The sequence below is a fragment of the Pseudomonas sp. 7-41 genome, from assembly GCF_021233075.1.
GTDB classification, from domain to species: domain Bacteria; phylum Pseudomonadota; class Gammaproteobacteria; order Pseudomonadales; family Pseudomonadaceae; genus Aquipseudomonas; species Aquipseudomonas veronii.
Genome location: NZ_CP089551.1, coordinates 6,316,060 through 6,431,086, shown reverse-complemented (window position 1 = coordinate 6,431,086; position 115,027 = coordinate 6,316,060). Strand labels below are relative to the sequence as shown.

Genomic DNA, 115,027 nt, shown 5'->3' with positions numbered 1-115,027 from the left:
AGGCGCCTTTGTCGCGCATGGTGGACGCCGCGTTCAGGCGGTAGATGCGCGGGCGCTTGGCGTACAGCTGTTGCTCATTGGCCAGTTCGGCTTCGAGGCTGGATATCTGGTCGGAGAGCTGCGAGCTGTCGAAGGTCGGCGCCGGCTTGACGGGCTCGGGTCGCGGTTCGGTCTTGGTTTTCTCGCGCTGGGTCGCGGCTTTTTGCGGTTTCGGCGCGACGGTGGTCACCACAGGCTTGGGCGCGGCCTGCGGGACTTCGGGCTTGGGCGTCGGCGGCGGGGAGACTTTATTTACCTTGTTGTCCTGGAACGGCGCCACTTCGGTGGTCTTGGGCACGGCTTTCTTGTCCAGCGTGCCGCTGCCCTGCTGATTGTCCTGGGCGAGAAAATCGGCCTTCTCGGGCTTCTTTTCGCTCTTGAACGTGGCGAGGGTGATTTCCAGGGTCTTGGTGATTTGCTTGGGTTCGACCATGGTGAAACCCACGCCGAGGATCAGCGCCAGGTGGATCAATGCCGCGAGAAACAGGGTAAATCCGAGCCGATCAGCCGGGCGCACGCCGCTGGGGGAGGGTTCGAAGGGCAGATCGGACGGGAGTGTCATGACAAGAAAACCAACATCGCGTGTTTCACAGGTGGCGCATGATAACGCAATGTTGGCGGGTGTCCGGCTGTTCTATGTCACTTGGCTTGTAGCTTGCGCTCAATCGCGGCCATCAGCATTTCGCCGATGTTCGTGCCAAATGCATTGTCGATCTCGCGAATACAGGTCGGGCTGGTGACGTTGATTTCGGTGAGGTGTTCACCAATTACGTCGAGGCCTACGAACAGCAAACCTTTTTCCCGCAGGGTCGGGCCGACCTGGGAAGCAATCCAGCGGTCCTTGTCCGACAAAGGCCGGGCTTCGCCACGACCGCCGGCCGCCAGGTTGCCGCGGGTCTCGCCGGCTGCCGGGATGCGTGCCAGGCAATAGTCCACCGGTTCGCCGTCGATCATCAGGATGCGCTTGTCGCCGTCCTTGATCGCCGGCAGATAAGCCTGGCCCATGATCTGCTGGGTGCCCAGGGCGGTCAGGGTTTCGAGGATCACCGACAGGTTCGGGTCGCCGGCGCGGTGGCGGAAGATCGAGGTGCCGCCCATGCCGTCCAGCGGTTTGAGGATCACATCGCCGTGCTTGGCGGCGAATTCGCGCAGCACATCGGCGCGGCGGCTGACCACGGTCGGCGGCGTGCAGTGCGGGAACAGCGTGGCGAACAGCTTCTCATTACAGTCGCGCAGGCTCTGCGGCTTGTTGACGATCAGCACGCCGGCGCGCTCGGCCTGCTCCAGCAGGTAGGTGGAGTAGACGAATTCCATGTCGAACGGCGGGTCCTTGCGCATCAGGATCACGTCCAGGTCGCTCAGGGGGCTGTCGATTTCGTCTTGCAGCTCGAACCACTTTTCAGGGTTGGCGAACACCTCGAGCGGACGCATCCGCGCACGCGCCTCGCCGTCGCCCTGGTAAAGGTCGCGCTGTTCCATATAGAACAGGCTCCAGCCGCGGGCCTGGGCGGCCAGGAGCATGGCCAGCGAGCTGTCCTTTTTATAGGAAATGCTGGCGATAGGGTCCATGACAATGCCGACGCGAACGCTCATGGGGGATTTCCTCTAGCAAATTAGGGCGCATAAAAGTGGCGTCAGAGTGGCGCTGCGACTGTTGTGGGTCAAGGAAAAACCACCTGGCGGGTCGCTCGATAGATTGCTCCACGAGACTGTGCTAAAAAGACTGCCACGGCGCAGCAGCCCCTGAATTCCAAGGCTTGTGACGCTCATCCTGGGCAGTATCAGGCCGTACACACCGAAAACCGATTCGCTGTGGCGATGGTAGAGCAGATATGGAACAGCATTCCAACGCCTTGAGAGTGATGGTGATCGACGATTCGAAAACGATCCGCCGCACCGCCGAAACCCTGTTGAAGAACGTGGGCTGCGATGTCATCACGGCCATCGATGGTTTCGATGCCCTGGCCCGGATTGTGGATCATCACCCGCACATTATCTTTGTCGACATCATGATGCCGCGCCTGGATGGCTATCAGACGTGCGCCCTGGTGAAGAACAACCCGGCGTTCAAGTCGATCCCGGTGATCATGCTGTCTTCCAAGGACGGCCTGTTCGACAAGGCCAAGGGGCGTATCGTCGGTGTCGATCAGTTTTTGACCAAGCCTTTCAGCAAGGAAGAACTGCTGGGCGCGATCAAGGCCTACGTGCCGGGTTTCGCCGCAGTAGAACAAGCACACTGACGCAACCTCACAAGGGCGTGCGTCTTCCAATGTAGTGGGGAAAACCATGGCACGTGTTCTGATCGTCGACGATTCGCCGACCGAAATGTACAAACTGACCGGCATGCTGGAAAAGCACGGTCATCAGGTCTTGAAAGCGGAAAACGGTGCCGACGGCGTGGCCCTGGCCCGCCAGGAAAAGCCCGACGCGGTCTTGATGGACATCGTGATGCCGGGCCTCAATGGCTTCCAGGCCACCCGCCAGCTGTCCAAGGAGCGGGAAACCAATGGCATCCCGATCATCATCATCACCACCAAGGACCAGGAAACCGACAAAATCTGGGGCGCGCGCCAGGGCGCCAAGGATTACCTGACCAAGCCGGTGGACGAAGCCACGCTGATCGCCACCCTGAACAAGGTCTTGGCCCGCTGACGGCACGCCATCATGACCGAGTCGCTAACCGCCTTCGAGCTGCTGCTGGACATCGACCGCCGCTGTCGCCTGCTGGCCGCTGACCTGCCGTCCCAGGAAACCCGCCTGCAAGGCTGGAGCGGGATCGGCTTTCGCGTGGGCGAACAGTGGTTTGTCGCGCCCATGCGCGAAGTCGCCGAAGTGCTGCATGAGCCGCGCTGCACTTTAATGCCCGGGGTCAAGACCTGGATCAGAGGAGTCGCTAACCTGCGTGGGCGCCTGCTGCCGGTGATGGATCTCGGTGGGTTCCTCGGCCATGCGCTGTCCAAGGCAGACAAGCAGCGGCGGGTATTGGTCGTGGAATACCAGGACATATTTATCGGGCTGCTGGTGGACGAGGTGGTGGGTATGCAGCATTTCGCACAAGACGCCTTGTTGCCCAGCGCCACCCCCGGCGTGCCCTTTATCAGTGGCCGGTTCGACGCTGATCAGCAGTGGCAGGTCTTCAGCCCCTTCGCTCTGGCCCAGGCCCCTGGCTTCATGGATGTTGCCGCATGACCACCGCTACCACGCCCAAACCCCAGGCAGGCTCACGCAGCCGCTCGCAGATCATCGTGCTGTTTATTGCGCTGATCGTGTTCATCATGTTGCTGTTCGCCAACTTCGCGTACCTCAACACCCAGTCCACCTACGACAAGCAGTACATCGGCCACGCCGGTGAGTTGCGGGTGCTGTCCCAGCGTATCGCCAAGAACGCCACCGAAGCCGCCGCCGGCAAGGCCGCGGCGTTCAAGTTGCTGGCGGAAGCGCGCAATGACTTTGCCCGGCGCTGGGGTTACCTGAAAAAGGGCGACCCGGACACCGGCCTGCCCGCCGCGCCCAGTGCGGTACGTGCAGAGATGCGGGCGGTGCAGACCGATTGGGAAGCGCTGCTGAAAAACACCGACGCGATCCTCGCCAGCGAACAGACCGTGCTGTCGTTGCATCAAGTTGCCGCGACCCTGGCCGAAACCGTGCCGCAACTGCAGATGGAATCGGAAAAGGTCGTGGATATCCTGCTGCAACGCGGCGCCCCGGCCAGCCAGGTGGCCTTGGCCCAGCGCCAGTCGCTGCTGGCCGAGCGGATCCTGGGGGCGGTCAACACCGTGCTGGCCGGTGACGAAACTGCCGCGCAGGCCGCCGATGCCTTTGGCCGCGATGCCAACCGCTTCGGCCAGGTGCTCACCGGCATGCTCCAGGGCAACCCCGGGCTGCGCATCACCCAGGTCGAGGACCACGACGCACGGGCGCGCCTGGCGGAAATCGCCGAACTGTTCGAGTTTGTCTCCGGCTCCGTGGACGAGATCCTCGAAACCTCACCGCAACTGTTCCAGGTCCGGGCCTCGGCGAGCAATATTTTCAACCTCTCGCAAACCCTGCTCGATGAAGCCTCGCACCTGGCCACCGGCTTTGAAAACCTCGCCGGCGGGCGCAGCTTCGACACGATCGGCGGCTATGTGCTGGGCTTGCTGGCGCTGGCCTCGATCATCCTGATCGGCCTGGTGATGGTCCGCGCCACCAACCAGCAACTGCGGGAAACCGCCGAGAAGAACGAGCGCAACCAGAACGCGATCATGCGCCTGCTGGATGAAATCGAAGACCTGGCCGACGGCGACCTCACCGTGACGGCCTCGGTGACCGAAGACTTCACCGGCACCATCGCCGACTCCATCAACTATTCCGTGGACCAACTGCGCGACCTTGTCGCTACCATCAACCTCACCGCCGGCCAGGTCGCCGGCGCGGTGCAGGACACCCAGGCCACCGCCATGCACCTGGCGCAGGCCTCGGAGCATCAGGCCCAGCAGATCGCCGAGGCCTCCACCGCGATCAAGCAGATGGCCCAGTCGATCGATCAGGTGTCGGCGAACGCGGCTGAATCCTCGGCGGTGGCCGAGCGCTCGGTGGAAATCGCCAACAAGGGCAATGAAGTGGTGCACAACACCATCCACGGCATGGACAACATTCGCGAGCAGATCCAGGACACCGCCAAGCGCATCAAGCGCCTGGGCGAGTCGTCCCAGGAGATCGGCGACATTGTCAGCCTGATCGATGACATCGCCGACCAGACCAACATCCTTGCGCTCAACGCCGCGATCCAGGCAAGCATGGCCGGGGATGCCGGGCGCGGCTTCGCGGTGGTTGCCGATGAAGTGCAACGCCTGGCCGAGCGCTCCTCGGCGGCCACGCGGCAGATCGAAACCCTGGTGCGGGCGATCCAGGCCGACACCAACGAAGCCGTCATCTCGATGGAACAGACCACCACTGAAGTGGTGCGCGGCGCACGGCTGGCCCAGGACGCCGGGGTGGCGCTGGAAGAGATCGAAGGTGTGTCGAAAACCCTGGCGGCGCTGATCCAGAGTATTTCCAACGCGGCGCAGCAACAGACGTCGTCGGCGGGGCAGATCTCGCTGACCATGAACGTCATCCAGCAGATCACCAGCCAGACCTCATCGGGCTCGACCGCCACCGCCGAGAGCATCGGCAACCTGGCGAAAATGGCCAGCCAGCTGCGCCGCTCAGTATCGGGCTTCACCCTCCCGGCTGCTAAGCAGGCTGATGATTGAAATGCAATCCAAATGTGGGAGGGAGCTTGCTCCCGATGGCAGTGGGTCAGTCAATGAATCAGGTGACTGATACACCGTCATCGGGAGCAAGCCCCCTCCACATGTGATCTCGCTCTTTGTTTCAAGAACACCAGCAACTCATGAATTCTAAGCGGAGCAGTTATGGTTGATCGGCACGACTACGTGGCCCTCGAATGGGTCAAGGGCGACATTGCCGAAACCCTGAAACAGGCCCGTTCGGCGCTGGACGCGTTTGTCGAAACCACCGACAACGACACCCTCGGCGACTGCCTGGCGTGCATCCATCAAGTGCATGGCGCTTTGCAAATGGTCGAGTTCTACGGCGCGGCGCTGCTCGCCGAAGAAATCGAAGCCCTGGCTCTGGCCCTGCAGGCCGGGCGCGTCAGCCAGCGCGATGAAAGCATCCGCCTGCTACAACAAGCCCTCGGCCAATTGCCGCTGTACCTGGACCGCATCCACAGCGCGCGCCGCGACTTGCCGCTGGTGGTGTTGCCGCTGCTCAACGACCTGCGCAGTGCGCGCGGCGAAAGCCTGTTGTCCGAAACCAGCCTGTTCAGCCCGCAACTGCTGTCGATTGCGCCGTTGTCCGAAGAAACGCTGGCGCAACGTGCGCCGCCCGACCTGAACGAGCAGGTGCGCCAGTGGCACTTGCTGCTGCAACAAGCCCTGGCCGGGTTGCTGCGCGAAGATCACGGCCCGAGCAACCTGGAAGACATGGCGCGGGTCTTCGCCCGCCTCGAAGCGCTGTGCCAGGGCGCGCCGCTGTTGCCGCTGTGGCAAGTCACCTCGGCGCTGGTCGAGGGCATGTTGACCGGCGTGATCGCCAACAGCCCGGCGCTGCGCAGCCTGCTCAAGGCCAGCGACAAGCAACTCAAGCGCCTGCTCGTCCAGGGCATTGGCGGCATCAACCAGCCGGCGCCGGATGAACTGCTCAAGAGCCTGCTGTTCTACGTCGCCAAAGTCACCCGGCCAACGCCGCGCATGCAAAGCCTGAAAGAACGCTACGGCCTCGATGAAGCCTTGCCCGACAGCGCCGTGGTCGATGCCGAACGGGCGCGCCTGGCCGGGCCGGACCGCAATGCGATGGGCTCGGTGCTCGGCGCGTTGTGCGAGGAGCTGGTGCGGGTCAAGGAACGCCTCGACCTGTTCGTGCGCAGCGACCGTCAACACACCAGCGACCTCGATGCGCTGTTGGCGCCGCTGCGGCAAATCGCCGATACCCTTGCGGTGCTGGGCTTTGGCCAGCCGCGCAAAGTCATCATCGACCAGCTTGCAGTGGTGTTGAGCCTGGCCCAGGGCCAGCGCGAACCCAACGATGCGGTGCTGATGGATGTCGCCGGCGCGTTGCTCTACGTCGAAGCCACGCTGGCCGGGATGGCGGGCACGGTCGAGCCGGAAAACCGCGAAGAAAGCCGCCTGCCCACCACCGACCTGACGCAGATTCATCAGTTGGTGATCCGCGAGTCCTGCCAGTGCCTCAAGCAAGCCAAAGAGCTGGTGATCGACTGCATCGACGCCCAGTGGGAGCGCCAGCGCCTGGAGTCCCTGCCGGAGCTGTTGAGCCAGGTGCGCGGCGCCCTGGCGATGATTCCACTGCCACGCGCAGCGAGCCTGATGCGCGGTTGCACCGATTACGTCGATGAACAACTGATGATCAACGACGCAGTGCCGTCCGCAGAGCAGTTGGAGCATTTCGCCGACGTGATCAGCGGCCTGGAGTATTACCTGGAACGCATGCTCCAAGACCCCGACGCCGCTGGCGAACGGGTGCTGGAGCTGGCCACCCGGGGCCTGGCCGCGCTGGGTTACCTGCCTGCCGAAAAGCCCTGGCGCCAGGCGCTGGTGGCGCCGGATGGCGCGCTGTCGAGCGAGAGCACGCCGAGCCAGTCCCAGTTCGACGCGCTGGCCAATCCCGCTTCGCGCTTGAACCCGCCCGCCCTGCAACGCCCCGGCAGCCTGCTGCCACCGCCGGCCGGTGAAGAGCCGATCGACGACGAACTGCGTGAAGTGTTCCTCGAAGAGACCGCCGAAGTCCTCGAGGTGCTGCACCACCATCTACCGAGCGGCGTCGATAAAACCGCCCTCGGCGAAATGCGCCGAGCCTTCCACACCCTCAAAGGCAGCGGCCGCATGGTGCGGGCCCTGGTGCTGGCGGAACTGGCCTGGGCCGTCGAGAACCTGCTCAACCGCGTGCTGGAGCGCAGCGTGGCCGCCGGCCCCGAGGTGCAACAGGTGCTGGATGAAGCAGTGGCCCTGCTGCCGGAACTGATCGCCGACTTCGCCGCCGGTGCCCAGCGCCAGCGGGACGCGGTCGACGCCCTGGCCGCGCGCGCCCACGCGTTGGCCAGCGGCACTGCCGTGGCGGCTGCCGAACCCCATGACCCGATGCTGCTGGAGATCTTCCGCAACGAAGTCCAGAGCCACCTCGACAGCCTCAACCATTTCCTGCGCCAGGCCGCCGAGCATGTGCCGCTGCAAGTCAGCGATGAGCTGCAACGCGCCTTGCACACCCTCAAAGGCAGCGCTTACATGGCCGGCGTGCTGCCGATCGCCGAACTGGCGCGCCCGCTCGATCACCTGACCCGCGAGTACAAGGCCCACCGCCTGCCGTTGGACCTGGATGAAGTGGAACTGCTGCTGGAGGCCGAGGGCCTGTTCCAACGGGGCTTGCGCCAGTTGAACGGCGACCCGCTGATGCCGATCCAAGGGGCCGCCGACCTGATCGGTCGCACCCAAAGCCTGCTCGATCAGCAGCTTCAAGCCCAGCTCGAAGCGCCGAGCACCGGGCTGCGGATCAAGCGTGATCCGCAGTTGATCAACAACTTCCTGGCCCAGGGCATGGACATCCTGCTCGACGCCGAAAGCCTGCTGCGCCGCTGGCAACAACACCCCGGCGAACGCCAGGAACTGACCGCGCTGCTGGATGAATTGACCACCCTGGGGCAGGGCGCGCACCTCGCCGACCTGCACGCCATCGACGAACTGTGCGAAGCCCTGCTCGACCTTTACGGCGCCGTGGAAGAAAGCAGCCTGGCGGTCAGCGAGCGGTTTTTCCAGGAGGCCGAACAGGCCCACGAAGCGCTGATCAACATGCTCGACGAACTGGCCGCCGGCCAGGAAATCAGCCCGGCCCCGACGCGCATGCAAGCCTTGCGCGAGCTGCTGGATGGCGCCCTCGATCCGTCCGCCACCGGCCTGATCAAAAGCGACGGCAGCCGTGCGCTGAGCATCTCCGAACTGGGCGCCGCGACGGCCCGCCTGGATCGGCACGCGGTGGTAGATGATGAGATCGTCGAGATCTTCCTCGAAGAAGCCGTGGATATCCTCGACAGCGCCGGGCAATCCCTCAAGCGCTGGTTGCTGGAACCCGAGGGCGTAGCGCCGTTGACCTCGTTGCAGCGCGATATGCACACCCTCAAGGGCGGCGCGCGCATGGCCGAAATCGGGCCGGTCGGCGACCTTGCCTACGAGCTGGAAGGGCTTTACGAAGGCCTGGCGGACCGCCGCTACAGCTATTCCGGCGAGCTGTCCCAGGTACTGATGTCCAGTCATGAGCACTTGGCGTTGCAGTTGGACCAGTTGCAAGAGCATCAGGCGCTGAGCGATTCCAGTGAGTTGATCGCCAAAGTCCGGGCGTTGCGCCACAGCGGTTCGCCCACGGCGCCTGTCGCGACCGCGCATACCTTGGGCATCGACCCTGAATTGCTGGATATCTTCCTCGAAGAAGCTGCCGACATTCTCGACAGCTCGGGCGCGGCGTTGCTGCGCTGGCAGGCTGAGCCTCACAACCGCCAGGAAGTCGAAACCCTGCTGCGCGACCTGCACACCCTCAAGGGCGGTGCGCGCATGGTCGAGATCGGCCCGATCGGCGACTTGGCCCATGAGCTGGAGTTTCTCTACGAAGGCTTGTCCTCCGGTTTGCTCGTGGCGTCCTCTGAGTTGTTCGCCTTGCTGCAAGGTTGTCACGACCGCCTGGCGCAGATGATTGATGCGGTGGCGGCGGGCTTGCCGGTGGGCTCGGTGGACAAACTCATTGAGCGCATCAAGAGCCTGGTCCACCCCAGCGATGAGCCAGTTGCGGCGGTGGCGTTGGTGACGGGCAAGGCCGAAGCGGCTGTCGAACCGACGGCCGACATGGTGAAAATCTCCGCCGACCTGCTGGACGACCTAGTCAACCTGGCCGGTGAAACCTCGATCTTCCGTGGCCGAATCGAACAGCAGGTCAACGACGCGCAGGTTGCCCTCAACGAGGTGGAAACCACCCTCGAGCGCATGCGCGACCAACTGCGTCGGCTCGACAGCGAAACCCAGGGCCGCCTCTTCAGCCGTCAGCAGGCCGAAGCCGAGCGCTTGGACTATGACGAGTTCGACCCGCTGGAAATGGACCGTCATTCACAGTTGCAGCAACTGTCCCGGGCGTTGTTCGAGTCTGCCTCCGACTTGCTCGACCTCAAGGAAACCCTCGAACGCCGCAACCAGGATGCCCACGACCTGTTGCAGCAACAGGCGCGCATCAACACCGAATTGCAAGAAGGCCTGATGCGAACGCGCATGGTGCCCTTTGAACGCATGCTGCCGCGCCTCAAGCGCATCGTGCGCCAGGTCGCGCAGGAGTTGGGCAAGGACGTGGAATTCGTGGTCGGCAATGCCGAGGGCGAGATGGACCGCAACGTGCTGGAACGCATGGTCGCGCCGCTGGAACATATGCTGCGCAACGCCGTCGATCACGGCCTGGAGTCCCGCGAGGCGCGGCTGCTGGCCGGCAAGCCCGAGAAGGGCCGCGTCACCCTGGACCTGACCCACGAAGGCGGCGATATCGTCTTTGACCTGCGCGACGACGGTGCCGGCGTGTCTCTGGATGCGGTACGGCGCAAGGCGATCAAGCGCGGCCTGCTCGCCGCTGATCAAGAGATCAGCGACCATGACGTGTTGCAGTTCATCCTGCAGCCGGGGTTCTCCACCGCGGAAAAGATCACCCAGATTTCCGGGCGTGGCGTGGGCATGGACGTGGTGCATGAAGAAGTGCGACAGCTTGGCGGCTCGATGTTTATCGATTCGATACCGGGGGCGGGCGTGCATTTTCGTATTCGCCTGCCGTTCACCGTGTCGGTCAACCGTGCGCTGATGGTGCAGTGCGCGGACGATCAATACGCGATGCCGCTCAACACCATCGAAGGCCTGGTGCGTGTGCTGCCCCATGAGCTGGAAGGGCACTATCAACTGGACCCGCCGCGTTATGAATACGCCGGCCAGCGCTATGAGCTGTTTTACCTCGGCGACCTGCTGCACACGGTCGCCCGCCCGAAACTGCTGGGCCAGTACCAACCGCTTCCCGTGCTGTTGGTGCAGTACAACGAACGGCACGTGGCGGTGCAGGTGGACAGCATGGCGGGGAGCCGGGAAATCGTGGTCAAGGGCCTGGGGCCGCAGTTTGCCGGGGTGAAGGGGCTCTCCGGGGCGACCATTCTCGGCGATGGCCGCGTGGTCTTGATCATCGACCTGCTCGCCCACATCCGCGCCCGGCAACCGGCCTTGCCGGCGCAGGTGGTGGACGTCCCGCTGCTGCTCAACGCGCCGCTGAAAAAGCGCCCGCTGCTGGTGCTGGTGGTGGACGACTCGGTCACCGTGCGCAAAGTCACCAGCCGCCTGCTCGAGCGCAACGGCATGAACGTCCTCACCGCCAAGGACGGCATCGACGCCATGGCCGTGCTGGAAGAACACACCCCGGACCTGATGCTGCTGGACATCGAAATGCCGCGCATGGACGGTTTCGAAGTGGCCATCCAGGTGCGCAACGACCCACGGCTGATGCGCTTGCCGATCATCATGATCACCTCCCGCACCGGCCAGAAGCACCGCGACCGCGCCATGGCCATCGGCGTCAACGACTACCTCGGCAAGCCGTATCAGGAGTCGGTGCTGCTGGAAAGCATCGCCTATTGGAGCAAGTCCCATGCTTGACCACCGCACCAGCCAACTCACCGGCCTGCTCCTGCCCCTGGCCGACCGCCACCTGGTGCTGCCCAACGTCGCCATCGCTGAACTGATCGACTTCCAGCGCGGCGAACCGGCCAGCGACGCACCGCCCTGGTACTTGCGGCAAGTGACCTGGCGCGACCGGCAATTGCCGCTGATCAGCTTCGAAGCGGCCTGCGGTGAAGCCAGCGTGACCGGCGAGCGCTCGCGCATCGTCGTGCTGAACGCCCTGGGCGGGCGGCCGTCATTGAAGTTCATTGCGATGGTGATCCAGGGGATTCCCCGCTCCTACAAACTCGATAGCCAGTTGAGCTACGTGGATGTGCCGCTGTGCCCGCTGGAACTGGCGGCGGTGCAGGTGGGGGAGCATGTGGCGAAAGTGCCGGATTTGATGGGGTTAGAAGCCCTGCTGGTTGAATCCGGCCTGGCCTGAACATAAGCCTTGCGATGATCCCGATGTGGGAGGGGGCTTGCTCCCACACAGGTTAGCGTTGAGCGCACTGATGTCAGAATTGAATGTTGTTTATGTAGGCAAGTTCTTTGCCTGGATTGGACAGGTTTTCCGGCCTGAATGGGACTCCCTTTTGGGGACCGCTATTTAAAAGACACCGCCGAACAAATGTGGGAGGGGGCTTGCCCCCGATGGCGGTGTGTCAGTCTCAGTATCTGTAACTGAGCCACTGCCATCGGGGGCGAGCCCCCTCCCACACAGGTTAGCGCTCGTCTTCAGAGCTCAATCAATCCGCTGCTCCCAATGCTCGGCCTGCCACACGTCGTAGGCGCTCGCCCGCACCCTGACTGCCAACCACTGCCGTCATAGCCGATTGGCAGAAGATGTGACTGCCAACGCATCTGCCATCTTCGTGCTCGAATAGTTAAGTATTTGTTATCAATCAATAAAAAACACATTTCCGCTCTTGGCATGGCGCGTGCTAACTGCCTGGTCATGGCCCGTTGCGATAAACGACGGCGGCGTTATCTGCCAATGGCAGTGCTGTGTGACGCATGTGCTTGCGGGCGGGATAAAGTTCCAACATTGAGTGCTGACGATATGACTGAACTATTGAGTACCGTGCATAAGAACAACACCAGTACTTATCTCCAGTTAGGGGGAGAGGTGGGTATCCATAAACTGGTCGACCGCTTTTACGAATTGATGGAGGTGCTGTGCGAGGCGCGAAGAGTGCGCCAGATGCACCCGCCGAGTCTTGCCGGCAGCGCCGACAGTCTATTCAAGTTCCTGAGTGGCTGGCTTGGCGGCCCGCCACTGTTTCAACAGGAACGTGGCCACCCGCGTTTGCGCATGCGACATGCGCCCTTTGCAGTCAGTATTGTCGAGCGCGACGAATGGATGCTGTGCATGCGTCAGGCAATCAACGAGCAGGTGGATGACGCAGTCCTGAATGCGAAGCTGCAACGTATGTTTTCCGAAATGGCCGACCACATGATTAATACCGATGGCAGCCGCGCAGGTGTTGCGGCGCCGCTTTGAACGTCGGCTAACTCTCCCAACTGGAGGCTTCGTGCGCAAAAGCCGACGGTGGTTCCGCATTTACCTCGCTTCGAGTAGCGCCGTGGGTTGTTTTGGGGGGCATGTTGCTCCCCATTAGGCTTAACCCCGTGTCTGTCGCTGATTCATTACTCCAGCCGTAACGATCCGCCGCCCAGCTTGATTGATGCCCCTCTGAATCACTCCTAAGGTACAGCCCACGACAGCAAACCCGTGGAGCGACCATGACAACAATAATTACCCCCGACTCGCGCTGGACGCGGCGGCGCGACGAGAAGCAGCGGCGGCTCGGGCTGGTCAAGCAGTATGCGGATGGGGCCGTGCTGCCCAGCGACAAAATCGTCGAGGCCCTCGAAGCCCTGATCCTCCCCGGCGACCGCGTGGTGCTGGAGGGCAATAACCAGAAGCAGGCGGATTTCCTCTCGCGCTCCCTGGCCAAGGCTGACCCGGCCAAGCTCCACGATTTGCACATGATCATGCCCAGTGTCGGCCGGTCCGAGCACCTGGACCTGTTTGAAAAGGGCATCGCGCGCAAGCTCGACTTCTCTTTCGCCGGCACCCAATCCCTGCGCATCAGCCAGTTGCTGGAAGACGGCCTGCTGGAAATCGGCGCGATCCACACCTACATCGAACTCTACGCCCGGCTGGTGGTGGACCTGATCCCCAATGTGGTGCTCTCGGCCGGTTTCATGGCCGACCGCGCCGGTAATATCTACACCGGCGCGAGTACCGAAGACACCCCGGCGCTGATCGAGCCGGCAGCGTTCAGCGATGGCATTGTCATCGTGCAGGTCAATCAGTTGGTGGATGACGTCACCGACTTGCCCCGCGTCGACATCCCGGCCAGTTGGGTCGACTTCGTGGTGGTGGCCGACAAGCCGTTCTACATCGAACCGCTGTTCACCCGTGACCCGCGCCACATCAAGCCGGTGCATGTGCTGATGGCGATGATGGCAATCCGCGGCATCTACGAAAAACACAACGTGCAGTCGCTCAACCACGGTATCGGCTTCAATACCGCCGCCATCGAATTGATCCTGCCCACCTACGGCGAATCCCTGGGTCTTAAGGGCAAGATCTGCCGCAACTGGACCCTCAACCCGCACCCCACGCTGATCCCCGCCATTGAAAGCGGCTGGGTCGAAAGCGTGCATTGCTTTGGCACTGAACTGGGCATGGAACACTACATCGCCGCCCGCCCGGATGTGTTTTTCACCGGCCGCGACGGTTCCATGCGCTCCAACCGCATGTTCTGCCAACTCGCCGGCCAATACGCGGTGGACCTGTTTATCGGCGCCACCCTGCAAGTCGACGGCGACGGGCATTCCTCCACGGTCACCCGCGGGCGCCTCGCCGGTTTCGGCGGCGCACCGAACATGGGCCACGACCCGCGTGGCCGCCGCCATGGCACCCCGGCCTGGCTCGACATGCGTCACGAGGATGCTCCCGAAGCACTCTTGGAGCGCGGCAAAAAGCTCGTGGTGCAAATGGTCGAGACGTTCCAGGAAGGCGGCAAACCGACCTTCGTCAACACCCTCGACGCGGTGGAGGTGGCGCGCAAAAGCGGCATGCCCCTGGCACCGATCATGATCTACGGTGACGACGTCACCCACTTGCTCACCGAAGAAGGCATCGCCTACCTGTACAAGGCGCGCTCCCTGGAAGAGCGCCAGGCGATGATCGCCGCCGTCGCCGGGGTGACCGCCATCGGCATGCGCCATAACCCCAAGGACACCGCGCGCATGCGCCGTGAGGGCCTGATCGCCTGGCCCGAAGACCTCGGCATCCGCCGCACCGACGCCACCCGTGAGTTGTTGGCCGCCAAGAGCGTGGCCGACTTGGTGGAGTGGTCCGGCGGTTTGTACAACCCTCCCGCCAAGTTCAGGAGCTGGTAAATGCGCGCCCTCAAACTGCACCCACTCAGCGTTGCCGAACGCCTGGCGGACCTGGCCGTCGACGCCCTGATCGACGAAGCCGACCTGTCGCCCAAACCGGCCCTGGTGGACCGTCGTGGCAACGGCGCCCACCGCGATTTGCACCTGGGCCTGATGCATGCCTCGGCGCTGTCGCTGTGGCCGATGTTCCTGGCAATGGCCGAAGCCGCCCGCGACATCGGTGAAGTCGGCTTGCCCCTGCGCGAAGCCCTCGGCCGCATCGGTCGTGAGGGTGAACAGGCGATGCTCGTCACCACCCTCGGCGTGAACACCCATCGCGGTGCGATCTGGGCCCTCGGCTTACTCACTGCGGCAGCGGCACTGGAACCCCAATCCCTTCACCCGAATGCCGTAACCCTGACAGCGGCAAAACTGGCCCTACTCGATGATCGCCATGCCCCGCAACCCATGAGCCACGGCGCGCAGGTGGCGCAACGCTACGGCGCACGCGGTGCCCGTGAGGAAGCCCAACTGGGTTTCCCCTCGGTGCTGCAACGCGGCCTGCCGCAACTGCACAAAAGCCGCCAGCAACAGGCCGGTGAACAGAACGCGCGCCTGGATGCGTTGCTCGCGATCATGACCGCCCTGGCCGACACCTGCGTGCTCTACCGCGCCGGCACTGCGGGCCTGCACGCCATGCAACACGGCGCCCAAGCGGTGCTCGACGCAGGCGGCAGCGCGACCCTGGCCGGTCGCCGCCATTTGCACGAACTCGACCAACAGCTGTTGGCCCTGAATGCCTCCCCCGGCGGCGCCGCCGACCTGTTGGCCGCCTGCCTGTTTATCGACCGCCTCGATGGAGCGTTTTGATGGAAACCTTATCCTTTGAATTTCCCGCCGGGCAGCCGCCCAAAGGTCGCGCGCTGGTGGGGTGTGTCGGTTCGGGCGACCTCGAAGTGCTGCTGGAACCGGGCACGCCCGGCATCCTGAGCATTCAGGTACAGACCTCGGTGAATGGCGCCGAACAGCGCTGGCAGCACCTGTTCGAGCGGATCTTCCAGGAGCACACGCCGCCCGCGTTGAACATTGATATCCACGACTTCGGTGCCACGCCCGGCGTGGTGCGCCTGCGCCTGGAACAAGGCTTCGAGGAGATCGGCCATGACTGACTTGCTCAGCAAACACAGCTTCGTCGAACTGGGCGCACGGCAACGGGCCAGGGCCTTGTTGGACGCAGGTTCTTACCGTGAACTGATCGACCCGTTCGAGCGGGTCATGTCGCCCTGGCTCAGCCGTCAGGGCGTGGTGCCCCAGGCCGACGACGGTGTGGTGATCGCCAAAGGCAACATCGCTGGCAAGCCGGTGGTGATCGCCGCGATCGAAGGCAACTTCCAGGGCGGCAGCCTCGGTGAGGTCGGCGGCGCAAAAATCGCCGGCGCCCTTGAACTGGCGGCCGAAGACAACCGCAACGGCATCCCGACCCGCGCCGTGCTGCTGCTGGAAACCGGTGGCGTGCGCCTGCAGGAAGCCAACCTGGGCCTGGCGGCGATTGCCGATATCCACGCCGCGATTGTCGATCTGCGCCAGTATCAGCCGGTGATCGGCGTGGTGGCGGGCAGCGTCGGTTGCTTTGGCGGGATGTCCATCGCCGCCGGGCTGTGCAGCTATCTGCTGGTGACCCGCGAAGCGCGCCTGGGCTTGAACGGTCCGCAGGTGATCGAGCAGGAAGCCGGCCTGGATGAATACGATTCCCGCGACCGGCCCTTTATCTGGAGCCTGACCGGTGGCGAACAACGCTTCAACAGCGGCTTGGCCGACCGTTACGTGGCGGACGATGTCGCGCAGATTCAGCAGACCGTCAGCGCGCTATTGCAGCTCGGCTTGCCCGCTCAACAACGCAGTCGCCGCGCCGACTTCTATCTGGCGCGCCTGGCTGAACTGGACGCCGAACCGCAAATCGACCCGGCGACGGTTCGCGATCTGTATCAGGGAGAACGCTCATGAGAGGCTTGCAGTGGTTCAACGCGTTGAGTGCCGGCGCCCAACCCGTGGAAGGGTTGCCGGACTCGCTGAAAGTCGCCGATGGCGTATTGGGTGAACACAAGGTGCGCTTTATCGCCGTGGTCCCTGACGCGCAAAACCGCTTCCCTCGCGCACGCAATGGCGAAGTCGGCCTGCTCGAAGGCTTTGGGTTGGCCAAAGCCGTGGATGAAGCCATTGCGACCGGCGACCAGCGCCCATTGATCGCCATCGTCGATGTGCCGAGCCAGGCCTATGGCCGTCGCGAAGAAGCCCTCGGCATCCATCAAGCCCTGGCCGCCGCGGTCGACAGCTACGCTCGCGCCCGTCTGGCCGGGCACCCGGTGATCGGGTTGTTGGTGGGCAAGGCCATGTCCGGCGCGTTCCTCGCCCACGGCTACCAGGCCAACCGCCTGATCGCCCTGCGCGACCCCGGCGTGATGGTTCACGCCATGGGCAAGGCCTCGGCGGCGCGGGTGACCCTGCGCAGCGTCGAAGAGCTCGAAGCCCTGGCCGCCAGCGTGCCGCCGATGGCCTATGACATCGACAGCTATGCCAGCCTCGGTTTGCTCTGGGAGACCTTGTCGGTCAGCCAGATTGAACAGCCGACGAAGGACGATGTGGCGCGGGTCAGCGATTGCCTGGTCAGTGCGATCAAGGATGTCGATGGCCGTGATTTGAGCGGTCGCCTGGGTGCGCCCCATCGCGCCGCCTCCAGCCATGTGCGCCAACTGCTGCGGGCGCAATGGTGAACGCCCACGACCTGCTCTGGGGCATGACCCCGGCGCATGTGCTTGCCGATGCGCCGGCCTGGGTGCTGGAGGCGCTCGGTGCCGGGCAGCCGGTGGTGGTCCGCCGCGCCATTGCGCAACCGGGCCTGGTGGCGGTCGGCGTGCGCGGGCGTTTGCGCGAGCAGCGTTTCGCCGCCCAGATGCCGCTGGCGCTGGTGCGGCGGCGCGTGACGCCGCAAGCCCTGCGCGAGGTGACATCGCCACGGGATTTGCCGGCATTGCGGGCGCTGGCTCAACTGCGGCCGCTGCTGGCGCAGAAGGATTGGGGCGTCAGCGGCAGTGCGGGTTTTGAATTGGCCACGGGCATCGAAGCGCTGCATGACGCCAGCGATCTGGATTTGATCCTGCGCACCCCCGAGCCGCTGGGGCGACGCGACGCCGGGGACTTGCTGGCGATCCTGGACACGGCGGTCTGCGCCGTGGACCTGCAACTGCAAACCCCGTTTGGCGCCGTCGCCTTGCGCGAATGGGCCGGCTCGTCACGTCGCGTATTACTCAAAACCGCCAGCGGCGCGCACCTGGTCATCGATCCCTGGCAGGCGCTGATATGAGCAGCCTGCTGGTGTTTCCGGGGCAGGGTGCGCAACGCCCTGGCATGCTTCGGCATTTGCCTGCGTCGGTGCTGGACGAAGCCAGCGAGGCCTTGGCTGAAGACGTTCGCCCACTCGACTCTGCGCGGGCCTTGGCCAGTACCCGCGCTGTGCAGTTGTGCCTGTTGATTGCGGGTGTGGCCCATGCGCGCCTGTTGGCGCGCACGCCGGACTATGTGGCGGGTTTGTCCATCGGCGCTTACCCAGCGGCGGTGATTGCCGGTGCCCTCGACTTTGCCGACGCCGTCCGGCTGGTCAGCCTGCGTGGCGAACTGATGCAGCAGGCTTATCCACAGGGCTACGGCATGACCGCCCTGATCGGCCCGGATTTATCCACTGTCGAAACCCTGCTGGCCGCCATCCATAGTCCCGAAACCCCGGTGTACCTGGCCAATATCAACGCCGACAACCAGACGGTGATCGCCGGCAGCGATGAAGCGATGCAGCGTGTCGCCCAGCGCGTCAAAGGCAACGGCATCGCCAAGCGCCTGGCCGTCAGCGTGCCGTCCCATTGCGCGCTGCTGGAGCGCCCGGCCCAGGTGCTGGCTGAAGCGTTCGTCACGCTCAAGGCTCCGCGCATCAGCTACTTGAGCAGCACCCGGGCGCGGCCGATCCGCGACCCTGCGCAACTGCGCGACGACCTGGCCTTCAACATGTGTCGCGTCGTCGACTGGCGCGGCACCGTGCAAAGCGCCTATGAGCGCGGCGTGCGCCTGCAGATCGAACTGCCCCCCGGCGCCGTTCTCACCGGCTTGTCACGCCGCGTGTTCGAACACGGCACGGTGATCGCCTGCGAAGGTGCGCGCCTGGACACCTTGCAGGCCCTGCTGGAAGAGGAGGAGCGCCGCCACCGATAAAGCACCACCCAAGGCTTTCGAAGCACAACAACAAAAAATCGATCGAGCACTTTGAGGACAACAACAATGATTATTTACGGTGTGGCATTGCTGGCGATCTGCACGCTCGCGGGCGTGATCATGGGCGACATGCTTGGCGTGTTGCTCGGCGTCAAATCCAACGTGGGCGGGGTGGGCATCGCGATGATCCTGCTGATCTGCGCACGGCTGTGGATGCACAAACGCGGCGGCATGACCAAGGATTGCGAAATGGGCGTCGGCTTCTGGGGCGCGATGTACATCCCCGTGGTGGTGGCGATGGCCGCGCAACAAAATGTGGTCACCGCTCTGCACGGCGGCCCGGTCGCGGTGCTCGCGGCGATTGGTTCGGTGGTGGTGTGTGGTTGCACCATCGCGTTGATCAGCCGCACGCACAAGGGCGAACCGCTGCCCGATGAAGAACCGCTGATCACACCGACACCTGTCGTGGGAGGCCGCTGATATGTGGGCTCTCATTGAAAAGGGTTTGGAGCATAACGGCCTGGTCACCGCCTTTGCGTTCGTGGGCGTGGTGATGTGGATTTCTGTGGTGCTGTCCAAGCGTCTGACGTTCGGGCGCGTTCACGGCTCGGCGATTGCTATCGTGATCGGCCTGGTGCTGGCCTGGGTCGGCGGCACCATGACTGGCGGGCAAAAAGGCCTGGCGGATATATCGCTGTTCTCCGGCATCGGCCTGATGGGCGGCGCGATGCTGCGCGACTTCGCCATCGTCGCCACGGCGTTTGAAGTGCAAGCCACCGAAGCGCGCAAGGCCGGGATGATTGGTGTGATTGCGCTGCTGCTGGGCACGATCCTGCCGTTTATCGTCGGTGCAAGCATGGCCTGGGTGTTCGGTTATCGCGATGCGATCAGCATGACCACCATCGGCGCTGGCGCCGTGACCTACATCGTCGGCCCGGTGACCGGTGCGGCGATCGGCGCGACCTCGGATGTGATGGCGCTGTCGATTGCCACTGGCTTGATCAAGGCGATTCTGGTGATGGTCGGCACGCCGGTTGCGGCGCGTTGGATGGGCCTGGATAACCCGCGTTCGGCGATGGTGTTCGGTGGGCTGGCCGGTACGGTGAGTGGCGTGACGGCGGGGCTGGCGGCAACAGATCGGCGCCTGGTGCCGTATGGCGCGCTGACCGCGACGTTCCACACCGGGCTTGGCTGTTTGCTCGGGCCTTCGTTGCTGTACTTCATTGTGCGAGGGTTGGTGGGCTGACTTTGGGGTTTTGCGGTGATTGGGCTGGCGCTATCGGGGGCAAGCCCCCTCCCACATTTGGAGTGCGTTTCAATGTGGGAGGGGGCTTGCCCCCGATAACGGTCTGTCAGGCTGTCACCTGCCGATTGGCATACATCCGACATTCGGCCAACAACGCCAGCAAATTCGGATCACGCTCCTTGGCCTTCAAGAACACCACCCCGATATGTTGCTGCAACCGATACCGGGGTTGCAGCGGTATCAGCTTCACGCGGTTCTCATACACCGCCGCAATCCGCCCCGGCAGCAGCGCATAACCGACCCCCGAACTGACCATGCTCAGCAGGGTGAAGATGTCATTGACCTGCATCGCCACCTTCGGTTCGAACCCCGCTTGCTTGAACACACGGTTGCCGTCCTGGTGGGTGGCGAAGCCTTGGGTGAGGGTGATGAACGTGGCGTCGCGCACGTCGGCCAGGTCGATCTGCTGGTCGCGGTCGAAGGGCGAGTCGGCGGGCGTGGCGAGGAAGATGTCGTCGGAGAACAACGCGATCTGTTCGCAATCGGGGTCGTTGGCGCGTTCGTCGAGGGAGATCAGGATCGCGTCGACTTCCATGTTCTTGAGCTTATACAGCAGGTCGAAGTTGGAGCCGAGGATCAGGTCGATGTTGAGTTCGCTGCGGCGCAGTTTCAGGCCCATGATCAGCTGCGGCACGGTTTTCACCGTCAGCGAATACAGCGAGCCGAGCTTGAAGCGTTCGGCGGAGAAGCCGGCGGCTTCGCGGGTCAGGCGGATGCTGTCGACTGCGTCCTGCACCAGCTTTTGTGCGCGCTCTTCGAGCACGTAGGCGCTTTCCAGCGGGGTGAGGTTGCGGCCTTCATGCTTGAACAGCGGGCAGCGCAGGGCGTTTTCCAGGGAGTGGATGGCGCGGTGTACGCTGACGTTGCTGGTTTGCAGCTCGGCAGCGGCGCGGGCCAGGTTGCCGGTACGCATGAAGGCCAGGAAGATTTCCAGCTTTTTGAGGGTGAACTCTTCGTCGATCAACATGGCCGTGGCTCTTGTTCGAATGCTGCCGATTGTGCCCGCAAAACCGTGCGGCGTCGCCGGAACGTCATAAGGCCCTTGCACTCTGATGCGCAAGGCGGGACGCTTGTCAGCCAGCGGTCAACGGTTACGGGAGGTCAGTGACAGATGTACCACGGGGAACGATTCAACGCCTGGAGCCATTTGCTCGGTGCAGTCGCGGCGTGTGTGGGCGCGGTGTGGATGTTGGTGGTGGCGAGCCTGGACGGCAGCCCCTGGAAGATTGTCAGCGTGGCGATTTATGGGTTTACGTTGATGGTGCTGTACAGCGCGTCGACGGTGTATCACAGCGTGCAGGGGCGGCGAAAAGCGATCATGCAGAAGGTCGATCACTTTTCGATCTACCTGTTGATCGCCGGCAGTTACACGCCGTTTTGCCTGGTCAGTTTAAGAGGGCCGTGGGGCTGGACGTTGTTCGGGATCGTGTGGGGGCTGGCGGTGATCGGCATTCTGCAGGAGATCAAACCGCGTTCTGAAGCACGGGTTCTGTCGATCGTGATCTATGCGGTGATGGGCTGGATCGTGCTGGTGGCGGTCAAGCCGCTGATCGCCGCGCTGGGCACGGCGGGGTTTATCTGGCTGGCGGCGGGCGGGGTGTTGTACACCGTCGGCATCATCTTTTTTGCCCTGGAGGATCGCCTGCGGCATTCCCATGGGATCTGGCATCTGTTTGTGATCGGAGGCAGTTTGCTGCATTTCGTGGCGATCATGCATTACGTGCTCTAACGCACGACGCGGTCTAAAAAATGTGGGAGGGGGCTTGCCCCCGATGGCGGTGTGTCAGTTGGCAAATATGCTGGCTGAACCACCGCCATCGGGGGCAAGCCCCCTCCCACATTGGTTCTTCAGTGGGGTTGAGGGCGCTGACTACAGGCGTTCGAGCAGCTCCCGGGCACGTTCACCGAAGATCTGCAGCAGGTTGGCCAACATGTGCGGCGGCGGTTCGTCGGCGCGGGTCAGGGCGTACAGGGTGATCGGCAGCGGCGGTGTGAGCGTGCGGATGCAGGTGGTCGCCGTCGACGCGCCGAGGGCGGTGAAGGGGTCGATGACGGTCAGGCCGGCGCCGGATTCGACCATCGCGCGGGCCAGGGAGTAGGTCTGCACCGAGAGGCTCACCCGTGGTGGCGGGTCGACTTTCTCCAGGTAACTGTCGAGCTTTGCCGCCAACGGGTCGGCGCTGGACAGGCCAATCAACGGCGCTCCCGCCAGCTCCGCCAACGGCAGCGGCTGGCGGGTTTGCGCGTCGCTCCAATAGCCCTTGGACGCCAGCGCGACCAAGGCTCCGTTGGCCAGCACTTGGGTGGTGAGCCCCGGGTGGCCGGCGAAGTTGAGGGTCAGCGCCAGGTCGATCTCGCGCATCAACAGCTTCTGCACCAACTCGCGGCTATGGTCGCTGGACAGTTCGCAGGCGATGTCCGGGTAAGCGCGTTTCCATTGCAGAATCGCCGGTGGCAGCAACGACAGCGCCAGCGCCGGGATCGCACCGATCCGCACACTCTGCGCCGGCGACCGGCGCAGACTCTTGGCCAGGCGCCTTACGCCTTGCAGGCTTTCGCTGACTTTCTCGACTTCGCGTTCCAGTGCCAGGGCTTCCGGCGTGGGCTGCAATTTGCCGCGCACGCGCAGAAACAGCGGGAAGCCCAGTTGCAACTCGGCGTGCTGCAACACTTTGCTCACCGCCGGTTGCGAGACGTGCAGCAATTGCGCGGCGGCGCTGATGGAGCCGGTCTGGCGGATGGCCTGGAAGATTTCGATATGACGCAAGCGCATGGCGAGTCCATAACCTTTGCTTATAGGTGACCCATCTTTATTCATTGTCGCGGGCCTGTCACCTGCCCCTACGCTTGAGCCGTCTTATTCAACGGCGAGGAGCGGGGATGGCCAGGCAGGTTTGTATCATCGGGGGTGGGGTCATCGGCCTGGCAAGCGCCTACGCGCTGGTGCGCGCCGGGCATGACGTGACGCTGATCGACGCGCGCGACACCCTGGGCAGCGAAACCAGTTTCGCCAACGGTGGGCAGTTGTCGTATCGCTACGTTGCGCCGCTGGCCGATGCCGGCGTGCCGCTGCAAGCGCTTGGCTGGCTGCTGCGCGGTGATTCGCCATTGAAGCTGCGCCCGCGCCTCGACCCGCAGCAATGGCGCTGGATGGCGGCGTTCCTCGGCGCCTGCCGTGGCTCGGTGAACCGGCGCAATGCCGCCCACCTGCTGCGCCTGGCGAGCCTGAGCCAGGCCACCTTGCAGCAATGGCGCGAGGATGATCGCCTGGATGGCTTCGACTGGCGGCGCAACGGCAAGCTGGTGACGTTTCGCAACGCCGACACCTTCGAGCATGCGCGCCGCAAGGTCACGGATATCCTGCAACAGCAGGTGCTGTCGGCGGCCGATTGCACCCGCCTGGAGCCGGCGCTGGCGAGCGGTGGTTTTGTCGGTGGGATCTACACGCCGAACGAGGAAGTGGCCGATTGTCACGCCTTCTGCCAACGCCTGGCGGCGCGCCTGCAAGCGTCGGGGCATTGCCGCTTCTTGCTGGGGCGCAAGGTCACCGGGATCCGTCACAGCGCCGGTGCGGTGCAGGCCATTGAGTTGGGTGAGGAGGTAATGCCGGTCGAGCAACTGGTCCTCGCCGCCGGGCATCGCAGCGCTGAGTTGGGGTTGCCGGGGCTGGCGCTGCCGCTGTATCCGCTCAAGGGCTACAGCCTGAGCGTGCCGATTGGCGCGCAGCATCGGGCGCCGAATGTGAGCATCACCGACTACGACCGCAAGATCGTGTACGCCCGGATCGGCGAGCAATTGCGGGTGGCGGCGATGGTCGATATCGTCGGTTTCGACGCCGGCCTCGAGCCCAAGCGGCTCGCGTTGATCAGGCGCCAGGCGGTCGAGACATTCCCCTTGGCCGGCGACTACGCCCAGGCGGTCGAATGGGCCGGCATGCGTCCCGCCACGCCGACCGGGGTGCCGCTGATCGGCGCCAGTGCCTATCGCAACCTGTGGCTGAACCTGGGCCATGGCGCGCTCGGTTTTACCCTGGCCTGCGGCAGCGGCCAACTGCTGGCCGAACTGATCGGCCAGCACATGCCGTCGATTGATATGCAGGGCCTGGCGCCCCGCGCCGCTTGAATCGTCACACACCAACGGAGAATAACAATGAGAAAAATCCTGTTGATCGGTTGCACCCTGGGGCTTTTGTTCGGCGCGCCGGTTCAGGCGAATGAACCGCCGACAGAGGGCACGTTGAGTAAGATCGCCAGCACCAAGTCCATCACCTTGGGTTATCGCGATGCGTCGGTGCCGTTTTCCTACGTGGGCGACCAGAGCGGCAAGCCCATGGGCTATTCGGTGGACCTGGCCAACAAGATTGTCGAGCGCATCCAGCAGAAAACCGGGGTGGCCGACCTTAGCGTGAAGTACAACCTGGTGACTTCCCAGACCCGTATCCCGCTGGTGCAGAACGGCACCGTCGACCTGGAGTGCGGTTCTACCGGGGTGACCGCCGAGCGGCAGAAGCAGGTGGCGTTTTCCTACGGCTTCATCTACGTGAAGGGGCAACTGCTGACGGCGAAAGACAGCGGCATCCAAGGCTTCGCCGACCTCAAGGGCAAGAACGTGGTGACGACCGCCGGCACCACCAACGAACGCTTCCTCAAAAGTTACAACGCCGAGCACAACGGCAACCTGTCGGTGATCAGCGCCAAGGACCACGGCGAAGCCTTCAAGATGCTCGAGACCGGCCGCGCAGCCGCGTTCTATATGGACGATGCGTTGCTCTACGGCGAGCGCGCCAAGGCCAGGGACCCGCATCGCTGGGTGGTGGTGGGCGAGGAGCAGTCGCGGGAAATCTACAGCTGCATGGTGCGCAAGGACGATCCGCAGTTTCTCGCGGTGGTCAACGACACCTTGGGCGATCTGTACCGCACCGGTGAGATCAACGGGATTTACCGGCGCTGGTTTGAACAGCCGATCCCACCGAAGGGCCTGAACCTGGAGTTTCCGATGACCGCCGAGTTGAAGGCGATCTTCGCCACCCCGGTCAGCGACCCGGTGGAATAAACCCGCTCCTCGGGCCGGTCAGAAGTCGCCCCACAGTTGTTGGGCGACGGCCAGCGCGACGACCGGCGCGGTTTCGGTGCGCAACACGCGCGGGCCGAGGCGGGCGGCGTGGAAGCCGGCGTCTTGGGCGGTGTCGACTTCAGGGTCGGTCAAGCCGCCTTCGGGCCCGATCAGGAACGCCAGGCTCAATGGCTTGGCATGGCTGACCATCGGCTCGGCCACCGGGTGCAGCACCAGCTTCAGGTCCGCCTCGGTCTGCTTCAGCCAATCGGCCAGTAGCAGCGGTGGATGAATCACCGGCACCGTCGAGCGCCCGCATTGCTCGCAGGCGCTGATCGCCACCTGGCGCCAGTGCAGCAGGCGTTTGTCGGCGCGTTCGTCCTTGAGGCGCACTTCGCAGCGTTCGCTGAAAATCGGCGTGATGGCGTTGACGCCCAGTTCGGTGGCTTTCTGAATCGCCCAATCCATCCGCTCGCCGCGGGACAGGCCCTGGCCGAGGTGAATGTGCAGCGGCGATTCGGCCTGCCCGGCGAATTGCTCGGTCAGTTGCACGCTGACGTGTTTTTTACCGACCTCCAGCAACGTGCCGCGAAACTCCTGGCCGGAACCGTCGAACAGTTGCACGGCATCGCCTTCGCCCATGCGCAGCACGCGGCTGATGTAGTGCGCCTGGGCTTCAGGCAGTTCGTGATCGCCGAGGCTCAGCGGGGTGTCGGTGAAAAAGCGGGACAGTCTCATGTCTGTTCTCTGGAAAAAATACAAAGCTTGAAGGGCAAATCAACCTGGATCGCGAAAGCCTGGGTGGAAGTCTTTGGGCACGGCAACGCTCACCTTGCTGTTGGTGGCGATATCGATCCCTTCGCTGGCCACTTCCGCCAAAAAGTCGATCTGCTCCGGCGTAATCACATACGGCGGCAGGAAGTACACCACGCTGCCCAACGGCCGTAGCAGCGCGCCGCGCGTCAGGGCGTGCTCGAACACCTTCAGGCCACGGCGTTCCTGCCAGGGGTAGGCGGTCTTGGTGGCTTTGTCCTGGACCATCTCGATGGCCAGCACCATGCCGGTCTGGCGCACTTCCGACACATGGGGGTGGTCCGCCAGGTGCGCGGTGGCCGTGGCCATGCGCTGGGCCAGGGCCTTGTTGTTTTCGATGACGTTGTCTTCTTCGAAAATATCCAGGGTCGCCAGGGCCGCCGCGCACGCCAGCGGGTTGCCGGTGTAGCTGTGGGAATGCAGGAAGGCGCGCAGGGTCGGGTAGTCGTCGTAGAAGGCGCTGTAGACATCTTCGGTGGTGACCACCGCCGCCAGCGGCAGGTAGCCGCCGGTGAGGGCCTTGGACAGGCACAGGAAGTCCGGGCGGATGCCGGCCTGTTCGCAGGCGAACATGCTGCCGGTGCGGCCGAAGCCCACGGCGATTTCGTCGTGGATCAGGTGTACGCCGTAGCGGTCGCAGGCTTCGCGCAGCAGCTTGAGGTATACCGGGTGGTACATACGCATGCCGCCGGCGCCCTGGATCAGCGGTTCGACGATTACGGCGGCGACTGTGTCGTGGTTGTCCGCCAGGGTCTGTTCCATGGCCAGGAACATGTTGCGCGAGTGTTCTTCCCAGCTCATGCCCTCGGGGCGCAGGTAGCAGTCCGGGCTTGGCACCTTGATGGTGTCGAGCAGCAGCGCTTTGTAGGTTTCGGTGAACAGCGGCACGTCGCCCACCGACATCGCGGCAATGGTTTCGCCGTGGTAGCTGTTGGTCAGGGTGACGAAGCGTTTTTTGTTCGGCAGGCCGCGGTTGAGCCAGTAGTGAAAGCTCATCTTCAACGCGACTTCGATGCACGACGAACCGTTATCGGCATAGAAGCACCGGGTCAGGCCTGCGGGCGTCATCGCCACCAGGCGCTCGGACAGTTCGATCACCGGCTGGTGGCTGAAACCGGCGAGGATCACGTGTTCCAGCTGGTCGACCTGGTCTTTGATGCGTTGGTTGATGCGCGGGTTGGCGTGGCCGAACACGTTGACCCACCAGGAGCTGACGGCGTCGAGGTAGCGCTTGCCTTCGAAGTCTTCCAGCCACACGCCTTCACCGCGCTTGATCGGGATCAGCGGCAGTTGCTGGTGGTCTTTCATCTGGGTGCAGGGATGCCACAGCACCGCAAGGTCGCGTTGCATCCACTGGTTGTTCAAGCCCATCGTCTATCTCCTCGAAGCGGTCCTGCGCCCGGCGCAGGCGAAACAATCGCGCAAGCCTATGCAATGGAGGCCCGTGTCACAAGCCATTGTGGGGCAATTCGCAGTAAACACAGGACGGTCTGTCACGTTTCTTAGGAATAGTCTTAATCCCTCGTTAACGTATTGTGCCTAGGCTTATGATCATATTTCTCGATATTTCAAAGCAAAAAATTGCGCTTTAATTCGATAGGTAAATCGTTAGTCTTGAGCACAGTTCTTACGGGATTAAGTACATGCAGCTACGTAACTCACCAGCCCGCTACGGCTGGGTCAGCATGGTATTGCACTGGGGCGTGGCCCTGGTGGTGTTTGGTCTGTTCGCCCTGGGCTTGTGGATGGTCGGTCTCGACTACTACAGCGCATGGCGCAAAGACGCGCCGGATCTGCACAAAAGCATAGGCATCACGCTGTTCGCCATCATGCTGGTGCGTATCGTCTGGCGCCTGATCAGCCCGCCGCCACCGGCGCTGGCCAGCTACAGCCGGCTGACGCGGATCGGTGCTGCATTTGGCCATGGGTTCCTTTATGTCGGCTTGTTTGCCGTGATGATCGCCGGTTACCTGATTTCCACCGCGGACGGTGTGGGTATCCCGGTGTTTGGCCTGTTTGAGATTCCTGCCTTGGTTTCCGGCTTGCCGGACCAGGCAGACACCGCAGGCGTGGTGCATCTGTACCTCGCCTGGGTGCTGGTGGTTTTCGCCGGCCTGCACGGCGTGGCCGCGTTGAAACACCACTTTATCGATCGTGATGCGACCCTCACGCGAATGCTGGGGCGCAAAGCCTGATGTTCAACCTCGACTCACAAGGAATAGAAAGCATGTTGAAAAAGACACTCGCTGCTCTGGCAATCGGTTCTGCTCTGCTGTCCGCAGGCCAGGTGATGGCCGCTGACTATGTTGTCGACAAAGAAGGCCAGCACGCCTTCGTCGACTTCAAGATCAGCCACTTGGGCTACAGCTTCATCACCGGTACCTTCAAGGACCTGGACGGCAAGTTCAGCTTCGATGCCGCCAAGCCTGAAGACAGCAAGATTGAGTTCAACGTCCGCACCGCCAGCGTGTTCACCAACCACGCTGAACGTGACAAGCACATCTCCAGCAAAGACTTCCTGGACGTTGGCAAGTTTGCCGATGCCAAGTTCGTCTCCACCAGTGTTAAAACCACCGGTAAGAATGCTGCGGGCCAAGTCACTGCCGACGTGACCGGCGACCTGACCCTGCACGGCGTGACCAAGCCGATCGTCGTCAAGGCCACCTTCCTGGGTGAAGGCAAGGATCCATGGGGCGGCTACCGTGCCGGTTTTGAAGGTACCACCAGCTTCAATCGCCAAGACTTCGGCAAGCAGATGGACCTGGGCCCAGCGTCCAACAATGTTGAGCTGTACGTGACGTTTGAAGGTGTGAAAGCGAAGTAACGCTTCACTTGTTGGAGCGAGCTTGCTCGCGAAAAACGTAGAGACACCGCGTTTTTTCAGGCTGCCAGCGTTATCGTTGACGACCTTCGCGAGCAAGCTCGCTCCTACAGGCAAAAAAACCCGTATCTCGCGATACGGGTTTTTTTTATGCTTCGCGGTTGCGGGTCAGCAGCGCTGGTTTTTCACCACGAGGACGGCCTGGCAACTGATCCAGTTGCTCCGGTGTCGGGAAGCGGTCGGCTTTCGACTCCTTGTGGATGATCTTCGGCGCAGGGCCGCCGCGTGGGTTCTGCACCGCTGGCTCGGACAAGCGTGGCTGGTCGTCACGGGCCGGGCGGCGGTTGTTGCTGCGCGAGTCTTCGCGACGCGCCTGGCCATCACGCGGTGCGCCGTTACGCGGGCCGCTGCGCTTGGCCGGTGGCGTACCGGTGGTGCCGCCGCTGCTGTTGCGCGGGCCGTTCTGACGCGCGCCCTGTGGCTGGCCGCCACGCGGTGCGCCAGTGCCAGCGCCCGGAGCCGGAGCGCCTGGACGACGGCCACGGCCCTGGGCCGGTTTGGCCTGGGGCACGTAGTCGACGCGGTTACCGAAGTTATCCACATCGTCGTCGAGGAACTCGTCCGGCGCGCGGTCGGCGCTGGCGCGTGGCGGCTGGCTTGGCTGGCTCGGCTGACGCTGTTCGCGGGCCGGGGTGCCTTCGCGGGGCTTCTGCTCGCGGGCCGGGCGTTCGCCGCGGCCGTTGGTCGGCGCTTTTTCCTTGCCGCCCTTGTCCTTGCCCTTGTCGCGACGACCGCCGCCGCCACCGCCGCCGTTCGGGCCATCGCCCTTCGGACCGCGTGGGTTGCGTGGGTTACGCACGTCCGGACGCTCGCGCACCTCAGGCTTCTCGGCCTCAACGGTGCTGGCATCGAAGCCCATCAGGTCGCCGTCGGCGATTTTCTGCTTGGTCATGCGCTCGATGCTTTTCAGCAGTTTTTCTTCGTCCGGCGCAACCAGGGAGATGGCTTCGCCCGAACGACCGGCACGGCCGGTACGGCCGATACGGTGTACGTAGTCTTCGTCGACGTTAGGCAGCTCGAAGTTGACCACGTGCGGCAGTTGGTCGATATCCAGGCCGCGTGCGGCGATATCGGTGGCCACCAGGATGCGTACTTCACCGGCCTTGAAGTCGGCCAGCGCTTTGGTGCGCGCGTTCTGGCTCTTGTTGCCGTGGATGGCGACGGCGGTGAGGCCGTGCTTGTCCAGGTACTCGGCCAGGCGGTTGGCGCCGTGCTTGGTGCGGGTGAACACCAGCACCTGTTCCCACGCGCCGTGGGTGATCAGGTGCGCCAGCAACGAACGCTTGTGGCTGGCGGCCAGGCGGAACACGCGTTGTTCGATACGCTCGACCGTGGTGTTCGGCGGCGTGACCTCGATGCGCTCCGGGTTGTGCAGCAACTTGCCGGCCAGGGCGGTGATGTCGTTGGAGAACGTTGCCGAGAACAGCAGGTTCTGACGTTTGGCCGGCAGGCGGGCGAGGACCTTTTTCACGTCATGGACAAAGCCCATGTCGAGCATGCGGTCGGCTTCGTCGAGCACGAGGATTTCCACGTGGGACAAATCGACGCTGCCTTGGCCGCACAGGTCGAGCAGGCGACCCGGGCAGGCGACGAGGACGTCAACGCCACGGGACATGGCCTGAACCTGTGGGTTCATGCCGACGCCGCCGAAGATGCAGGCGCTGACGAACTTCAGGTCGCGGGCATACAGCTTGAAGCTGTCGTGCACTTGGGCGGCGAGTTCGCGGGTAGGGGTCAGGACCAGTACGCGCGGTTGGCGCGGGCCATGACGCTGGGACTTGTCCGGGTGACCATTGGGGAACAACCGCTCCAGAATCGGGAGGGCGAAGCCGCCGGTTTTACCAGTACCTGTCTGAGCCGCAACCATCAGGTCGCGACCTTGCAACACGGCGGGAATAGCCCGCTGTTGCACCGGAGTAGGCTCGGTATAGCCCGCTGCCTCGATGGCGCGGACTAAAGCCTCGGAGAGACCGAGGGAAGCAAAGGACATGAGTAATCCTGTTTTAGTTAGGGCTTGGCCCAAAGGGATAATCTTGCCGGGCGTGAATGGCGCTTAGGGGAGCGCAACCCCGTCCGGTCCTGCTGCGTCTGGCGGACACTCCAATGGCTCGCGCGGGTCGCAAAGCTGCGCAGTAGCTGGGTTGGGTGTCTTTTTCAAGACCTCAGCGGCCGGGCGTAAGCCTGGCGGGAAGGCCCGAGTATAACAGAGCAATCACCGCGCGCTGCTTTCCTGCTGCTCAACGGTGTGTTCGTGCAGTGTAATCGGCGCCGCTGCGCTTTGAATACCACCATATTTGGCACTCAAGGCGGCGTAGGCCGGCTCTTGTTTGAAGCGCTTGAGTTCGGCGGCAAAGCGCTGCACCAGCAGGTCCATGCCCGCGCCACGGCGCACGGCGAGGAACTGCTGCTGGCGGCGGATCACGGCGGGCGCCTGGCTGACCTGGCCTTCCAGGCCCAAGGCCGCGATCACATGCTGGCCGACCCGGCGGTCAGTCACCAGCAGATCGATGCGGCCAAGCAGCAATTTGCCGAAGTTTGCTTCATGACTCGGCGCCGGCTCGCGTTGGAACACGCTGGACTCACTGAATTCGGCGCCGTACAGGTAACCCGGCGAGGTGCCCACGGTCAGCCCGCGCAACTCGTCGAGGGTCTGGACCGGGTGGGGCCGCTCATTGGCGTAGAACAGCACGAACTCCACTTCCGACAGCGGTTCGCTGGGGTACAGCAGCAGGGCATCGCGTTCATGGCTGTGGAAAATGTCCAGCGCGCCGTCGGCGTGGCCTTGTTCGAGCATCGCCAGGCAGCGTTTCCACGGCAGGAATTGCCACTGCACATCGACGCCCAGGCGCTGGAACACGATCACCGTGGTTTCATAGTCCAGCCCGCGCATCGTGCCGTTGTCGTCATACACGTAAGGCGCCCACGGTTCGGTGACGATGCGCAATTTCTCGCCGTGAGCGGCCAGGCTCAGGCAAGTAAAAAGAGTCGCAGTCAACAGCTTCAGAAGGGCGGACATGGCCTGAGGTTACGATGCTCCTGAATGAAAGAGAAGCTCTGGCACGCGCATCTGCAAGGATCGTTATTTGGCGGGCGAGGTTATCAAGTGTTCGTAGATCGCGCTGCGCCGCTCGCCCAGAATCAGCCTGACCACCGGGTTGGCGAACCAGTGCTCCAGTTGGTGGGCGTCGAGCGGACGTTGCTGGCGCTCTTCCTGATTCTGCCGCGCCTTGTCCCACCACACCGGGCCGCACGCCTGGTCGAACTCGTTCTCGTGCTCGTAGCAACCGTAGAGAACTTCGCGGATGAACTGCTGCTGGTGCTTGGGCAAGAGCAGGGTGATCAGTTTGTACATCAGGCGCTGCAAGCGCGGCGGGCGCGGCAGGTGCGAGGAAACCTGACGCGTGTCGGCCAGGGCCTGCGCGCTGGTGGGGGCGGCCGCATGCTTGGCGATCCACGCTTTGACCTTGGCGCGGAACAGCTGCTTGCGGCTCCAGTAATGGTGGATCAGGTCCGGGCACTCGCGCACATTCACGGTGCGGTAGACGGCGATCGACAGGCAGAACTCTTCCAGGGTGTAGGCGCCCTGGGCGTGGGGGAACAGTTCGTCCATCAACTCGATGGAGCGATCGAGGATGTGCGCGTCCTGTTGCGTCAGGCCGATGACGCCGGAGTTGAGGGTCATCATGTCATCGTCGGCCACGCCCATGTCCAGCAGGCGCTGGTGCAGGGCGCTATAGAGGATGCTTTCGTGATTGTCGCCGTACTTGGTGTAGAAGGCGTTGCACAGCAGAGTGCCGGGTTGCACGCGCTCGAACAGGGCTGTGGGCGAATGGTGGAAGAAGGTGTCGGTGTCGATCAGCAGGGCTGTCGACGACTCTTCCAGCACCTGGCGCAGCACCACGTGTTTGGTGCGGAAGTGATAGCCATGGGGCTCGCTCCAGCGTTTGCGGGTGGCGTCGTCCAGCGGGCGCACGCGTACCGGCAGCAGGCGATAGGGTTCGGGGTTGTCGCTGAATACCTGGATGTCCACGACGGCGTCCGGGGTGTCCTGCAGAAAAGCCAAGGCGCTGGCGATACTGAAGACGGCTTCCTGATGGTAGGTCTGGGCACCGAAAACCAGATACACCAGTTGCGGGCGGGAAGTCGTGGGGACTGTATTCATGGACTGCTGGGTTCCGTGGGCATGTAAAACGACAAAGGCCCTCGTAGAAACGAGGGCCTTGGCACAGCCGGGCAAACTTCAGCGTGGCAGCTTGAGGTTGTTCCAGATGGCAAGGCTAGGTTCAGCCTGGTTCAGGGTATAGAAATGCAGCCCTGGCGCACCACCTTGCAACAATTGTTCACACATCTCACTGATTACCTGTTCGCCGAATGCCTGGATGCTTTTGACGTCGTCGCCATAGGCTTCCAGTTGCTTACGCACCCAGCGTGGGATCTCAGCACCGCAGGCGTCGGAGAAGCGCGCCAGCTTGCTGTAGTTGGTGATCGGCATGATGCCTGGCACGATCGGGATGTTCACACCCATGGCCCGTACACGCTCGACGAAGTAGAAGTAGCTGTCGGCGTTGAAGAAGTACTGGGTGATCGCACTGTCGGCGCCGGCGTTGGCCTTGCGCACGAAATTCTGCAGATCGTCTTCGAAGTTGCGCGCCTGTGGATGCATCTCCGGGTAAGCGGCCACTTCGATGTGGAAGTGATCGCCGCTTTCTTCGCGGATGAAGCTCACCAGGTCGTTGGCGTAGCGCAGCTCACCGCTGGCCATGCCCATGCCGGATGGCAGGTCACCGCGCAGGGCGACGATGCGCTTGATGCCGGCGCCTTTGTATTGGGTCAGCAGGGCGCGCAGGTCGGCCTTGCTGTCGCCCACGCACGACAAGTGCGGCGCGGCGGGAATTTTGACTTCGCTTTCCAGCTGCAACACGGTGTTGATCGTGCGGTCACGGGTCGAGCCGCCAGCGCCGTAGGTGCAGGAGAAGAAGTCGGGGTGGTAGCTGGCCAACTGCTTGGCAGTCGCCATCAGTTTTTCATGCCCAGCATCGGTCTTGGTCGGAAAGAACTCGAAGCTGTAGCGACGGTCTTGGGACATGGTAATACCCTTGGAAACTCAGAAGCCGACTGTGCAACCCACCTGCACTGTAGGAGCGAGCTTGCTCGCGAAGAACGTCAACGATAACGCGTCAAACAGGCTGTACGCGGTGCCCTTGGGTTTTTCGCGAGCAAGCTCGCTCCTACAGGTTAGAGCAGGTGGAGCTGGTTACTTAGTAGCGGTAAGCGTGCGGCTTGAACGGACCTTCGACGGTCACGCCGATGTAGTCGGCCTGGGTCTTGGTCAGTTGAGTCACCACGCCGCCGAAGCCGCGGACCATTTCCAGGGCCACTTCTTCGTCGAGTTTCTTCGGCAGCACTTCCACGGTCAGACGCTCGGCTTTCTGGGCCGGCGACAGGTCGGCGTACTTCTGGCCGAACAGGAAGATCTGCGCCAGTACCTGGTTGGCGAACGAGCCGTCCATGATGCGGCTTGGGTGGCCAGTGGCGTTACCCAGGTTTACCAGGCGGCCTTCGGCCAGCAGGATCAGGTAGTCGTCGTTCTGCGGGTCGAAATCGCCCGAGCCGGTACGGTGAACCTTGTGTACCTGTGGCTTCACTTCTTCCCATGCCCAGTTCTTGCGCATGAAAGCGGTGTCGATTTCATTGTCGAAGTGACCGATGTTGCACACCACGGCGCGCTTCTTCAGGGCCTTGAGCATGTTGGCATCGCAGACATTCACGTTACCGGTGGTGGTGACGATCAGGTCGATCTTGCCCAGCAGGGCCTTGTCGATGCTCGCTTCGCTGCCATCGTTGATGCCATCGATGAACGGCGAAACCACTTCGAAACCGTCCATGCAGGCTTGCATGGCGCAGATCGGGTCGACTTCGGAGACCTTGACGATCATGCCTTCCTGGCGCAGGGACTGGGACGAACCCTTGCCCACGTCTCCGTAGCCGATCACCAGGGCTTGCTTGCCCGACAGCAGGTGGTCGGTGCCGCGCTTGATCGCATCGTTCAGGCTGTGACGGCAGCCGTACTTGTTGTCGTTCTTGCTCTTGGTCACCGAGTCGTTGACGTTGATGGCCGGGATTTTCAGCTCGCCCTTGGCCAGCATGTCCAGCAGGCGGTGTACGCCGGTGGTGGTTTCTTCGGTCACGCCGTGGACGCGGTCGAGGATCTGCGGGTACTTCTTGTGCAGCAGCTCGGTCAGGTCGCCGCCGTCGTCGAGGACCATGTTGGCATCCCAAGGCGCGCCATCTTTCAGGATGGTTTGCTCCAGGCACCATTCGTACTCTGCTTCGGTCTCGCCTTTCCAGGCGAATACCGGGATACCGGCAGCAGCGATGGCGGCGGCGGCCTGGTCTTGTGTCGAGAAGATGTTGCAGGACGACCAACGCACTTCGGCACCCAGGGCAACCAGGGTTTCGATCAGCACGGCAGTCTGGATGGTCATGTGGATGCAGCCGAGAATCTTCGCGCCCTTGAGCGGTTGCTCAGCGGCGTACTTGCGACGCAGGCCCATCAGGGCAGGCATTTCGGATTCGGCGATAAAGGTTTCGCGACGGCCCCAGGCAGCGAGGGACATGTCGGCGACTTTGTAGTCGTTGAAATCTGCAGGCGTAATTACAGCGCTCATGAAGAGCCTCCATTCGTAGTGTGCGAATGGGCGCCGTTGTGCGTTTAGTATCAGGCCAGGACAACCAGGCCGGACAACGCCCCATCCGAGCCTGACAGGTCTAACCTGCTGCAGCGCCCCTCGGACAGGTGGCGGGAGAACGGTATCAACTGAAGATGACCGTTTTGAAGCGGGTGCGATTATAGCTGTGTACGCGGCACTTCCCAAGCCTTTCTGTCGGCGATATGAAGATCCCGCATGGGGGCGATAGGCAATGGCGCATAGAGCTTGCGCCCAGGCTCTGCCATGATATTGCCCATCATTCGGCAAGACGCTTTGGAGTGACCATGAACTTCCACACCCGCAAATGGGTAAAACCTGAAGACCTCAACCCCAACGGCACCCTGTTCGGTGGCAGCCTGCTGCGTTGGATCGACGAGGAAGCAGCCATCTACGCGATTGTCCAATTGGGCAACCAGCGCGTGGTGACCAAGTACATCTCCGAAATCAACTTCGTCAGCGCCTCGCGCCAGGGCGACATCATCGAGCTGGGCATCACCGCCACCGATTTCGGCCGCACCTCCATCACCCTGACCTGTGAAGTGCGCAACAAGATCACCCGCAAAAGCATCCTCACCGTGGAAAAAATGGTCTTCGTCAACCTCGGCGAAGACGGTTTGCCCGCGCCTCACGGCCGGACCGAGATCAAATACGTGAAAGACCAGTTCAAGGAAGACAGCCCTCCTGCGTAACCGCACAGCGGTTTGATTGCTTTACCAAATCATTCCGCGTGGATCTTTCCCAGGCTTTCTCACGACTCAGGACTACGTTCTGTATCGAGAGCCTATGTATGAAAGTGTCGTCCAATCTGGCTGCGCAGATGCAGCCGCTTTCGCTCCAGTCATCGCAAGCCCCCCTCAGCCAAGACGTGAAAACCACGTTGGTTGAGGCCGCGGGACCGCGCAAACTGAGTCTTTCCCGCAATATTGACGGCCAGGTGGAGGTGGTGTTGTCGCTGCCACCGCCCAGCCATCTGGTGCTCAGCGGCGGAGGTGCCAAAGGCATTGCCTATCCGGGAATGGTGCAGGCGCTGGAGGACAGTGGGAAGCTGCAAGGTATCCAGGTTATTTCCGGCTCATCCGCCGGCGCGATTTCTGCCTCGTTGCTCGCCAGCGGCATGAACGCCGAGGTCTTCGGCAAGCTATCGAACCGCATCGACCTGCCGAGCCTGTTGAACAGCGACGACCCGTTGACAGCCTGGCTGCAAGAGGCCAGTGCTCGCCTGGGCAAACTCACCCGGCGCTTGCCAGGCCCGGCGGGCAATATCTCTCAATTGTTGCTGACCATGATGCCGCGCCTGCAAACCGAGGCGCGTCCCTTGGAGCAATTGCTGCGCAATGAGTCGCGCCAATCGGTCCTTGCCCATATCGCCGCTACGCCAAGGGCCACCCGGCCTGGTGAAGTCATGAAAATCGCCGACCGGCTCAGCGCCGGCGAGGCTCCGACGTTTCGCGATCTTGAGGTGTTGAACCGACATATCCCGGCGATCAAACCGCTCAATATCACCGGCACTGGGATGTTCGACGGCCGCCCGCAACTGGTGACGTTCAACGCCAGCCTGACCCCGGACATGGACATCGCCCGCGCCGCGCACATTTCGGCGTCGTTGCCGGTGCTTTTCAAGCGCCCTGCCGAGCAGGGGCATGCCTTCCAGGAAACCGCCGAAGCCACTGCATTCCAGGACGGTGGCCTGCTGCTCAACACGCCGGCCCCCGGGGTGATCGAGCCCTCGTTTGCAGAAAGCCCGTTGAGCCAGCACGAGTCTCTGATCGTCAAGTTTGAAGCCGAAGACGCAGCGACGCCGAAAAAAAGCGGCGGTTTCTTCAGCAGCCTCGTCGACAAGCTGACCGGAACGCCCCATGCGTCCGCCGAAGCCTATCAAAATGAGCGGCTCAAGGCGTTTGCCGAGCAGACCGTGGTCCTGCCGCTGAAGACGGATAAGGGGGACTTTCGCGGCACGCTCAACGGCACCGTGAATTTCACCATGAGTGCGCAAGACAAGCAGCATCTGCAGGCACAGGCGCGCAAAACCGTGGCGGCGCACTTGGAACAACGCGACACGGTGCGCGAGCATCACACGTTCGCCTCGTTGGATGACGCGGTGCTGGCAATGGACGATGCGATGCTGGCCAGTGCGCAAGCAACCTTGCAGAAAGACCCGGCCGCCGCCGCGGTGTTGATGTTCAGACAGAACGCACAACAAGCGCTGCAAACCCTGGACAGTGCCATTGCCAAGGTGAACCAGGCCCACGACACCCTGATCTTCACACCTGAGCTGTCTGCCGCGCTGCGTAACCTGGATGCGCTCGCCAGCCGGCCTGAGCACGTCGAGTGGCTGGGGCGTCGATTGAATGCTGCGGGGCAGCGCAATTTTCAGCAGTTGTTGCAGGTGGCGGCCAAGCAGGCTTCGGGCGCCTCGCCGATGTCCAGCGTCATGGCCAGTGCGGTCGCCGAAATGAAACGGCGCGACATCGCGGTAAAGGCCGAAAACTTCACCCGCGAGGTCATCTACCCATCGCTGTACCGGCCAGGCCAGACCGACGCCAATGTCGACCTGTTGCAACGCGCTGCGGCGGATTTGGCCAAGGCGACCACCCCCGCGGCGTTCAACCGGGTGCTCGACGAGATCATTCGGCACTACGGCGCGCGCAACAAGCCCTGGTCAAAACCGTTCAGTTCGACCACGGTGGAGATGGCCAAGGCCTGGCGCATACCGGTTTAGTTGCCAGGCCACTGAACAGCCATCGCTCCAGCCTGTCGTAGCTACAGGTACCCCTTGGACTCTGGAGCATCATGGCCACGCACGACGACGGCAAGACCCCCAACCTGTCGAAGGAAGAGCAGCACGACGTCGACAAGAACCAGCCACCCCGCGCGGCGGTGCTGCATGAAATCATCCGCACCCAGGGCGACCAGGAACTGGAGCGCACGGTGGCGGCATTGTGGTGGTCGGCGCTGGCGGCCGGCCTGACCATGGGCCTGTCACTGATGGGCATGGGCCTGCTCAACTCGCGCCTGCCGGACGGTGAAGGGTTCAAAGTCATTGCCAGTTTCGGTTACTGCGCGGGCTTTTTGGCGGTGATTCTCGCGCGTCAGCAGTTGTTCACCGAAAACACCCTGACCGCAGTGCTGCCGGTGATGAGCAAACCGACCCTGGCCAATGCCGGGCGCTTGCTGCGGCTGTGGACGGTGGTGCTGGTGGGTAACCTGTGCGGCACCTTGCTGGTGGCTTATGTGATGCTGCACCTGCCGATCTTCGATACCAGGACCGACCAGGCCTTCCTTGAGATCGGACGCAAAGTCATGGAAAACGCCCCCGGCCAGATGTTTGCCAAGGGCATCGTTTCCGGCTGGATGATCGCCACCATGGTGTGGATGATTCCGTCGATGGAAAGCGCCAAGCTCTGGATCATCATCCTGATCACCTACTTGATGGCGCTGGGGGATTTCACCCACATCGTGGTCGGCTCGGCGGAAGTGTCTTACCTGGTATTTGCCGGTGAACTGCCGTGGAAGGATTTCTGGCTGATATTCGCCGGGCCGACCCTGGCCGGCAATATCATTGGCGGCAGCTGTATCTTTGCGCTGATCAGTCATGCGCAGATCCGCAGCGAAAGCAGCTTGCCGGGTAAGGTTGCAGCGGACCCGAGGCATCCGCAGCGGATCAATAAGGATCAGTGAGCGGCAGAATCAACGCGCTGCCGACACGGAACCCATGGCGGTTGGGGGTGTGCGTTTTGATGAGCTACGCTTGGGTGCTTTGGGCCATGCGGTTGGACGCAGAGCCTGTGGCTGGATGCGGGTCGGCATGTTCGTGATAAAGCGTTGATCGCCTTGATAAAACCAAAAAAGGAATGAGTGATGACTGTCGCTTTCTGGTGTGTATTGATCGCAATCTTTCTGCCGTACCTGTGTACCGGTGTGGCCAAATTCAGTGGCGGCAAGTTCGGGCCACGGCAGAACCATGACCCGCGTGCCTTCCTCGATACCCTGGAAGGCTTCGCCAAACGCGCCCATAACGCGCAACTCAACAGCTTTGAAGTGACCCCGGCGTTTGCTGCCGCAGTGATCATCGCGCACCTGGCCGGCACCGCCGAACTGGTCACGATCAATGTCCTCGCGGTGCTGTTTATCACCAGCCGCCTGCTGTACATCATCTGCTACCTGGCGGACTGGGCCATCCTGCGCTCGCTGGTGTGGGCGGTGGGCATGGCGCTGATTGCGAGTTTCTTCTTCGTCTCGATCTAACGCTTGTCGCAGTGTGGGGGCTGGCTCGCCCCACACTGTCGATCAGCGTCTGTCAGGTGCCGGCGGGGGCATCTGGTACCTGGGGTAATGCGGCGCCCTTTGGCCACAACATCCAGATCTGCCCCTGCTGCTTCATATTCCCTGCCAGTTCGCCTGCGGCCGCCCCTGTGCCCCAGAACAAGTCTGCGCGCACTTCGCCGGTGATTGCGCCGCCGGTATCCTGCGCGGCGACGGGGCGCACGATCGGCGCACCGTCCGGGCGTGTGGTCGACAGCCACAGCAGGCTGCCCAGCGGAATCACCTTGCGATCCACCGCCACGCTGTAGCCGGCGGTCAGCGGCACGTTCAGCGAGCCGCGAGGGCCTTCGTTGCTGTCGGGGCGGGCGCTGAAGAACACGTAGCTGGGGTTGCTCGCCAGCAGTTCCGGAATGCGCTGCGGATGCGCCTTGGCCCAGGCGCCGATGGCCCCCATGGTCACGTCTTCTTTCTTCAGCTCGCCTTGCTCCACCAGCCAGCGGCCGATAGGACGGTAGGGGTAGCCGTTCTGGTCGCCATAGCCGATGCGCAATTGGCGCCCGCCTGCCAGTTGAATCCGCCCCGAACCCTGGATCTGCAGGAACTGCAGGTCCATCGGGTCGGTCAGCCAGGCGATCGGCTTGGCGGTGGAGCCTTGGCCGTTGATCGTGCTGGCGTCGTCATACGGCTTGAGCACACGACCTTCAAGGCGGCCGCGCAGGCGCTTGCCCTTGAGTTCCGGGTAGATGCTTTCGAGGTTGACGATGATCAGGTCGTCCGGCACGCCGTACACCGGCACATGGGCGGTGGGGGTTTCGGTCAGGCTGCCGGGGTAGACGGGTTCGTAGTAGCCGGTGATCAGGCCGTTCGGTGTGTTGTCGGCCGAGCGCAGGCCGAATACGTCCAGGCGTTCCTTGAGAAAACCGCGAACCGCCGCGGCATCGCCTGGCACCGCCGTTGCCGCCGCGCAGGTCGCGCCCCACACCGGGTCAGCCTTGAGGCGTTGGCAGGCGCTGCGCCAGGACTCAAACCCGGCCAGCAGTTCGCTGTCGGACACCGCCGGCAGGGCTTCCCACGGTGCGTTCACATAGGTGGCCACCGCATGGGGTTTGATTGTTTCATCTTTGTGCGTGTCCTTGCCCGCATCGCAGCCGGCCAGCACCGCGATCATCGGTAGAGCCCACGCCAGACGGCGGCTCCAGGGTTTCAAAGCGATATTCATACAAGCAATTCCTGAAGCGATTGCCCGTGCGTCGACGCGTTTGGGCAACCCTTATCGTTAATAGGGCTATTGGTCTTTGCGGGTGGGGCGAGGATACTGGCCGCCGTTTCCCGTGACCTCGAAGCCACCATGACTTTTAAAAAACTGACTGTTGTACTGCTGGCCTGCCTGGCGCTGTCCGCCTGTGGCGGCGTTGATCCGAATTCGCCCCTGGGCCAGCGCAAAGCGATCTTCAAGCAAATGCTCAAGACCGGCGAAGACCTGGGCGGCATGTTGCGTGGGCGCATCCCGTTCGACGGCGCGAAGTTCGCCGAAGGCGCGGTCAAGCTCGATGCGTTGTCCCATGAGCCATGGAAGCATTTTCCGAGCGTGCGTGAGGAAGACCACACCAGCGCCAAGGACGACGTCTGGCAAAAACAGGCGCAATTCCAGCAAATGGCCCGCGACCTCGAAGCGGCCACCGGTGAATTGGTGATTGCAAGCCAGGTGCAGCCTTACAAGGCCAGTAACCTTTCGCCTGCAGTGCAGAAAGTCGAAGATGCCTGCAGCGCTTGTCATAAGCAGTTCCGGGACCACTGACCGGTTTACTGGTCGAGTTCTTCCACCGCATCCTGCAGTGCTTTGCGCGACTCGGCCAGTTTGTCCTTGCGTTTGTTGATCTTGTCCGCGTCGCCTTTTTTCATCGCCTTGTCGAGGTCGGCCTGACGGCGGCTGACGTCATGCTTGGCGTCGAGCACCTTGTTTTCGCGTTCCTTTTTCAACGCCGCGTCGTTGCAGTTGGCCGTGACTTCACTCAGGGCTTTCTCCAGGCCGGCTTGTTGTGCGCTGTCGCCATGGGCCTTGGCCTGTTCGATCTGGGTGCTGATGGCCTGGCGCTTGGCGGCGCAGCCGGTCAGCGGGGTTGCTTCTTCGGCTGCCAGCAGCGGCGTCGCCATGAAGCATGCGACGGTCAGCAGGGCAAAAGGGGCTAAAAATTTCATATGGAGCTCCAAAGTCGCAATCTGATGGCCGGGTCGGGTTCAAAACCCGTCTATTCCGGCCACGCGTAGTGTCTCAGCCAAAGCCTGTATCTGCGGGTCGCGAAAAAAAGCGCTGAGTTGCGCCGCGCGGCCCGGGCCGATGCCATCCAGGGCCAGCCAGGCTTGGGTGTCCTTGGCAACCAGCGCCCGCCAGCCGCCTTCCAGGTTATTGCGTGCCGCAGGCGGTACACCCAGGGCTTTGAGCCATTGAGCGAAAGGCCGTTGCCGCGCGCTTTGGATACTGTCGAGCACCCGCGCACGGCTGCGATCGCCGAAGCCCTCAATGTTAGCAAGCTCTGCCGCATCGAGGGTCAACCAATCGAGGAAGCCTGCGATTAGACCGGCCTGGATCAATACGTTCCACGTCTCCCGGCCCATATGCGGCAGGCCCAGGCCCTGGTTGCCGCTCAACCAGGTCAGGCGCGACAGCAACTGTTCTTCGCAGCCAGGGTCCAGTTGCCAGCAACTCAGGGCATGAAAGTCCCGGGCGTTGGGGACTTGGATGTCCACTCGGGTCTCGTTGCGCAGGACCACCTCGTCCAGTCGCGGGATGACCTGGCCGGCGAGGCTGATGGCGACCTGATCGCCGGGGCGGATATCCAGGGTTTTCCAGCGTTGCAGGGAGCCGGTGCTGACGCGGCTGATCTGCCGGTCGTCCAGGCGCACCGGTTCGAGTTCCAGGATAGGGGTGATGCGCCCGGTGCGGCCGATGTTGAACTGCACCTTGCGTACCAGTGCGAGAGCCTTGGCGGCGGGGTATTTCCAGGCGACTGCCCAGTAAGGCGCACTGACCTGCCAGCGCTTGGCGGGTGCGCGCGTGGCCTGGTGCAGCACGACGCCATCACTGGCAAATGGCAGTGGATGGTTGTACCAGTAGGTGCGCCAGCGGGCGGCGCCGGCGATGTCCTGGATGGGCCGGCTGTAGCGTTGGCTGTCGATGAAGCCCCAGCCTGCCAGGGTGGCCAGGCGCTCGGTGAAGTCCGCCGGGCCATCGGGCCAGGCCCAGACAAACAGACCGATCCCGGCGGCCTCGGCGTCGCTCAACTGTCGACGGTTCATCAAACCGGCCACCCTGCTGCGCGCATTGAGCCCGCCCAGGCTTGATTGCACATGGTCGTCGAGACGCCAATAGAGCTCACCTTGCAGCACCAGGTCGATGGGCTCCGGCAGTTGCTGGACGATGCCGGGGATTTTTTTCGCGCAGGCCGACCAGTCCTGGCCGAGCAAGCCGTCGCCCCGGCTGATCACTTGGTGCAGGCGCCCCTGGCGGTACACCAGGCTCACGGCGACACCGTCGACCTTGGGCTGGACCCACACATCTTGGCGAACCTGGAGCCATTCGCCGACGGCGTGTTCGTCGAGCAATTTGTCCAGGCCCGTATGGGCCACCGGGTGCGGCGAGGTGCCCCGTGAGCTGGCCAGAGGCTTGTCGGCCACCGCCGCCGGTTGCGGGAAACACCGCTGCCAGTGAGCCAGGCGCTGGCGGGCCTGGTCGTAGAGTTCGTCGCTGATGGGCGAATGGCCGAGCCGGTGGTAACTGTCGTCCCAGAGGCTGATTTGCCGAGCCAGCGGGCCGATTTGTGCCCGTGCGTCATCGGGGCACTCTTCAGCCCTGGCCAACCCGGTTAGAACACTGAGTAAAAGAACGATCAGCAAGCGCATCGGGAGCATCCTTGCTCGGTAAGGGGCGTTCAGCCTAAGGGATCTTCGCGCCCACAAAAAAGCCCCGACAGAGCGGGGCTTTTTACCGGGTGTTTCTGCTTACTTGAACAGACCACCCAGGGCTTTCACGGCATCGTTGTTTTCTGCCTTGGCCTGCTGCTTTTGCTGCTTGGCATCGACGTTGGCCTGGGACTCGGCGAGTTTGTTACAGCCTTTGTTGACCTGCTCCAGCGCGGCTTCGAAGGCCTTCACTTTCAACGCGTCGTTCTTGGCATTGGCCGCGTCGATCTTGGTTTGCAGGTCTTTGGCATGCTGCTGGCAGTCGCCGGAGTTGCCGCCACCGAGCTGGGAGCTCAGTGCGCCACTCAGTGCGCTCAGGTCGGCGGCGTTCACCGGCAGGGCAAACAGGCTGAGCAGCAGGGCGGCAGGGGCGAGCTTGGAAATATGCATGAAAACCTCAATGTCCGATTGCCTGCGCGCTGATGAGTCCCGGGCCGGCGCAGTGCAATATCCAGAATAAGGTGGAGGGCCCGAGAGGGCGCGGATTCTAGTGGGCCATTATTTAGCCTGCAAGGTTTGGATCCAAAAAATGTGAACACCGACGCGAATCGCCCGACAATAAAAAGCCCCGCCGGGCGAACCCGGCAGGGCTTTGGGTAGCGCAAGCGATTACAGGCCGGCAGCGATACGCAGGTCGTTGGCGCGGTCGGTTTTTTCCCAGGTGAAGGTGGTGAAGGTGTCGTCGCCGACCGTCTTCTGCGCCGGGGTACGGCCGAAGTGGCCGTAGGCCGCGGTTTCCTGGTACATCGGGTGCAGCAGGTCGAGCATGGTGGTGATCGCGTAAGGGCGCAGGTCGAAGATCTCGCGCACCAGTTTGACGATCTTGTCATCGCTGATCTTGCCGGTGCCGAAGGTGTTCAGCGAGATCGACGTAGGCTGGGCCACGCCGATGGCGTAGGACACCTGAATCTCGCAACGCTCGGCCAGGCCAGCGGCGACGATGTTCTTGGCCACGTAGCGACCGGCGTAGGCCGCCGAACGGTCAACCTTGGATGGGTCTTTGCCGGAGAACGCGCCACCGCCGTGACGGGCCATGCCGCCATAGCTGTCGACGATGATCTTGCGCCCGGTCAGGCCGCAGTCGCCCACCGGGCCACCGATGATGAACTTGCCGGTCGGGTTGATGTGGAACTGGGTGTCCTTGTTCAGCAGTTCAGCCGGCAGCACGTGCTTGACGATCAGCTCCATCACGCCTTCGCGCAAGTCGGCGTAGGAAACGTCCGGGTTGTGCTGGGTCGACAGCACGACAGCATCGATACCGACCACTTTGCCGCCTTCATAACGGCACGTCACCTGGGACTTGGCGTCCGGACGCAGCCACGGCAGCAGGCCGGATTTGCGGGCTTCGGCCTGGCGCTGCACCAGTTGGTGCGAGAAGGTGATCGGCGCTGGCATCAGCACGTCGGTTTCGTTGCTGGCGTAGCCGAACATCAGGCCCTGGTCGCCGGCGCCCTGGTCTTCTGGCTTGGCGCGGTCGACACCCTGGTTGATGTCCGGGGACTGCTTGCCGATGATGTTCATCACGCCGCAGGTCGCGCCGTCGAAGCCGACGTTGGAGCTGTTATAGCCGATGTTGGTGATCACCTCGCGGACGATATGCTCCAGGTCGACCCAGGCCGTGGTGGTGACTTCGCCGGCGATGATCGCCACGCCCGTTTTCACCAGAGTCTCGCACGCCACACGGGCGAACTTGTCTTCAGCAATGATGGCGTCCAGCACCGCATCAGAAATCTGGTCGGCGATTTTGTCCGGATGCCCTTCAGACACGGACTCGGAGGTGAAAAGGGAGTATTCGCTCATCTCGATGTTTTCCTGATATTTACCGATGGTGAGTGTCGCCAGCCGGTCGCTGAAAATGGCGGACCTGGATCTGGAAACCATTACGTAAACCTACATAGAGGCTTTCCCCGGGAACGAGTCCCGCAGCGGTGGCCCAACGGGCCAGATCGTCCTGTTCAAAACCCAACCAGAGATCACCGCAGGCCTCCCTGGCCCAATTCTGGTTGTGGCTGCATAAATCTGTAACCAGCAAGCTACCGCCGGGTTGCAGCAAATTCGCCATCTGCTTGAGGGCGTCGGCGGGGGCGGCGAAATGGTGCAGGACCATGTTCAGCACCACGCAATCGGCCCGCAGGCTGGTGTCATTCAGGGCATCGGCCAACTGCAGGCTGACGTTGCCCAAGGCCTCGCGCTCGCACAACTGGCGTGCCAGTTCGAGCATCGCCGGGCTGTTGTCCAGCGCCGTGACCTGTTGAAAGCGGCGCGCCAGTTCCGGCAAAAAGCCGCCATCGCCAGGCCCGACTTCCAGGGCCGTCGCTTTATGACTGAAGCTCAGCTTGTCCAACAACGCCAGTACACTTTCGCGATATTGCGGCAAGCCGGCGATCAGGTCTTGCTGGGCGCGAAACTTCTCGGCGACCCGTGAGAAAAAGTCCTGGCTGGCCGCCGCGCGCTGCCCGTGAACCTGGCCGATGCGTGATTGCACGTCGCTGGGCAGGCTCAAGTTGTCCACTTCTTCCAGCAGCGCGCTGTGCAGCTTGCCGCCGAGCAACTCGGTGTGGGGCAGGGCGCGGCGGTAAAAAATCGCATTGCCTTCGCGGCGGGTGGCCACCAGGTCGGCCTGGGCCAGGACCTTCAAGTGATGGCTCATGCCCGATTGGCCGATGGCGAAAATCTGCGCCAGTTCCAGCACGCCGAAGGAATCGTTGGCCAGCACCCGCAAGACGTTCAGGCGCAACGGATCGCCAGCGGCCTTGCATAAGGCAGCCAGTTCATCGCCATCGTCGGGACGCAGGGAGGGCACGGGTAAGTTCATAAGGCCAGCAGTCTAGTGACGGGTGGAAATCATCGCAAGGCCAATATCAAAAAGTTTTGATATTGGTCGATAAGTGGCGGTTATAAGCGAGCGCTATTCCCGTTAGACGAAGCGGCGGCAGGGTTCTGCAGGCGATTGCCGCGCAAACCACAGGAAAAACGCCCTCAAGTGACTATCTGTCATTGCCCGCAGGCGGTGGCTGAGGGAAAATGCCGGTCCTTTTTTCCGTTTCTTTTATTCAACCCTCAGGAGAACAGCGATGCCCAGCCGTCGTGAGCGTGCCAACGCCATTCGTGCCCTCAGCATGGATGCCGTGCAAAAAGCCAACAGCGGCCATCCCGGTGCCCCGATGGGCATGGCGGATATCGCCGAGGTACTCTGGCGTGACTACCTGAAACACAACCCGACCAACCCGTCTTTCGCCGACCGTGACCGCTTCGTGCTGTCCAACGGCCACGGCTCGATGCTGATCTACTCGCTGCTGCACCTGACCGGCTACGATCTGACCATCGACGATCTGAAAAACTTCCGCCAGTTGCACAGCCGTACCCCGGGTCACCCGGAATTCGGCTACACCCCAGGCGTCGAGACCACCACCGGTCCCCTGGGCCAAGGCCTGGCCAACGCCGTCGGTTTCGCCCTGGCTGAAAAAGTCCTGGGCGCGCAGTTCAACCGCCCCGGCCACCACATCGTCGACCACCACACCTACGTATTCCTGGGTGATGGCTGCATGATGGAAGGCATTTCCCACGAAGTCGCTTCCCTGGCTGGTACCTTGGGCCTGGGCAAGCTGATTGCCTTCTACGACGACAACGGCATCTCCATCGACGGCGAAGTCGAAGGCTGGTTCACCGACGACACCCCTAAGCGTTTCGAGGCCTATAACTGGCAGGTGATCCGCAACGTCGACGGCCACGACCCGGAAGAAATCAAGACCGCTATCGACACCGCCCGCAAGAGCGAGCAGCCGACCCTGATCTGCTGCAAGACCACCATCGGTTTCGGCTCGCCGAACAAGCAAGGCAAAGAAGACTGCCACGGCGCCCCGCTGGGTGACGCGGAAATCGCCCTGACCCGTGAAGCGCTGAAGTGGAACTACGGCCCGTTCGAAATCCCGGCCGACATCTACGCCGAATGGGACGCCAAGGAACAAGGCCTGGCCACCGAAGCCGAGTGGGACCAGCGTTTCGCCGCCTACTCCGCCGAATTCCCGGAGCTTGCCAATGAGCTGGTACGCCGCCTCGCCGGTGACCTGCCTGCCGACTTCGCGGAAAAAGCCTCGGCCTACATCGCCGAAGTCGCGGCCAAGGGCGAGACCATCGCCAGCCGTAAAGCCAGCCAGAACACCTTGAACGCCTTTGGCCCGCTGCTGCCTGAGTTCCTCGGCGGTTCGGCCGACCTGGCCGGTTCCAACCTGACCCTGTGGAAAGGTTGCAAAGGTGTCTCCGCCGAAGACGCCAGCGGTAACTACATGTACTACGGCGTGCGCGAATTCGGCATGAGCGCGATCATGAACGGCGTGTCCCTGCACGGCGGTCTGGTGCCTTACGGCGCGACCTTCCTGATGTTCATGGAATACGCGCGCAACGCAGTGCGTATGGCCGCGCTGATGAAGAAACGCGTGATCCACGTGTACACCCACGACTCCATCGGCCTGGGCGAAGACGGCCCGACCCACCAGCCGGTCGAGCAATTGACCAGCCTGCGCACCACGCCGAACCTGGATTGCTGGCGCCCAGCCGACGCGGTCGAATCCGCCGTGGCCTGGAAACACGCGATCGAGCGCAAGGACGGCCCTTCGGCGCTGATCTTCTCCCGTCAGAACCTGCAACATCAGGTTCGCACTGACGCGCAGATCGCTGACATCAGCCGTGGTGGCTACGTGCTCAAGGACTGCATCGGCGAGCCGGAGCTGATCCTGATCTCTACCGGTTCCGAAGTCGGCCTGACCGTTCAGGCCTACGACAAGCTGACTGCCCAGGGCCGCAACGTGCGCGTGGTGTCCATGCCTTGCACCAGCGTGTTCGAAGCCCAGGACGCCGACTACAAGCAATCGGTATTGCCGCTGCAGGTCAGCGCGCGTATCGCCATCGAAGCGGCTCACGCCGACTACTGGTACAAGTACGTGGGCCTGGAAGGCCGCGTGATCGGCATGACCACCTACGGTGAGTCGGCGCCGGCGCCAGCCTTGTTCGAAGAGTTCGGTTTCACCCTGGAAAACATCCTGGGTCAGGCTGAAGAGCTGCTGGAAGACTAAAAGCGCGAACGCGGTGGCCAACTGGCTGCTGCACACAGATGTGCGGTGGCGACTGCCCATCGCACCCACTGTAGGAGCGAGCTTGCTCGCGAAGAACGAGAGAGCGCCGCGTCAAACCAGAGACGCTGCGTTATCGTTGACGATCTTCGCGAGCAAGCTCGCTCCTACATTGGTTAGATGGTTTGTGTCGCCCACACTGCGAGAACCCCATGCCCCAACCGCGTCCTTACAAAGTTGCACTCAACGGCTACGGCCGTATTGGTCGTTGCGTCTTGCGTGCTCTGTTCGAGCGAGGGGCGGCGGCCGGGTTTGAGATTGTCGCGATCAACGATTTGGCCGACATGGCCAGCATCGAATACCTGACACGCTTTGACTCCACCCACGGCCGGTTCCCCGGCGAAGTGCGGGTGGAAGGCGATTGTCTGCATATCAAGGGCGACTGCGTGAAAGTGCTGCGCAGTGCCACCCCCGAGGGCATCGACTGGGCGGCGCTGGGCGTCGACCTGGTGTTGGAATGCTCCGGTGCCTATAACACCCGTGCCGACGGCCAGCGTTTTCTCGATGCCGGCGCGCCGCGTGTGCTGTTTTCCCAGCCGATGGCCAGCGAGGCGGATGTCGACGCCACCATCGTCTACGGCATCAACCAGGATTGCCTGACCGGCGCTGAACGGCTGGTGTCCAACGCTTCCTGCACCACCAACTGCAGCGTGCCGTTGTTGCGCCTGCTGGACCAGGCGATCGGCGTGGACTACGTGTCGATCACCACCATCCACTCGGCGATGAACGACCAGCCGGTGATCGACGCGTATCACCATGAAGACCTGCGCCGCACGCGTTCGGCGTTTCAGTCGGTGATTCCGGTGTCCACCGGTCTGGCGCGTGGCATCGAACGGCTGTTGCCGGAACTTGCCGGGCGAATTCAGGCCAAAGCCGTGCGGGTGCCGACGGTGAACGTTTCATGCCTGGACATCACCATGCAAACCGTCAGCGACACCGATGCGGTGGAGGTCAACCGGATTCTGCGCGACGCCGCCACCAGCGGCCCGCTCAAAGGTTTGCTGGCCTACACTGAGTTGCCCCACGCCAGTTGTGATTTCAACCATGACCCGCATTCGGCGATTGTCGATGCCAGCCAGACCCGCGTTTCCGGCCCGAGGCTGGTGAATATCCTGGCCTGGTTCGACAACGAATGGGGGTTTGCCAACCGAATGCTGGACGTCGCAGAACACTATCTGCAAACAGCCTCTCCAAAACTTTAGCCTCAGGAATTGCCACCCATGACCGTGTTGAAGATGACCGACCTCGATCTGCAAGGTAAACGCGTACTGATTCGCGAAGACCTCAACGTCCCAGTCAAGGACGGTGTTGTCACCAGCGATGCGCGAATCCTGGCCTCGCTGCCGACCATCAAGCTGGCCCTGGAAAAAGGTGCGGCCGTGATGGTCTGCTCCCACCTGGGTCGTCCGACCGAAGGTGAGTTCTCGGCCGAAAACAGCCTCAAGCCTGTGGCCGATTACCTGAGCAAGGCCCTGGGCCGCGACGTGCCGCTGGTGGCTGACTACCTCGGCGGCGTCGACGTGAAAGCCGGCGACGTCGTGCTGTTCGAAAACGTGCGCTTCAACAAGGGCGAGAAAAAGAACAGTGACGAACTGGCCCAGCAATACGCCGCCCTGTGCGACGTGTTCGTGATGGACGCCTTCGGCACCGCCCACCGTGCCGAAGGTTCGACCCACGGCGTGGCCAAGTTCGCCAAGGTCGCTGCCGCCGGCCCGTTGCTGGCTGCCGAGCTGGACGCACTGGGCAAGGCCCTGAAGGCGCCGGCCCAACCAATGGCGGCCATCGTGGCCGGTTCCAAAGTCTCCACCAAGCTGGACGTACTCAACAGCCTGAGCCAGGTCTGCAACCAGCTGATCGTCGGCGGCGGCATTGCCAACACCTTCCTGGCCGCAGCCGGTCACCCGGTGGGCAAGTCGCTGTACGAGCCGGACCTGCTGGACACCGCTCGCGCCATCGCGGCCAAGGTCAGCGTGCCGCTGCCGGTGGACGTGGTCGTGGCCAAGGAATTTGCCGAAAGCGCTGAAGCCACCGTCAAACTCATCGATGACGTGGCCGCTGACGACATGATCCTGGACATCGGCCCGCAAACCGCAGCCAACTTCGCGCAATTGCTGAAAGCCTCCCGGACCATCCTGTGGAACGGCCCGGTCGGTGTGTTCGAGTTCGACCAGTTCGGCAACGGCACCAAAGTGCTGGCCAAGGCCATTGCCGAAAGCTCGGCATTCTCCATCGCCGGCGGCGGCGACACCCTGGCGGCCATCGATAAATATGGCGTTGCCGACCAGATCTCCTACATTTCCACCGGTGGCGGCGCGTTCCTCGAATTCGTCGAAGGCAAAGTCCTGCCGGCGGTTGAAGTCCTGGAAAGCCGAGCCAAAGGCTGAGGCAGATCAGGAAAAGGAGCATTCCCATGATCAAGTCGTTGGCACTGGTGATCGCAGCGGGCCTGTTGGCCGGCTGCGGCAGCACGCCGAGCGCGGCGCCGGCACCTGGAAAGGCGCTGCCGGCGCAGAAAAAAAGCTGCTACCAAGCCGATTGGCAAGCCGAGACCATGCCGGTGATCAACAAGCGCATGGGCAACGAACGGCTGGAGAAATACGACTCTGCGCCCAACGGTCAGGAACAGGGTTGCCCTTGAAGGGTCTGATCAACTAACCGACTGCAACGCAAGCCCAAGGCCTGCGTGCGAGGATTGGCAATGAAAGGCGTTTTCGCCCTGGTAGCACTGGCGTTATTGGCCGGTTGCAGCAGCATGAACATGTTCAACAAGGCAGAGCCTGCCGACAAATGGACGACCTGGACCTGCGACAGCAAGGCCGAGGTCAACTGGCGCTTTGCCAACCCGGCCCGCACCGAAGTGGATGTCCGCCTCGGCGGCTCGACCCAGGTTTACCGCCTCAAGCAGGACGTGGCGGCATCGGGTGTGCTCTACAGCAACGATCAGTTGGCGTTTCACACAAAAGGTGAGGAAGGCCTGGTTTACTGGGTGGCCACCGACGATTTGATTGGACGTGGCTGCAAGGCCCAGTAAACAGAACACGGTCTCAACATTAATGAGACCCCAATGTGGGAGGGGCGGTGCGACGATTCGACTTGCCTCCGATAGCGTTGGGTCAGCCACCCGCGATGTCGACAGGTAAATCGCCGTCGCGGGCAAGCCCCCTCCCACATTGATCCGGTTCCAAAGTGATACAGGCGGTGAACCGGATAGTGAAAAAACGATTCAGCAGGCCAGGTATGCAAAGCCTGACCGGCAATAACTTGAATAGCAGCCGCCGCTACGGCAGGCTTGCACGATTAACGACCCTCGACCGGGAGAGACAACACAATGGCACTTATCAGCATGCGTCAAATGCTGGACCACGCAGCCGAGTTCGGCTACGGCGTCCCAGCCTTTAACGTCAACAACCTTGAGCAGATGCGCGCCATCATGGAAGCCGCTGACAAGACTGACTCCCCAGTGATCGTCCAGGCTTCGGCCGGTGCGCGTAAATACGCCGGTGCCCCGTTTCTGCGTCACCTGATCCTCGCCGCGATCGAAGAATTCCCGCACATCCCGGTGTGCATGCACCAGGACCACGGCACCAGCCCGGACGTGTGCCAGCGTTCCATCCAACTGGGCTTCAGCTCGGTAATGATGGACGGCTCCCTCGGCGAAGACGGCAAGACCCCGACCGACTACGAGTACAACGTGCGCGTCACCCAACAAACCGTGGCCATGGCTCACGCCTGCGGCGTCTCGGTTGAAGGCGAGCTGGGCTGCCTGGGTTCCCTGGAAACCGGCATGGCTGGCGAAGAAGACGGCATCGGCGCCGAAGGCGTGCTGGATCACAGCCAGATGCTGACCGACCCGGAAGAAGCCGCCGACTTCGTCAAGAAGACCCAGGTCGACGCCCTGGCCATCGCCATCGGCACCAGCCACGGCGCCTACAAGTTCACCAAGCCGCCTACCGGCGACGTGCTGGCCATCGACCGCATCAAGGAAATCCACAAGCGCATCCCCAACACCCACCTGGTGATGCACGGTTCTTCCTCGGTGCCGCAAGAGTGGCTGGCGATCATCAACCAGTACGGCGGCGACATCAAAGAAACCTACGGCGTACCGGTTGAAGAAATCGTCGAAGGCATCAAGTACGGCGTGCGCAAGGTCAACATCGACACCGACCTGCGCCTGGCATCCACCGGCGCGATGCGTCGCCTGATGGCCACCAACCCGAGCGAATTCGACCCACGTAAATTCTTCGGCGCCACCGTGACCGCGATGCGCGATGTGTGTATCGCACGTTATGAAGCGTTTGGTACTGCGGGCAATGCTTCGAAGATCAAGCCGATCTCCCTGGAAGCGATGTACCAGCGTTACCTGAAAGGTGAGTTGAACGCTAAGGTGAACTGAGCCTCAAGCGTTTAAAAAGAAGCCCGCAGCGATGCGGGCTTTTTTTGCGGCTGGAATTTGATCAGCTTGCAGGCGCGTAGGACCAGCACCGAGTCCTAAGGCTACACAGGGGAACGGTGTTTACCAGTGCTCGTAATGAGGCCAATCCGTTCACTCGTGATCAATATCCAACTTCGCAAACGTCACCTTCGCCCCTTCCTTGCTATCCCCGCTGTTGTCCTGCACATACGCCCCCGCCTTGAAATACAGCGGCTTGCTGCCCCAGGCCGCGCCAATGCGCTCGTTCCACTGCCCGTCGGCGGCTTCCACACTCAGCAACCCGGCTTTGTTGAGGTTGATCACGTAGGTAAAACTCTTCTCCAGCGGCACATTGGAGGCGACGATGATCACCCGGCTTTCATCGTCGTCCGGGCGCATGCGGACCTTGGCGACGATGTTGCCGGTCTGGGTTTTTTCCTTGAACTGGTATTCCACCTTGATCAAGGGTTTCTGGCTGTCGTAGGCGTGGATCTGGCCGATGACGATTTTCCCGGAGGAGGGCACCTGGTTGACGGCCAGCGTGGCGCGCAGATAATTGTCGGCTTCGGGGTAGGTCCAGTTGCGCAGGCGCCCGTCGGCGTAGGTTTCGCGCAGTTCGCTGCGGGGGTAAATGGCGTTCTCGGTACGTGTGCCGGTGACGGGTGTCCAGAATTGCACGTTGCTGCCTTCGGCCTGGAAATATTGGTCATTGAAGCCGCTCATCAGCTTCGGGGTGTCGATGGTCGCGGGAGGCGAGCCGACCGGAATGCTCAGGTTCCAGGTGGAAAGATCAATCATGGCGTAGGCCTTTTTACAGATAGGTATAGGCTTTGGCCCTTGGGCCAGACAGCATCTTTATAGGCGGTAGTCCGCCGCTTGTTAATGAATGCCTGGCAAGTTATTGGCGCCAAGGGAATGTCAAAAAGCCATGTTCCCCATGAACCGCGGGCTGCAGGGGTTGACCGTTAGTCGGCTTAGCAGTCTTTGGTGCGATGATGGCACCCGCTTCACTTCTGATTTTTGGGAACCAAGGCTAGAGTGAGACCTCAGTGCTTGCCCGGGTTTTCTGTCAGAACTGACCGGTGCGGCACCTTAAGGAAGAGACGTAGCATGGAATGCGCTCCACACCAAGGCGATGGCGGTTCGGTTCTTCTGGTGGTCGATGACTACCCGGAAAATCTGATTAGCATGCGCGCCCTTTTGCAACGTGATGACTGGCAGGTGGTGACCGCCGGTTCCGGCCTGGAGGCTCTGGAACTGTTGCTCCAGCACGAGGTAGACCTGGTGCTGCTCGACGTGATGATGCCCGGCATGGACGGTTTTGAAGTCGCCCGCCTGATGCGCGGCAGCCAGCGCACGCGCATGACGCCGATCATCTTTCTCAGCGCGAATGCGCAATCGCCGGCCGCCGTGCTGGAAGGTTATGCCAGCGGCGCCATCGATTACCTGTTTAAACCCTTCGACCCGCATATCCTCAAACCCAAGGTCCAGGCGTTGCTGGAGCAGCAGCGCACCCGTCGGGCGTTGCAGCGCCTGAGCCATGACCTGGAGTCCGCCCGCGCCTTCAATGCCTCGGTGCTGGACAACGCCGCCGAAGGCATCCTCGTGGTGAGTGATGCGGGCGTGATCGAGTACGCCAACCCGGCGATTTCGCGCCTGCTCAATGCCACGCACGATGAGCTCAAGGGCAAGGATTTTTTGAGTTTCCTGCAAAAACCCCATGTGCCTGCCTGGCTGGAATCGCAGATGTACGCCGGTTTCCGTCAAGGCCAAACCTGGCGTTTGCATGATGCGATCTTGCGTACCGGCCGCGGTCAGCAGGTGCCGGTGGCGCTCTCTTGTGCGCCGTTGCCCGCCGAGCAGAAGGCCATGGTGGTGACCGTGCTGGACATGTCCGAGGTCTGCCACCTGCATCAGCAACTGGAGTTCCAGGCGGTGACCGACCCGCTGACCGGGTTGTTGAACCGCCGTGGCTTTTACCAGGCCGTGGAAAACTCCCTGCTGCGCAGCGATCGCACCGAGCAGTCGCTGGTCTTGTTGTACCTGGACCTCGACGGCTTCAAACGGGTCAACGACTCGCTGGGGCATGACGCGGGTGATCGGGTGCTGCGCTGGGTTTCGGAACAGTTGCAGAGCTGCCTGCGTTCCTACGACATTCTCGGACGCATGGGCGGGGATGAATTCACGGCGTTGTTGGAGCTGGAGTTCCCCGAACAGGCGGCGAAGATTGCGGAAAAACTGATCGAGCGGGTGTCTGTTTGCCAACAGGTGGATGGCTTGGAGGTGATGCTCGGGGTCAGCATCGGCATCGCGACTTTTCCGGATTGCGGCTCGGACTTGGGCGGCCTGTTGCGTGCGGCTGACATCGCCATGTATGAGGCCAAGCGTGCGGGGCGTCAGCAATATCGCTATTACGATCAGGAAATGAACGGTCGCGCCCGCTCGCGGCTGATGCTCGAGGACAGCGTGCGCAACGCCATCCAGAACAAGGATTTCACCCTGGTGTACCAGCCCCAGGTGTCTCTGGAGGACGGCCATCTGCGCGGCGTCGAGGCGTTGTTGCGCTGGCAGCACCCGAGTGTCGGCGATGTACCGCCGGGGCTGTTTTTGCCGCTGCTGGAAGAGGCGCGGCTGATCAGCCAGTTGAGTGCCTGGATCTACCACCAGGTCGCCGCCCAGCGTCAGGTGTGGCAAGCCATGTTCGAGGATGAACTGGTGTTGAGCGTGAGCCTGAGCAGCAGCCAGTTCAACATGCCCAACCTGGCGAGCCAACTGCAGCAGGTACTCGACCGACATGGGTTGCAGGGGCGCCAGTTGGAGGTGGAAATCGGCGAGGACAGCCTGATGCATAACCTCGACGCGTCCGCCAAGCAGTTCAAGTTACTGCGCGCGGTGGGGGTACGCATCGCCCTGGATGACTTCGGTTCCGGCCACTGTTCCCTGGCCCATCTGCGCGACCTGCCATTCGACACGCTCAAGCTGGACCGCCAATTGGTCGCGGGCCTGCCGGGCTCGACGCGGGATGCGGCGATGGCCCGCAGCATTATCGAGTTGTGCGGGCATTTCGGCGTGCTGGTAGTCGCCGAGGGTGTAGAGACGCTGGAGCAAGCCCAGTGGCTCAAGGCCAATGGTTGCCCGTTTGTCCAGGGGCCATGGGCGGCCCCACCGTTGATGGCCGGGGCGGTGGTCGACTGGTTGCGCGCCCGTTCCTGCTGAATTCGCTACACTGGCGCCCATTCGAACCCTGTTGCAGACCTCAATGACCGCGCTGAAATACCTCCAGGCCTATCCCGCTGCCCTTCAGGAGCAAGTGCGCCAACTGATCGCCAAGGACCAGTTGGGCGCCTACCTGGAGCAGCGTTACCCCGAACGTCACGCCGTGCAGAGCGACAAGGCCCTGTATGCCTACGCGCTGGCCTTGAAGCAGGAGCACCTGCGCAACGCGCCGGCTATCGACAAAGTGCTGTTCGATAACCGCCTCGACCTGACCCACCGTGCCCTCGGCCTGCACACCACGATTTCGCGGGTGCAGGGCGGCAATCTGAAGTCCAAGAAAGAAATCCGGATCGCCGCGCTGTTCAAGGAAGCCGCCCCGGAATTTCTGCGCATGATCGTGGTACACGAACTGGCGCACTTCAAGGAATCGGACCACAACAAAGCGTTCTACAAACTCTGTGAGTACATGATGCCGGGCTACCATCAGGTGGAATTCGACCTGCGCGTGTACCTCACGTATCGCGACCTGCAGGGCAAACCCTGACTTTCCAAGGCGGTTGACCATGGATGTGAGCAAGACCAAGAGCAGCTTCTACCGCCGCCTGTACGTGGCGTATCTGATCGACAGCCAGCAGGCCAGCAGCGTGCCGGCGCTGACCGAGGTGACGGGCATGCCCCGGCGCACCGCGCAGGACACGATTGCGGCATTGGCGGATCTGGATATCGTCTGCGAGTTCGAGCAGGAAGACGGCGCGCGCAATCATGCGGGGTGCTATCGGATTCGCGACTGGGGCGCGATCGATCGGCGGTGGATCGAGGCGAATCTGGCGTCGATCAAACAGGTCTTGGGTTATCCCTGAGGCTTGGCGGTCGCTGGGCTGACGCGATGGGGCCATCAGGCGCGCCGCATGCCGATGTGCGGAATGTCGTCCTCAAGGTATTCCTCACCCGCCACCAAAAAACCATACCGCGCGTAATACCCCTGCAAATGCGCCTGGGCTGAGAGAAAGATCGGCGTCTCTGGCCAGATATCGTCAATCTGCTTGAGCGTTTCTTCCATCAGCAGATGCCCCAGCCCGGTGCCGCGTGCCATCGGTGCCACGATCACCCGGCCGATCACCACATCCCCGGCCTGGGTCTCCGGGTCCAGCAGGCGCAGGTAGGCCACCAGGTCATCGCCTTTCCAGGCCATCAGATGGTGGGTATCGCCTTGCAGGTCCTGCCCGTCGATGTCCTGGTAGACGCACTTTTGCTCGACAACGAAGACCTCGCTGCGCAGGCGCAGAATGGCGTACAGCTGCTCCTTGCCCAGGTCGTTGTGATGTTTGCAGACCCATTCGACTGTCATGGTGTGATTCTCTTGGAAGTGTCTGTCCCGGATAGTAAGCGCGGCGGGCACTTCTGTCTAAATCGGTTGTTTGGAACAGTGACGTCAATCTGCCATCATTGTATGCATTCAGCGGCGGGTTCTTTGTGTAATCTGAGCTACTGTTACATCCTCAGGTACCGCCTGAGCCAGGGCCACCGCCTGCCTGCCAAGGACTTTAAGCATGCCGCGATTTTCTCGTGCCGTTGCTTTGATTGGAATGTTGTTGCTGGCCCAGCCGGCATTCGCACAGCGTCTGCGCCTGGTGGCGGATGCCTGGCCACCCTTTACCGATGCCACCTTGATCAATGGCGGGCTGGCTACCGATATTGTCAGCACCGCCTTGGCCCGCGCCGGTTATGCCAGTGATTTCGAGCAGGTGCCCTGGGCTCGCGCGTTGATGGGCGTCGGCGATGGGCGCTACGACGTGGTGGTCAACGCCTGGTATGACGAGGCCCGCACGCGCCTGGGGCAGTTTTCTGCTGAATACCTGATCAACCGCCTGGTTTTTATCAAGCGTCGCGACGACCCGATCGAGTTCCAGAACCTTGAGCAACTGCACGACTATCCCATCGCCGTGGTGCGGGGGTATGCGTATTCCGCGGCGTTCGACCAGGACACGCAGTTACAGAAAGTCCCGGTACACAACTTCGCCATGGCGGTGCGGATGCTCGTTGCGCGCCGGGTACGCCTGACGGTGGAGGACGAATTCGTTGCCCGTTATTACCTGGCGCAGGAGTCGGCGCGGGTGCGCAATGCGGTGGAGTTTTTGCCGCAGCCGTTGAGTGAAAACAGCCTGCATATTCTGGTCAGCCTGAAGAACCCCGAGCATGAGCAGATCGTTGCCGGTTTTGACCGCGAGATTGCCAAGATGAAGGCCGACGGCAGTTATGCGCGGTTGATGAAGCAGCACGGCATGTAGTGGCCTACGCCGCGCTGATGTCTTTGATCAGGTGGGCCGCCAGGGTGCGCAACGGCCCCAACTGCCGGCAAATCAACGCCAGTTGCGTCTGCACCAGACGTTGCCCCTCATCGATCTCGTCCGGCATCTGTTCCAGCTCCGCAGCCAAGGCTTCCTCGGCATCGCTCTGAATCGAGATCGGCTGTTTATTGGCCAGCCCCGTGGCGATTTCGTCGATGCTCGCCGCCAGGGTTTTCCCCGCGCCGTCGATCAAGTGCTCGCGCACGTCGGCCGGCAGTTGGGTTTCGCGGTGCGCGCCGAGCCCCGACAGGTAGCTGAGCAAGGTGTGGGACAGCACCAGGAAGCGGAAGCCCACGTCGGCCTCCTTACGGAACTGCCCCGGCTCCATCAGCATATTCGCCAGGGTGGTGGACAGCGCCGCGTCGGCGTTGTGCGCGTTGCGTCGGGCCAGGCGGTAAGCCAGGTCGTCGCTTTTGCCGGCGGCGTATTGCTGCATGATTTGGCGCAGGTAGATGCTGTTGCAGGTCAGGGTATTGGCCAGCACTTTGTTCAGGCGCCGGCCTTGCCAGTCCGGCAGGAACAGGAACACGGTCAGGCCGGCAATCACGCTGCCGATCAAGGTGTCGAACAGGCGTGGCAGGAACAGCCCGTAGCCATCGCCCACCTGGTTGAAGCAGAACAGCACCATCAGGGTGATCGCCGCGGTGGCCAGGGTGTAGCGGGTGGTGCGGTTGATAAAGAACACCAGGCCCGCCGCGATGGCGAACATCGACTGCACCAGGGCGCTGGGGAACAGGTCGAACAGCGCCCAGGCCACGGTGAGCCCGATGGCCGTGCCGATGATCCGCTGGCCGAGCTTGCGCCGGGTGGCGCCGTAGTTGGGCTGGCAGACGAACAGGGTGGTGAGGATGATCCAGTAGCCCTGGGAAGCGTGGATCGCATGCAGGGTGCCATAGCCGATGGTCAACGCCAGGGCCAGGCGCAAGGCGTGGCGGAACAGCAGCGAAGTCGGCGTGAGCTGGGTGCGCAGGCGCGTCCACATTTCCTTGAGGTTGCGTGGGGCGCGGTCAAGCAGGTTGCTGTCGCTGGCGTCGGCCAGGGCGTCCGGGTTGCTCGCGTCGCCCAGCAGGCGGTCGAGGGTCGACAGGTTGGCCGCCAGCGCACGCAAGGAACGCAGCAGGCCGCGCCAGGCCGGGTTGCTCTGGATGCGCAGGTGTTCCATGGAGGCGTTCAGGTCGCCCAAGGCTTCGGCGAAGCTGGCGTCATAGATGAACGGCTGGCGCAGTTGGATCGATTCGGCCAGGGCCTCGCAGGCCTTGCCTTGCTGGCGCAGCAGGCGCTGGCAGCGGAACAGCACATCGCTGTGGAAGAAGGCCTCGGCCAGGGCGTTGTAGGGATAGTGCGACGAGCTGGCGCGTTCGTGGATGTCCTGGGCCAGGAAATACAGCTTGAGGTAACGACTGACCTTGGAGCCCGGCCGGCCATTGCCGACGCGGTGCAGGATGATTTCCTTCGCCGCATTCAGCGCGGCCACCACCCGGCCGTTTTGCTGAGCCAGCTCCAAGCGGCGCGCTTCCACGTCCAACTGGCGGATCGGCTCGAACAGCGACGATTTGAGCTTGAGGTAATGCCCCAACTCGCGAAACAACCGCGCCAGGCTCTGCTGCACCGGCTGGTTGGAAAACAGCACCTGCCACAGCACCGACAGCGCACCGTACCAGGCGGCGCCGGCCACCAGCAGCAGCGGTTCGTGCCAGAAATCCGTGACGGCACCGCCGCGCTGGTCCACGCCGATCATGGTGTAGACCGACAGGATCAAGGTGGCCGACGCAATCGCGCCATAACGCTCACCGAGGGCGCCGAGCATGGTCAGGCCGAAACTCGCCAGGGCCAGGGCGACCGCGAAGGCCCAGGGGTAGGGGAACAACAGCTCCACCGACAGCGCGGCAATGCTGAAACACACCAGCGTCACCGCCAGGGCGTTGAGGCGGCCTTGCCAACTGTCGTCGGTCTCGGCCAGGGCACTGGCGATAATCCCCAGGAACAGCGGGATCAGCAGTGTCATTTCATCCTGATACCAGCACAGCGTCATGCTGCCGGTGAGGGCGATGAATACCCGAACGCTGTAACTGAATTTATCCAGTGCCCATAGGCGCCGCATGGACTGCTTGAACGAGGTCGATGACATGAAGGCTGGAGTCTTCCGGGACGATGCCGCTAAATTGAGCTATCAAGGACGCTGCGGCAAGGGTGGTGATCACATCACTGCACAAAATTTCTCCCGGGCACACTGAAAATCAAAATGTGGGAGGGGGCTTGCCCCACCTCCCACATTTTTACCGCGTTGTGTCAGACGTATTGCGCGGCGGCGTAGCCCGACGCCCAGGCCCACTGAAAGTTGAAGCCGCCGAGGTGGCCGGTCACATCCAGCACTTCACCGATGAAGTACAAGCCCGGGCTTTTCAGCGATTCCATGGTCTTGGACGACACTTCCCGGGTATCCACGCCGCCCAGCGTCACTTCGGCGGTGCGATAACCTTCGGTGCCTGCCGGTACCAATTGCCAGCTCGCCAGTTTTTGCGCGATGTCGGCCAGTTCGGCGTGGGTGTACTGCTTCATCGGCTTGGACACGAACCAGGTTTCTGCCAGCAGGTTGGCCATCTTCTTGGTGAAGATTTCACCCAGCAGGGTTTTCAGCTCGCTGTTGGGGCGCTCGGCTTGTTGCTGTTGCAGCCAGGCGTGGGCGTCGTGGTCGGGCAGCAGGTTGATCTCGACCGTGTCGCCGGACTCCCAATAGGAGGAAATCTGCAGAATCGCCGGCCCGCTCAGGCCGCGATGGGTAAACAGGAGGTTCTCGCGAAAGCTCTGGCCGTTGCAGCTGACCAGGCAATCGACCGACGTGCCGGATAACTCGCCGCACAGCTCCTTGAGCTGGTCGGTGATGGTGAACGGCACCAGCCCGGCGCGGGTCGGCAGCAGTTCGTGGCCGAATTGCCTGGCCACCTGGTAACCGAAGCCGGTCGCGCCGAGGGTCGGGATCGACAGGCCGCCGGTGGCGATCACCAGGGATTCGCAGCGCAGCTCGCCCAGGGTGGTCTGCAACTGGTAGCCGCTGTCGAGCTTGGCGATGGTTTCGATCGAGGTGTCCAGGTGCAGGCTCACGCCGGTCTGGATGCACTCGTCGAGCAGCATGCCGAGGATGTCGCTGGATTTGTTATCGCAGAACAACTGGCCGAGCTTCTTCTCGTGGTACGGCACGCCGTGCTTGGCCACCAGGCCGATGAAGTCCCATTGGGTGTAGCGGGCCAGGGCGGACTTGCAGAAGTGCGCGTTGTGCGAGAGGAAGTTCGCCGGTTCGGTGTACATATTGGTGAAGTTGCAGCGACCGCCGCCGGACATCAGGATCTTCTTGCCGGCCTTGTTCGCGTGGTCGATCAGCATCACCTTGCGCCCACGTCCGGCGGCGGTCAGAGCACACATCAAGCCTGCGGCGCCGGCGCCAATGATCACAACTTCGGTCGAGCGCACAACGGTGTCCTCATCTATGAATCAGTACGATCCCTGTAGGAGCGAGCTTGCTCGCGAAAACCCCATAGACGACACGGGCTACCTGATAGCGCTGCGTGATCGTTGAGGTTTTTCGCGAGCAAGCTCGCTCCTACAAGGGTGGTGGGTTTTTTACAGGATCCGCACGCGCAGCGAGCGGCCTTTGATCTTGCCGTCGTTCAGGCGCTGCAGCGCCTGCTTGGCGACGCTGCGTTCCACGGCCACAAACGCCTGGAAATCGAAGATCGCGATCTTGCCGACCTGGGCCCCCGGAATGCCGGCTTCACCGGTCAGTGCGCCGAGGATATCGCCCGGACGGACCTTGTCTTTACGGCCGGCGGCGATGCACAGGGTGCTCATCTGCGGCAGCAGCGGGCCACCGCTCTGTGGCTTGAGGTTGTCCAGTTGGTCCCAGTTCAGCGGCGACTTCTGCAGTTGCTCGATGGCCTGGGCGCGGTGCGCTTCGGACGGCGCCACCAGGCTGATGGCGATCCCGGTCTCACCGGCACGGCCGGTGCGGCCGACGCGGTGGATGTGGATTTCCGAGTCGCGGGCCAGTTCGACGTTGATCACCATGTCCAGCGAATCGATGTCCAGGCCGCGGGCAGCGACGTCGGTGGCGACCAGTACCGAGGTGCTGCGGTTGGCGAACATCGCCAGCACCTGGTCGCGGTCACGCTGTTCCAGGTCGCCATGCAGGCCGACGGCGGAGATGCCTTTGGAGGTCAGGTGGTCGACGGTTTCCTGCACTTGCTGCTTGGTGAAGCAGAACGCCACGCACGAGGCCGGGCGGAAATGCGCGAGGACTTTGGTGACGGCCTCCATGCGTTCTTCCGGCGAGATCTCGTAGAAACGCTGCTCGATCTGCTCATCGGAGTGGAACGCTTCGGCCTTCACTTGCTGCGGCGCGCGCATGAATTTCGAGGCCAGCTGCTTGATGCTCACCGGGTAGGTGGCCGAGAACAGCAGGGTCTGGCGGCGGGCCGGGGTCTTGCTGATGATGTCTTCGATGGCGTCGTAGAAACCCATGTCGAGCATGCGGTCGGCTTCGTCGAGGATCAGCGTGTTCAAGCCGTCGAGCACCAGCGAACCTTTGCGCAGGTGTTGCTGGATGCGGCCCGGGGTGCCGACGATGACGTGGGCGCCATGTTCCAGGGAGGCGATCTGCGGGCCGAGGGACACGCCGCCGCACAGGGTCAGCACCTTGATGTTGTCTTCGGCGCGGGCCAGGCGACGGATTTCCTTGGCCACCTGGTCGGCCAGCTCGCGGGTCGGGCACATCACCAGGGCCTGGCAGCCGAAGTAGCGCGGGTTGATCGGGTTCAGCAGGCCGATGCCGAACGCAGCCGTCTTGCCGCTGCCGGTCTTGGCCTGGGCAATCAGGTCCAGCCCCTTGAGGATCACCGGCAAGCTCTGCGCCTGGATCTGCGTCATCTCGGCATAACCCAGCGAGTCGAGGTTAGCCAGCATGGCGGCGGAGAGCGGCAACGTATTAAAAGCGGTGGCGATGGTGGTCACGGGACTGGCTCTGCAAAAACAAAATGTCGCGCAGTGTAGCAGTCCCGTGGGATTTTCCCTGCAAGTTCTCGACGAGACGCCTGCTAGTGTTCGATGTCGTGTTCGCGGCTGCCGATGCGTTTGCCGTCTTTTGGCGACAGTTGCAGGAAGATCGCCGCCGCCAGCATTGCCATGATGCCCACGGTGAGGAAGGTCAGTTGGAAGGCGCCGAGTACCGTGCTCACGCCGTCATTGCCCGATTCGGCGGTGAACCCGCCGAGCAGCGCACCGGCGCAGGCTACGCCGAGGCTCAGGGACAGTTGTGCCACCACCGACAGCAAGCTGTTGCCGCTGCTGGCCTGGGCATCGTCGAGGTCGATCAGGGTAACGGTGTTCATCGCGGTGAACTGCAAGGAGTTGATCGCCCCGAGTATCGCCAGCATGCCCAGCAGCAGCGGGTAGGGCGTCTGTTCGCTGACCAGGCCCATGCTCGCCAGCATCAGGCCCAAGGCCAGGGTGTTACCGGTCAGCACCACGCGGTAGCCCAGGCGTTCGATCAACGGCCGTGCAACCGACTTGGCCAGCATCGCCGCCGCCGCCAGGGGCAGCATGCTCATCCCGGCCTGGGACGGTGAATAGCCCAAGGCCACCTGCAACAGCAACGGCACCAGAAACGGCAAGGCGCCGCTGCCCAGGCGTGCGAACAGGTTGCCCAGGATGCCCACCGCAAAGGTACGGGTCTTGAACAGCGCCGGCGCAAACAGCGGGTTATCGATATGCCCGGCGCGCAGCCAATAGGCCGCCAGGCAGGCCAGCCCGCCGAACAGCAGCAACATCACCCGCAGGTGCGGCAGGTGCAATTCGCCCAGGCCTTCCATGGCGATGGTGATCAACACCATCGCCGCGCCGAACAGCAGGAAGCCGATGCCGTCGAACCGCGTGCGCTCGCTGCCGCGCAGGTCGGGGATCAGTTTCCACACGGCGTAGCAGCCGATCATGCCCACCGGCAGGTTGATCAGGAAGATCCAGTGCCAGGTCAGGTATTGCACCATCCAGCCGCCCATGGTCGGGCCGAGCAACGGACCGAGCAGGCCGGGGATGGTGATGAAGCCCATGATCCGCACCAGCTCGGAGCGCGGATAAGCGCGCAGCACCACCAGCCGGCCGACCGGCAGCATCAGCGCACCGCCCAGGCCCTGGACCACCCGCGCGCCGACGAGCATGGTCAAGCTGCTGGACAGCGCGCACAGCAGCGAGCCGATGCTGAACAGCATGATCGCGCCAAAGAAGATCTTCTTGGTGCCGAAGCGGTCGGCGATCCAGCCCGACGCCGGGATCAGCAAGGCGACGGTGAGCATGTAGGCGATCACCACCCCTTGCATGCGCAGCGGGTTTTCCGCGAGGTCCCGGGCCATCGCCGGCAGTGCCGTGTTGAGAATCGTCCCATCCAGCGATTGCATGAAGAAGGCAATCGCGACCACCCAGGGGAGCCAGCGGGCGGTCTTGGCATCGAGAGGGGCGCGATTTGGCATGGGATCCCTTTTGTTAGGAGGCTATGTGTCGGCGATTATGCGCCATTCGTCGCTCCTTTTCCCACTGAAGGTTCGTCCACATCCGACAACATCGCGTGCTCACCCACCAGAAAATCCAGCAGCGCGCGATGTACCGCCCGCGCCGCTTCGCGGGACTCCAGGTCGAGCAGATGCCCGGTATGTTCGGCGACGGCAAAGCTGCTGCGGCCTACGTAGTGCTGGAACAGTCGGGCCTCGGCGGCCGGGGTGTATTCGTCCAGCGTGCCGTTGAGGAAATGCACCGGCGTTTCGATCCGGCTGAGCTGTGGCAGGTAGTTGCCATCGCCCAGCGCCAGCACCTGATGGATATGAAAGCGCGCCTGGCGGTATTCGGTGGTGGCCATGTTCGACAGGTGCCGATGGTTATTGCGCTTGAGTCGCGGCGACAGGTATTTGCCCACGGTGTCGTTGAGCAAGTGGCCGACGGCGGATTTGTCGTCGGCTTCGATCAGCACGCGCACCCGCTCCACATAGTCGAGCATCGCCTGGTTGAGGTTCGGCGCCAGCGCCATCACCACCGAGCTTTCGATGGAGGGCGGGTTGTGTGCCAGGGTCAGCAGCGTGGAGATGCCGCCCCACGAGGCCGACACCAGGTGGTTGACCTGGAAGCGCTCCACCAGCGCCCGCAGGATTTGCACTTCGTCGTCCTTGGTCACCAGGTCCAGGTCGGTGTTGTGCTCGCGTGAATAGCCGGAGAACGGTAAATCGAACAGCAGCACATTGAAATGCTCGGCCAGGCATTTACTGGTGCGGGCGAAGGAGCGCGTGGTGGATAGCGCGCCATTGACCATCAGCACGGTTTTCTTTTGCGGATGGTGACCTAGTTGCTCAACATGAACGTTGTAGTGCTTGAACAGCTTTTCTATGACAAAACTTCCATGGTTCATGTCAGTGCTCCAGCTTGCCTTTTCCCGGGCGAGGTCATGCATCACGTGCGGGCACGTGGGTTAGGTGGCGGGGTGCCACTAACCGTTATAACGGGGTTTTTTACAGGCGACAACCGGCCTTGGGCGGGCGGTGAGAGAGGTCGGATTTAGCTGTAGGACATGTCGAAACAAGACGTCTGAAATCAACACAAAACAATGTGGGAGGGGGCCCCTCCCACAAGCAGACTACTGTCGGTCAGAGGGTCAGGGTCAGGCGCTTGACCAATGCCCCCGGCAACAGATTGGACGCGGTGTTGCGCTGGCTGTAGGTACTGGCCGACAGCAACAGTTCGCGCTCTGCGGTCAGCGCTTCGAGTTGTGAGCCGAGCAGGCTGTAGACGCTGTCATCGAAGCGCATGGTGCTGACCGGCGCCTTGATCTCGCCGTCTTCCACCCAGAACGTGGCGAACCGCGTCATGCCGGTCAGGCGCGCTGCCGGCAGGTCGGAGTAGTTCAGGTACCACAGGTTGCTGATATACAGCCCGGTGCCCAATTGCTTGAGGATATCGGCCTGGGCCAGGCTGCCCGCCGCCATCTGCAACGCGCTGGGGGACTCGTCGCTGCTGGCGCCGTTGGTGCTGAGGCCGTATTCGGCGGCGCTGCGCGAATTGACCAGTTGGCCGGCGCCCTGGCCGGCGTTGATCAGCGTGACGTCACTGCACGGGTAGCCTTCGCTGGAGAACGCCGGGCTCAGGGAACCGCTGATGTGCTCATCCACCGTCACCAGCGTGCTCAACGCCTGCTCGCCGGCATACAGCCGCTGTAGCGAGCTGCTTTTGCTGGCGATGGCCTGGGCGGAAAAACCGCCCCAGGTGATGATGCTGATGATTTCTTCCAGGGCTGCCGGCGCCAGGTAGGCGCGGTACTCGCCGGGCACCAGCTTGTGCAGTGGCCGTCCGAGGAATTCCAGCTGTTCGCGAGCCTGCTGGAAGCGGCGGGCGAACTCGGCGCTGTTCCATTCATTGCCGGCGTAACTGGCTTTGACCGCTTCGCCGTTGGCGTGGAACAGGCTGAAGTCGAAGTTGAAACTATTGGCCTGATGCCAGCCGAACGCGCCGTCCGAACTGGCGAAGCCACGGCTGATCGGGCCAGCGGCGTAGAAACCGACCAGATCGACGCCGTGTGCCGCCTGGCTGATGTCTCCCAGCACCTGGCCCAGCTCGGGCAGCGGCCGGGCCTGTTCGTTTTGGCTCTGCCAGGCGTTGTGGTTCAGCAACAGGTACGGATCGTGCGGCAGCAACGGCAAGGTTTCGCGCAGCTGTTGCAGGCCAGCGGCGAGGCGCTGGCGGTCCAGCGCCGGCTCGCCGCCGAGGGTGATGCCGAGGTCGGCGTGGCGGCCATCGTTGATCAGTTTGAGGGTCAGGCTGGCCTGTTGCACCTGCCCGGCCTGACGCACTTTGGCGTGGTTGAAACGCACGAACTCGGACGATTCCGCGGCGTAGCCCAGGTGAAATTGTTCTTTGTCGGTGAGGGCCTGCTTGAGCCACTCCACCAATGCCTTGAAGTTGTTCATCAGGCGTCTCCCCCAAATACGTCGACATGGCTGAATACACAGGCGGGCGAGGCATGGCCGACGCGGATCACCTGGTTGGGCTCGCCTTTGCCGCAGTTCGGCGTGCCCAACACCTGGAAGGTGCTGGCGTCGCCCACGGCGCTGAGGTTGCGCCAGAACTGCGCGGAAATGGCGCGGTAGTTGGGGTTTTTCACCACGCCTTTGAGTTCGCCGTTTTCGATCAACTGGCCCCATTCGCAACCGAATTGGAATTTATTGCGCGCGTCGTCAATGGACCACGAACGGTTGGTCGACATCAGGATGCCGTGTTCGATGCCGCCGATCAGTTGCGCCAGGTTCTGGTCGCCGGCCTCGATGTTCAGGTTGGCCATGCGGTCGATCGGCGGGCGGTTCCAGCTGCTGGCGCGGCTGTTGGCGACGCCGCTCATGCCCGCGCGAAATTGCGACAACGCCCCGCCCAGCGGTTTGAGCAGCAGCCCCTCGCGGATCAGGAATTGTTTGCTGGCCGGGGTGCCGTCGTCGTCGTGGCCGTAGCTGGCCAGTTGTTCGGGGATGTCCGGGTCGAAGGTCACGTTGAGCAGCTTGGAGCCGTATTGCAGGTGGCCGAAGTCGCTGGCCTTCACAAAACTGGTGCCGGCGTAATTGCGCTCGTCACCGAGGATGCGGTCGAGTTCCAGCGGATGGCCGATTGATTCGTGGATCTGCAGGATCATCTGGTCGGGCATCAACAGCAGGTCACGCGGGCCCTGCGGCGTGTTCGGCGCCAGCAGCAGTTGCAGGGCTTCGTCGGCGATGCGCGGCGCGGCGCCGACCAGGCCGAAGCGCTCGATCACATCAAACCCGCCTTGCTGGCCGAAGTTACTGCCGCCGAGGGTGCGCGACTGGCTGTCGTTGCCGTCGTAGGCCGTGACGTTGACGCCAGGGAACACAAAACGCTGGGCCTGGCGCAGTTCCGCGCCGGCGCTGTTGAGGTAGATCTGTTCGACGTGGCTCAGGCCGAGGCTGACTTCCCAGTTCACCAGGCGCTCGTCCCGGGGCACGGCTGCGGATTCAGCGCCGAGCAATTGGTAGCAGTCGCTCAAGGAGGGGAAGGCTTGCTCAAGGTGGGGCGACAGGTAATCGGCGACGTCGCTGGACACGTGTTGCTCGCGCAGGTCGAGCAGGGCGTGGGGTTTTATCAGGCGTGCTTGCTGTTCGGCACGCTCGAGCGCAGCTTGCAGGCCGGGCAGGGAAATATCGTGGGTCGCGGCGTAGGTTTCGACACCGTTGACGCGCACGGTGAGCATGGCGCCTTCGTCGTGGTTCAGGTGCGGTGGTGCGGCGACGTTCTTGCGCACCGACAGGTAGTGGCCGGATTCGCGCACGTAACGCAGGGAGAAAAACTCGGCGGTGGTGTGCAGGGCACTGAAATGCTTTTTGAGTGTGGCGTGGTGTTCGAACATGGGGCCTTCCTTGTGGGCGGCTCAGCGCGGGCAGACGAACAGAGTAGGCCTGGGCTGGGGAGCGGATCAAGGAGAGTGTAGGCGTAAGGTTTGCGGTGTTGGGTCGGGCCCTATCGGGGGCAAGCCCCCTCCCACATTTTGAATGTATTCACAAATCGAAGTGTGGGAGGGGGCTTGCCCCCGATAGGGCGACACGGTCTTCCAGTTACTGCGCAGTCGGCCCCACTTCACGCATCGGCTTGCCCCGCACTGGCGCATCGCCTGCCACGTAGTAGTCAGCGGTGCTGCGCGGCAGTGGCTTGCGGCCACGGATCTTGTCGGCGATTTTCTCGGCGATCATGATCGTCGGCGCGTTCAGGTTGCCGGTGGTGATGATCGGCATGATCGACGCATCGACCACCCGCAGGCCCTGCATGCCATGCACGCGGCCTTCGCCATCCACCACGGCCATCTCGTCGCTGCCCATCTTGCACGAGCAGGACGGATGGAACGCGGTCTCGGCGTGTTCGCGGATGAACTGGTCGAGTTGCTCGTCGGTTTGCACCTCGATGCCCGGGCTGATTTCGCGGCCACGGAACGGGTCGAGCGCCGGCTGCTGCATGATTTCGCGGGTCAGGCGGATGCCATCGCGAAATTCCTGCCAGTCCTGCTCGGTGGCCATGTAGTTGAAGAGAATGCTCGGGTAGTCCCGTGGGTTCTTCGACTTCAATTGCACGCGGCCACGGCTCGGCGAACGCATGGAGCCCATGTGCGCCTGGAAACCATGCTCTTTCACGCCGTTGCTGCCGTTGTAGTTAATCGCCACCGGCAGGAAGTGATACTGGATGTTCGGCCAATCGAAGTCTTCCCGGGTACGGATAAAACCGCCCGCTTCGAACTGGTTGCTGGCGCCGATGCCGGTGCCGTTGAACAGCCACTCGGCACCGATGGCCGGTTGGTTGTACCAGAGCAGCGACGGGTACAACGACACCGGTTGGGTGCAGGCATATTGCAGGTACAGCTCAAGGTGGTCCTGCAGGTTTTCGCCGACGCCGGGCAGGTCGTGGACCACCGGGATGTCGAGGCTTTCGAGCAGTTTGGCCGGGCCGACGCCGGAGCGTTGCAGCAGTTGCGGCGAGGCGATGGCGCCGCTGCACACCAGCACTTCTTTACGCGCACGGGCTTCGACGCGTTCTTCGGCGGCGCCGATCAGGTAACGCACGCCGACCGCACGCTTGCCTTCGAACAGCACTTTGTCGGTCAAGGCGTGGGTGACGATGGTCAGGGTGGAACGCTTTTTAGCCGTGTCCAGGTAACCGCGTGCGGTACTGGCGCGCCGGCCGTTTGGCGTGACGGTACGGTCCATCGGGCCGAAGCCTTCCTGCTGGTAGCCGTTCAAGTCTTCGGTACGCGGGTAACCGGCCTGTACGCCGGCTTCGACCATGGCGTGGAACAGCGGGTTGTTGCCGGCCTTGGGCGTGGTCACGCTGACCGGGCCGTCGCCGCCGTGGTAGTCGTTGGGGCCGATGTCGCGGGTTTCGGCTTTACGGAAATACGGCAGGCAGTCGAGGTAGGTCCAGTCTTCCAGGCCGGGCAGTTTCGACCAGTTGTCGTAGTCCATGGCGTTGCCACGGATGTAGCACATGCCGTTGATCAGCGAGGAACCGCCCAGGCCCTTGCCGCGCCCGCATTCCATGCGACGGCCGTCCATGTGCGGCTCTGGATCGGTCTCGTAGGCCCAGTTGTAGCGACGGCCCTGCAGCGGGAACGCCAGGGCGGCGGGCATCTGGGTGCGGAAGTCGAGACGGTAATCCGGGCCGCCGGCTTCCAGCAGCAGGACGGTGACGCCTTCGTCTTCGGTCAGACGGGTCGCCAGGGTGTTACCGGCGGAGCCGGCACCCACAATGATGTAGTCGTATTCTTGGGACATTGAATGCACCCTCTTTGAAGTGTGGTCAGGTCGGGCCTCATCGGGGGCAAGCCCCCTCCCACCTTTGAAGGTATTCACAATTCAAATGTGGGAGGGGGCTTGCCCCCGATAGCGGCCTCACAGGCAACGCAAGGCTCAGGCTTTAGAACACCGAGGCGTAATCGCCCAACTCGACCTGTACCGATTTGATGCGGGTAAAGTTGTTCAGCGAGCTGATCCCGTTCTCACGGCCCACGCCCGACTGCTTGTAGCCACCGACCGGCATTTTCGCGTCGGACTCGCCCCAGGCATTGATCCAGCAGATGCCCGCTTCCAGTTGATGAATCACGCGGTGGGCGCGGTTCAGGTCCTTGGTCACCAGGCCGGCGGCGAGGCCGAAGTCGGTGTCGTTGGCGCGGCGGATCACTTCTTCTTCAGTCTCGTAGGTGAGGATGCTCATCACCGGGCCGAAGATTTCTTCACGGACGATGGTCATTTCGTCGGTGCAGTCGGTGAACACGGTCGGGGCAACAAAGGCGCCTTTGGCGAAGTCGCCGTCGGTCAGGCGGTCGCCGCCGCACAGCACGCGAGCGCCTTCGGCCTTGCCCTTGGCGATGTAGCCGAGCACGCTTTCCATGTGGGCGAAGCTGACCAGCGGGCCGAAGTTGGTGTTGTCGTCCTGCGGGTCGCCGATGCGGATGCGCGCAACACGTTCGGCGATCTTGGCTTCGAACGCGGCTTGCAGGTGCTTGGGCACGAACACGCGAGTACCGTTGGTGCAGACCTGACCGGAGCTGTAGAAGTTGGCCATCATCGCGATGTCGGCGGCGCGGTCCAGGTCGGCGTCTTCGAACACGATCAGCGGCGATTTGCCGCCCAGTTCCATGGTCACTTCCTTGAGCGAAGAGCTGGAGGCGCTGGCCATGACTTTCTTGCCGGTGTCGGTGCCGCCGGTGAACGAGACTTTCTCGATGCGCGGGTGCTCGGTCAGCCAGGTGCCGACTTCGCGGCCGCTGCCGGTCAACACGTTGAACACACCGGCCGGAACGCCGGCTTCGGTGTAGATCTCCGCCAGTTTCAGGGTGGTCAGCGAGGTGACTTCGCTGGGTTTGAAGATCATCGCGTTACCGGCGGCCAGGGCCGGTGCGGATTTCCACAGGGCGATCTGGATCGGGTAGTTCCACGCGCCGATACCGGCGACCACGCCCAGCGGCTCGCGGCGGGTGTAGACGAACGAGGTGTCGCGCAGCGGGATCTGCTCGCCTTCGATGGCTGGCACCAGGCCCGCGTAATATTCCAGCACGTCGGCGCCGGTGACGATGTCGACGTACTTGGTTTCGGAGAAGGATTTACCGGTGTCCAGGGTTTCCAGGGCGGCCAGTTCGTCATTGCGCTCGCGCAGGATGTCGACGGCACGACGCAGGATGCGCGAACGCTCCATGGCGGTCATGGCGGCCCAGATTTTCTGGCCTTTTTCAGCGCTGACCACGGCACGTTCAACGTCATCGAACGTTGCGCGTTGCACTTGGGCGAGAACTTCACCGTTAGCCGGGTTGATGGCTTCGAAGGTGGCATCGCTGCCAGCGTCGCTGTAGCCGCCGTCAATGTAGAGTTTTTGCAGGTCGAAACGGGCCATAAAGTCCTCGCAAGTGCATAAGTGGTTGGCGTTAACCACTGAGGGGTGGCCAATAAGAGTCAGGCAACACCGATCAGTGGAGGTTCAGGGGTTGAGCGGTTATGTGTGCTCTAACTCACCTGCTTGGCCAATTGGAAATCCATGTATTCGTAAGCGATCCGTTGCGCCTGCGCCGTGTCGAACTCATCTCCCGACAGGGCGCCGCGCAACCACAAACCGTCGATCAAGGCCGCCAGGCCTCGGGCTGCGCTGCGTGCATCCGGCAGCGGCAACACGCGGCGGAACTGGCAGCACAGGTTGGAATACAGGCGGTGATCGTTGATCCGCTGCAACCTGTGCAAAGACGGGTGGTGCATGCTGGTCGCCCAGAAGGCCAACCAGGTTTTCATTGCCGGGCCGTTGACCTGGCTGGCGTCGAAGTTGCCGCCGATGATCACTTGGAGGTGCGCCCGTGGCGTGTCCTCCGTCAACGCTTGTCGCCGTTCGTGGACGTTCTCGATCAGCACATTCATCAAGTACCGCATCGTGGCCGCGATCAGGCCGTTCTTGTCCTTGAAGTAGTGACTGATGATGCCGTTCGAAACGCCGGCCAAGCGGGCGATCAGCGCAATGCTGGCATCTCCCATTCCGACTTGATCGATGGCCGTCAGCGTGGCTTCGATCAGTTGTTGGCGGCGTATGGGTTGCATACCGACCTTGGGCATGGAGTACCTCTCCTCAGGCCTGCCGGCGGGCGATGACGTCCGTCGACTCGATGGCCAGTCTATTTTGTTTTGATTGAACGTTCAATCAACAAAGAATAAGCTCTGCGACAAATGGTCGCTGCCTGCCGGTATTTCCTACGGGTAGGTGGCGACATCTGACACCTGTGAAAACCCTTGAAACAGGCCATTTCAGAGCCTGAACACCGCTTCGGCGGGCTCAAGAATTTTCGGGGTGTCTTTATAACACCCGTCCGTCGACTGCCGAAAAATCGATGAGCACGGGATCACCGCTGCCTTGTGTTTCTCTCTCGCACTGCCTGGAGCATCTGCGCCATGAGTTCTGCCTCTCTAATAAAAACCCCACCGGAAAAGGTGCGGGTCAACGGTTGGGTGTTCTACACCTCCACCGCACTGATTCTGTTGCTGACCGCCATTTTGATCATCGCCCCGCAAGAGGCCGGCCGGATGCTCGGCGTGGCGCAGGCGTGGTTATCGAAAAGCTTCGGCTGGTACTACATGCTGGTGATCGCCGCCTACCTGGTGTTCGTGGTCGGCCTGGCGTTTTCGTCCTACGGCAAGCTGAAGCTGGGCAGCAAGGACGACACCCCGGACTTCAGCTACGGCGCCTGGGCCGGCATGCTGTTTTCGTCGGGTATCGGCATCTCGTTGCTGTATTTCGGCGCATCGGAGCCGTTGGACCATTACTTCAACCCGCCCGAAGGCGCGGCCGCCAGCAACGGCGCGGCGCGCCAGGCGCTGCAATTGACCTTCCTGCACTGGGGCCTGCACGGCTGGGCGATCTATGCGCTGGTCGGCCTGGCCGTGGCGTACTTCGCGTACCGCCATAACCAGCCACTGGCCCTGCGCTCGGCGTTGTACCCGCTGGTGGGCGAGCGTTGGGTCAAAGGCGCGGCTGGCCATGCGGTGGACGGGTTCGGCATGTTCGTGACCCTGCTGGGCCTGGTGACCAACCTCGGTATCGGCGCGATGCAGGTGTCGTCCGGCCTGGAAAACCTGTTTGGCATGCAGCACAGCAACACCAACCTGCTGATCGTGATCATCGTGATGAGCACTGTGGCGACCATTGCCGCCGTGTCGGGGGTGGAGAACGGCATTCGTCGCCTGTCCAACCTCAACATCGTGTTGTTCAGCGGTTTGCTGATCTTCGTGCTGTTGTTCGGCCCGACCCTGCACCTGCTCAACGGCCTGGTGCAGAACACCGGTGACTACCTCAACGGCATCCTCCTGAAAACCTTCGACCTGTATGTGTACGAAGGCGACGCCGACAAGACCGAACGCTGGATGGGCCTGTGGACCCTGTTCTACTGGGCCTGGTGGATTTCCTGGGCGCCGTTCGTGGGCATGTTCATCGCACGGATTTCCCGAGGCCGCACGGTGCGTGAACTGGTGGCCGGCGTGCTGCTGATCCCGCTGGGCTTCACCCTGGCGTGGTTGTCGATCTTCGGTAACTCGGCGCTGGACCTGGTGTTGAACCAGGGCGCGGTGGCGTTGGGCAAGACGGCGCTGGAACAACCGTCGATGGCCATCTACCAATTGCTGGAGCATTACCCGGCGTCGAAAATCGTCATCGGCGTGTCGATCTTTGTCGGCTTCGTGCTGTTCCTGACCCCGGCGGACTCCGGCGCGGTGATGATGGCCAACCTTTCCTGCAAAGGCGGCAACGTGGACGAAGACGCGCCGCACTGGCTGCGGATCTTCTGGTCGGCGGTGATCACCCTGGTGACCATCGGCTTGCTGTTTGCGGGTAACTTCGAAGCCATGCAAACCATGGTGGTGCTGGCGGGGCTGCCGTTCTCGGTGGTGCTGATTGTCTTTATGTTCGGTTTGCACAAGGCGATGCGCCAGGACATGGCGACGGAACTGGAGCAGGCGCAATTGGCCGAGCGTGGCCGTCGTGGTTTCAGCGAGCGCTTGACCGCCCTGGACCTGCAACCGAGCCAGGCCACGGTGCAGCGCTTTATGGACAAGCACGTCACGCCGGCACTGGAAGACGCGACGAAGGCGTTGCGCGACCAGGGGTTGGACGTGCAGACCCTGTTGGGCAAATCCAAGCGTTGCATTGGTGTGCGTATCGAGATGGAAGAGGGCAACCCGTTTGTCTACGAAGTGAGCCTGGACGGCTACGCGGTGGCGTCGGACGAACTGCCCGAGGCGGAGCGCGCCCGTTACTACCGGGCCGAGGTGTACCTGCACAACGGGCCTCAGGAGTACGACCTGATGGGCTTCGCCCAGGAACAGATCACCCGGGACGTGCTCGATCAGTTTGAAAGCCATCGGCAGCTCCTTGGCCGTGTCTATAGCTGATGGTTGAAGCCTGGTGGTGTCCCCACTGACACCACTGGGGCAAAAAATGTGGGAGGGGGCTTGCCCCCGATTGCAGTGTGTCAGTCAGCTCATCTGTTACTGATACACCGCTATCGGGGGCAAGCCCCCTCCCACATTTTGACCCTGTTTCTCCAATTGGTTTTGCGGTGTTTGTTAGCCCAGGTTCTTGCCCAGCAGGGCATGGTAGAGCTCGCTGTCCCCCAGGATCCCCACCACCTGGTTGTTGTCGTGCAACACCAACTTGTTGCCCGTCTGGTAGCGGATCTGCAGCGCATCGCGCATGCCGATATTCGAGTCCACCAGTGTCGGCAGGCGGCCCAGGCCTTCCACGGGTTGCCCCGGTGCCCAGTTCTGCAGGTTCATCACCGCGCCATTCTGGCGTGCGCCCCGGATGGTGTTGCCTTCGGCCAGGTCGAGCCACGAGTCGCCGCCCGGATCGAGGCACACCGAGCCGTTGATGCGTTTGCAGTTGTCCAGCGTCCGCATCAGGCTGCGCCCGCACAGCACGTTCAGCGGGTTGGTATGTGCGACGAAGGTACGCACATAATCGTCCGCCGGGTTCAGCACGATTTCTTCCGGCACGCTGTACTGGATGATCTTGCCGTCTTTCATGATCGCGATGCGGCTGCCGAGCTTGAGGGCTTCGTCGAGGTCGTGGCTGACGAACACGATGGTCTTGCTCAGCTTGCTTTGCAGCTCCAGCAACTCGTCCTGCAGGCCTTGGCGGATCAGCGGGTCGAGGGCGGAGAAGGGTTCGTCCATCAGCAGGATGTCGGCGTCCATCGCCAACGCCCGCGCCAGGCCGACGCGCTGCTGCATGCCGCCGGAGAGTTCGTCCGGCTTCTTGTTACGCCATTGGCTCAGGCCCACCAGTTCGAGCTTTTCGTCCACCAGCTTGCGCCGGTCTTTCTCCGGGCGGCCCTGCATTTCGAGGCCGAAGCTGATGTTCTCGCGCACGGTCAGCCAGGGCATCAGGGCGAACTTCTGGAACACCATGGCGATGCGTTTGGTACGCATCATTTTCAGCTCGGCCGGGGTGCAGGAGGCGATGTCGATCTGGCGCCCTTCGTGCTCGACGAACAACTGGCCACGGCTGACGGTGTTGAGGCCGTTGATGCAGCGCAGCAGGCTCGACTTGCCGGAGCCCGACAGGCCCATCAGCACACAGATCTCGCCTTTTTCCACATCCAGGCTGGCTTTTTCAACGCCGACGATCTGGCCGGTCTTTTTCAGGATCTCGTTACGGCTCATGCCCTGGTCCAGCAGCTTGAGCGCTTCGCGTGGGTCTTTGGAGAAGATCACGTCGACATTGTCGAATCGGATAATGCTCATGCATCACCCCCTACTTTGGCGTCGGGTTGTTTGCAGATGCGGTCGAGCATGATGGCCAGCAGCACGATCGCCAGGCCGGCTTCAAAGCCCAGGGCGATGTCGGCGGTGTTCAGTGCGTTGACCACCGGCTTGCCGAGGCCGTCGGCACCCACCAGGGCGGCGATCACCACCATCGACAGCGACAGCATGATGCATTGGGTAATGCCGGCAGCAATGCTCGGCATGGCGTGGGGCAGTTCAATGCGCGAGAGCAATTGACGGCGCGAGCAGCCGAAGGCCTTGCCGGCGTCCATCAACTCTTGCGGTACATCACGGATACCCAGGTAGGTCAGGCGGATCGGCGCGGCAATCGCGAACACCACCGTGGAAATCAACCCGGGCACCACACCCAGCCCGAAGAGGGTCAGGGTAGGGATGAGGTAGACGAAGGTCGGTACGGTCTGCATCAGATCGAGCACCGGCCGCATCAGGGTGTAGAACATCGGTTTGTGCGCGGCAACAATGCCCAGCGGCACGCCGATGACCACGCAGACCAGGGTGGCGAACAGCACCTGCGCGAGGGTCTCCATGGTTTCCTGCCAGTACCCCAGGTTGAGGATCAGCAGGAAGGAGGCGATGACAAAAACAGTCAGGCCCCATTTACGTTGAATGAAGTGAGCCAGCAGCGCAATCAGACCGATCAATGCCAGCGGATTGAACCAGGTCAGCGCGAACGTCACGCCGTGGATCATCGTTTCCAGGGTCGATGCGATTGCGTCGAAGTAGTTGGCACCGTGTTGGGTCAACCATTCGACGAAGGCAGCGATGTACTGGCCTAGTGGGATTTTCTGTTCAGTCAGCATGGTAGTGAATGTCCACATGCGAAGGGGAAAACATCCCGGACCAGCGCACCAGCCCGGGGTCAGCAGGGATTACTTGGCGAGGTAAGCTTTGACGGCCTCCAGACCTGGTTTGCCATCGACGGTGGTGACACCGGCAAGCCAGGTATCGAGCACTTGCGGGTTCTTCTTCAGCCAGGCCTTGGCCGCGGCGTCGGGTTTCATCTTGTCGTCCAGGACGTTACCCATCAGGGTGCTTTCCATGTTCAGGGTGAACGACAGGTTTTTCAGCAACTGACCGACGTTGCTGCATTCCTGGGTGTAGCCCTTGCGCACGTTGGTGTAGATGGTGGCCTGGCCGTAGTTGGGGCCGAACGAGTCGTCACCCCCGGTCAGGTACTTCATCTTGAAGCGGGTGTTCATCGGGTGCGGTTCCCAGCCGAGGAACACGATGGCCTTGCCGCGCTTGGTGGCGCGTTCGACCTGCGACAGCATCCCGGCTTCGCTGGACTCGACGACTTTGAAACCGGCCGACTTCAAGCCGAACGCGTCCTTGTCGATCAGGGTTTGAATGGTGCGGTTGCCGTCGTTGCCGGGTTCGATGCCGTAGATTTTGCCTTCCAGCTCATCCTTGAATTTGGCGATATCGGCGAAGTCTTTCAGGCCTTTGTCATACAGCGCCTCGGGAACGGCCAGGGTGTACTTGGCGTTTTCCAGGTTGGCGCGCACGGTTTCCACGGTGCCGGCATCACGGTATGGCTTGATGTCGTTTTCCATGGTCGGCATCCAGTTGCCGAGGAAGATGTCCATGTTCTTGCCGTCGGCCAGGGACTTGTAGGTCACCGGCACCGAAATCATCGTGGTGCGCGGCTTGTAGCCGAGGCCCTTGAGGATTTCGCTGGTGGTCGCGGTCGTGACGGTGATGTCGGTCCAGCCGACATCGGAGAAGTTGACGGTCTGACATTGTGCCGGTTCTGCAGCGTGCGCCAGGACTGGCAGACTCAGCATGGCGGCCAACAACAACGAGGGTGAACCTTTCATGGGGCTAGACTCCTGTGTGCTTTCTGGCGGCATTCGCCGCGCTTTATAAGTGTTGCGGTTGGAACGTGCTTTGAGGCGGCGGCACGGTGCCTTGCCAACGAGTCGAGACTGATCATGTACCAGTGAAAATCTGACGCCTACAGGGGGCGTCGTATCCAGTACAGGCAGGGTCGCATCCAGTGTCGGTGACGTCGTTTACAGATTTTTCCTAAGGAAAAACCGCTGTTTTTACCCATCTGCACCGCTAAAAACGCCCAAAACAAGCCCTTGCTCGTGAGCGACGCTGATGAGCATGGTTGCGTCGGTGTGAGACGCCGTGATGGCAGATAAAAGCCTGATGATGCCGCCATCTGGGCGATCTGAGCGTAGCACCTCGTTCAAGCCTGGCCTGTGCTTATCGAGGAGTTCCACGGCAATGGCTATCAGTGTTTTCGACCTGTTCAAGATCGGCATCGGGCCTTCGAGTTCTCACACCGTCGGCCCCATGCGCGCCGCAGCGTTGTTCGTTCAACGGTTGCGTGAACGTGAATGGTTGGAACAGGTGCGGCGCGTCGAAGTTCAGCTCTACGGCTCATTGTCGGCCACCGGCATCGGCCACGGCAGCGACACCGCAACCATCATGGGCCTGATGGGCGAGTGGCCGGACGCAATCGATCCGGCGCAGATCGGCCTGCGTATCCACACCCTGCGCGAGACCGACACGCTGCTGCTGGACGGGCGTTTACCGGTGCCTTTCGTGTGGGCGCGGGACATGCGCCTGCTCGACGAAAACCTACCGTTCCACCCCAATGCCATGACCCTGGTGGTGTTCGGTGCTGACGGCGAGTTGCACCGCGACACCTACTACTCCGTCGGCGGCGGCTTTGTGGTGGATGAAGCCCAGGCGCAAAGCGGCGTGGCGGATATGGACCGCAGCGCATTGCCCTATGAATTCTCCAGCGCGGTGGAGCTGCTGCAGCTGTGCAAGAGCCACAACCTGCGCGTCGCCGAGCTGATGCTGGCCAACGAAAAAGTCTGGCGCTCCGAAGATGAAATCCGCAGCGGCCTGATGACGCTCTGGCGCGCCATGCAGGCGTGCGTCGAGCAGGGCCTCAAGCACGAAGGCATCCTGCCCGGCGGCCTGAATGTGCGCCGTCGCGCCGCCAAGTTGCACCGCAGTTTGCTGGAGTTGAGCAAGCCCAACGTGATCGGCTCGACCTTGAGCGCGATGGAGTGGGTCAACCTGTTCGCCCTCGCGGTCAACGAAGAAAACGCCGCCGGCGGGCGCATGGTCACCGCGCCGACCAATGGCGCGGCGGGGATCATCCCGGCGGTGCTGCACTACTTTATGAAGTTCAGCGACGACGTCACCGAAGCCAACGTGGTCGACTACCTGCTCAGCGCGGCGGCGGTGGGCATTCTGTGCAAGAAGAACGCCTCGATCTCCGGCGCCGAAGTCGGCTGCCAGGGCGAGGTCGGCTCAGCCTGCGCCATGGCGGCGGCGGGGTTGGCGGAGATCCTCGGCGCCACCCCGGAGCAACTGTGCAACGCTGCCGAAATCGGCCTGGAACACAACCTCGGCCTGACCTGCGACCCGGTGGGCGGCCTGGTACAAGTGCCGTGTATCGAGCGCAACGCGATTGCCGCGGTGAAGGCGATCAACGCCGCGCAGATGGCCCTGCGCGGCGACGGCCAGCACTTTATCTCCCTCGACCGGGTGATCCGCACCATGCGCGATACCGGGGCGGATATGCATGACAAGTACAAAGAGACGTCGCGGGGTGGGTTGGCGGTCAGTGCGGTTGAGTGTTGAGACCGCGTCGCCGCTATCGGGGGCAAGCCCCCTCCCACAGGGGAACGCATTTCAGATGTGGGAGGGGCGGTGCGACGATTCGACTTGCCCCCGATAGCGCCAGTCCAAACAACCCTGCTCATAAAGTGAACACCAGAACCAAAAGCGCCACCTTTTAGCGCGTCGCAAACAGATAAGTAGCCCCCAAACGATTTCCCCTCAGACCACCCGTCACCCGTGCCTGCGGTGACAGACGCTTGCTTCGCCCTCAAAGCGCCTACCCACAAGTGCTACCGATCTGCTCACAGCCCTTGAACGGGGCCGCTTGCGCCGCCGATTCGGGGCATATTCCGCACTTCGTACAGGGGCTTGTCTAGACACATCAAGAGGTCGTTTTCAGGAGTTATTGAATGGCCATTCAAATTTAGGCATGGCAATTGCTCTATCAACTCAACGCCTCTCTCTGCATCAGAGACGAGCGCAATAACAAGAGCCTCGCCTGAGGCCATCACCCGCTTTGTGTGAGGAGATACCGCGATGACGTCGTTCAACTCCGGGGCCCAACCCCAGAACCGTGCGCCTCAATCCATCGGCTTTCTGCTGCTGGACAATTTCACGCTGATTTCCCTGGCTTCGGCAGTGGAACCGCTGCGCATGGCCAACCAGTTGTCCGGGCGCGAGTTGTATCGCTGGACAACCCTGAGTGTCGACGGCAACCAGGTGTGGGCCAGCGACGGTCTGCAAATCACCCCCGATGCCGCCATGCACAAAGCCCCGGCCCTGGACACCGTCATCGTGTGCGGCGGCGTGGGTATCCAGCGCACCGTCACCCGTGAACATGTGTCGTGGCTGCAAAGCCAGGCGCGCCAGTCCCGTCGCCTCGGCGCGGTGTGTACCGGCAGTTGGGCCCTGGCCTGCGCCGGGCTGCTCGATGGGTTCGATTGCAGCGTGCACTGGGAATGCCTGGCGTCGATGCAGGAAGCCTTCCCGCGCGTGTCGATGAGCACCCGGCTGTTCACCCTCGACCGCAACCGCTTCACCAGCTCCGGCGGCACCGCGCCGCTGGACATGATGCTGCACCTGATCAGCCGCGACCACGGCCGTGAACTGTCGGCGGCGATCTCTGAGATGTTCGTGTACGAGCGCATCCGCAACGAACAGGATCACCAGCGTGTGCCGCTCAAGCACATGCTCGGCACCAACCAGCCGAAGTTGCAGGAAATCGTCGCGCTGATGGAAGCCAACCTCGAAGAACCGATCGACCTGGATGAGCTGGCGGTGTACGTCGCCGTGTCGCGGCGCCAGCTGGAGCGGCTGTTCCAGAAATACCTGCACTGCTCGCCGTCGCGCTACTACCTCAAGCTGCGCCTGATTCGCGCACGGCAGTTGCTCAAGCAAACGCCGATGTCGATCATCGAAGTGGCGTCGGTGTGCGGGTTCGTGTCCACGCCGCACTTCTCCAAGTGCTACCGCGAATACTTCGGTATTCCGCCACGGGATGAGCGCGTCGGTTCCAACACCACCCAGCAGGTGGCGATGATGCCGATTCCGCCGGCGTTGGTGTTGTCCCCGTTGTCGGGGCCGATGTCGGCGTTGAGCCAGGCGCGCAATGAGTCGACGTTTGCCAGTGTGAGGCTCTAGACCGAGTCGCCTGCATCGGGGGCAAGCCCCCTCCCACACTCGAATTGTGAATACAGTCAAATGTGGGAGGGGGCTTGCCCCCGATAGCGGTCTGTCAGACGCCGGAGTTCTGTTTGAACTGCATCAGCGCCGGCAATAACTGCTTATCGATCGCCTGCCGCACCGCCGGCAGAATCGTCGCACTGCCGCTGTACATCTGCTCGACCATGCCCTTGAGCGCCTTGGCCCGCGCTTCGCTCAAACCGCGTACCGCACATTCACAGGCCTGCTCGGCGCTGGCGCCGCTGGATACCTCGAAACCGAGCGAGCGCAGTTTGCTCAGCAGGTCATCCTGGTCAATCAAATCCGCATGCATCATGACGTTTATCCTGGTGAAGGGAGCGGGGGGATCGATTTGGATTCTGGTAGCCGACCAGGCGGTCGGCAAGGGCAGAATGCACGAATGGCTCGGATGGCTATGAACAGGTCGTTTTCGGGCCATTTGGCGCGGGCAGGCCAATGACGCGGCCGAGGAGGGCGGGAGTGGGCAGGTCGACTTGCGTGGCGCGGATGGCCGCGAGGCGTTCCAGTGTCGCCTCGGTGAACGGCGTCGAGCGCGGCCCGGCGAGGTCGACGTGCAGCAGCATCTGTTCGTTGCCCGCCAGTTCCTTGTCGTCGCTCACCAGGTGCAGGCTGTGATAGAGGTGCAGGCGCTTGGCATCGTGGGCGATCAGTTGGGTACGCACCTCCACGTCGGCGCCGAGTTTCACTTCGTGCAGGTAGTTCAGGTGCAGCTCCAGGGTGAACAGCGAATGGCCGCTGGCGGCGCGGTTTTCGCTGTCCAGGCCGAGGGTGTCCATCAACGCGTCGGTGGCGTAGCTGAAGATCAGCAGGTAGAACGCGTCGCGCAGGTGGCCGTTGTAATCCACCCAGTCGGGGTGGACCTGGGTGGTGTAGGTGGTCAGTGCCGGCATGCTGGGGGTTTCCTTATTCGGCGAAGGTCATGCCGTGCTTGGCTTTAGTGGTCTTCACCGCTTCCAGCACCGCCAACAGACAATCATCACGATAGCGCTCCAGCGCCGAAATGCTGTGGTTACCCAACTGCTCGCGGGTGCCGTCGACCACATCGTCGATCAACTTGTCGGTCAGCTCCGGCGCCGGCAGGTGGGTCCACGGCAACTGCAACGCCGGGCCGAACTGTGCCATGAAGTGCCGCATCCCGGCATCGCCGCCGGCCAGGGTGTAGGTCAGGAACGTGCCCATGAACGACCAGCGCAAGCCGGCGCCAAAACGGATTGCGTCGTCGATCTCGCCGGTAGTGGCAACGCCATCGTTGACCAGGTGCAGCGCCTCACGCCACAGGGCTTCGAGCAGGCGATCGGCGATAAAACCGGGGACTTCCTTGCGCACATGCAACGGGCGCATGCCGAGGGATTCATACACCTGGATCGCCGCCTGGATCGCCTCGGGCGCGGTGTGTTTGCCGCCCACCACTTCCACCAGCGGCAGCAGGTACACCGGGTTGAACGGGTGACCGACGACGCAGCGTTCAGGGTGGGTCGAGCCTTCATAGAATTCGCTGGGCAACAGGCCCGAGGTACTGGAGCCGATCAACGCATTCGGCTTGGCGGCCGCGCTGATCTTGCTGTGCAGCTCCAGTTTCAGCTCCAGGCGTTCCGGGGCGCTTTCCTGGATGAAGTCGGCGTCTTTCACGCACGCCTCGATCGTGGCGACAAAACGCAGGCGGTCCTGCGATGCGCCGGGGGCCAGGCCTTGTTTCTCCAGGGCGCCCCAGGCATTGGCGACGCGTTGGCGCAGCGCGGCTTCGGCACCGGGCGCCGGGTCCCAGGCCACCACATTGAGGCCGTTGGCCAGGGCGCGGGACACCCAACCGCTGCCGATCACACCGCTGCCGAGGGCGGCGAAGGTTTTGATATCTGTAATAAAACGCATGGCGACATTCCTGAATAAGGTGATGTTCCCCTGTGGGAGGGGGCAAGCCCCCTCCCACAGGTTTTGATCCGGTTTGGGCAGGGGGGTTAGCTGCGTTTTTTGAGGCCCATTTTCAGGCGCCCTTCGGCCGGGGTCATGACCCGCGCGCCCAGGCGGCTGAGGATTTCACTGGCGCGTTCCACCAGTTGACCGTTGGTGGCCAGCACGCCTTTGTCCAGCCACAGGTTGTCTTCCAGCCCGACCCGCACGTTGCCGCCGAGCAGCACCGCCTGCGCCGCCATCGGCATTTGCATGCGGCCGATGCCGAAGCCGGCCCACACCGCGTCGGCAGGCAGGTTGTCGACCATGGCTTTCATGGTGGTGGTGTCGGCCGGCGCGCCCCACGGGATGCCCAGGCACAGTTGGAACAGCGGGTCGTCGAGCAGGCCTTCCTTGATCATCTGCTTGGCGAACCACAGGTGGCCGGTGTCGAAGATTTCCAGCTCGGCTTTTACGCCAAGTGCCTGGATACGTTTGGCGCCGGCCCGCAGTTGCGCCGGGGTGGACACGTAAATGGTGTCGCCATCGCCGAAGTTCAGCGTGCCGCAGTCGAGCGTGCAGATTTCCGGCAACAGCGCTTCCACATGGGCCAGGCGCGTCAGCGGGCCGACCAGGTCGGTGTTGGGGCCGAATGCCATGGGCGTCTCGCCGCCGCCGATCTCCAGGTCGCCGCCCATGCCGGCGGTGAGGTTGACGATGATGTCGATGTCGGCCTCACGGATACGCTCCATCACTTCGCGGTACAAGGCGACGTCGCGGCTGAACTTGCCGGTCTCGGGGTTGCGCACATGGCAGTGAACGACAGTGGCGCCGGCCTTGGCGGCTTCCACGGCGGCGGCAGCGATTTGTTTGGGGGTGACCGGTACATGGGGGCTTCTGGCGCTCGTGTCGCCAGCACCGGTGAGTGCGCAGGTGATGATGACGTCGTGGTTCATGGGGCAGGTTCCTTACAGGCGTGATTTCAAGGCGTAGCGAGGCCGTTCGCGGTCAGGCACGACCGCGAAACGGTGCGTCGAATACCGTTATTTGCTGGTCAGTTGCAGGTTGGCGGCGGCGGGTTTTCCGTCGAAGGTGGTCACGCCTTCGAGCCAGCGCGCCTGGTCTTGCGGGTGATCCTTGAGCCACTGCTTGGCGGACTCGAAGGCGTCCTTGTGTTCCAGCAACGGCTGCATCATTCGGCTCTCGTCGGCGGCGGTGAAGGTCAGGTTGGTCAGCAGCTTGTGGACGTTGGGGCACTGCTCGGCGTAGGTCGGCGAGGTGACGCTCCACACGGTGGCCATGCCTTCGTTCGGGCCCAGGGCGTCTTCGCTGCCGGTGAGGTAGGTCATCGCGATGTTGACGTTCATCGGGTGCGGCGCCCAGCCGAAGAACACCACGGCTTCCTTGCGACGCACCGCGCGGTCGACGGCGGCGAGCATGCCCGCTTCGCTGGACTCCACCAGCTGGAATTTGCCCAGGCCGAACTGGTTCTTGGCGATCATCGCCTTGATCTGGGTGTTGGCGCCCGAGCCCGGCTCGATGCCGTAGAGCTTGCCGCCCAGTTCTTTCTCGAACCTGGCGATGTCGGCGAAGGTTTTCAGGCCTTTGTCGGCCAGATAAGTCGGCACCGCCAGGGTCGCGCGCGCGTCTTCCAGGCTCGGTTTATCGAGGACCTTGACCTGCTTGGCGTCGACGAACGGGGCGATGGTCTGGGTCATCAGCGGGTTCCAGTAGCCGAGGAACAAGTCCAGGCGCTGGTCGCGGATGCCGGCGAAGATGATTTGCTGGGACGCGCTGGTCTGTTTGGTCTTGTAGCCGAGGCCATCGAGCAACACTTGGGTCATGGCGCTGGTGGCGATCACGTCGGTCCAGTTCACCACGCCCATACGCACGTTCTGGCAGGATGGCGCGTCGGCCGCGAAGACGCTGGTACTCAAGATGGCGCTGGCGCTGAAGGCGAGCACGCAGCGGCTGATCAGTCGGTTCATGGTGGTTCCCTCGGCAGGTCGTTATTGTGGGGGCCGGCGTCTTTGTGCGCCGTGGGGTCACGTTACGCAGCTTGAGGGGCGACAAAACGCACGGCGGCGACCCGCTCTTGCACTGCAGCGACCTGTGCTCTTGAATGGGCCGTTGAACTGGCGTATCACAGTGACCACGCTGCCGGTCCTACGAGAGCGCACCATGTCCCAGGATTTCTACTTTCTGCTGATGCCGGGGTTCTCGGCCATCGGCTTTATCTCCGCGCTCGAACCGCTGCGCGTGGCCAACCGCTTTCGTGGCGAGTTGTACCGCTGGCATGTGTTGAGCGCGGACGGCGGCGCGGTGCTGGCGAGCAATGGCATGTCGGTCAACGCCGACGCGGCGCTGGAGCCGCTGAAAAAAGGCGCGACGCTGATGGTGGTCGCCGGTTTCGAACCGCTTGAATTCGCCACCCCGGCCCTCGAACATTGGCTGCGCCGCCTCGACCATGACGGTGTGACCCTCGGCGCCATCGACACCGGCGCCTGCATCCTGGCCGAGGCCGGGCTGCTCGACGGCCACCGCCTGACCCTGCACTGGGAAGCCATCGACGCCTTCAAGGAAGCCTATCCGCACCTGAGCGTGACCCAGGAACTGTTCGAGATCGACCGCCGCCGCATTACCTGCGCCGGCGGCACCGCTTCCATCGACCTGATGCTCGACCTGATCGCCCAGGCCCACGGCCCCGACCTGGCGATCCAGGTCTCCGAGCAATTCGTGCTCGGGCGCATCCGCCCGCGCAAAGACCACCAGCGCATGCAGATCGCCACGCGCTACGGCATCAACAACAAGAAGTTGGTGCAGGTGATCGGCGAGATGGAACAACACACCGAACCGCCGCTGAGCACCCTGGCCCTGGCCGAGGCGATCAAAGTCACGCGGCGCCAGCTGGAGCGGCTGTTTCGCCTGCATCTGAACGACACGCCGAGCAACTTCTACCTCGGCCTGCGCCTGGAAAAAGCGCGGCAGTTGTTGCGCCAGAGCGACATGAGCGTGCTGGAGGTGAGCCTTGCCTGCGGCTTTGAGTCGCCGTCGTATTTCACCCGCAGCTATCGGGCGCGATTTGCCAAGTGTCCGCGGGAGGATCGGCGACGGGAGGTGGTTTGACCGGCGATTATAGTCAATTATACTCACGACTATAATTTATAGTTAGTTCAATAATTGAGTATAAAAGCATGTCCAAGCCCAGCGGTTTTGTGTTCCGCCGCCCCACCCTGGCAAGCAGTATTGCCGATGGCCTGGTGGGCGTGGGTATCCAGGATTTCACCTCTGGCCTGTTTCTCGCGGCGCCGCGTCGTACCGGCAAAAGTACTTTTCTGCGCGAAGACCTTCTCCCCGAGTGCCAGGCTCGGGGTTGGCTGACGGTGTATGTGGACCTGTGGGCCGACAAGGAGAAAGATCCCGCCGAGCTGATTTCCAGCGCCATTGCCGGTGCGTTGGTGCCTTTCGAAAAGGGCATCCGCAAACTGGCGAAGAACATCGGCATCGAAAAACTCAGCTTCCTGCGCACCTTGTCCTGGGACTTCACCAAGCCTCAACTGCCCGTGGGCGCGACCCTTACGCAAGCACTGGAATTACTTCACCGCGCCGCCGAGAAAACCGTGGTGCTGGTGATTGATGAAGCCCAGCACGCGCTCACCACCGAAGCGGGCATCAACGCCATGTTCGCCCTCAAGGCCGCACGCGACCAGCTCAACCAGGGCCGCGAAGGCGAGGGCAGTGGCTTACACCTGGTGTTCACCGGCTCCAACCGCGACAAGCTCGCTCATTTGGTGCTGGGCAAAAGCCAGCCGTTTTTCGGCTCCAGCATCACGCCGTTTCCGTTGCTGGGTAAGGCGTTCACTCAGGCTTACACCGCGCATCTCAACGCGCACCTGGCCAAGACCAACCAATTCAACGCGGCGGATATCGACGAAGCATTTGAGTTGGTAGGCCGGCGCCCCGAGATGCTGCGCACCATCATCGGTGAAGTGGCCCTGGAGTTGGGCGAGGCGAGCAACCTGGGCCAGTTGCTGCACAGCCGCGCGGAAGTGCTGCGCGCTGGCGTCTGGAACGAATTCGAAAGCGCCTGGAACGCCCTCACCCTTGCGCAACGTGCCGTGCTGCAAGTGATGGTGGAGCGTTCGCAACACAATCAACCCTTCGCCCCGTTCACCGACAGCACCCTCACTGCGGTCAGCAAGGTGCTGGAGGAGATGGGCAGCGACGTGGTGCCCGGCACTCAGACCATCCAGGCGTGTATCGATGCCCTGCGTGACAAGGAACTGGTATGGAAGTCCAGCCGCGGCGGTTATGCCCTGGAAGACAAGTCCTTCGGCGACTGGCTGCTGCACAAGCACCGTACACCCGGCTAAACACACCACAAAGCCAATGTGGGAGGGGGCTTGCCCCCGATGACGGTGGATCAGCGGCACCTGAGTGGCTGACACACCGCCATCGGGGGCAAGCCCCCTCCCACAGTGAATTGTCGGTGTGCTTATTGCTTTATCAGGGCCGAACACGCTGCCTTGAAGGCTTCATGCTGGTACTACACCCCTTCACCTGTAAGCGACCAAGATCAAATGTGGGAGGGGGCTTGCCCCCGATGACGGTGGATCAGCGGTACCTGAGTGGCTGACACACCGCCATCGGGGGCAAGCCCCCTCCCACAGTGAATTGCCGGTGTGCTTATTGCTTTATCAGGGCCGAACACGCCGCCTTGAAGGCTTCATGCTGGTACTTGTTCAGCGTCGCCGGCAGATCGAAATTGTGCTTCTTGTTCTGCGCATTGATGGTCTGCGGCGACAGCAGCGTCACTTCAACCCCCTCCAGCAGTTGAAACACCCCTTCAATCTTGAACGTGGTCGGGCCGCCGGCGAATTCGCCTTTTTTGCTGCGCTTTTTGATGGCGATGCGTTCGATGGCGTTGTCCCGCACGAACGCCTTCACCTGGGCGGCGAAGGCTTTGACGTTGGCCGCTTCATCGTCGTCTTCGAGGGCGATTTTCTTGGTGGCCAGGGCGACGTGGGTCAGCGTCTGATTGTTCAGGGAGGCAACGGCGATGATGGCTTCGCTGCCTTTGATTTCGATGCCGCAGAGAGTCATTGGGTCGCCTTGGGGCAAAAAAGAGAGGCCGCAATAGTATCAGGGTCGAGGGCTGAGACGGCCGCCGTCCACCCGTCGGGAACGTGCTCGACCTGTTATTTTTGACAGTAGACCGCTGCGTGCCCGGTCTCATAGATTCCCTGAAGGAGCCTGCCGAGGGTTCCGGCCTGTTCCATGGCTATTCCGACAAGGGAGTTATGCAATGAATATTCGCAAGGAAATTCGCGCACTGACCGCAACGGAACAACTGGAGTTTATCAACACGTTATTGGCGATGAAGCGTTCCGGTGTCTACGACAAGTATGTTCATTGGCATCACGCCGTCATGAAGGCCACGGTCTACCCGAACGAACCCCAAGATCCCAACTACCGTAACGGTGCTCACCGGGGGCCGGCATTTCTGCCGTGGCACCGTGAAATGTTGATGCAGTTCGAGGCGGATCTACAAGCGATCAACGTCGGCGTGACGTTGCCTTATTGGGACTGGACGCAGGATGCGGCCGCCCCTGAACAATCGCCGGTCTGGCGCCAGGGTTTCCTGGGAGGTGATGGCGACCAAGCCGATCAGTTTCGCGTGCAGGATGGGGTCTTTGCCCACAAATACGGGAACTGGCCCGTGCCGCCCTATGACGAGGAGGGTTTGCCCGGGCCAGGCCTCAAACGCCAGTTCGGGCAAGTGATCAGCTCACTGCCAACCGAGGACGACCTGCGAGTGGCGATGAACGAAAGCCTGTATGACGAACCCAATTACAACTCGAGCCCTTTCATCCGCGGTTTCAGAAACCGCCTGGAAGGCTGGATCACCCAGCGCGGCGATCCTGCTGTCAAAACCTCCGGTTCGCAGCTGCATAACCGTGTGCATTTGTGGATTGGCGGCAATATGTTGCCCATGACCTCACCGGATGACCCGGTGTTCTTCCTGCATCACTGTTTCATCGACAAGATCTGGGCGGACTGGCAGGCGCAGAAGCGCCTGGATGAGCCGGACCTGGCCCCGCACTATTGCCCCATGCAGGACGGTCCGCCGGGCCACAACTATGATGATGTGATTAATCCCTGGACCCGCCGGATCAGTGAAGTGATGGATATCGCCGCGCTGGGCTACAGCTATGCGCCCAGCCGCCCATTGACGAAAAGCCCGTTCAAGTCGCCCTTCGTGGCCTGACGCCTGTGAAGCGTTCCCGCGTTCAATGCGCGGGAATGCTTCACTCCTGGCCGATCGACTCCAAAAACTCCGACCGCTCATCACTCATCCGCGCCAGGCAATCGTTCAGCGCGATCGCATAGGGCTTGGTGCCGGTCGCCGCCGGGAAGGTGTCCACCGCGCAATCGGCGTCGCGTAATTTTTCCCACTTCTGCTGGGCATCCTTCAGACGAGCGGTAATGTCTGCCTGCTGTGACTTGTTGCTGCCATAGGTCGAACCCATGCGCTCCAGCAACCCTTGATAGTTATCCTTGAGCAATTGCTCGGCGGTGGTTTTGTTGTAGGTGGCGCATTCCAGGGTTTGCTTGTCGTTTTCGATGCCGTCGCACGGCGTGCTGTCGGTGTCTTCGGCCGCGTGGACGCCGGTTGCGATGAGTGCCAAAGCCAGGAAAATCGATTTCATTGCGCCGTCTCATATCGGTTGATGCGGGAATTCTGGCCCAAGCGTAAGACAAAGAACAGCCGCCAGACAGACCTGTCTTAGCGACCTTCGTCGCGGATTGACGCTTTCGGCAATTCCCCTGTCGTTTTTGCACCCGGTCCGCTCGGCCCCTCGGCATATGCTGGCCCCAAAGCGCCGGCAGACGATTCGGCGCACGAATCGCCAATAAGGGGACGCCTGATGAGCCCAGCGCAATTACACGCCGACAGCATCGTTATCGACGGGCTGATCATTGCCAAGTGGAACCGCGAGCTGTTCGAGGACATGCGCAAAGGTGGCCTGACCGCCGCCAACTGCACCGTGTCGGTGTGGGAAGGGTTCCAGGCGACGATCAATAACATCGTCGCCAGCCAGACCCTGATCCGCGAGAACAGCGACCTGGTGATCCCGGTGAAAACCACCGCCGACATCCGCAAGGCCAAGGAACAGGGCAAGACCGGCATCATCTTCGGCTTCCAGAACGCCCACGCGTTTGAAGACCAGCTCGGCTACGTCGAGATCTTCAAGCAGCTCGGCGTCGGTGTGGTGCAGATGTGCTACAACACCCAGAACCTGGTCGGCACCGGTTGCTACGAACGCGACGGCGGGCTGTCGGGCTTCGGTCGCGAGATCGTCGGCGAGATGAACCGCGTCGGCATCATGTGCGACCTGTCCCACGTCGGCTCCAAGACCAGCGAAGAAGTCATCCTCGAATCGAAAAAACCGGTGTGCTACTCCCACTGCCTGCCCTCCGGGCTCAAGGAACACCCGCGCAACAAGTCCGATGAAGAGCTGAAGTTCATCGCCGACCACGGCGGCTTTGTCGGCGTGACCATGTTCGCGCCGTTCCTGGCCAAGGGTATCGATTCGACCATCGACGACTACGCCGAAGCCATCGAGTACACCATGAACATCGTCGGCGAAGACGCCATCGGCATCGGCACCGACTTCACCCAGGGTCATGGCCAGGATTTCTTCGAAATGCTGACCCATGACAAGGGCTACGCCCGCCGCCTGACCAGCTTCGGCAAGATCATCAACCCGCTGGGCATCCGCACCGTGGGCGAGTTCCCCAACCTCACCGAGACCCTGCTCAAGCGCGGCCACAGCGAACGCGTGGTGCGCAAGATCATGGGCGAGAACTGGGTCAACGTCTTGAAGGACGTGTGGGGCGAATAAGCCAAACACCCACGGGCAACACCACTACGAATTTTCTGGAGTTAAGTTTCCATGGCCAAGATCGCCCCGCAATTGCCTATCGAAGTCGACAGCGAAACCGGTGTCTGGACCTCCGACGCCCTGCCGATGCTGTACGTACCGCGTCATTTCTTCGTCAACAACCACATGGGTATCGAAGAGGTGCTCGGTGCCGAGGCCTACGCCGCGATCCTCTACAAGGCCGGCTACAAATCCGCCTGGCACTGGTGTGAAAAAGAAGCCGAATGCCATGGCCTTGAAGGCGTGGCGGTGTTCGAGCACTACATGAAGCGCCTGTCGCAACGCGGCTGGGGCCTGTTCAAGATCCAGGACATCGACCTCGACAAAGGCACCGCCAGCGTCAAGCTCGAACACTCGGCGTTCGTCTACGTGTACGGCAAGGTCGGGCGCAAGGTCGACTACATGTTCACCGGCTGGTTTGCCGGGGCCATGGACCAGATCCTGCAAGCGCGCGGCAGCACTATTCGCACCGTGGCCGAACAAGTCTACGGCGGCTCCGAAGAGGGCCATGACGACGGCCTGTTCACCGTCAAGCCGTTGTAAGTCGAGGAACCCTGCCATGGCTTTCGAAGCAATGTTCGCGCCGATCCAGATCGGCAAACTGACCATCCGCAACCGCGTGCTCAGTACCGCCCACGCCGAGGTGTATGCCACCGACGGCGGCATGACCACCGACCGCTATGTGAAGTACTACGAAGAGAAAGCCAAGGGCGGGATCGGCCTGGCCATCTGCGGCGGGTCTTCCAGCGTGGCGATCGACAGCCCGCAAGGCTGGTGGAAATCGGTGAACCTGGCCGACGACCGGATCATCCCGCACTTCCAGAACCTGGCCGATGCCATGCACAAGCATGGCGCCAAGATCATGATCCAGATTACCCACATGGGCCGCCGCTCGCGCTGGGACGGCGAGCATTGGCCGACTCTGCTGTCGCCCTCGGGCATCCGCGAGCCGGTACACCGTGCGACCTGCAAGACCATCGAGCCGGAAGAGATCTGGCGCGTGATCGGCAACTACGCCAGCGCGGCAGCCCGGGCGAAAGCCGGTGGCCTGGATGGCGTGGAGCTGTCGGCGGTGCATCAGCACATGATCGACCAGTTCTGGAGCCCGCGGGTCAACAAGCGCACCGACGAATGGGGCGGCAGCTTTGAAAACCGCATGCGTTTCGGCCTGGAAGTGCTCAAGGCGGTGCGGGCTGAAGTCGGCCCGGATTTCTGCGTCGGCATCCGCCTGTGCGGCGATGAGTTCCACCCGGACGGCTTGTCCCACGAGGACATGAAGCAGATCGCCAAGTATTACGACGACACCGGCATGCTCGATTTTATCGGTGTGGTCGGCTCGGGTTGCGATACCCACAACACCCTGGCCAACGTCATCCCGAACATGAGTTATCCACCGGAGCCGTTCCTGCATCTGGCGGCCGGGATCAAGGAAGTGGTCAAGGCCCCGGTGCTGCATGCGCAGAACATCAAGGACCCGAACCAGGCCACGCGCATCCTCGAAGGCGGCTATGTGGACATGGTCGGCATGACCCGCGCCCACATCGCCGACCCGCACCTGATCGCCAAGATCAAGATGGGCCAGATCGACCAGATCAAACAGTGCGTCGGCGCCAACTATTGCATCGACCGTCAGTACCAGGGCCTGGATGTGCTGTGCATCCAGAACGCCGCGACCTCCCGTGAATACATGGGCGTGCCGCACATCATCGACAAATCCACCGGGCCCAAGCGCAAGGTGGTGGTGGTCGGCGCCGGGCCAGCGGGGATGGAGGCTGCGCGCGTCGCCGCCGAGCGTGGCCACGACGTGACCCTGTTCGAGAAAAAAGCCTTTATCGGCGGGCAAATCACTACCGCCTCCAAAGCCCCGCAGCGCGACCAGATCGCCGGGATCACCCGTTGGTTCCAGCTGGAACTGGCGCGGTTGAACGTCGACCTGCGCCTGGGCGTGGCGGCGGACGCGGCGGCCATCCTCGACCTGCGCCCGGATGTGGTGGTGCTGGCGGTGGGCGGGCATCCGTTCCTGGAGCAGAACGAACACTGGGGCGCGGCCGAAGGCCTGGTGGTCAGCAGTTGGGACGTGCTCGACGGCAAAGTCGCGCCGGGCAAGAACGTGCTGGTCTACGACACCATCTGCGAATTCACCGGCATGTCGGTGGCCGATTTCCTCGCGGACAAGGGCAGCCAGGTCGAGATCGTCACCGACGACATCAAGCCCGGCGTGGCCATCGGCGGTACGTCGTTCCCGACCTACTACCGCAGCATGTACCCCAAGGAAGTGATCATGACCGGCGACATGATGCTGGAAAAGGTCTACCGCGAAGGCGACAAGCTGGTGGCGGTGTTGGAGAACGAATACACCGGCGCCAAAGAGGAGCGGGTGGTCGATCAAGTGGTGGTGGAAAACGGCGTGCGTCCCGATGAGGAGATCTACTACGCCCTCAAGCCCGGCTCGCGCAACAAGGGGCAGATGGACATCGAAGCGCTGTTCGCGATCAAGCCGCAACCGTGCCTGAGCGAAGCGGGCGAGGGCTACTTGCTGTTCCGTATCGGTGACTGTGTGGCGCAGCGCAATACCCACGCCGCGATCTATGACGCCCTGCGCTTGTGCAAGGATTTCTGACCCGACACCGAACCAATGTGTACTCGGTCTGAAAATGTGGGAGGGGGGCTTGCCCCCGATGGCGGTGGGTCAGCTGCAGCTGTATCAACTGACAGTCCGCCATCGGGAGCAAGCTCCCTCCCACATTCAGACCCGGTTTCACAGTAGATCCGTGTGGTCTGTGGGAGCTTCACCATGTTGAATACTCTTCTTCCGATTCTGCTGTTCGCGGCGCTGGGCCTTGCTGTTCTGGGCGCACTGCGGCGGGCAGCCATGTGGCGCCGTGGGCGGGCGTCGAAGGTCGACCTGATCAAAGGCCTGCTGGCCATGCCCAAGCGCTACATGGTCGACCTGCACCACGTGGTCGCCCGCGACAAATACATCGCCAACACCCACGTCGCTACGGCGCTGGGTTTTGTGCTGTCGGCGCTGCTGGCGGTCCTGGTGCATGGTTTCGGCCTGCATAACCGCATCCTCGGCGTTGCCTTGCTGCTGGCGTCGGTACTGATGTTTGTCGGCGCCACGTTTGTCTATCTGCGCCGGCGCAATCCGCCGTCGCGCCTGTCGAAAGGCCCGTGGATGCGCCTGCCGAAAAGCCTGATGGCGTTTTCTGTGAGCTTCTTCCTGGTGACGCTGCCGGTGGCCGGGGTGCTGCCCGCTGACTTCGGCGGCTGGTTGCTGGCCGCGTTGTTGAGCGTGGGTGTGCTGTGGGGCGTGTCGGAAATGTTCTTCGGCATGACCTGGGGCGGGCCGATGAAGCACGCCTTCGCCGGTGCCTTGCACCTGGCCTGGCACCGCCGCGCCGAGCGCTTCGGCGGGGGCCGTTCCACCGGTTTGAAACCGTTGGACCTGAACGATAAAAGCGCGCCCCTGGGGGTGGAAAAACCCAAGGACTTCACCTGGAACCAACTGCTCGGCTTCGACGCCTGCGTGCAGTGCGGCAAGTGCGAAGCGGCGTGCCCGGCGTTCGCCGCCGGCCAGCCGCTGAACCCGAAAAAGCTGATTCAGGACATGGTGGTCGGCCTGGCCGGCGGCACCGATGCCAAGTTCGCCGGCAGCGCTTATCCTGGAAAACCGATCGGTGAACACCGCGGCAACCCGCACCAACCGATCGTCAACGGCCTGGTGGACGCCGACACGTTGTGGTCCTGCACCACCTGCCGCGCCTGTGTGGAAGAGTGCCCGATGATGATCGAGCACGTGGACGCCATCGTCGACATGCGCCGCCACCTCACCCTGGAAAAAGGCGCCACGCCGAACAAGGGCGCCGAAGTCCTCGAAAACCTGATCGCCACCGACAACCCCGGCGGCTTCGCACCGGGCGGTCGGCTGAACTGGGCGGCGGATCTGAACCTGCCGTTGCTCAGCGAAAAAGGTCGCTGCGAGGTGCTGTTCTGGGTCGGCGACGGTGCCTTCGACATGCGCAACCAGCGCACCCTGCGCGCCTTCGTCAAAGTGCTGAAAGCGGCCAAGGTCGACTTTGCCGTGCTCGGCCTGGAAGAGCGCGACAGCGGCGACGTCGCCCGTCGTTTGGGCGATGAAGCGACCTTCCAACTGCTGGCCACGCGCAATATCCAGACCTTGGCCAAGTACAACTTCACGCGCATCGTCACCTGCGACCCGCACAGTTTCCATGTGCTGAAAAACGAATACGGCGCCTTCAACGGTGACTATGTCGTACAGCACCACAGCACCTTCATGGCCGAGCTGATCGGCGACGGCGCGCTGAACCTGGGCCAGCACAAAGGCAGCAGCGTGACCTATCACGACCCGTGCTACCTGGGCCGCTACAACGGCGAATACGAGGCGCCGCGCCAGGTGCTGCGCGCGTTGGGGATCGAGGTCAAGGAGATGCAACGCTCGGGCTACCGCTCACGCTGCTGCGGTGGCGGTGGCGGCGCACCGATCACCGACATTCCGGGCAAGCAACGCATCCCCGATATGCGGATGGACGACATCCGCACAACCGGCGCCGAGCTGGTGGCCGTGGGCTGCCCGCAATGCACCGCGATGCTCGAAGGCGTGGTCGAACCGCGCCCACTGATCAAGGACATCGCCGAGTTGGTGGCCGATGCCTTGCTCGACGAGCCGGCGCCGGCCAAAGCCCCGATCACGCGTGAACCCGCGGAGGTACACTGATGAGCGACATTATCCGCCGCGACCCACGCGCCGAATGGATCGCCCGTAACCGCCTGCACCCGCTGCATGCGGCGATGCAGCCGGTGCAACACAGTTGGATGGGGCCCAACGGCGTCATCCGCAAGAACGTCCATGGTGTCGGTTTTATCGGCCCCAACGGCATCAAGCGCATCGACCGCAGCGGTGCCCAGCAGGGCGGGGCGGCCAAGCGCACGGCGGCGGTGGCGGTGCAGTTGCCGCTGCATCAGGTGGCGGCGCCCGCGTTCTACATCAACGTGGTGCCGGACATGGTCGGCGGCCGCCTGAGCAGCCACGACCGTGACCTGCTCGGCCTGGCCCGGCAACTCGCCGGCAGCGACGGTGCGGTGCTGGCCGTGGTGTTTGGCGAACACAAGGAAAACGCATTTGCCACGGCCGGCGTCGACCGCCTGCTGGTGCTCGAAGGTCATGCCTTCGACGGTTATTCACCGGAGCAACGCGTGCAGGGCCTGCGGGCTGTGGATAACCAGTTCAGCCCGCGCCATTGGTTGCTGCCGGACAGCCGCAGCGGTGGCGGCGAACTCGGTCGGCGTTTTGCCGCCAGCCTCAACGAGCGCCCGGCCACGCGGGTCTGGCAGATCCAGGGCGAGCAGTGCATCGGCCGTGCAGGTGCGGGTCAGCAAGACGTGGCCCGGCCGTTGCCGCGCCTGATCCTGGCGGCTGCCGAATGCGCCGATCCGGTCAGCGACACTCGGCATGAAGTGCTGCCCGTGGAGTTATCCACAGCCCTGGCGCGCAGCCTGCCGCGTATCGAAGACCTCGGCGCGGTGGCGGTGGACCCGGCGGCGATTCCGATGGCTGAAGCCGAGTTTATTTTCTCCGGCGGCAACGGCGTGAAGGACTGGGCGCTGTTCCACCAGACCGCCGCCGCCCTGGGCGCTACCGAAGGCGCCTCGCGCGTCGCGGTGGACGATGGCTTCATGGCCCGCGATCGCCAGGTCGGCGCCAGCGGCACCTGGGTCACGGCGCGGGTGTATGTGGCCGTCGGTATCTCCGGGGCGATCCAGCACCTGCAAGGCATCGGCGCCTGCGACAAGGTGGTGGCGATCAACCTCGACCCCGGCTGCGACATGATCAAGCGTGCCGACCTCTCGGTGATCGGCGACAGCGCCGCGATTCTGCAAGCCTTGATCGCCGCGGTCGAGGCCTACCGCCACGGCGCCAAGCGCGATGCGGCTTAAGCAAAGGATAAGGGCATGAACACGCAGGTAATCAGTCTGGTCTCCATCGGCGCCCACCCCACCTCCGGGCGCCCGCGCCGCGCCGAGCAGGATGCGCGCGCGGTCGAGTTGGGCCTGCAAATGGCTGGGGATAAGTTGCAGGTGCTGCATGCCGGCGACATCGCCGAACCCACGCTACGCAGCTACCTGGGCATGGGGCTGGCGCAGTTGCATGTGCTCGAACAACCGCCTGGCGCCGATGCCTTGCCGGTGCTCAGTGAGTATCTGCGCGACGCCGGTGCCCAGGTGGTGCTCACCGGTAGCCAGGCCGAAACCGGCGAAGGTTCGGGGATGTTGCCGTTCCTGCTCGCCGAACACCTCGGCTGGCCGCTGATTGTCGGGCTGGCGCAGGTGGAGTCCATCGAGAGCGGCGTGGCCCTGGTGCTGCAAGCCTTGCCCCGTGGGCAGCGGCGGCGCTTGAAGGTGCGCCTGCCGTTTCTGGCCACGGTGGATAACGCTGCGCCCAAGCCTCGGCAGAGCGCCTATGGCCCGGCGCAACGCGGCGAACTGGCGGCCCACGAGGTCGAGGTTGAAGCGGACGAGTTATTCACAGGCGCCGTGTTGCAACCGGCCAAGCCACGACCCAAGCGGCTCAAGGTGATCAAGGCCAAGAGCGGCGCGGACCGGATGAAGGCGGCCACGGCCAAGGCCAGTGGTGGCGGCGGGCAGGTACTCAAGGGCCTCAGCCCTGAAGCGGGTGCTGAAGCGATTCTCAAGTTGTTGCTTGAGGAAGGCGTGGTTCGCTGAGCCGCAACGGGGAGAATGGCTTACCCACAATCCCTGTTGACCCGTCTGTGGATAACCTGTTCGCGGTTGTCCACACCCCCTGTAAATCAAGCCCTGCAGCCCTCCGTACAAAAAACGACCAGGCTAACCCTCGGTTTTTCCTTGGGTTTCTGTGTGATCACAGCGATTACCCCGCGCAGAGTTTCCCCCAAAGTCTGTTGGCGCTTCTGTGGATAAGATGTTCGCTTACCGCTGCAGTCCTTATAAATAAAGGCTTACGCTAGGCTGATCGAAATTTGATCAATTGCGCGCATTTGCCCGCTGAAACGCGTGGATAGCCCGGTTTATGAAGGTTTGAAGGGGTTTTCCACACCCGCGTCAAAGTTGCCCCCAAAGTCTGTTGGTGCTTCTGTGGATAAGGTGTTCGCGTACCGCTACAGGGCACGGTTCATATGGCTTACACGGAGTTGTTCAAAAATTGATCAGTGGCGCCTTAAAACGGCCAAGTCGAATAAGTCACGGATTTTCTTGATTTAATTTCGGCGGGCAGGCGCACTTGCGCACAATTGCTGTGGGTGGCTCTGTGGATAAGTTGTTGGGCAAAGGCTGGAGGGCAGGCGGCGAGAGGGCTTCAGTGTGCTTGAACAAATTTTGATCAGTGCGCAACCCAATGTGGGAGCGAGCAAGCCCGCTCCCACAGGGATGGTTACTGGGCGGCCACGCCTTTGAGGTAGGGCGCCGGCGCCGCGCCGAGGTTGCTCAACATGCGCTCGCTGTACCAGTCGATGAAGTTCACCACGCCGAACTCATAGGTCTTGGAGTAGGGGCCCGGCTGGTAGGCGGTGGAGTTGATCCCGCGCTGGTTTTCTTCGGCCAGGCGACGGTCCTGGTCGTTGGTGGCGTCCCATACCTGGCGCATGCGCTCCACGTCGTAGTCCACGCCTTCGACCGCGTCCTTGTGGACCAGCCACTTGGTGGTGACCATGGTTTCCTGGGCGCTGATCGGCCACACGGTGAACACGATCACGTGGTCGCCCATGCAGTGGTTCCACGAGTGTGGCAGGTGCAGGATACGCATCGAGCCCAGGTCCGGGTTCTTGATGCGGCCCATCAACTTCTTGCAGCCCTGTTTGCCGTCCAGGGTCATCGACACGGTGCCCTTGAGCAGCGGCATACGCACGATGCGGTTGCGCAGGCCGAAGCTGGCGTGGGCGTAAGGGATTTTTTCGGCTTCCCAGGCCGCGGCGCTGGCGGCCACGTGGTCCTTGAAGGCCTGGTCGGCGCGCGGGTCGGTGACGTCGTCCCACTCGAGCAGGGTTTTCAACAGCTCGGGGTGCGAGGCGTTGCAGTGGTAGCACTCGCGGTTGTTTTCCAGCACCAGTTTCCAGTTGGCCTTTTCCATCAAGGTGGTTTGCACCGCCACCTTGGTGTTTTCCATGTCGTAGGGTTCCATGTAGTGGTTCAGGGTCGACAGGAAGTCATCGATGGCCGGCGGGTTCTGCGCCAGGCTGATGAAGATGTAGCCGCCGGCGGTCTTCACGTTGATCGGCTTGAGGCCGTACTGCTTCATGTCGAAGTCGGCGCCCATCTCGGTGCCGGCGAACAGCAGGCGGCCGTCCAGTTCGTAGGTCCACTGGTGGTACGGGCAGACCAGCTTGGCGACCTTGCCTTTGTCGCTGGTACACAAGCGCGAACCGCGGTGGCGGCAGACGTTGTGGAACGCATGCACCACGCCATCGGCGCCACGGATCACGATGATCGGGTTCTTGCCCACTTGCAGGGTCAGGAAGTTGCCCTTGGTGGGGATCTCGCAGGTCATGCCGGCGATCAACCATTCTTTCTGGAAGATCTCCTGCATATCGATATCAAACAACCGCTCATCAGAGTAGAACGGCTGTGGCAGCGAGAACGTGCGTTCGCGCTCTTGCAGCATCTGCGCGGTGGCCTTGCGTGCGGGTTCCAGCGGATCGCCCAAGCTTAAGGTTGCGGTGACGTCCATCGTGTGTGTCCTCATGGCCATTCTGTGTGGCCGGCGAAAGTGGCTACGGTTAGTGCAGTGCAAGGCGTAAAGAAAGTGTCGTTGTTGGCAGCGAGTGTGCGGCCGCCGTTGCGGTGAACCTTATCCATGGGCGACATGGCCCAATCTGTTCCCGACGCGCAACCCCCTGTCGTTGGGGGCTGGTCGCGATAAGTATGTGAATGTCGCAGATAGGTAAATGGGTGGTTCTCGCGTTACGCAGAATCGCCACCATAAGGCCGAGCCTCGGCGGTGGAGAACAGCATGTCCAGTAACTTCCTGAATCCGGTAACCACCCAGACCTGGGCCAATGGTCGGCACATTGTCCGTTGCGTCAAAGTCATCCAGGAAACCTGGGACGTTCGCACCTTCTGCTTCATGGCCGACCAGCCGATCCTGTTCTTTTTCAAGCCGGGGCAGTTCGTCACCCTGGAGCTGGAAATCGACGGCCAGCCGATCATGCGTTCCTACACCATCTCCAGCTCGCCGTCGGTGCCTTACAGCTTCTCGGTGACGATCAAGCGCGTGCCGGGCGGCAAGGTCTCCAACTGGCTGCACGACACCCTGCACGAGGGCCAGGAGCTGGCGGTCCACGGGCCGGTCGGGCTGTTCAATGCCATCGACTTCCCAAGCCCCAAGGTGCTGTACCTCAGCGGCGGCGTCGGGATTACCCCGGTGATGTCCATGGCGCGCTGGTTCTACGACACCAACGCCAATGTCGACATGACGTTTATCCACAGCGCGCGCTCGCCCAAAGACATCATCTACCACCGCGAGCTGGAGCACATGGCCTCGCGGATCGACAACTTCAGCCTGCACCTGATCTGCGAGAAGCACGGCCTGGGCGAGCCCTGGGCCGGGTATCGCGGCTACCTGAACCACAAGATGCTCGAATTGATGGTGCCGGACTTCCTGGAGCGCGAAGTGTTCTGCTGCGGCCCCACGCCGTACATGACCGCAGTGAAGCGCCTGCTGGAAGCCGCGGGTTTCGACATGACGCGTTATCACGAAGAGTCCTTCGGCGCGACGCCAGCGGAAGCCCGCGCCGATGCGGTGGAACAGGCCGAACAAGCCGCCGATGCGCCGGAAATCGACCTGGCGGACCTGCATCAGGTCGAGTTCATCACCTCGGGCAAGAGCATCCGCGTGGCGCCGGGCGAAACCGTCCACGCCGCTGCGGCCAAGCTCGGCCTGCTGATTCCCAAGGCCTGCGGCATGGGGATTTGCGGCACATGCAAGGTGCTCAAGCTGGGCGGCGAGGTCGAGATGGACCACAACGGCGGGATTACCGAGGAAGACGAAGCCGAGGGCTACATCCTGTCGTGCTGCAGCGTGCCGAAGGGCGACGTGCGGATTGAGTTCTAGGCACGCCCATGCGCCCTGCGCGGGCGCCAGGCGTTTCAGTACAGCCCTGGGCGGCGGTCCAGATGAACGTGGTTATGCTCGCTAATGTGTTTGTTCCGCGCCTGTAGCAGCGGCAGGTCGGCGACCAGGCGCTGTTCTTGTTGATGGGAAACCCCGCCGGCCAGCGGATAGCCGTCCGCATCGACAATGACTGAGCCGCCCACCCAATTCACACCGCGCTCCTCACCGTATCGATCACACGCGGCGATAAACATCCGATTGACCGCCGCGTTGGCCTGCACGCGGACGATTTCGCCTGGGCGCTCGGCGGCGGGCCGTGGGCTGTCCGGCCAATTCACTGGCGCGCACAGCAGGTCGGTACCGGCCAGGGCCGCCAGGCGGACCCACTCGGGCAGCTCGAGGTCGTAGCAGATCACCACGCCAATGCGCCCGACAGCCGTTTCCACCAGCGGCGGCGGGGCAGTGCCGGCGGTGAAGATCAGCTTTTCGCGGTCCCACAGATGCGCCTTGCGGTATACCGTCAGCCTACCGTCGGGCTCAATCAACGCGGCGCTGTTGGCAACTCGGCCGGCACTCAGACGCTCGCAGAAGCCGGCGACGACGATCAAGCCCAACTCGATAGCCAGGGCTTTCCACAGACACAGCGTCGGGCCGTCGAGCGGTTCCGACACCGCTCTGGCTTCTGCCAGGTCATTGAACGCGTAGCCGCTTTGCATGAGTTCGGGCAGCACCACCACATGGGCGCCCAGGGCGGCGGCGCTGCGGATCGCCGTTTCACTCAGACGACGGTTGTAGTCGGTGTCGCCCAGGTGCGGTTCCAATTGATGACAGACAACGCGTATCGGTGTCATGACTCATCGCCTTCAAACAGGCGTTCGCTGGCTTCAATTGCGCGTTGCTCAGCGGTCAGGTCACGCGTACACGACAGCAGGCAGTAGGCAATCGCAGAAACTGCCAGGCCTACTACGAATGCAATATCAGCCCCGTCCAAGGCCTTCGCGATGGGCCCTTGGTAAAACCCCAGGGAGATGAACGGTGTCATCGCCCCCAGGCCGAGGAAATAGGAAACAAGCCCGGCACCCGACCAGCGGCCGTAGATCCCGTCCGGGTTGAAGATGTCGCTGATTGCGTATTGCCCCTTGCGGACAACATAGAAGTCCGCGAGGTTGACGGCGGTCCACGGCACCAGGAAATACAGCATCAGCAAGACGAAGGTATTGAAACTCTCCAGGTAGCTCTGCGGGATACTCAAGGCGATGGCGAAAATCACCCCGCCCACCAGGCTGATCCCCACGATGCGCCCTTTGATGCCCGGTTTGATCGACACGAAGCCGTCAATCGCGCTGATACCGGTCAGCATGGCGCCGTAACAGTTGACCGCCATGATGCCAACCAGCGCGGGTACTGCGATCAACACGGTAAAGGTGCCAAACCCTGGAAGCAGTTGGTTGCCCACCGCCTGCACGCTGCCGATGGCGTCGGGTGAGGGCAGCGCCGAGGCGAGAAACGCCCCCAGCGACATCAGCCACAGTGCCGAACTGGCAGCCCCCAGGTACGTCCAGGTGATGACCCTGCGCGACGGCGTGTCATGGGGCAGGTAGCGCGAGTAGTCCGAGACATAGACGGCGTAGCTGATCTGGTAACCGGCAGCGGCTGAAAGCTGGATCAGAAAGGCCGACCAGGAAAAATGCGCGTCGACCACCGCCGCGTCGGCCTGCAGGTTCATCACGGCAGCGACCGTGAGGACCGCGAACACACTGATCATCACGTAGGTCAGCCAGCGTTGCACGGTGTGCAGGAGGTTGTGGCCGATCACGGCAATCACCACGGCCAGGATGATCATCAAGGCGTACCACGGGGCGCGGTTGCCGGGCAGCACGGTATTGATGGCGTCGGTCGCCAGAATCACGTTGAACACGTTAAAGCCGATGTACACGAACACCACCGCGATAAAGGGCACGATTGCCCCGCGCAGGCCGAACTGTGCCCGCGACTGGATCATCTGCGGCAAACCCATGCGCGGCCCCTGGTTGGCGTGGAATGCCATGGCGAACGTGCCCAGGCACACGCCGATGACAATCGCCAGGATCGCGTACACCAGGCTCAGCCCCAACGCTGCGCCGGTAAACCCGGTGACCAGGGTGGTCAGTACGAAGTTACCGGTGAACCAGAACGGTGCCTGATGCCAGACCTTGCCGTGGCGCTCATTACGCGGCACGTAGTCAATGGAGCGGGTTTCGATTTTCAGTGTGGTGGATGGCGGAGCAGCCGAACGGTTGGGGGGCGTGTTCATAGGCATCACGGTCTGTTTTTATTAAGTGAGACTATGAAGAGTCTTGTAACTAAAAAGATTATTGAATCGGCATTTGCAAATAATCACTTCACGAATTTCTGAACTGATTGCCTGAAGCCTTCTGAAGCAAGGCTTGTATTACGCATTGGCTTTTTATTTCCAAGTGATATAGAGCCATTTCCTACAATTATCTACGCTGAGCAGCACATACGTCGTATTCGCCCTTCGCATTGAAGCAGTAGGTGGACGTCCTGATTACATACCAAGGACGATTGCCATGTCTGCTATCCCCTCCCGCAGTAAAGGCGCAGCGCGCTTGCTTGCCAAGAATGTCACTGCACTTGTTCCGGACTTTCCTTTTCATTACGCCCGGTTTCTTGAAACGGCTGACAGTTTAGGCACGCCGTTGGCGCAGGTATCCCGCCAGGCCTATGGCAAGCAGGTCTTGATCGTCGGCGCCGGCGTCGCTGGAATGGTCGCGGCCTATGAAGCCATGCGCATGGGGTTGCACCCGGTGGTAGTAGAGGCCAGTGGCCGCATCGGTGGGCGCCTGTATTCCTATGTGGCGGGTGATCCGCAAGATCCGGATAACAGTGTTATCTGCGAAATGGGTGCCATGCGCTTTCCTGTTTCAGGCAAGGCGTTGATGCACTATTTCGACAAAGTTGGCATGCGGGCCAACTCGACGGATTTTCCCAATCCGGGGTCGCCTTTTACCCCCAGCACGGTCGTCGACTACCAGCAAAAACAGGTTTATTACGAAGGCGATAATCTGCCGGTTGATTACGCCGAGATCGAGCGCAAGCTATTCGAAGTATTTCTTGAGCAGGACCCGATCAAGTTCACTGAGATGGAAGCGGCAATGTCCGAGGGCAGCCTTGATCAGGCCCGGATCAAAGCCTTGTGGAACGCGATCCTTGATGCGGGTTGGGACAACCTCAGTTTTTTTGCCGCGATGGTCGAGCAGGCGGGTTGGAGTCGCGAAGATATCGATCTGTTCGGCCAGATCGGCTTCGGCACTGGCGGCTGGAATACCGATTACCCGAACTGCTTCCTGGAGGTGTTACGGGTGCTGTATACCGGGTTGGATACCAACCACAAGCTGATGTATGACGGCTCCAGCGAGCTGCCAAACCGGCTGTGGACGCGTGCCCCGGATACCTTCGGCGACGCCATGGTCCATTGGCCTGCGGGCACCACCGTCCAAGGCCTGACTACCCAGGTCATCGCTCAGCCTTTGAAACAGGAAGTGCGGCAGATCCTACGTCGGCCGGATGGCCAGTTCGACGTGTGGGTGTTTGATCACAATCTGGGAAGCGACCGCCAATACACCTTTCCTGCCGTGGTCTATACCCCGCACAAACGGGTCCTCGACAAATTCCGTTATATGGATGGCGCTGCCCGCTTCAACGCGATGAATGACCTGTTATCCGGCAAGGAATGGGAAGCGGTGATGTACACCCATTACATGCAGTCGGCAAAAATCTTCGCGCAAACCAAACGACCGTTCTGGACCGATATGGAGGCTGATTCGCAGTACAGGATGAGTGTGACGTTGTCGGATCGAATCACCCGCGGCACCTACCTGCTGGACTATAGCGAGAGCCAGGGGCCTCACAACGGCAGTGGCCTGTTTTTGTCTTACACCTGGAATGATGACGCCCTCAAATTCCTGGGTGATCGCAGTGCGCCGCTGCCGTCCCACGTGCAGTTATGCACAACCCTGCTGGACAGCGTGTATGCCCCTCATCAGTTGAATCTGGCCGCTGAGTTCGGCATGACCAACCCGTTTGTTGAAATCAACTGGGAAGAGCAGCCGTTTTTCCTGTGCGCGTTCAAAATGAACCTGCCGGGACAGTACGAGTACCAGCGCTTGTTGTTTTCTCAGTTCATGAACGGTGTGTCGAGCGCGAACCCCGACGGCTTCATTCTTGCGGGTGACGATGTTTCGTGGACGGGAGGCTGGGCGGAAGGGGCGGTGACGACGGCCTTGAACGCGGTAAATAAACTGGCGGTGAAATTCAACGGCGGGACCCTTCTCACCAACCGTGGCCCTATTGATGAATGGCAAGCGCTTCAGCCGAAGGCCTTGTGAGCATACGTGTGTGAGCGAGATGCGCGAGCGGTAGGCGCTGGGCGTTAAATCATGAGCCTGCAAGTTGCTGCAGGCCCGCGTCGCAGGTCATGAGCCTGCGACGCGGGCCGTCGTTTCACGCGCCCATCACTTCGCGAATATCCGCCGCCAGTTCGCGCACGCGTTCTTCCTCGGTGTCCCACGCACACATGAAGCGCGCGCCGCCTTTGCCGATGAAGGTGTAGAAGCGCCAGCCCTTGGCCGTCAGCGCGGCGATCGCCGGTTCCGAGAGTTGCAGGAACACGCCGTTGGCCTGCACCGGGAACATCAATTCCACGCCGGGAATATCCGCCACCAGGCTGCTCAGCATCTGCGCGCAGTGGTTGGCGTGGCGCGCGTGTTTGAGCCAGGCGTCGTTTTCCAGCAGGCCCACCCACGGCGCAGAGAGGAAGCGCATCTTCGACGCGAGCTGGCCGGCCTGTTTGCAGCGGTAGTCGAAGTCTTCGGCCAGTGCGCGGTTGAAGAACAGAATCGCTTCGCCCACGGCCATGCCGTTTTTCGTGCCGCCGAAGCACAACACATCCACCCCGGCTTTCCAGGTCAGGTCGGCCGGCGAACAGCCGAGGAACGCGCAGGCGTTGGCGAAGCGCGCGCCGTCCATGTGCAGGTTCAGGCCGAGCTCTTTGCAGGTGGCGCTGATGGCGCGGATTTCGTCCGGGGTGTACACGCTGCCGACTTCAGTGGCCTGGGTCAGCGTCACCACGCGGGGTTTGGGGTAATGGATGTCCTGGCGCTTGAGGGCGATCTCGCGGATCGATTCCGGGGTCAGCTTGCCGTTTTCGGTGCGCGCGGTGAGCAGCTTGGAACCGTTGGAGAAAAACTCCGGGGCGCCGCATTCGTCGGTCTCGACGTGGGCGGTTTCCGAGCAGATCACGCTATGGTAGCTCTGGCACAGCGACGACAGCGCCAGGGAGTTGGCGGCGGTGCCGTTGAAGGCGAAGAACACTTCGCAGTCGGTCTCGAACAGGTTACGGAAACCGTCGGCGGCGCGGTGGGTCCATTCGTCATCGCCATAGGCGCGCTGATGGCCGTGGTTGGCTTGTTCCATGGCAGCCCAGGCTTCCGGGCAGATGCCGGAATAGTTATCGCTGGCGAATTGTTGGCTCTTGTCGGTCATGGCCCATTCCTGTGGTCGATGTTGGTGCACACTTTAACCAAGATTGTCCGGGGTGCACACGCACTGTAAATGCAAAGTCACTGGGGAATTATGCACGCTACTGAAACGATTCCTGTCGGACGTGTCCGCGATGGCGCCTTGGATTTGCTCAAGTGGCTGGCGCTGCTGAGCATGGTGCTGGACCACTTGCGTTATGTCGGGTTGAGCCTGGATGGCCTGTATGTGCCGGGGCGCCTGGCGTTCCCGTGGTTTTGCCTGGCGATTGCGGCGAATGTGCATCGGGTGCGAGACGCGCCGGTGAGCGGCCGCTGGCGTTACCTGGGCTGGTTGCTGTTGTTCAGCCTGATCAGTGAAGTGCCGTACCGGCTGTTCATCGAAGATGCCGATACGTTGAATGTGTTGCCCACCTTGGCGTTGGGCCTGCTGGTTGCCCGAGGATGGCAGCAGAAGGCGCTGGTTGATCGAGGATTGGCGCTGATTGCCCTGGCGATAGGCGCTGTGTTTTCCACGCAGTTGATGTTCGGTTTCTTCGGTGTATTGCTGCCGTGGGCGATGGTGTTGGTGTTTCGTCGGCGATGGTATTTCAGCGTATTTCCGGGGCTGCTGTGTGTGGCAGCCAATCAATGGCAAATCCTGCTTGATAGCGGCACGCCGGTGGCGTGGATGGGGTTGGCGGCATGCCTGATCGCGCCATTGGCCGGCCTGGTCCTGTTGCGACATGTCAAAAACGCCACGCCGCCGGCAATGCGGCGCTGGGCCTATGCCCTCTATCCTGTGCATTTCCTGCTGCTGCTACTCGTCCGTCAAATCATCGCCTAATCAGTGTGCGAGGGGGCTTGCCCCCGATAGCGGTGTGTCAGCCACGGCATGTGCAAGCTGATCCACCGCTATCGGGGGCAAGTCGAACCGTCGCACCGCCCCTCCCACATTTGTTCTGCGTTGTTCCAGCAATGTCGTAAACGCACCTTTGCGTGGCGTCCGTAGGCATTTGACCTGCCGGCGCCAGCCCTACCATCGCATCAAAGGGCCCTGCACGGGCCTTAACAATACGAAAGGCTGGGAGAGACGCGATGTTCAGCAAACAAGACCAGATCCAGGGTTATGACGATGCACTGCTCGCGGCGATGAATGCCGAGGAGCAGCGGCAGGAAGATCATATCGAGCTGATCGCGTCGGAGAACTACACCAGCAAGCGCGTGATGCAAGCCCAGGGCAGCGGCCTGACCAACAAGTACGCCGAAGGCTACCCGGGCAAGCGCTACTACGGTGGTTGCGAGCATGTGGACAAGGTCGAAGCCCTGGCCATCGAGCGCGCCAAGCAGTTGTTCGGCGCCGACTACGCCAACGTGCAGCCGCATTCCGGCTCATCCGCCAACAGCGCGGTGTACCTGGCGCTGTTGAACGCCGGTGACACCATCCTCGGCATGAGCCTGGCCCACGGCGGCCACCTGACCCACGGCGCCAAAGTGTCGTCCTCGGGCAAGCTGTACAACGCGGTGCAATACGGCATCAACACCGACACCGGGCTGATCGACTACGACGAAGTCGAACGCCTGGCCGTGGAGCACCAGCCGAAGATGGTGGTGGCCGGTTTCTCCGCCTACTCCAAGACCCTGGATTTCCCACGCTTTCGTCAGATCGCCGACAAGGTCGGTGCGCTGCTGTTCGTCGACATGGCCCACGTCGCCGGCCTGGTGGCCGCCGGTCTGTACCCGAACCCGCTGCCTTACGCCGACGTGGTCACCACCACCACCCACAAGACCCTGCGCGGTCCGCGTGGCGGCCTGATTCTGGCGCGTGCCAACGAAACGATCGAAAAGAAACTCAACGCCGCTGTATTCCCTGGCGCCCAGGGCGGCCCGCTGATGCACGTCATCGCCGGCAAGGCGGTGTGCTTCAAGGAAGCCCAGGAGCCTGGCTTCAAGGCCTATCAGCAGCAAGTGATCGACAACGCCCAGGCCATGGCCGGCGTGTTTATCAAACGCGGCTACGATGTAGTGTCCGGCGGCACCGATAACCATCTGTTCCTGGTCAGCCTGATTCGCCAGGGCCTCACCGGTAAAGACGCGGACGCCGCTCTCGGTCGCGCCCACATCACCGTCAACAAGAACGCCGTGCCGAATGACCCGCAGTCGCCGTTCGTGACGTCGGGCCTGCGTATCGGCACGCCGGCGGTGACCACGCGCGGTTTCAAGGTGCCGCAATGCATCGAGCTGGCCGGCTGGATCTGCGACATCCTCGACAACCTCGGCGACGCCGATGTCGAGGCCGACGTGGCCAAGCGCGTGTCGGCCCTGTGCGCTGATTTCCCGGTTTATCGCTGAGCGCGGTTTTGGAGTAATGACTATGCAACGCTACTCGGGCTTCGGCCTCTTCAAGCACTCACTCAGCCACCACGAAAACTGGCAGAAGATGTGGCGCACGCCGACCCCTAAAAAGGTGTACGACGTGGTCATCGTCGGCGGTGGCGGGCATGGTCTGGCGACCGCCTACTACCTGGCCAAGGAGCACGGCATCACCAATGTCGCCGTGGTCGAAAAGGGCTGGCTGGGCGGCGGTAACACCGCGCGCAACACCACCATCGTGCGTTCCAACTACCTGTGGGACGAGTCGGCGCACCTGTACGAACACGCGATGAAACTGTGGGAAGGCCTGTCCCAGGACCTGAACTACAACGTGATGTTCTCCCAGCGCGGCGTCTACAACCTGTGCCACACCCTGCAGGACATCCGCGATTCCGAACGTCGCGTCAGCGCCAACCGCCTCAACGGCGTGGACGGCGAACTGCTCAACGCCAAACAGGTCGCGGACGAGATTCCGTACCTGGATTGCTCGAAGAACACCCGCTACCCGGTGATGGGCGCCACCGTGCAACGGCGCGGCGGCGTGGCCCGTCACGATGCCGTGGCCTGGGGCTTTGCCCGCGCCGCCGACGCCCTCGGAGTGGATTTGATCCAGCAGACCGAAGTGATCGGCTTTCGCAAGGAAAACGGCGTGTGCATCGGCGTCGAAACCAACAAAGGCTTTATCGGCGCCAAGCGCGTCGGTGTAGTCACGGCCGGTAACTCCGGGCACATGGCTTCGCTCGCCGGTTTCCGCCTGCCGATCGAATCGCACCCGCTGCAAGCACTGGTGTCGGAGCCGATCAAGCCGATTATCGACAGCGTGATCATGTCCAACGCCGTACACGGTTACATCAGCCAGTCCGACAAGGGCGACCTGGTGATCGGCGCCGGTATCGACGGCTACAACGGCTACGGCCAGCGCGGTTCGTACCCGGTGATCGAACACACCATCCAGGCCATCGTCGAGATGTTCCCGGTGCTCTCGCGCGTGCGTATGAACCGCCAGTGGGGCGGCATCGTCGACACCACGCCGGACGCCTGCCCGATCATCTCCAAGACCCCGGTGCCGAACATGTTCTTCAACTGCGGTTGGGGCACGGGCGGTTTCAAGGCCACTCCCGGTTCAGGCAACGTGTTTGCCGCGAGCCTGGCCAAGGGTGAAATGCACCCGCTGGCCGCACCTTTCTCCATCGACCGTTTCCACAACGGTGCGTTGATCGACGAACACGGCGCTGCGGCCGTCGCCCACTAACAGGAGAAACTCCCTATGTTGCATATCTTCTGTCCTCACTGTGGCGAACTGCGCTCCGAAGAGGAATTCCATGCCTCCGGCCAAGCGCACATCCCACGCCCGCTGGACCCCAACGCCTGCACCGATGAAGAGTGGGGCGACTACATGTTCTTCCGCGACAACCCCCGGGGCCTGCACCACGAGCTGTGGATTCACGCCGCCGGTTGCCGTCAGTACTTCAACGCGACCCGCGACACGCTGACCTACGAAATTCTTGAAACCTACAAAATCGGCACCAAGCCGCAATTCACCGCCAAGGCTGCTGGAGCGAAGGTATGAGCCAGATCAATCGCCTGTCCAACGGTGGCCGGATCGACCGTAACAAAGTCCTGACCTTCAGCTTCAACGGCCAGACCTACAAAGGCTTCGAAGGCGACACCCTGGCCGCCGCGCTGCTGGCCAACGGTGTCGACATCATCGGCCGCAGCTTCAAGTACTCGCGCCCACGCGGCATCTTTGCTGCCGGTGCCGAAGAGCCGAACGCGGTGCTGCAGATCGGCGCCACCGAAGCCACCCAGATTCCCAACGTGCGCGCCACGCAACAGGCGTTGTACCAGGGCCTCGTCGCCACCAGCACCAACGGCTGGCCGAGCGTGAACAACGACGTGATGGGTATTCTCGGCAAAGTCGGCGGCAAGCTGATGCCACCGGGTTTCTACTACAAAACCTTCATGTACCCGCAGTCGTTCTGGATGACCTACGAGAAGTACATCCGCAAGGCTGCAGGTTTAGGCCGCTCGCCGACCGAGAACGACCCGGACACCTACGACAACTTCAACCGGCATTGCGACGTGCTCGTGGTCGGTGCCGGCCCGGCCGGTCTGGCCGCTGCACTGGCCGCTGCGCGCAGCGGCGCCCGCGTGATCATCGCCGATGAGCAGGAAGAGTTCGGCGGCTCGTTGCTCGATTCGCGCGAAAGCCTCGACGGCAAGCCGGCCACCGAGTGGGTCGCCAGCGTCATCGCCGAACTCAAAGCCCTGCCGGATGTGGTGCTGCTGCCCCGCGCCACCGTCAACGGGTACCACGACCATAACTTCCTGACCATTCACGAGCGTCTCACCGATCACCTCGGCGACCGTGCGCCGATCGGCCAGGTGCGCCAGCGTATCCACCGTGTGCGTGCCAAGCGCGTGGTGCTGGCGACCGGTGCGTGCGAGCGTCCGCTGGTGTACGGCAACAACGACGTGCCGGGCAATATGCTCGCCGGTGCAGTCTCGACTTACGTGCGCCGTTACGGCGTGGCGCCGGGCAAGAAACTGGTGCTGTCGACCAACAACGACCACGCCTACCGCGTCGCTCTGGACTGGTTGGAAGCCGGCCTGAAAGTGGTGGCCGTGGCCGATGCCCGCCATAACCCACGCGGCGCGCTGGTGGAAGAAGCCCGCGCCAAAGGCATTCGTATCCTCACCGGCAGCGCCGTGATCGAAGCCCGTGGCAGCAAGCATGTGAGCGGCGCCCGTGTTGCCGCCATCGATGTCAAAGCGCATACCGTCACCAGCCCCGGCGAGTGGCTGGACTGCGACCTGGTGGCCAGCTCCGGCGGCTACAGCCCGGTGGTCCACCTGGCCTCGCACCTGGGCGGCAAGCCGACCTGGCGCGAAGACATCCTCGGTTTTGTACCGGGCGAAGCACCGCAAAAACGCGTGTGCGTTGGCGGTATCAACGGCGTCTACGGCCTGGGCGATTCCCTGGCGGACGGTTTTGAAGGGGGCGTGCGCGCCGCCAGCGAAGCCGGTTTTAGCCCGGTGGAAGGCACGCTGCCCAAAGCCTTGAACCGCTTGGAAGAGCCGACGCTGGCGCTGTTCCAGGTGCCTCACGAGAAAGCCACTGCACGGGCGCCCAAGCAATTCGTCGACCTGCAGAACGACGTCACCGCGGCCGCCATCGAACTGGCGACCCGCGAAGGTTTCGAGTCGGTGGAACACGTCAAGCGCTATACCGCGCTGGGCTTCGGCACCGACCAGGGCAAGCTGGGTAACGTCAACGGCCTGGCCATTGCGGCGCGTTCGCTGAACGTGACCATCCCGCAGATGGGCACCACCATGTTCCGCCCCAACTACACGCCGGTGACCTTCGGCGCGGTTGCGGGGCGGCACTGTGGGCACATCTTCGAGCCCGTTCGCTACACCGCGCTGCACGCCTGGCATGTGAAGAATGGCGCCGAGTTTGAAGACGTCGGCCAGTGGAAACGCCCGTGGTACTTCCCGCGCAACGGTGAAGACCTGCACGCGGCGGTCAAGCGCGAATGCCTGGCGGTGCGCGACAGCGTCGGCCTGCTGGATGCGTCGACCCTCGGCAAGATCGACATCCAGGGCCCGGATGCCCGCGAGTTCCTCAACCGCATCTACAGCAACGCCTGGACCAAGCTCGACGTGGGCAAGGCGCGTTACGGCCTGATGTGCAAAGAAGACGGCATGGTCTTCGACGACGGCGTGACCGCTTGCCTGGCCGACAACCACTTCCTGATGACCACCACCACCGGCGGCGCGGCCCGTGTGCTGCAATGGTTGGAAATCTACCAACAGACCGAATGGCCGGACCTCAAGGTCTACTTCACCTCGGTCACCGACCACTGGGCGACCATGACCCTGTCGGGCCCCAACAGCCGCAAGCTGCTGGCCGAAGTCACCGACATCGACCTGGACAAGGACGGCTTCCCGTTCATGACCTGGAAAGAAGGCCTGGTCGGCGGCGTACCGGCGCGGGTGTTCCGCATCTCGTTCACCGGCGAGCTGTCGTATGAAGTCAACGTGCAGGCCGACTACGCCATGGGCGTGCTGGAGCAAATCGTCGAGGCCGGCAAAAAGTACAACCTGACCCCGTATGGCACCGAAACCATGCACGTCCTGCGGGCCGAGAAGGGCTTCATCATCGTCGGCCAGGACACCGACGGCTCGATGACCCCGGACGACCTGAACATGGGCTGGTGCGTCGGCCGTACCAAGCCGTTCTCGTGGATCGGCTGGCGCGGGATGAACCGCGAAGACTGCGTGCGCGAAGATCGCAAGCAATTGGTCGGCCTCAAGCCGATCGATCCAGCGGTGTGGCTGCCGGAAGGCGCGCAACTGGTGTTCGACGCCAAGCAGACGATCCCGATGAAGATGGTCGGCCACGTCACCTCCAGCTACGCGCATAACTCCCTCGGTTATTCGTTTGCGCTGGCGGTGGTCAAGGGCGGCTTGAAGCGCATCGGCGAGCGGGTGTTTTCGCCGCAAGCGGATGGCAGCGTGA

98 protein-coding genes and 1 riboswitch (2 of these 99 running past the window's edge) are annotated in these 115,027 nt (G+C 62.4%); of the genes, 55 read left to right on the top strand and 43 right to left on the bottom strand.

Annotated features, from left to right (window positions below; all coding sequences use genetic code 11):
• Positions 1–601: the 5' portion of an energy transducer TonB gene (locus LQ249_RS29345; RefSeq protein ID WP_017844999.1), read on the bottom strand. The gene continues 305 nt to the left of window position 1, outside the view; 601 of the gene's 906 nt are visible here — the first part of the coding sequence; its start codon is at positions 599–601; the stop codon falls past the left edge of the window.
• Between the two features lie 77 nt (positions 602–678).
• Entirely contained in the window at positions 679–1,632 is a 954-nt protein-coding gene (gene gshB / locus LQ249_RS29340; protein WP_017844998.1) for a glutathione synthase, read from the bottom strand.
• 239 nt (positions 1,633–1,871) lie between these two features.
• On the opposite strand from gshB, the gene pilG reads away from it, so the two are divergent.
• The 16 genes from pilG (at position 1,872) to madM (ending at position 20,160) form a co-directional block, all read left to right on the top strand.
• Positions 1,872–2,279, top strand: a complete 408-nt coding sequence (gene pilG, locus LQ249_RS29335) for a twitching motility response regulator PilG (protein ID WP_010564379.1) — start codon at positions 1,872–1,874, stop codon at positions 2,277–2,279.
• A 46-nt stretch (positions 2,280–2,325) separates the two neighbouring features.
• Positions 2,326–2,691, top strand: a complete 366-nt coding sequence (gene pilH, locus LQ249_RS29330) for a twitching motility response regulator PilH (RefSeq protein ID WP_017844997.1) — start codon at positions 2,326–2,328, stop codon at positions 2,689–2,691.
• A gap of 12 nt (positions 2,692–2,703) precedes the next feature.
• Positions 2,704–3,228 carry a chemotaxis protein CheW gene (locus LQ249_RS29325; protein WP_046381763.1) on the top strand — a complete coding sequence of 175 codons (525 nt, stop codon included), beginning with the start codon at positions 2,704–2,706 and terminating at the stop codon, positions 3,226–3,228.
• Positions 3,225–5,276: a methyl-accepting chemotaxis protein gene (locus tag LQ249_RS29320; RefSeq protein WP_046381764.1), complete on the top strand. Its 2,052-nt coding sequence runs from the start codon at positions 3,225–3,227 to the stop codon at positions 5,274–5,276. Before LQ249_RS29325 ends, LQ249_RS29320 begins: the two co-directional genes overlap by 4 nt.
• 162 nt (positions 5,277–5,438) lie before the next feature.
• The gene (locus LQ249_RS29315) at positions 5,439–11,258 is read left to right on the top strand and encodes an Hpt domain-containing protein (RefSeq protein ID WP_057003951.1); all 5,820 of its coding nucleotides are present in this window, start codon (positions 5,439–5,441) and stop codon (positions 11,256–11,258) included.
• A complete protein-coding gene (locus tag LQ249_RS29310; protein WP_017844993.1) occupies positions 11,251–11,706 on the top strand; it encodes a chemotaxis protein CheW in 456 nt (151 codons plus the stop codon). The genes LQ249_RS29315 and LQ249_RS29310 overlap by 8 nt, the downstream gene beginning before the upstream one ends.
• Positions 11,707–12,324: 618 nt before the next feature.
• On the top strand, positions 12,325–12,765 hold the full coding sequence (locus tag LQ249_RS29305) for a group II truncated hemoglobin (RefSeq protein WP_126585143.1): 441 nt from the start codon (positions 12,325–12,327) through the stop codon (positions 12,763–12,765).
• A gap of 242 nt (positions 12,766–13,007) precedes the next feature.
• Positions 13,008–14,678, top strand: a complete 1,671-nt coding sequence (gene mdcA, locus LQ249_RS29300) for a malonate decarboxylase subunit alpha (RefSeq protein WP_046381767.1) — start codon at positions 13,008–13,010, stop codon at positions 14,676–14,678.
• A complete protein-coding gene (locus LQ249_RS29295; protein WP_104904304.1) occupies positions 14,679–15,527 on the top strand; it encodes a triphosphoribosyl-dephospho-CoA synthase in 849 nt (282 codons plus the stop codon).
• Complete coding sequence (locus LQ249_RS29290) at positions 15,527–15,826, top strand: malonate decarboxylase subunit delta (protein ID WP_046381769.1); 300 nt, start codon at positions 15,527–15,529, stop codon at positions 15,824–15,826. The genes LQ249_RS29295 and LQ249_RS29290 overlap by 1 nt, the downstream gene beginning before the upstream one ends.
• A complete protein-coding gene (locus LQ249_RS29285) occupies positions 15,819–16,661 on the top strand; it encodes a biotin-independent malonate decarboxylase subunit beta (protein WP_108524881.1) in 843 nt (280 codons plus the stop codon). The genes LQ249_RS29290 and LQ249_RS29285 overlap by 8 nt, the downstream gene beginning before the upstream one ends.
• Positions 16,658–17,428: a biotin-independent malonate decarboxylase subunit gamma gene (gene mdcE / locus LQ249_RS29280; protein WP_232566077.1), complete on the top strand. Its 771-nt coding sequence runs from the start codon at positions 16,658–16,660 to the stop codon at positions 17,426–17,428. Before LQ249_RS29285 ends, mdcE begins: the two co-directional genes overlap by 4 nt.
• Entirely contained in the window at positions 17,422–18,018 is a 597-nt protein-coding gene (locus LQ249_RS29275; RefSeq protein ID WP_232566076.1) for a malonate decarboxylase holo-ACP synthase, read from the top strand. Before mdcE ends, LQ249_RS29275 begins: the two co-directional genes overlap by 7 nt.
• On the top strand, positions 18,015–18,914 hold the full coding sequence (mdcH, locus tag LQ249_RS29270) for a malonate decarboxylase subunit epsilon (RefSeq protein WP_232566075.1): 900 nt from the start codon (positions 18,015–18,017) through the stop codon (positions 18,912–18,914). Before LQ249_RS29275 ends, mdcH begins: the two co-directional genes overlap by 4 nt.
• Before the next feature lie 66 nt (positions 18,915–18,980).
• Entirely contained in the window at positions 18,981–19,394 is a 414-nt protein-coding gene (madL, locus tag LQ249_RS29265) for a malonate transporter subunit MadL (protein WP_017844982.1), read from the top strand.
• A gap of 1 nt (position 19,395) precedes the next feature.
• On the top strand, positions 19,396–20,160 hold the full coding sequence (gene madM, locus LQ249_RS29260) for a malonate transporter subunit MadM (RefSeq protein ID WP_017844981.1): 765 nt from the start codon (positions 19,396–19,398) through the stop codon (positions 20,158–20,160).
• A gap of 106 nt (positions 20,161–20,266) precedes the next feature.
• Here madM and LQ249_RS29255 read toward each other — a convergent pair whose 3' ends face one another.
• Complete coding sequence (locus LQ249_RS29255; protein WP_017844980.1) at positions 20,267–21,187, bottom strand: LysR family transcriptional regulator; 921 nt, start codon at positions 21,185–21,187, stop codon at positions 20,267–20,269.
• A 144-nt stretch (positions 21,188–21,331) separates the two neighbouring features.
• Between LQ249_RS29255 and trhA the strand changes: the two genes are divergently transcribed.
• A complete protein-coding gene (trhA, locus tag LQ249_RS29250) occupies positions 21,332–21,949 on the top strand; it encodes a PAQR family membrane homeostasis protein TrhA (RefSeq protein WP_017844979.1) in 618 nt (205 codons plus the stop codon).
• Positions 21,950–22,090: 141 nt separating this feature from the next.
• On the opposite strand, the gene LQ249_RS29245 is transcribed toward trhA, so the two are convergent.
• Entirely contained in the window at positions 22,091–22,993 is a 903-nt protein-coding gene (locus tag LQ249_RS29245) for a LysR family transcriptional regulator (protein ID WP_017844978.1), read from the bottom strand.
• Positions 22,994–23,100: 107 nt separating this feature from the next.
• Between LQ249_RS29245 and LQ249_RS29240 the strand changes: the two genes are divergently transcribed.
• Together LQ249_RS29240 and LQ249_RS29235 are read left to right on the top strand one after the other, a co-directional pair.
• A complete protein-coding gene (locus tag LQ249_RS29240; RefSeq protein ID WP_046381775.1) occupies positions 23,101–24,342 on the top strand; it encodes a D-amino acid dehydrogenase in 1,242 nt (413 codons plus the stop codon).
• 27 nt (positions 24,343–24,369) lie between these two features.
• Positions 24,370–25,272: a transporter substrate-binding domain-containing protein gene (locus tag LQ249_RS29235; RefSeq protein WP_232566074.1), complete on the top strand. Its 903-nt coding sequence runs from the start codon at positions 24,370–24,372 to the stop codon at positions 25,270–25,272.
• An 18-nt stretch (positions 25,273–25,290) separates the two neighbouring features.
• On the opposite strand, the gene LQ249_RS29230 is transcribed toward LQ249_RS29235, so the two are convergent.
• Complete coding sequence (locus tag LQ249_RS29230) at positions 25,291–26,010, bottom strand: 16S rRNA (uracil(1498)-N(3))-methyltransferase (RefSeq protein ID WP_232566073.1); 720 nt, start codon at positions 26,008–26,010, stop codon at positions 25,291–25,293.
• Positions 26,011–26,049: 39 nt separating this feature from the next.
• Entirely contained in the window at positions 26,050–27,456 is a 1,407-nt protein-coding gene (locus LQ249_RS29225) for an adenosylmethionine--8-amino-7-oxononanoate transaminase (RefSeq protein WP_046381777.1), read from the bottom strand.
• A gap of 272 nt (positions 27,457–27,728) precedes the next feature.
• Here LQ249_RS29225 and LQ249_RS29220 point away from each other — a divergent pair, with 272 nt between their 5' ends.
• Positions 27,729–28,280 (top strand): cytochrome b, encoded by a 552-nt coding sequence (locus LQ249_RS29220; RefSeq protein ID WP_017844973.1) that lies wholly within the window; start codon positions 27,729–27,731, stop codon positions 28,278–28,280.
• 32 nt (positions 28,281–28,312) lie between these two features.
• Positions 28,313–28,909: a YceI family protein gene (locus tag LQ249_RS29215; protein WP_017844972.1), complete on the top strand. Its 597-nt coding sequence runs from the start codon at positions 28,313–28,315 to the stop codon at positions 28,907–28,909.
• Between the two features lie 145 nt (positions 28,910–29,054).
• Here the strand turns inward: LQ249_RS29215 and LQ249_RS29210 are convergent, their stop codons facing one another.
• The 5 genes from LQ249_RS29210 to ahcY all read right to left on the bottom strand — a co-directional run bounded on the left by LQ249_RS29210 (position 29,055) and on the right by ahcY (position 35,634).
• Positions 29,055–30,956, bottom strand: coding sequence for a DEAD/DEAH box helicase (locus tag LQ249_RS29210; protein ID WP_046381778.1), 1,902 nt, complete (start codon positions 30,954–30,956; stop codon positions 29,055–29,057).
• A gap of 222 nt (positions 30,957–31,178) precedes the next feature.
• Entirely contained in the window at positions 31,179–31,982 is an 804-nt protein-coding gene (locus LQ249_RS29205; RefSeq protein WP_017844970.1) for a substrate-binding periplasmic protein, read from the bottom strand.
• Positions 31,983–32,045: 63 nt separating this feature from the next.
• The gene (locus tag LQ249_RS29200) at positions 32,046–33,128 is read right to left on the bottom strand and encodes a hypothetical protein (RefSeq protein ID WP_232566072.1); all 1,083 of its coding nucleotides are present in this window, start codon (positions 33,126–33,128) and stop codon (positions 32,046–32,048) included.
• Between the two features lie 78 nt (positions 33,129–33,206).
• On the bottom strand, positions 33,207–34,052 hold the full coding sequence (metF, locus tag LQ249_RS29195; RefSeq protein WP_017844969.1) for a methylenetetrahydrofolate reductase [NAD(P)H]: 846 nt from the start codon (positions 34,050–34,052) through the stop codon (positions 33,207–33,209).
• Between the two features lie 172 nt (positions 34,053–34,224).
• On the bottom strand, positions 34,225–35,634 hold the full coding sequence (ahcY, locus tag LQ249_RS29190; RefSeq protein ID WP_017844968.1) for an adenosylhomocysteinase: 1,410 nt from the start codon (positions 35,632–35,634) through the stop codon (positions 34,225–34,227).
• Positions 35,635–35,655: 21 nt separating this feature from the next.
• Positions 35,656–35,762: riboswitch (S-adenosyl-L-homocysteine riboswitch) on the bottom strand.
• 198 nt (positions 35,763–35,960) lie between these two features.
• Between ahcY and LQ249_RS29185 the strand changes: the two genes are divergently transcribed.
• The 4 genes from LQ249_RS29185 to LQ249_RS29170 all read left to right on the top strand — a co-directional run bounded on the left by LQ249_RS29185 (position 35,961) and on the right by LQ249_RS29170 (position 39,921).
• Entirely contained in the window at positions 35,961–36,365 is a 405-nt protein-coding gene (locus tag LQ249_RS29185; protein ID WP_017844967.1) for an acyl-CoA thioesterase, read from the top strand.
• Positions 36,366–36,463: 98 nt separating this feature from the next.
• Positions 36,464–38,395, top strand: a complete 1,932-nt coding sequence (locus LQ249_RS29180; RefSeq protein WP_232566071.1) for a patatin-like phospholipase family protein — start codon at positions 36,464–36,466, stop codon at positions 38,393–38,395.
• Positions 38,396–38,466: 71 nt separating this feature from the next.
• Positions 38,467–39,354 carry a formate/nitrite transporter family protein gene (locus LQ249_RS29175; RefSeq protein WP_057003940.1) on the top strand — a complete coding sequence of 296 codons (888 nt, stop codon included), beginning with the start codon at positions 38,467–38,469 and terminating at the stop codon, positions 39,352–39,354.
• A gap of 180 nt (positions 39,355–39,534) precedes the next feature.
• The gene (locus LQ249_RS29170) at positions 39,535–39,921 is read left to right on the top strand and encodes an MAPEG family protein (RefSeq protein ID WP_046381781.1); all 387 of its coding nucleotides are present in this window, start codon (positions 39,535–39,537) and stop codon (positions 39,919–39,921) included.
• A gap of 52 nt (positions 39,922–39,973) precedes the next feature.
• Here LQ249_RS29170 and mltA read toward each other — a convergent pair whose 3' ends face one another.
• Complete coding sequence (mltA, locus tag LQ249_RS29165; RefSeq protein WP_046381782.1) at positions 39,974–41,158, bottom strand: murein transglycosylase A; 1,185 nt, start codon at positions 41,156–41,158, stop codon at positions 39,974–39,976.
• A gap of 129 nt (positions 41,159–41,287) precedes the next feature.
• Between mltA and LQ249_RS29160 the strand changes: the two genes are divergently transcribed.
• Positions 41,288–41,737: a c-type cytochrome gene (locus tag LQ249_RS29160; RefSeq protein WP_017844962.1), complete on the top strand. Its 450-nt coding sequence runs from the start codon at positions 41,288–41,290 to the stop codon at positions 41,735–41,737.
• Between the two features lie 5 nt (positions 41,738–41,742).
• On the opposite strand, the gene LQ249_RS29155 is transcribed toward LQ249_RS29160, so the two are convergent.
• The 5 genes from LQ249_RS29155 to LQ249_RS29135 form a co-directional block, all read right to left on the bottom strand.
• The gene (locus tag LQ249_RS29155) at positions 41,743–42,138 is read right to left on the bottom strand and encodes a DUF1090 domain-containing protein (RefSeq protein WP_046381783.1); all 396 of its coding nucleotides are present in this window, start codon (positions 42,136–42,138) and stop codon (positions 41,743–41,745) included.
• Between the two features lie 39 nt (positions 42,139–42,177).
• On the bottom strand, positions 42,178–43,839 hold the full coding sequence (gene ligB / locus LQ249_RS29150; protein ID WP_232566070.1) for an NAD-dependent DNA ligase LigB: 1,662 nt from the start codon (positions 43,837–43,839) through the stop codon (positions 42,178–42,180).
• 99 nt (positions 43,840–43,938) lie between these two features.
• Positions 43,939–44,289: a DUF1090 family protein gene (locus LQ249_RS29145; protein ID WP_046487951.1), complete on the bottom strand. Its 351-nt coding sequence runs from the start codon at positions 44,287–44,289 to the stop codon at positions 43,939–43,941.
• Positions 44,290–44,508: 219 nt separating this feature from the next.
• On the bottom strand, positions 44,509–45,699 hold the full coding sequence (metK, locus tag LQ249_RS29140; protein WP_017844958.1) for a methionine adenosyltransferase: 1,191 nt from the start codon (positions 45,697–45,699) through the stop codon (positions 44,509–44,511).
• Between the two features lie 19 nt (positions 45,700–45,718).
• Positions 45,719–46,714 (bottom strand): ArsR/SmtB family transcription factor, encoded by a 996-nt coding sequence (locus tag LQ249_RS29135; RefSeq protein ID WP_177031769.1) that lies wholly within the window; start codon positions 46,712–46,714, stop codon positions 45,719–45,721.
• A gap of 259 nt (positions 46,715–46,973) precedes the next feature.
• On the opposite strand from LQ249_RS29135, the gene tkt reads away from it, so the two are divergent.
• The 6 genes from tkt (at position 46,974) to fba (ending at position 53,421) form a co-directional block, all read left to right on the top strand.
• Entirely contained in the window at positions 46,974–48,971 is a 1,998-nt protein-coding gene (gene tkt / locus LQ249_RS29130; RefSeq protein WP_017844956.1) for a transketolase, read from the top strand.
• A 209-nt stretch (positions 48,972–49,180) separates the two neighbouring features.
• A complete protein-coding gene (epd, locus tag LQ249_RS29125; RefSeq protein ID WP_017844955.1) occupies positions 49,181–50,230 on the top strand; it encodes an erythrose-4-phosphate dehydrogenase in 1,050 nt (349 codons plus the stop codon).
• An 18-nt stretch (positions 50,231–50,248) separates the two neighbouring features.
• Positions 50,249–51,412, top strand: coding sequence for a phosphoglycerate kinase (locus LQ249_RS29120; protein ID WP_017844954.1), 1,164 nt, complete (start codon positions 50,249–50,251; stop codon positions 51,410–51,412).
• A 26-nt stretch (positions 51,413–51,438) separates the two neighbouring features.
• The gene (locus tag LQ249_RS29115; RefSeq protein WP_017844953.1) at positions 51,439–51,666 is read left to right on the top strand and encodes a hypothetical protein; all 228 of its coding nucleotides are present in this window, start codon (positions 51,439–51,441) and stop codon (positions 51,664–51,666) included.
• A 60-nt stretch (positions 51,667–51,726) separates the two neighbouring features.
• Positions 51,727–52,059 (top strand): MliC family protein, encoded by a 333-nt coding sequence (locus tag LQ249_RS29110; protein WP_046381786.1) that lies wholly within the window; start codon positions 51,727–51,729, stop codon positions 52,057–52,059.
• 297 nt (positions 52,060–52,356) lie between these two features.
• Positions 52,357–53,421, top strand: coding sequence for a class II fructose-bisphosphate aldolase (gene fba, locus LQ249_RS29105; protein WP_003177554.1), 1,065 nt, complete (start codon positions 52,357–52,359; stop codon positions 53,419–53,421).
• A gap of 150 nt (positions 53,422–53,571) precedes the next feature.
• Here fba and LQ249_RS29100 read toward each other — a convergent pair whose 3' ends face one another.
• Positions 53,572–54,237 carry a polysaccharide lyase family 7 protein gene (locus LQ249_RS29100; protein ID WP_046381787.1) on the bottom strand — a complete coding sequence of 222 codons (666 nt, stop codon included), beginning with the start codon at positions 54,235–54,237 and terminating at the stop codon, positions 53,572–53,574.
• Positions 54,238–54,549: 312 nt separating this feature from the next.
• On the opposite strand from LQ249_RS29100, the gene LQ249_RS29095 reads away from it, so the two are divergent.
• The 3 genes from LQ249_RS29095 to LQ249_RS29085 are packed head-to-tail and all read left to right on the top strand — an operon-like array spanning position 54,550 to position 57,515.
• Positions 54,550–56,655, top strand: coding sequence for a putative bifunctional diguanylate cyclase/phosphodiesterase (locus LQ249_RS29095; RefSeq protein ID WP_232566069.1), 2,106 nt, complete (start codon positions 54,550–54,552; stop codon positions 56,653–56,655).
• Positions 56,656–56,698: 43 nt separating this feature from the next.
• Positions 56,699–57,199 carry a M48 metallopeptidase family protein gene (locus tag LQ249_RS29090; protein ID WP_010207148.1) on the top strand — a complete coding sequence of 167 codons (501 nt, stop codon included), beginning with the start codon at positions 56,699–56,701 and terminating at the stop codon, positions 57,197–57,199.
• A 19-nt stretch (positions 57,200–57,218) separates the two neighbouring features.
• Positions 57,219–57,515 (top strand): winged helix-turn-helix domain-containing protein, encoded by a 297-nt coding sequence (locus tag LQ249_RS29085; protein WP_017844949.1) that lies wholly within the window; start codon positions 57,219–57,221, stop codon positions 57,513–57,515.
• A 35-nt stretch (positions 57,516–57,550) separates the two neighbouring features.
• On the opposite strand, the gene LQ249_RS29080 is transcribed toward LQ249_RS29085, so the two are convergent.
• The gene (locus LQ249_RS29080; RefSeq protein WP_017844948.1) at positions 57,551–58,003 is read right to left on the bottom strand and encodes a GNAT family N-acetyltransferase; all 453 of its coding nucleotides are present in this window, start codon (positions 58,001–58,003) and stop codon (positions 57,551–57,553) included.
• Positions 58,004–58,205: 202 nt separating this feature from the next.
• Here LQ249_RS29080 and LQ249_RS29075 point away from each other — a divergent pair, with 202 nt between their 5' ends.
• On the top strand, positions 58,206–58,943 hold the full coding sequence (locus tag LQ249_RS29075) for a substrate-binding periplasmic protein (RefSeq protein ID WP_046381789.1): 738 nt from the start codon (positions 58,206–58,208) through the stop codon (positions 58,941–58,943).
• 4 nt (positions 58,944–58,947) lie between these two features.
• Here LQ249_RS29075 and yccS read toward each other — a convergent pair whose 3' ends face one another.
• From yccS to betI, 10 genes are all read right to left on the bottom strand, one after another.
• Complete coding sequence (gene yccS, locus LQ249_RS29070; protein WP_057003936.1) at positions 58,948–61,131, bottom strand: YccS family putative transporter; 2,184 nt, start codon at positions 61,129–61,131, stop codon at positions 58,948–58,950.
• A 161-nt stretch (positions 61,132–61,292) separates the two neighbouring features.
• Positions 61,293–62,471, bottom strand: a complete 1,179-nt coding sequence (locus tag LQ249_RS29065) for an NAD(P)/FAD-dependent oxidoreductase (RefSeq protein ID WP_126585132.1) — start codon at positions 62,469–62,471, stop codon at positions 61,293–61,295.
• A 150-nt stretch (positions 62,472–62,621) separates the two neighbouring features.
• Positions 62,622–63,959, bottom strand: coding sequence for an ATP-dependent RNA helicase DbpA (gene dbpA, locus LQ249_RS29060; protein WP_232566626.1), 1,338 nt, complete (start codon positions 63,957–63,959; stop codon positions 62,622–62,624).
• A 131-nt stretch (positions 63,960–64,090) separates the two neighbouring features.
• A complete protein-coding gene (mdtD, locus tag LQ249_RS29055; protein WP_017844943.1) occupies positions 64,091–65,518 on the bottom strand; it encodes a multidrug transporter subunit MdtD in 1,428 nt (475 codons plus the stop codon).
• Positions 65,519–65,553: 35 nt separating this feature from the next.
• Positions 65,554–66,444 (bottom strand): alpha/beta fold hydrolase, encoded by an 891-nt coding sequence (locus tag LQ249_RS29050; RefSeq protein ID WP_017844942.1) that lies wholly within the window; start codon positions 66,442–66,444, stop codon positions 65,554–65,556.
• Between the two features lie 235 nt (positions 66,445–66,679).
• Complete coding sequence (locus tag LQ249_RS29045) at positions 66,680–67,996, bottom strand: TldD/PmbA family protein (protein WP_232566068.1); 1,317 nt, start codon at positions 67,994–67,996, stop codon at positions 66,680–66,682.
• Positions 67,996–69,438, bottom strand: coding sequence for a TldD/PmbA family protein (locus tag LQ249_RS29040; protein ID WP_232566067.1), 1,443 nt, complete (start codon positions 69,436–69,438; stop codon positions 67,996–67,998). The genes LQ249_RS29045 and LQ249_RS29040 overlap by 1 nt, the downstream gene beginning before the upstream one ends.
• 205 nt (positions 69,439–69,643) lie before the next feature.
• Positions 69,644–71,347 (bottom strand): choline dehydrogenase, encoded by a 1,704-nt coding sequence (betA, locus tag LQ249_RS29035; protein ID WP_046381793.1) that lies wholly within the window; start codon positions 71,345–71,347, stop codon positions 69,644–69,646.
• Positions 71,348–71,489: 142 nt separating this feature from the next.
• Positions 71,490–72,962: a betaine-aldehyde dehydrogenase gene (gene betB / locus LQ249_RS29030; protein WP_017844938.1), complete on the bottom strand. Its 1,473-nt coding sequence runs from the start codon at positions 72,960–72,962 to the stop codon at positions 71,490–71,492.
• Between the two features lie 110 nt (positions 72,963–73,072).
• A complete protein-coding gene (gene betI, locus LQ249_RS29025; protein ID WP_017844937.1) occupies positions 73,073–73,666 on the bottom strand; it encodes a transcriptional regulator BetI in 594 nt (197 codons plus the stop codon).
• Between the two features lie 390 nt (positions 73,667–74,056).
• Between betI and LQ249_RS29020 the strand changes: the two genes are divergently transcribed.
• The gene (locus LQ249_RS29020; RefSeq protein WP_227778914.1) at positions 74,057–75,991 is read left to right on the top strand and encodes a BCCT family transporter; all 1,935 of its coding nucleotides are present in this window, start codon (positions 74,057–74,059) and stop codon (positions 75,989–75,991) included.
• 174 nt (positions 75,992–76,165) lie between these two features.
• Here the strand turns inward: LQ249_RS29020 and choV are convergent, their stop codons facing one another.
• The 3 genes from choV to LQ249_RS29005 all read right to left on the bottom strand — a co-directional run bounded on the left by choV (position 76,166) and on the right by LQ249_RS29005 (position 79,203).
• On the bottom strand, positions 76,166–77,344 hold the full coding sequence (gene choV, locus LQ249_RS29015; protein ID WP_046381796.1) for a choline ABC transporter ATP-binding protein: 1,179 nt from the start codon (positions 77,342–77,344) through the stop codon (positions 76,166–76,168).
• Positions 77,341–78,186, bottom strand: coding sequence for a choline ABC transporter permease subunit (choW, locus tag LQ249_RS29010; RefSeq protein ID WP_015886271.1), 846 nt, complete (start codon positions 78,184–78,186; stop codon positions 77,341–77,343). Before choW ends, choV begins: the two co-directional genes overlap by 4 nt.
• A gap of 69 nt (positions 78,187–78,255) precedes the next feature.
• Positions 78,256–79,203 carry a choline ABC transporter substrate-binding protein gene (locus tag LQ249_RS29005; RefSeq protein WP_046381797.1) on the bottom strand — a complete coding sequence of 316 codons (948 nt, stop codon included), beginning with the start codon at positions 79,201–79,203 and terminating at the stop codon, positions 78,256–78,258.
• Between the two features lie 415 nt (positions 79,204–79,618).
• Between LQ249_RS29005 and LQ249_RS29000 the strand changes: the two genes are divergently transcribed.
• Positions 79,619–80,995, top strand: a complete 1,377-nt coding sequence (locus LQ249_RS29000) for an L-serine ammonia-lyase (RefSeq protein ID WP_017844932.1) — start codon at positions 79,619–79,621, stop codon at positions 80,993–80,995.
• A gap of 516 nt (positions 80,996–81,511) precedes the next feature.
• Positions 81,512–82,615, top strand: a complete 1,104-nt coding sequence (locus LQ249_RS28995) for a GlxA family transcriptional regulator (protein WP_017844931.1) — start codon at positions 81,512–81,514, stop codon at positions 82,613–82,615.
• A 94-nt stretch (positions 82,616–82,709) separates the two neighbouring features.
• Here the strand turns inward: LQ249_RS28995 and LQ249_RS28990 are convergent, their stop codons facing one another.
• From LQ249_RS28990 to LQ249_RS28970, 5 genes are all read right to left on the bottom strand, one after another.
• A complete protein-coding gene (locus LQ249_RS28990; protein WP_108524907.1) occupies positions 82,710–82,973 on the bottom strand; it encodes a hypothetical protein in 264 nt (87 codons plus the stop codon).
• Positions 82,974–83,070: 97 nt separating this feature from the next.
• Positions 83,071–83,568, bottom strand: a complete 498-nt coding sequence (locus LQ249_RS28985) for a thioesterase family protein (RefSeq protein WP_108524909.1) — start codon at positions 83,566–83,568, stop codon at positions 83,071–83,073.
• Between the two features lie 13 nt (positions 83,569–83,581).
• A complete protein-coding gene (locus LQ249_RS28980) occupies positions 83,582–84,547 on the bottom strand; it encodes an L-carnitine dehydrogenase (protein ID WP_232566066.1) in 966 nt (321 codons plus the stop codon).
• A gap of 86 nt (positions 84,548–84,633) precedes the next feature.
• Positions 84,634–85,521 carry a 3-keto-5-aminohexanoate cleavage protein gene (locus tag LQ249_RS28975; protein ID WP_108524913.1) on the bottom strand — a complete coding sequence of 296 codons (888 nt, stop codon included), beginning with the start codon at positions 85,519–85,521 and terminating at the stop codon, positions 84,634–84,636.
• Between the two features lie 87 nt (positions 85,522–85,608).
• Positions 85,609–86,553 carry a choline ABC transporter substrate-binding protein gene (locus LQ249_RS28970; protein ID WP_017844926.1) on the bottom strand — a complete coding sequence of 315 codons (945 nt, stop codon included), beginning with the start codon at positions 86,551–86,553 and terminating at the stop codon, positions 85,609–85,611.
• A 193-nt stretch (positions 86,554–86,746) separates the two neighbouring features.
• On the opposite strand from LQ249_RS28970, the gene LQ249_RS28965 reads away from it, so the two are divergent.
• Together LQ249_RS28965 and LQ249_RS28960 are read left to right on the top strand one after the other, a co-directional pair.
• Entirely contained in the window at positions 86,747–87,691 is a 945-nt protein-coding gene (locus LQ249_RS28965; protein WP_017844925.1) for a GlxA family transcriptional regulator, read from the top strand.
• Between the two features lie 68 nt (positions 87,692–87,759).
• Positions 87,760–88,938, top strand: coding sequence for an AAA family ATPase (locus LQ249_RS28960; protein WP_169863674.1), 1,179 nt, complete (start codon positions 87,760–87,762; stop codon positions 88,936–88,938).
• Positions 88,939–89,251: 313 nt separating this feature from the next.
• Here LQ249_RS28960 and LQ249_RS28955 read toward each other — a convergent pair whose 3' ends face one another.
• The gene (locus tag LQ249_RS28955; RefSeq protein WP_108524915.1) at positions 89,252–89,668 is read right to left on the bottom strand and encodes a DUF3010 family protein; all 417 of its coding nucleotides are present in this window, start codon (positions 89,666–89,668) and stop codon (positions 89,252–89,254) included.
• 202 nt (positions 89,669–89,870) lie between these two features.
• Here LQ249_RS28955 and LQ249_RS28950 point away from each other — a divergent pair, with 202 nt between their 5' ends.
• Positions 89,871–90,833 (top strand): tyrosinase family protein, encoded by a 963-nt coding sequence (locus tag LQ249_RS28950; RefSeq protein ID WP_232566065.1) that lies wholly within the window; start codon positions 89,871–89,873, stop codon positions 90,831–90,833.
• Between the two features lie 40 nt (positions 90,834–90,873).
• Here LQ249_RS28950 and LQ249_RS28945 read toward each other — a convergent pair whose 3' ends face one another.
• The gene (locus LQ249_RS28945; RefSeq protein ID WP_232566064.1) at positions 90,874–91,275 is read right to left on the bottom strand and encodes a lysozyme inhibitor LprI family protein; all 402 of its coding nucleotides are present in this window, start codon (positions 91,273–91,275) and stop codon (positions 90,874–90,876) included.
• 219 nt (positions 91,276–91,494) lie between these two features.
• On the opposite strand from LQ249_RS28945, the gene LQ249_RS28940 reads away from it, so the two are divergent.
• From LQ249_RS28940 to etfB, 6 genes are all read left to right on the top strand, one after another.
• On the top strand, positions 91,495–92,472 hold the full coding sequence (locus LQ249_RS28940; RefSeq protein WP_017849539.1) for a dipeptidase: 978 nt from the start codon (positions 91,495–91,497) through the stop codon (positions 92,470–92,472).
• Positions 92,473–92,523: 51 nt separating this feature from the next.
• A complete protein-coding gene (locus tag LQ249_RS28935) occupies positions 92,524–93,054 on the top strand; it encodes a DUF5943 domain-containing protein (protein WP_017849540.1) in 531 nt (176 codons plus the stop codon).
• A 16-nt stretch (positions 93,055–93,070) separates the two neighbouring features.
• The gene (dgcA, locus tag LQ249_RS28930) at positions 93,071–95,131 is read left to right on the top strand and encodes a dimethylglycine demethylation protein DgcA (RefSeq protein ID WP_046381808.1); all 2,061 of its coding nucleotides are present in this window, start codon (positions 93,071–93,073) and stop codon (positions 95,129–95,131) included.
• Between the two features lie 174 nt (positions 95,132–95,305).
• Positions 95,306–97,249, top strand: coding sequence for a dimethylglycine demethylation protein DgcB (gene dgcB / locus LQ249_RS28925; RefSeq protein ID WP_046381809.1), 1,944 nt, complete (start codon positions 95,306–95,308; stop codon positions 97,247–97,249).
• Positions 97,249–98,469 (top strand): electron transfer flavoprotein subunit alpha, encoded by a 1,221-nt coding sequence (gene etfA, locus LQ249_RS28920; RefSeq protein ID WP_046487912.1) that lies wholly within the window; start codon positions 97,249–97,251, stop codon positions 98,467–98,469. The genes dgcB and etfA overlap by 1 nt, the downstream gene beginning before the upstream one ends.
• 15 nt (positions 98,470–98,484) lie before the next feature.
• Entirely contained in the window at positions 98,485–99,255 is a 771-nt protein-coding gene (gene etfB / locus LQ249_RS28915; RefSeq protein ID WP_046487910.1) for an electron transfer flavoprotein subunit beta, read from the top strand.
• A 685-nt stretch (positions 99,256–99,940) separates the two neighbouring features.
• Here the strand turns inward: etfB and gbcA are convergent.
• On the bottom strand, positions 99,941–101,233 hold the full coding sequence (gbcA, locus tag LQ249_RS28910) for a glycine-betaine demethylase subunit GbcA (protein WP_017847882.1): 1,293 nt from the start codon (positions 101,231–101,233) through the stop codon (positions 99,941–99,943).
• A 282-nt stretch (positions 101,234–101,515) separates the two neighbouring features.
• Here gbcA and gbcB point away from each other — a divergent pair, with 282 nt between their 5' ends.
• Positions 101,516–102,616, top strand: a complete 1,101-nt coding sequence (gene gbcB, locus LQ249_RS28905) for a glycine-betaine demethylase subunit GbcB (protein ID WP_017847881.1) — start codon at positions 101,516–101,518, stop codon at positions 102,614–102,616.
• Positions 102,617–102,651: 35 nt separating this feature from the next.
• Here the strand turns inward: gbcB and LQ249_RS28900 are convergent, their stop codons facing one another.
• Positions 102,652–103,467, bottom strand: a complete 816-nt coding sequence (locus LQ249_RS28900; RefSeq protein ID WP_232566063.1) for a nitrilase-related carbon-nitrogen hydrolase — start codon at positions 103,465–103,467, stop codon at positions 102,652–102,654.
• Entirely contained in the window at positions 103,464–104,909 is a 1,446-nt protein-coding gene (locus LQ249_RS28895; RefSeq protein ID WP_169881929.1) for a purine-cytosine permease family protein, read from the bottom strand. The genes LQ249_RS28900 and LQ249_RS28895 overlap by 4 nt, the downstream gene beginning before the upstream one ends.
• Positions 104,910–105,186: 277 nt before the next feature.
• Here LQ249_RS28895 and LQ249_RS28890 point away from each other — a divergent pair, with 277 nt between their 5' ends.
• Positions 105,187–107,004 (top strand): flavin monoamine oxidase family protein, encoded by a 1,818-nt coding sequence (locus LQ249_RS28890; protein ID WP_057003921.1) that lies wholly within the window; start codon positions 105,187–105,189, stop codon positions 107,002–107,004.
• 115 nt (positions 107,005–107,119) lie between these two features.
• On the opposite strand, the gene LQ249_RS28885 is transcribed toward LQ249_RS28890, so the two are convergent.
• Positions 107,120–108,160, bottom strand: coding sequence for a threonine aldolase family protein (locus tag LQ249_RS28885; protein WP_128192631.1), 1,041 nt, complete (start codon positions 108,158–108,160; stop codon positions 107,120–107,122).
• A 90-nt stretch (positions 108,161–108,250) separates the two neighbouring features.
• Between LQ249_RS28885 and LQ249_RS28880 the strand changes: the two genes are divergently transcribed.
• The 5 genes from LQ249_RS28880 to LQ249_RS28860 form a co-directional block, all read left to right on the top strand.
• Complete coding sequence (locus tag LQ249_RS28880) at positions 108,251–108,979, top strand: TraX family protein (protein ID WP_199918206.1); 729 nt, start codon at positions 108,251–108,253, stop codon at positions 108,977–108,979.
• Positions 108,980–109,230: 251 nt separating this feature from the next.
• A complete protein-coding gene (gene glyA / locus LQ249_RS28875; RefSeq protein ID WP_017847878.1) occupies positions 109,231–110,484 on the top strand; it encodes a serine hydroxymethyltransferase in 1,254 nt (417 codons plus the stop codon).
• A gap of 22 nt (positions 110,485–110,506) precedes the next feature.
• Positions 110,507–111,757, top strand: coding sequence for a sarcosine oxidase subunit beta (locus LQ249_RS28870; protein ID WP_003209185.1), 1,251 nt, complete (start codon positions 110,507–110,509; stop codon positions 111,755–111,757).
• Between the two features lie 15 nt (positions 111,758–111,772).
• On the top strand, positions 111,773–112,075 hold the full coding sequence (locus LQ249_RS28865; protein ID WP_017847877.1) for a sarcosine oxidase subunit delta: 303 nt from the start codon (positions 111,773–111,775) through the stop codon (positions 112,073–112,075).
• Positions 112,072–115,027, top strand: the 5' portion of a protein-coding gene (locus tag LQ249_RS28860) for a sarcosine oxidase subunit alpha (RefSeq protein ID WP_046381816.1). Its footprint extends 62 nt past the window's final position; the window shows 2,956 of its 3,018 coding nt (coding positions 1–2,956); it begins with the start codon at positions 112,072–112,074; the stop codon falls past the right edge of the window. The genes LQ249_RS28865 and LQ249_RS28860 overlap by 4 nt, the downstream gene beginning before the upstream one ends.

Excerpts from the sequence above, each read along its gene's own strand:
- gshB (WP_017844998.1), bottom strand. The coding sequence starts at position 1,632 with ATGAGCGTTCGCGTCGGCATTGTCATGGACCCTATCGCCAGCATTTCC.
- pilG (WP_010564379.1), top strand. The coding sequence starts at position 1,872 with ATGGAACAGCATTCCAACGCCTTGAGAGTGATGGTGATCGACGATTCG.
- pilH (WP_017844997.1), top strand. The coding sequence starts at position 2,326 with ATGGCACGTGTTCTGATCGTCGACGATTCGCCGACCGAAATGTACAAA.
- LQ249_RS29325 (WP_046381763.1), top strand. The coding sequence starts at position 2,704 with ATGACCGAGTCGCTAACCGCCTTCGAGCTGCTGCTGGACATCGACCGC.
- LQ249_RS29320 (WP_046381764.1), top strand. The coding sequence starts at position 3,225 with ATGACCACCGCTACCACGCCCAAACCCCAGGCAGGCTCACGCAGCCGC.
- LQ249_RS29315 (WP_057003951.1), top strand. The coding sequence starts at position 5,439 with ATGGTTGATCGGCACGACTACGTGGCCCTCGAATGGGTCAAGGGCGAC.
- LQ249_RS29310 (WP_017844993.1), top strand. The coding sequence starts at position 11,251 with ATGCTTGACCACCGCACCAGCCAACTCACCGGCCTGCTCCTGCCCCTG.
- LQ249_RS29305 (WP_126585143.1), top strand. The coding sequence starts at position 12,325 with ATGACTGAACTATTGAGTACCGTGCATAAGAACAACACCAGTACTTAT.
- mdcA (WP_046381767.1), top strand. The coding sequence starts at position 13,008 with ATGACAACAATAATTACCCCCGACTCGCGCTGGACGCGGCGGCGCGAC.
- LQ249_RS29295 (WP_104904304.1), top strand. The coding sequence starts at position 14,679 with ATGCGCGCCCTCAAACTGCACCCACTCAGCGTTGCCGAACGCCTGGCG.
- LQ249_RS29290 (WP_046381769.1), top strand. The coding sequence starts at position 15,527 with ATGGAAACCTTATCCTTTGAATTTCCCGCCGGGCAGCCGCCCAAAGGT.
- LQ249_RS29285 (WP_108524881.1), top strand. The coding sequence starts at position 15,819 with ATGACTGACTTGCTCAGCAAACACAGCTTCGTCGAACTGGGCGCACGG.
- mdcE (WP_232566077.1), top strand. The coding sequence starts at position 16,658 with ATGAGAGGCTTGCAGTGGTTCAACGCGTTGAGTGCCGGCGCCCAACCC.
- LQ249_RS29275 (WP_232566076.1), top strand. The coding sequence starts at position 17,422 with ATGGTGAACGCCCACGACCTGCTCTGGGGCATGACCCCGGCGCATGTG.
- mdcH (WP_232566075.1), top strand. The coding sequence starts at position 18,015 with ATGAGCAGCCTGCTGGTGTTTCCGGGGCAGGGTGCGCAACGCCCTGGC.
- madL (WP_017844982.1), top strand. The coding sequence starts at position 18,981 with ATGATTATTTACGGTGTGGCATTGCTGGCGATCTGCACGCTCGCGGGC.
- madM (WP_017844981.1), top strand. The coding sequence starts at position 19,396 with ATGTGGGCTCTCATTGAAAAGGGTTTGGAGCATAACGGCCTGGTCACC.
- LQ249_RS29255 (WP_017844980.1), bottom strand. The coding sequence starts at position 21,187 with ATGTTGATCGACGAAGAGTTCACCCTCAAAAAGCTGGAAATCTTCCTG.
- trhA (WP_017844979.1), top strand. The coding sequence starts at position 21,332 with ATGTACCACGGGGAACGATTCAACGCCTGGAGCCATTTGCTCGGTGCA.
- LQ249_RS29245 (WP_017844978.1), bottom strand. The coding sequence starts at position 22,993 with ATGCGCTTGCGTCATATCGAAATCTTCCAGGCCATCCGCCAGACCGGC.
- LQ249_RS29240 (WP_046381775.1), top strand. The coding sequence starts at position 23,101 with ATGGCCAGGCAGGTTTGTATCATCGGGGGTGGGGTCATCGGCCTGGCA.
- LQ249_RS29235 (WP_232566074.1), top strand. The coding sequence starts at position 24,370 with ATGAGAAAAATCCTGTTGATCGGTTGCACCCTGGGGCTTTTGTTCGGC.
- LQ249_RS29230 (WP_232566073.1), bottom strand. The coding sequence starts at position 26,010 with ATGAGACTGTCCCGCTTTTTCACCGACACCCCGCTGAGCCTCGGCGAT.
- LQ249_RS29225 (WP_046381777.1), bottom strand. The coding sequence starts at position 27,456 with ATGGGCTTGAACAACCAGTGGATGCAACGCGACCTTGCGGTGCTGTGG.
- LQ249_RS29220 (WP_017844973.1), top strand. The coding sequence starts at position 27,729 with ATGCAGCTACGTAACTCACCAGCCCGCTACGGCTGGGTCAGCATGGTA.
- LQ249_RS29215 (WP_017844972.1), top strand. The coding sequence starts at position 28,313 with ATGTTGAAAAAGACACTCGCTGCTCTGGCAATCGGTTCTGCTCTGCTG.
- LQ249_RS29210 (WP_046381778.1), bottom strand. The coding sequence starts at position 30,956 with ATGTCCTTTGCTTCCCTCGGTCTCTCCGAGGCTTTAGTCCGCGCCATC.
- LQ249_RS29205 (WP_017844970.1), bottom strand. The coding sequence starts at position 31,982 with ATGTCCGCCCTTCTGAAGCTGTTGACTGCGACTCTTTTTACTTGCCTG.
- LQ249_RS29200 (WP_232566072.1), bottom strand. The coding sequence starts at position 33,128 with ATGAATACAGTCCCCACGACTTCCCGCCCGCAACTGGTGTATCTGGTT.
- metF (WP_017844969.1), bottom strand. The coding sequence starts at position 34,052 with ATGTCCCAAGACCGTCGCTACAGCTTCGAGTTCTTTCCGACCAAGACC.
- ahcY (WP_017844968.1), bottom strand. The coding sequence starts at position 35,634 with ATGAGCGCTGTAATTACGCCTGCAGATTTCAACGACTACAAAGTCGCC.
- LQ249_RS29185 (WP_017844967.1), top strand. The coding sequence starts at position 35,961 with ATGAACTTCCACACCCGCAAATGGGTAAAACCTGAAGACCTCAACCCC.
- LQ249_RS29180 (WP_232566071.1), top strand. The coding sequence starts at position 36,464 with ATGAAAGTGTCGTCCAATCTGGCTGCGCAGATGCAGCCGCTTTCGCTC.
- LQ249_RS29175 (WP_057003940.1), top strand. The coding sequence starts at position 38,467 with ATGGCCACGCACGACGACGGCAAGACCCCCAACCTGTCGAAGGAAGAG.
- LQ249_RS29170 (WP_046381781.1), top strand. The coding sequence starts at position 39,535 with ATGACTGTCGCTTTCTGGTGTGTATTGATCGCAATCTTTCTGCCGTAC.
- mltA (WP_046381782.1), bottom strand. The coding sequence starts at position 41,158 with ATGAATATCGCTTTGAAACCCTGGAGCCGCCGTCTGGCGTGGGCTCTA.
- LQ249_RS29160 (WP_017844962.1), top strand. The coding sequence starts at position 41,288 with ATGACTTTTAAAAAACTGACTGTTGTACTGCTGGCCTGCCTGGCGCTG.
- LQ249_RS29155 (WP_046381783.1), bottom strand. The coding sequence starts at position 42,138 with ATGAAATTTTTAGCCCCTTTTGCCCTGCTGACCGTCGCATGCTTCATG.
- ligB (WP_232566070.1), bottom strand. The coding sequence starts at position 43,839 with ATGCGCTTGCTGATCGTTCTTTTACTCAGTGTTCTAACCGGGTTGGCC.
- LQ249_RS29145 (WP_046487951.1), bottom strand. The coding sequence starts at position 44,289 with ATGCATATTTCCAAGCTCGCCCCTGCCGCCCTGCTGCTCAGCCTGTTT.
- metK (WP_017844958.1), bottom strand. The coding sequence starts at position 45,699 with ATGAGCGAATACTCCCTTTTCACCTCCGAGTCCGTGTCTGAAGGGCAT.
- LQ249_RS29135 (WP_177031769.1), bottom strand. The coding sequence starts at position 46,714 with ATGAACTTACCCGTGCCCTCCCTGCGTCCCGACGATGGCGATGAACTG.
- tkt (WP_017844956.1), top strand. The coding sequence starts at position 46,974 with ATGCCCAGCCGTCGTGAGCGTGCCAACGCCATTCGTGCCCTCAGCATG.
- epd (WP_017844955.1), top strand. The coding sequence starts at position 49,181 with ATGCCCCAACCGCGTCCTTACAAAGTTGCACTCAACGGCTACGGCCGT.
- LQ249_RS29120 (WP_017844954.1), top strand. The coding sequence starts at position 50,249 with ATGACCGTGTTGAAGATGACCGACCTCGATCTGCAAGGTAAACGCGTA.
- LQ249_RS29115 (WP_017844953.1), top strand. The coding sequence starts at position 51,439 with ATGATCAAGTCGTTGGCACTGGTGATCGCAGCGGGCCTGTTGGCCGGC.
- LQ249_RS29110 (WP_046381786.1), top strand. The coding sequence starts at position 51,727 with ATGAAAGGCGTTTTCGCCCTGGTAGCACTGGCGTTATTGGCCGGTTGC.
- fba (WP_003177554.1), top strand. The coding sequence starts at position 52,357 with ATGGCACTTATCAGCATGCGTCAAATGCTGGACCACGCAGCCGAGTTC.
- LQ249_RS29100 (WP_046381787.1), bottom strand. The coding sequence starts at position 54,237 with ATGATTGATCTTTCCACCTGGAACCTGAGCATTCCGGTCGGCTCGCCT.
- LQ249_RS29095 (WP_232566069.1), top strand. The coding sequence starts at position 54,550 with ATGGAATGCGCTCCACACCAAGGCGATGGCGGTTCGGTTCTTCTGGTG.
- LQ249_RS29090 (WP_010207148.1), top strand. The coding sequence starts at position 56,699 with ATGACCGCGCTGAAATACCTCCAGGCCTATCCCGCTGCCCTTCAGGAG.
- LQ249_RS29085 (WP_017844949.1), top strand. The coding sequence starts at position 57,219 with ATGGATGTGAGCAAGACCAAGAGCAGCTTCTACCGCCGCCTGTACGTG.
- LQ249_RS29080 (WP_017844948.1), bottom strand. The coding sequence starts at position 58,003 with ATGACAGTCGAATGGGTCTGCAAACATCACAACGACCTGGGCAAGGAG.
- LQ249_RS29075 (WP_046381789.1), top strand. The coding sequence starts at position 58,206 with ATGCCGCGATTTTCTCGTGCCGTTGCTTTGATTGGAATGTTGTTGCTG.
- yccS (WP_057003936.1), bottom strand. The coding sequence starts at position 61,131 with ATGTCATCGACCTCGTTCAAGCAGTCCATGCGGCGCCTATGGGCACTG.
- dbpA (WP_232566626.1), bottom strand. The coding sequence starts at position 63,959 with ATGCTGGCTAACCTCGACTCGCTGGGTTATGCCGAGATGACGCAGATC.
- mdtD (WP_017844943.1), bottom strand. The coding sequence starts at position 65,518 with ATGCCAAATCGCGCCCCTCTCGATGCCAAGACCGCCCGCTGGCTCCCC.
- LQ249_RS29050 (WP_017844942.1), bottom strand. The coding sequence starts at position 66,444 with ATGAACCATGGAAGTTTTGTCATAGAAAAGCTGTTCAAGCACTACAAC.
- LQ249_RS29045 (WP_232566068.1), bottom strand. The coding sequence starts at position 67,996 with ATGAACAACTTCAAGGCATTGGTGGAGTGGCTCAAGCAGGCCCTCACC.
- LQ249_RS29040 (WP_232566067.1), bottom strand. The coding sequence starts at position 69,438 with ATGTTCGAACACCACGCCACACTCAAAAAGCATTTCAGTGCCCTGCAC.
- betA (WP_046381793.1), bottom strand. The coding sequence starts at position 71,347 with ATGTCCCAAGAATACGACTACATCATTGTGGGTGCCGGCTCCGCCGGT.
- betB (WP_017844938.1), bottom strand. The coding sequence starts at position 72,962 with ATGGCCCGTTTCGACCTGCAAAAACTCTACATTGACGGCGGCTACAGC.
- betI (WP_017844937.1), bottom strand. The coding sequence starts at position 73,666 with ATGCCCAAGGTCGGTATGCAACCCATACGCCGCCAACAACTGATCGAA.
- choV (WP_046381796.1), bottom strand. The coding sequence starts at position 77,344 with ATGAGCATTATCCGATTCGACAATGTCGACGTGATCTTCTCCAAAGAC.
- choW (WP_015886271.1), bottom strand. The coding sequence starts at position 78,186 with ATGCTGACTGAACAGAAAATCCCACTAGGCCAGTACATCGCTGCCTTC.
- LQ249_RS29005 (WP_046381797.1), bottom strand. The coding sequence starts at position 79,203 with ATGAAAGGTTCACCCTCGTTGTTGTTGGCCGCCATGCTGAGTCTGCCA.
- LQ249_RS29000 (WP_017844932.1), top strand. The coding sequence starts at position 79,619 with ATGGCTATCAGTGTTTTCGACCTGTTCAAGATCGGCATCGGGCCTTCG.
- LQ249_RS28995 (WP_017844931.1), top strand. The coding sequence starts at position 81,512 with ATGACGTCGTTCAACTCCGGGGCCCAACCCCAGAACCGTGCGCCTCAA.
- LQ249_RS28990 (WP_108524907.1), bottom strand. The coding sequence starts at position 82,973 with ATGATGCATGCGGATTTGATTGACCAGGATGACCTGCTGAGCAAACTG.
- LQ249_RS28985 (WP_108524909.1), bottom strand. The coding sequence starts at position 83,568 with ATGCCGGCACTGACCACCTACACCACCCAGGTCCACCCCGACTGGGTG.
- LQ249_RS28980 (WP_232566066.1), bottom strand. The coding sequence starts at position 84,547 with ATGCGTTTTATTACAGATATCAAAACCTTCGCCGCCCTCGGCAGCGGT.
- LQ249_RS28975 (WP_108524913.1), bottom strand. The coding sequence starts at position 85,521 with ATGAACCACGACGTCATCATCACCTGCGCACTCACCGGTGCTGGCGAC.
- LQ249_RS28970 (WP_017844926.1), bottom strand. The coding sequence starts at position 86,553 with ATGAACCGACTGATCAGCCGCTGCGTGCTCGCCTTCAGCGCCAGCGCC.
- LQ249_RS28965 (WP_017844925.1), top strand. The coding sequence starts at position 86,747 with ATGTCCCAGGATTTCTACTTTCTGCTGATGCCGGGGTTCTCGGCCATC.
- LQ249_RS28960 (WP_169863674.1), top strand. The coding sequence starts at position 87,760 with ATGTCCAAGCCCAGCGGTTTTGTGTTCCGCCGCCCCACCCTGGCAAGC.
- LQ249_RS28955 (WP_108524915.1), bottom strand. The coding sequence starts at position 89,668 with ATGACTCTCTGCGGCATCGAAATCAAAGGCAGCGAAGCCATCATCGCC.
- LQ249_RS28950 (WP_232566065.1), top strand. The coding sequence starts at position 89,871 with ATGAATATTCGCAAGGAAATTCGCGCACTGACCGCAACGGAACAACTG.
- LQ249_RS28945 (WP_232566064.1), bottom strand. The coding sequence starts at position 91,275 with ATGAAATCGATTTTCCTGGCTTTGGCACTCATCGCAACCGGCGTCCAC.
- LQ249_RS28940 (WP_017849539.1), top strand. The coding sequence starts at position 91,495 with ATGAGCCCAGCGCAATTACACGCCGACAGCATCGTTATCGACGGGCTG.
- LQ249_RS28935 (WP_017849540.1), top strand. The coding sequence starts at position 92,524 with ATGGCCAAGATCGCCCCGCAATTGCCTATCGAAGTCGACAGCGAAACC.
- dgcA (WP_046381808.1), top strand. The coding sequence starts at position 93,071 with ATGGCTTTCGAAGCAATGTTCGCGCCGATCCAGATCGGCAAACTGACC.
- dgcB (WP_046381809.1), top strand. The coding sequence starts at position 95,306 with ATGTTGAATACTCTTCTTCCGATTCTGCTGTTCGCGGCGCTGGGCCTT.
- etfA (WP_046487912.1), top strand. The coding sequence starts at position 97,249 with ATGAGCGACATTATCCGCCGCGACCCACGCGCCGAATGGATCGCCCGT.
- etfB (WP_046487910.1), top strand. The coding sequence starts at position 98,485 with ATGAACACGCAGGTAATCAGTCTGGTCTCCATCGGCGCCCACCCCACC.
- gbcA (WP_017847882.1), bottom strand. The coding sequence starts at position 101,233 with ATGGACGTCACCGCAACCTTAAGCTTGGGCGATCCGCTGGAACCCGCA.
- gbcB (WP_017847881.1), top strand. The coding sequence starts at position 101,516 with ATGTCCAGTAACTTCCTGAATCCGGTAACCACCCAGACCTGGGCCAAT.
- LQ249_RS28900 (WP_232566063.1), bottom strand. The coding sequence starts at position 103,467 with ATGACACCGATACGCGTTGTCTGTCATCAATTGGAACCGCACCTGGGC.
- LQ249_RS28895 (WP_169881929.1), bottom strand. The coding sequence starts at position 104,909 with ATGAACACGCCCCCCAACCGTTCGGCTGCTCCGCCATCCACCACACTG.
- LQ249_RS28890 (WP_057003921.1), top strand. The coding sequence starts at position 105,187 with ATGTCTGCTATCCCCTCCCGCAGTAAAGGCGCAGCGCGCTTGCTTGCC.
- LQ249_RS28885 (WP_128192631.1), bottom strand. The coding sequence starts at position 108,160 with ATGACCGACAAGAGCCAACAATTCGCCAGCGATAACTATTCCGGCATC.
- LQ249_RS28880 (WP_199918206.1), top strand. The coding sequence starts at position 108,251 with ATGCACGCTACTGAAACGATTCCTGTCGGACGTGTCCGCGATGGCGCC.
- glyA (WP_017847878.1), top strand. The coding sequence starts at position 109,231 with ATGTTCAGCAAACAAGACCAGATCCAGGGTTATGACGATGCACTGCTC.
- LQ249_RS28870 (WP_003209185.1), top strand. The coding sequence starts at position 110,507 with ATGCAACGCTACTCGGGCTTCGGCCTCTTCAAGCACTCACTCAGCCAC.
- LQ249_RS28865 (WP_017847877.1), top strand. The coding sequence starts at position 111,773 with ATGTTGCATATCTTCTGTCCTCACTGTGGCGAACTGCGCTCCGAAGAG.